The 115,343-nt window shown below is 44.3% G+C and carries 106 protein-coding genes and 3 tRNA genes (1 of these 109 only partly in view); 69 read left to right on the plus strand and 40 right to left on the minus strand.

What is annotated here, in order from left to right; translation table 11 throughout:
- The 17 genes from fcl to A8C56_RS06270 all read left to right on the plus strand — a co-directional run.
- Window positions 1–870: the 3' portion of a GDP-L-fucose synthase gene (fcl, locus tag A8C56_RS06190; protein WP_067753421.1), read on the plus strand. The gene continues 69 nt to the left of window position 1, outside the view; the window shows 870 of its 939 coding nt (coding positions 70–939); its start codon lies off the left edge, out of view; the stop codon is at window positions 868–870.
- A gap of 51 nt (window positions 871–921) precedes the next feature.
- The gene (gene gmd, locus A8C56_RS06195) at window positions 922–2,019 is read left to right on the plus strand and encodes a GDP-mannose 4,6-dehydratase (protein WP_067753423.1); all 1,098 of its coding nucleotides are present in this window, start codon (window positions 922–924) and stop codon (window positions 2,017–2,019) included.
- A gap of 202 nt (window positions 2,020–2,221) precedes the next feature.
- A complete protein-coding gene (locus tag A8C56_RS06200) occupies window positions 2,222–3,622 on the plus strand; it encodes a nucleotide sugar dehydrogenase (protein ID WP_067753426.1) in 1,401 nt (466 codons plus the stop codon).
- 78 nt (window positions 3,623–3,700) lie between these two features.
- Complete coding sequence (locus tag A8C56_RS06205) at window positions 3,701–5,245, plus strand: oligosaccharide flippase family protein (RefSeq protein WP_067753429.1); 1,545 nt, start codon at window positions 3,701–3,703, stop codon at window positions 5,243–5,245.
- Window positions 5,245–6,231: a GT-D fold domain-containing protein gene (locus A8C56_RS06210; protein WP_067753432.1), complete on the plus strand. Its 987-nt coding sequence runs from the start codon at window positions 5,245–5,247 to the stop codon at window positions 6,229–6,231. Before A8C56_RS06205 ends, A8C56_RS06210 begins: the two co-directional genes overlap by 1 nt.
- A gap of 21 nt (window positions 6,232–6,252) precedes the next feature.
- Window positions 6,253–7,284: a polysaccharide pyruvyl transferase family protein gene (locus A8C56_RS06215; RefSeq protein WP_067753435.1), complete on the plus strand. Its 1,032-nt coding sequence runs from the start codon at window positions 6,253–6,255 to the stop codon at window positions 7,282–7,284.
- Window positions 7,285–7,297: 13 nt separating this feature from the next.
- The gene (locus A8C56_RS06220; protein ID WP_067753438.1) at window positions 7,298–8,560 is read left to right on the plus strand and encodes a hypothetical protein; all 1,263 of its coding nucleotides are present in this window, start codon (window positions 7,298–7,300) and stop codon (window positions 8,558–8,560) included.
- Window positions 8,557–9,783, plus strand: a complete 1,227-nt coding sequence (locus A8C56_RS06225) for a glycosyltransferase family 4 protein (RefSeq protein ID WP_067753441.1) — start codon at window positions 8,557–8,559, stop codon at window positions 9,781–9,783. The genes A8C56_RS06220 and A8C56_RS06225 overlap by 4 nt, the downstream gene beginning before the upstream one ends.
- Window positions 9,784–9,911: 128 nt before the next feature.
- Window positions 9,912–10,388 (plus strand): acyltransferase, encoded by a 477-nt coding sequence (locus tag A8C56_RS06230; protein WP_218917258.1) that lies wholly within the window; start codon window positions 9,912–9,914, stop codon window positions 10,386–10,388.
- Complete coding sequence (locus A8C56_RS06235) at window positions 10,389–11,210, plus strand: glycosyltransferase family 2 protein (protein ID WP_067753446.1); 822 nt, start codon at window positions 10,389–10,391, stop codon at window positions 11,208–11,210.
- Window positions 11,207–12,121 carry a glycosyltransferase family protein gene (locus tag A8C56_RS06240; RefSeq protein WP_084490052.1) on the plus strand — a complete coding sequence of 305 codons (915 nt, stop codon included), beginning with the start codon at window positions 11,207–11,209 and terminating at the stop codon, window positions 12,119–12,121. The genes A8C56_RS06235 and A8C56_RS06240 overlap by 4 nt, the downstream gene beginning before the upstream one ends.
- Entirely contained in the window at window positions 12,121–12,612 is a 492-nt protein-coding gene (locus A8C56_RS06245; RefSeq protein WP_157097888.1) for a serine acetyltransferase, read from the plus strand. The genes A8C56_RS06240 and A8C56_RS06245 overlap by 1 nt, the downstream gene beginning before the upstream one ends.
- Before the next feature lie 11 nt (window positions 12,613–12,623).
- Window positions 12,624–13,730, plus strand: coding sequence for a glycosyltransferase family 4 protein (locus A8C56_RS06250; RefSeq protein ID WP_218917259.1), 1,107 nt, complete (start codon window positions 12,624–12,626; stop codon window positions 13,728–13,730).
- Window positions 13,731–13,944: 214 nt separating this feature from the next.
- Window positions 13,945–14,181, plus strand: coding sequence for a hypothetical protein (locus A8C56_RS06255; RefSeq protein ID WP_157097889.1), 237 nt, complete (start codon window positions 13,945–13,947; stop codon window positions 14,179–14,181).
- A gap of 151 nt (window positions 14,182–14,332) precedes the next feature.
- A complete protein-coding gene (locus A8C56_RS06260) occupies window positions 14,333–16,396 on the plus strand; it encodes a right-handed parallel beta-helix repeat-containing protein (protein ID WP_067753458.1) in 2,064 nt (687 codons plus the stop codon).
- A gap of 92 nt (window positions 16,397–16,488) precedes the next feature.
- The gene (locus tag A8C56_RS06265) at window positions 16,489–17,247 is read left to right on the plus strand and encodes a WecB/TagA/CpsF family glycosyltransferase (protein WP_157097890.1); all 759 of its coding nucleotides are present in this window, start codon (window positions 16,489–16,491) and stop codon (window positions 17,245–17,247) included.
- Window positions 17,248–17,447: 200 nt separating this feature from the next.
- Window positions 17,448–18,941: a capsule assembly Wzi family protein gene (locus A8C56_RS06270; RefSeq protein WP_067753464.1), complete on the plus strand. Its 1,494-nt coding sequence runs from the start codon at window positions 17,448–17,450 to the stop codon at window positions 18,939–18,941.
- A 138-nt stretch (window positions 18,942–19,079) separates the two neighbouring features.
- Here A8C56_RS06270 and A8C56_RS06275 read toward each other — a convergent pair.
- The 5 genes from A8C56_RS06275 to A8C56_RS06295 form a co-directional block, all read right to left on the minus strand.
- Window positions 19,080–19,153 (minus strand) — tRNA-Met (locus A8C56_RS06275).
- Window positions 19,154–19,187: 34 nt separating this feature from the next.
- Window positions 19,188–19,261, minus strand: a tRNA-Met gene (locus A8C56_RS06280).
- 172 nt (window positions 19,262–19,433) lie between these two features.
- Window positions 19,434–19,766 carry a bacillithiol system redox-active protein YtxJ gene (ytxJ, locus tag A8C56_RS06285; protein WP_067753467.1) on the minus strand — a complete coding sequence of 111 codons (333 nt, stop codon included), beginning with the start codon at window positions 19,764–19,766 and terminating at the stop codon, window positions 19,434–19,436.
- Between the two features lie 12 nt (window positions 19,767–19,778).
- Window positions 19,779–20,501: a YebC/PmpR family DNA-binding transcriptional regulator gene (locus tag A8C56_RS06290; RefSeq protein WP_067753470.1), complete on the minus strand. Its 723-nt coding sequence runs from the start codon at window positions 20,499–20,501 to the stop codon at window positions 19,779–19,781.
- 112 nt (window positions 20,502–20,613) lie between these two features.
- Complete coding sequence (locus A8C56_RS06295) at window positions 20,614–22,302, minus strand: amino acid permease (RefSeq protein WP_067761669.1); 1,689 nt, start codon at window positions 22,300–22,302, stop codon at window positions 20,614–20,616.
- Between the two features lie 171 nt (window positions 22,303–22,473).
- On the opposite strand from A8C56_RS06295, the gene A8C56_RS06300 reads away from it, so the two are divergent.
- From A8C56_RS06300 to A8C56_RS06315, 3 genes are all read left to right on the plus strand, one after another.
- Window positions 22,474–23,943: a dicarboxylate/amino acid:cation symporter gene (locus tag A8C56_RS06300; RefSeq protein WP_067753473.1), complete on the plus strand. Its 1,470-nt coding sequence runs from the start codon at window positions 22,474–22,476 to the stop codon at window positions 23,941–23,943.
- A 13-nt stretch (window positions 23,944–23,956) separates the two neighbouring features.
- Complete coding sequence (locus A8C56_RS06305) at window positions 23,957–24,739, plus strand: DedA family protein (protein WP_067753476.1); 783 nt, start codon at window positions 23,957–23,959, stop codon at window positions 24,737–24,739.
- Between the two features lie 1,188 nt (window positions 24,740–25,927).
- Complete coding sequence (locus A8C56_RS06315) at window positions 25,928–28,324, plus strand: glycoside hydrolase family 3 N-terminal domain-containing protein (protein WP_067761671.1); 2,397 nt, start codon at window positions 25,928–25,930, stop codon at window positions 28,322–28,324.
- A 408-nt stretch (window positions 28,325–28,732) separates the two neighbouring features.
- Here the strand turns inward: A8C56_RS06315 and A8C56_RS06320 are convergent, their stop codons facing one another.
- On the minus strand, window positions 28,733–29,788 hold the full coding sequence (locus A8C56_RS06320) for an RluA family pseudouridine synthase (protein WP_067753482.1): 1,056 nt from the start codon (window positions 29,786–29,788) through the stop codon (window positions 28,733–28,735).
- Between the two features lie 343 nt (window positions 29,789–30,131).
- Between A8C56_RS06320 and lipB the strand changes: the two genes are divergently transcribed.
- The gene (gene lipB / locus A8C56_RS06330) at window positions 30,132–30,869 is read left to right on the plus strand and encodes a lipoyl(octanoyl) transferase LipB (RefSeq protein ID WP_067753488.1); all 738 of its coding nucleotides are present in this window, start codon (window positions 30,132–30,134) and stop codon (window positions 30,867–30,869) included.
- A 65-nt stretch (window positions 30,870–30,934) separates the two neighbouring features.
- Here the strand turns inward: lipB and A8C56_RS06335 are convergent, their stop codons facing one another.
- Window positions 30,935–31,636, minus strand: a complete 702-nt coding sequence (locus tag A8C56_RS06335; RefSeq protein ID WP_067761673.1) for a porin family protein — start codon at window positions 31,634–31,636, stop codon at window positions 30,935–30,937.
- 540 nt (window positions 31,637–32,176) lie between these two features.
- Between A8C56_RS06335 and A8C56_RS06340 the strand changes: the two genes are divergently transcribed.
- From A8C56_RS06340 to A8C56_RS24360, 10 genes are all read left to right on the plus strand, one after another.
- A complete protein-coding gene (locus A8C56_RS06340) occupies window positions 32,177–33,103 on the plus strand; it encodes a prephenate dehydratase (protein ID WP_071609320.1) in 927 nt (308 codons plus the stop codon).
- Complete coding sequence (locus A8C56_RS06345; protein WP_067753491.1) at window positions 33,094–34,254, plus strand: pyridoxal phosphate-dependent aminotransferase; 1,161 nt, start codon at window positions 33,094–33,096, stop codon at window positions 34,252–34,254. The genes A8C56_RS06340 and A8C56_RS06345 overlap by 10 nt, the downstream gene beginning before the upstream one ends.
- Window positions 34,251–35,108, plus strand: a complete 858-nt coding sequence (locus A8C56_RS06350; protein ID WP_067753494.1) for a prephenate dehydrogenase — start codon at window positions 34,251–34,253, stop codon at window positions 35,106–35,108. The genes A8C56_RS06345 and A8C56_RS06350 overlap by 4 nt, the downstream gene beginning before the upstream one ends.
- Window positions 35,109–35,139: 31 nt before the next feature.
- A complete protein-coding gene (locus A8C56_RS06355; RefSeq protein ID WP_084490057.1) occupies window positions 35,140–36,228 on the plus strand; it encodes a chorismate mutase in 1,089 nt (362 codons plus the stop codon).
- A gap of 96 nt (window positions 36,229–36,324) precedes the next feature.
- Window positions 36,325–37,341, plus strand: a complete 1,017-nt coding sequence (aroB, locus tag A8C56_RS06360; RefSeq protein WP_067753500.1) for a 3-dehydroquinate synthase — start codon at window positions 36,325–36,327, stop codon at window positions 37,339–37,341.
- Between the two features lie 208 nt (window positions 37,342–37,549).
- The gene (gene aroA / locus A8C56_RS06365; RefSeq protein WP_067753503.1) at window positions 37,550–38,935 is read left to right on the plus strand and encodes a 3-phosphoshikimate 1-carboxyvinyltransferase; all 1,386 of its coding nucleotides are present in this window, start codon (window positions 37,550–37,552) and stop codon (window positions 38,933–38,935) included.
- Window positions 38,936–38,941: 6 nt separating this feature from the next.
- Complete coding sequence (locus A8C56_RS24065; protein WP_084490059.1) at window positions 38,942–39,856, plus strand: chorismate synthase; 915 nt, start codon at window positions 38,942–38,944, stop codon at window positions 39,854–39,856.
- A complete protein-coding gene (locus A8C56_RS06375; protein ID WP_245645778.1) occupies window positions 39,795–40,427 on the plus strand; it encodes a chorismate synthase in 633 nt (210 codons plus the stop codon). Before A8C56_RS24065 ends, A8C56_RS06375 begins: the two co-directional genes overlap by 62 nt.
- 115 nt (window positions 40,428–40,542) lie before the next feature.
- Complete coding sequence (locus tag A8C56_RS06380) at window positions 40,543–40,803, plus strand: GlsB/YeaQ/YmgE family stress response membrane protein (RefSeq protein WP_067753506.1); 261 nt, start codon at window positions 40,543–40,545, stop codon at window positions 40,801–40,803.
- Between the two features lie 642 nt (window positions 40,804–41,445).
- Window positions 41,446–41,619 (plus strand): hypothetical protein, encoded by a 174-nt coding sequence (locus A8C56_RS24360; protein ID WP_157097891.1) that lies wholly within the window; start codon window positions 41,446–41,448, stop codon window positions 41,617–41,619.
- A 114-nt stretch (window positions 41,620–41,733) separates the two neighbouring features.
- Here A8C56_RS24360 and A8C56_RS06390 read toward each other — a convergent pair whose 3' ends face one another.
- On the minus strand, window positions 41,734–41,943 hold the full coding sequence (locus tag A8C56_RS06390; RefSeq protein ID WP_067753512.1) for a hypothetical protein: 210 nt from the start codon (window positions 41,941–41,943) through the stop codon (window positions 41,734–41,736).
- On the minus strand, window positions 41,933–42,187 hold the full coding sequence (locus tag A8C56_RS06395) for a SymE family type I addiction module toxin (protein ID WP_067753515.1): 255 nt from the start codon (window positions 42,185–42,187) through the stop codon (window positions 41,933–41,935). Before A8C56_RS06395 ends, A8C56_RS06390 begins: the two co-directional genes overlap by 11 nt.
- 155 nt (window positions 42,188–42,342) lie before the next feature.
- Here A8C56_RS06395 and A8C56_RS06400 point away from each other — a divergent pair, with 155 nt between their 5' ends.
- The 3 genes from A8C56_RS06400 (at window position 42,343) to A8C56_RS06410 (ending at window position 44,011) form a co-directional block, all read left to right on the plus strand.
- Entirely contained in the window at window positions 42,343–42,780 is a 438-nt protein-coding gene (locus tag A8C56_RS06400) for a helix-turn-helix transcriptional regulator (protein ID WP_084490061.1), read from the plus strand.
- Between the two features lie 171 nt (window positions 42,781–42,951).
- A complete protein-coding gene (locus A8C56_RS06405) occupies window positions 42,952–43,398 on the plus strand; it encodes a helix-turn-helix transcriptional regulator (protein WP_218917260.1) in 447 nt (148 codons plus the stop codon).
- Window positions 43,399–43,570: 172 nt separating this feature from the next.
- Complete coding sequence (locus A8C56_RS06410; protein ID WP_245645780.1) at window positions 43,571–44,011, plus strand: helix-turn-helix transcriptional regulator; 441 nt, start codon at window positions 43,571–43,573, stop codon at window positions 44,009–44,011.
- 294 nt (window positions 44,012–44,305) lie between these two features.
- On the opposite strand, the gene purU is transcribed toward A8C56_RS06410, so the two are convergent.
- A complete protein-coding gene (gene purU, locus A8C56_RS06415; RefSeq protein WP_067753518.1) occupies window positions 44,306–45,139 on the minus strand; it encodes a formyltetrahydrofolate deformylase in 834 nt (277 codons plus the stop codon).
- Window positions 45,140–45,211: 72 nt separating this feature from the next.
- Between purU and bshC the strand changes: the two genes are divergently transcribed.
- Window positions 45,212–46,813, plus strand: a complete 1,602-nt coding sequence (gene bshC / locus A8C56_RS06420) for a bacillithiol biosynthesis cysteine-adding enzyme BshC (RefSeq protein ID WP_067753521.1) — start codon at window positions 45,212–45,214, stop codon at window positions 46,811–46,813.
- A 986-nt stretch (window positions 46,814–47,799) separates the two neighbouring features.
- The gene (gene tnpA, locus A8C56_RS06430) at window positions 47,800–48,276 is read left to right on the plus strand and encodes an IS200/IS605 family transposase (protein WP_067753525.1); all 477 of its coding nucleotides are present in this window, start codon (window positions 47,800–47,802) and stop codon (window positions 48,274–48,276) included.
- 131 nt (window positions 48,277–48,407) lie between these two features.
- Here the strand turns inward: tnpA and purE are convergent, their stop codons facing one another.
- Window positions 48,408–48,923, minus strand: a complete 516-nt coding sequence (gene purE / locus A8C56_RS06435; RefSeq protein WP_067753527.1) for a 5-(carboxyamino)imidazole ribonucleotide mutase — start codon at window positions 48,921–48,923, stop codon at window positions 48,408–48,410.
- Between the two features lie 398 nt (window positions 48,924–49,321).
- On the opposite strand from purE, the gene pncB reads away from it, so the two are divergent.
- The 4 genes from pncB (at window position 49,322) to A8C56_RS06455 (ending at window position 54,688) form a co-directional block, all read left to right on the plus strand.
- Window positions 49,322–50,509, plus strand: a complete 1,188-nt coding sequence (gene pncB, locus A8C56_RS06440) for a nicotinate phosphoribosyltransferase (RefSeq protein WP_067761683.1) — start codon at window positions 49,322–49,324, stop codon at window positions 50,507–50,509.
- Between the two features lie 203 nt (window positions 50,510–50,712).
- On the plus strand, window positions 50,713–51,459 hold the full coding sequence (locus A8C56_RS06445; RefSeq protein WP_067753529.1) for a murein L,D-transpeptidase catalytic domain family protein: 747 nt from the start codon (window positions 50,713–50,715) through the stop codon (window positions 51,457–51,459).
- Between the two features lie 426 nt (window positions 51,460–51,885).
- Complete coding sequence (locus A8C56_RS06450) at window positions 51,886–53,883, plus strand: sialate O-acetylesterase (RefSeq protein ID WP_245645782.1); 1,998 nt, start codon at window positions 51,886–51,888, stop codon at window positions 53,881–53,883.
- Window positions 53,884–53,956: 73 nt separating this feature from the next.
- Window positions 53,957–54,688 carry an esterase family protein gene (locus A8C56_RS06455; RefSeq protein WP_067753531.1) on the plus strand — a complete coding sequence of 244 codons (732 nt, stop codon included), beginning with the start codon at window positions 53,957–53,959 and terminating at the stop codon, window positions 54,686–54,688.
- 193 nt (window positions 54,689–54,881) lie between these two features.
- Here the strand turns inward: A8C56_RS06455 and aat are convergent, their stop codons facing one another.
- A complete protein-coding gene (gene aat / locus A8C56_RS06465) occupies window positions 54,882–55,526 on the minus strand; it encodes a leucyl/phenylalanyl-tRNA--protein transferase (RefSeq protein ID WP_067753537.1) in 645 nt (214 codons plus the stop codon).
- A 17-nt stretch (window positions 55,527–55,543) separates the two neighbouring features.
- Window positions 55,544–55,846 carry an ATP-dependent Clp protease adaptor ClpS gene (locus A8C56_RS06470; protein WP_067753540.1) on the minus strand — a complete coding sequence of 101 codons (303 nt, stop codon included), beginning with the start codon at window positions 55,844–55,846 and terminating at the stop codon, window positions 55,544–55,546.
- Between the two features lie 223 nt (window positions 55,847–56,069).
- Between A8C56_RS06470 and A8C56_RS06475 the strand changes: the two genes are divergently transcribed.
- From A8C56_RS06475 to A8C56_RS06490, 4 genes are all read left to right on the plus strand, one after another.
- Entirely contained in the window at window positions 56,070–57,749 is a 1,680-nt protein-coding gene (locus A8C56_RS06475; RefSeq protein ID WP_067753543.1) for a GMC oxidoreductase, read from the plus strand.
- Window positions 57,750–57,809: 60 nt separating this feature from the next.
- Complete coding sequence (locus tag A8C56_RS06480; RefSeq protein ID WP_067753546.1) at window positions 57,810–58,469, plus strand: gluconate 2-dehydrogenase subunit 3 family protein; 660 nt, start codon at window positions 57,810–57,812, stop codon at window positions 58,467–58,469.
- A gap of 217 nt (window positions 58,470–58,686) precedes the next feature.
- Entirely contained in the window at window positions 58,687–59,604 is a 918-nt protein-coding gene (locus A8C56_RS06485) for a sugar phosphate isomerase/epimerase family protein (protein ID WP_067753549.1), read from the plus strand.
- A 338-nt stretch (window positions 59,605–59,942) separates the two neighbouring features.
- Window positions 59,943–60,134 (plus strand): hypothetical protein, encoded by a 192-nt coding sequence (locus tag A8C56_RS06490; RefSeq protein ID WP_067753552.1) that lies wholly within the window; start codon window positions 59,943–59,945, stop codon window positions 60,132–60,134.
- A gap of 60 nt (window positions 60,135–60,194) precedes the next feature.
- Here A8C56_RS06490 and abc-f read toward each other — a convergent pair whose 3' ends face one another.
- From abc-f to A8C56_RS06510, 4 genes are all read right to left on the minus strand, one after another.
- A complete protein-coding gene (gene abc-f, locus A8C56_RS06495; protein ID WP_067753555.1) occupies window positions 60,195–62,078 on the minus strand; it encodes a ribosomal protection-like ABC-F family protein in 1,884 nt (627 codons plus the stop codon).
- 225 nt (window positions 62,079–62,303) lie between these two features.
- Window positions 62,304–63,551, minus strand: coding sequence for an erythromycin esterase family protein (locus A8C56_RS06500; RefSeq protein WP_067753558.1), 1,248 nt, complete (start codon window positions 63,549–63,551; stop codon window positions 62,304–62,306).
- 165 nt (window positions 63,552–63,716) lie between these two features.
- Window positions 63,717–64,502 (minus strand): SDR family oxidoreductase, encoded by a 786-nt coding sequence (locus tag A8C56_RS06505; RefSeq protein ID WP_067753561.1) that lies wholly within the window; start codon window positions 64,500–64,502, stop codon window positions 63,717–63,719.
- Between the two features lie 3 nt (window positions 64,503–64,505).
- Window positions 64,506–66,080 carry a M1 family metallopeptidase gene (locus A8C56_RS06510; protein ID WP_067753564.1) on the minus strand — a complete coding sequence of 525 codons (1,575 nt, stop codon included), beginning with the start codon at window positions 66,078–66,080 and terminating at the stop codon, window positions 64,506–64,508.
- Window positions 66,081–66,393: 313 nt separating this feature from the next.
- Here A8C56_RS06510 and A8C56_RS06515 point away from each other — a divergent pair, with 313 nt between their 5' ends.
- Genes A8C56_RS06515 through A8C56_RS06535 form a run of 5 tightly spaced genes read left to right on the plus strand, consistent with a single transcriptional unit; the run spans window position 66,394 to window position 70,712 of the window.
- A complete protein-coding gene (locus A8C56_RS06515; protein ID WP_067753566.1) occupies window positions 66,394–67,008 on the plus strand; it encodes an SRPBCC family protein in 615 nt (204 codons plus the stop codon).
- Window positions 67,009–67,016: 8 nt separating this feature from the next.
- Entirely contained in the window at window positions 67,017–67,808 is a 792-nt protein-coding gene (locus A8C56_RS06520; protein ID WP_067753569.1) for an SDR family NAD(P)-dependent oxidoreductase, read from the plus strand.
- Between the two features lie 6 nt (window positions 67,809–67,814).
- Window positions 67,815–68,801 carry an NAD-dependent epimerase/dehydratase family protein gene (locus A8C56_RS06525; protein WP_067753572.1) on the plus strand — a complete coding sequence of 329 codons (987 nt, stop codon included), beginning with the start codon at window positions 67,815–67,817 and terminating at the stop codon, window positions 68,799–68,801.
- Between the two features lie 35 nt (window positions 68,802–68,836).
- Window positions 68,837–69,928: a sensor histidine kinase gene (locus A8C56_RS06530; protein WP_245645784.1), complete on the plus strand. Its 1,092-nt coding sequence runs from the start codon at window positions 68,837–68,839 to the stop codon at window positions 69,926–69,928.
- A gap of 10 nt (window positions 69,929–69,938) precedes the next feature.
- Complete coding sequence (locus A8C56_RS06535) at window positions 69,939–70,712, plus strand: LytR/AlgR family response regulator transcription factor (RefSeq protein ID WP_067753578.1); 774 nt, start codon at window positions 69,939–69,941, stop codon at window positions 70,710–70,712.
- On the opposite strand, the gene A8C56_RS06540 is transcribed toward A8C56_RS06535, so the two are convergent.
- Both A8C56_RS06540 and A8C56_RS06545 read right to left on the minus strand, forming a co-directional pair.
- Window positions 70,709–71,404 carry a rhomboid family intramembrane serine protease gene (locus A8C56_RS06540; protein WP_067753581.1) on the minus strand — a complete coding sequence of 232 codons (696 nt, stop codon included), beginning with the start codon at window positions 71,402–71,404 and terminating at the stop codon, window positions 70,709–70,711. The genes A8C56_RS06535 and A8C56_RS06540 overlap by 4 nt on opposite strands.
- Before the next feature lie 40 nt (window positions 71,405–71,444).
- Window positions 71,445–72,083 (minus strand): J domain-containing protein, encoded by a 639-nt coding sequence (locus A8C56_RS06545; RefSeq protein WP_067753584.1) that lies wholly within the window; start codon window positions 72,081–72,083, stop codon window positions 71,445–71,447.
- 218 nt (window positions 72,084–72,301) lie between these two features.
- Between A8C56_RS06545 and A8C56_RS06550 the strand changes: the two genes are divergently transcribed.
- Window positions 72,302–73,633, plus strand: a complete 1,332-nt coding sequence (locus A8C56_RS06550; protein ID WP_157097893.1) for a DUF6600 domain-containing protein — start codon at window positions 72,302–72,304, stop codon at window positions 73,631–73,633.
- Between the two features lie 456 nt (window positions 73,634–74,089).
- Here the strand turns inward: A8C56_RS06550 and tyrS are convergent, their stop codons facing one another.
- Window positions 74,090–75,367 carry a tyrosine--tRNA ligase gene (gene tyrS, locus A8C56_RS06560; protein ID WP_067753593.1) on the minus strand — a complete coding sequence of 426 codons (1,278 nt, stop codon included), beginning with the start codon at window positions 75,365–75,367 and terminating at the stop codon, window positions 74,090–74,092.
- Between the two features lie 196 nt (window positions 75,368–75,563).
- On the opposite strand from tyrS, the gene A8C56_RS06565 reads away from it, so the two are divergent.
- From A8C56_RS06565 to A8C56_RS06575, 3 genes are read left to right on the plus strand one after another with little or no spacing between them, the layout of a single operon-like run.
- A complete protein-coding gene (locus tag A8C56_RS06565) occupies window positions 75,564–76,673 on the plus strand; it encodes a putative type IX sorting system protein PorV2 (RefSeq protein WP_067753596.1) in 1,110 nt (369 codons plus the stop codon).
- Window positions 76,674–76,677: 4 nt separating this feature from the next.
- Window positions 76,678–81,771: a putative type IX secretion system sortase PorU2 gene (gene porU2, locus A8C56_RS06570; protein ID WP_067753599.1), complete on the plus strand. Its 5,094-nt coding sequence runs from the start codon at window positions 76,678–76,680 to the stop codon at window positions 81,769–81,771.
- A gap of 42 nt (window positions 81,772–81,813) precedes the next feature.
- On the plus strand, window positions 81,814–82,812 hold the full coding sequence (locus A8C56_RS06575) for an acyltransferase family protein (protein ID WP_067753602.1): 999 nt from the start codon (window positions 81,814–81,816) through the stop codon (window positions 82,810–82,812).
- Here A8C56_RS06575 and A8C56_RS06580 read toward each other — a convergent pair.
- Window positions 82,805–83,398, minus strand: a complete 594-nt coding sequence (locus tag A8C56_RS06580; RefSeq protein ID WP_067753606.1) for a riboflavin synthase — start codon at window positions 83,396–83,398, stop codon at window positions 82,805–82,807. The genes A8C56_RS06575 and A8C56_RS06580 overlap by 8 nt on opposite strands.
- 77 nt (window positions 83,399–83,475) lie before the next feature.
- Between A8C56_RS06580 and rpsU the strand changes: the two genes are divergently transcribed.
- The 5 genes from rpsU (at window position 83,476) to A8C56_RS06605 (ending at window position 86,710) form a co-directional block, all read left to right on the plus strand.
- Window positions 83,476–83,835 carry a 30S ribosomal protein S21 gene (gene rpsU / locus A8C56_RS25460; RefSeq protein WP_245645786.1) on the plus strand — a complete coding sequence of 120 codons (360 nt, stop codon included), beginning with the start codon at window positions 83,476–83,478 and terminating at the stop codon, window positions 83,833–83,835.
- 53 nt (window positions 83,836–83,888) lie between these two features.
- Entirely contained in the window at window positions 83,889–84,791 is a 903-nt protein-coding gene (locus A8C56_RS06590; RefSeq protein ID WP_067753609.1) for a tyrosine-type recombinase/integrase, read from the plus strand.
- A 136-nt stretch (window positions 84,792–84,927) separates the two neighbouring features.
- Entirely contained in the window at window positions 84,928–85,227 is a 300-nt protein-coding gene (locus tag A8C56_RS06595) for an HPF/RaiA family ribosome-associated protein (protein ID WP_067753612.1), read from the plus strand.
- Window positions 85,228–85,468: 241 nt separating this feature from the next.
- On the plus strand, window positions 85,469–86,005 hold the full coding sequence (locus tag A8C56_RS06600; RefSeq protein ID WP_084490411.1) for a YMGG-like glycine zipper-containing protein: 537 nt from the start codon (window positions 85,469–85,471) through the stop codon (window positions 86,003–86,005).
- 120 nt (window positions 86,006–86,125) lie between these two features.
- Window positions 86,126–86,710 carry a DUF6799 domain-containing protein gene (locus A8C56_RS06605; protein ID WP_084490063.1) on the plus strand — a complete coding sequence of 195 codons (585 nt, stop codon included), beginning with the start codon at window positions 86,126–86,128 and terminating at the stop codon, window positions 86,708–86,710.
- Between the two features lie 83 nt (window positions 86,711–86,793).
- On the opposite strand, the gene A8C56_RS06610 is transcribed toward A8C56_RS06605, so the two are convergent.
- From A8C56_RS06610 to A8C56_RS06620, 4 genes are all read right to left on the minus strand, one after another.
- Window positions 86,794–87,777 (minus strand): WD40/YVTN/BNR-like repeat-containing protein, encoded by a 984-nt coding sequence (locus A8C56_RS06610; RefSeq protein WP_067761691.1) that lies wholly within the window; start codon window positions 87,775–87,777, stop codon window positions 86,794–86,796.
- A gap of 39 nt (window positions 87,778–87,816) precedes the next feature.
- Window positions 87,817–88,170 (minus strand): putative toxin-antitoxin system toxin component, PIN family, encoded by a 354-nt coding sequence (locus tag A8C56_RS06615; protein ID WP_067753616.1) that lies wholly within the window; start codon window positions 88,168–88,170, stop codon window positions 87,817–87,819.
- A gap of 47 nt (window positions 88,171–88,217) precedes the next feature.
- Complete coding sequence (locus tag A8C56_RS23830; protein WP_071609321.1) at window positions 88,218–88,439, minus strand: hypothetical protein; 222 nt, start codon at window positions 88,437–88,439, stop codon at window positions 88,218–88,220.
- Between the two features lie 78 nt (window positions 88,440–88,517).
- The gene (locus A8C56_RS06620; protein ID WP_067761693.1) at window positions 88,518–89,210 is read right to left on the minus strand and encodes an outer membrane beta-barrel protein; all 693 of its coding nucleotides are present in this window, start codon (window positions 89,208–89,210) and stop codon (window positions 88,518–88,520) included.
- 245 nt (window positions 89,211–89,455) lie between these two features.
- On the opposite strand from A8C56_RS06620, the gene thrS reads away from it, so the two are divergent.
- The 3 genes from thrS (at window position 89,456) to A8C56_RS06635 (ending at window position 93,289) form a co-directional block, all read left to right on the plus strand.
- On the plus strand, window positions 89,456–91,396 hold the full coding sequence (gene thrS, locus A8C56_RS06625; protein WP_067761695.1) for a threonine--tRNA ligase: 1,941 nt from the start codon (window positions 89,456–89,458) through the stop codon (window positions 91,394–91,396).
- Window positions 91,397–91,517: 121 nt separating this feature from the next.
- Window positions 91,518–92,831, plus strand: a complete 1,314-nt coding sequence (gene der / locus A8C56_RS06630; protein WP_067753619.1) for a ribosome biogenesis GTPase Der — start codon at window positions 91,518–91,520, stop codon at window positions 92,829–92,831.
- Between the two features lie 68 nt (window positions 92,832–92,899).
- On the plus strand, window positions 92,900–93,289 hold the full coding sequence (locus tag A8C56_RS06635; protein ID WP_067753622.1) for a hypothetical protein: 390 nt from the start codon (window positions 92,900–92,902) through the stop codon (window positions 93,287–93,289).
- Between the two features lie 97 nt (window positions 93,290–93,386).
- Here A8C56_RS06635 and A8C56_RS06640 read toward each other — a convergent pair whose 3' ends face one another.
- The 3 genes from A8C56_RS06640 to mgtE all read right to left on the minus strand — a co-directional run bounded on the left by A8C56_RS06640 (window position 93,387) and on the right by mgtE (window position 98,923).
- A complete protein-coding gene (locus A8C56_RS06640; protein ID WP_067753625.1) occupies window positions 93,387–95,591 on the minus strand; it encodes a DUF4954 family protein in 2,205 nt (734 codons plus the stop codon).
- A gap of 12 nt (window positions 95,592–95,603) precedes the next feature.
- Window positions 95,604–97,442, minus strand: coding sequence for a glutamine--fructose-6-phosphate transaminase (isomerizing) (gene glmS, locus A8C56_RS06645; RefSeq protein ID WP_067753628.1), 1,839 nt, complete (start codon window positions 97,440–97,442; stop codon window positions 95,604–95,606).
- Window positions 97,443–97,525: 83 nt separating this feature from the next.
- On the minus strand, window positions 97,526–98,923 hold the full coding sequence (gene mgtE, locus A8C56_RS06650) for a magnesium transporter (RefSeq protein WP_179946960.1): 1,398 nt from the start codon (window positions 98,921–98,923) through the stop codon (window positions 97,526–97,528).
- A gap of 142 nt (window positions 98,924–99,065) precedes the next feature.
- Here mgtE and A8C56_RS06655 point away from each other — a divergent pair, with 142 nt between their 5' ends.
- On the plus strand, window positions 99,066–99,410 hold the full coding sequence (locus A8C56_RS06655) for an SET domain-containing protein-lysine N-methyltransferase (protein ID WP_245645788.1): 345 nt from the start codon (window positions 99,066–99,068) through the stop codon (window positions 99,408–99,410).
- Between the two features lie 466 nt (window positions 99,411–99,876).
- Here the strand turns inward: A8C56_RS06655 and A8C56_RS06660 are convergent, their stop codons facing one another.
- The 9 genes from A8C56_RS06660 to A8C56_RS06705 all read right to left on the minus strand — a co-directional run bounded on the left by A8C56_RS06660 (window position 99,877) and on the right by A8C56_RS06705 (window position 107,883).
- Window positions 99,877–100,119, minus strand: coding sequence for a hypothetical protein (locus A8C56_RS06660; RefSeq protein ID WP_067753634.1), 243 nt, complete (start codon window positions 100,117–100,119; stop codon window positions 99,877–99,879).
- 35 nt (window positions 100,120–100,154) lie between these two features.
- Entirely contained in the window at window positions 100,155–100,997 is an 843-nt protein-coding gene (locus A8C56_RS06665; protein WP_067753637.1) for a hypothetical protein, read from the minus strand.
- Between the two features lie 389 nt (window positions 100,998–101,386).
- Entirely contained in the window at window positions 101,387–101,812 is a 426-nt protein-coding gene (gene secG / locus A8C56_RS06675; protein ID WP_067753643.1) for a preprotein translocase subunit SecG, read from the minus strand.
- Window positions 101,813–101,816: 4 nt separating this feature from the next.
- Complete coding sequence (locus A8C56_RS06680) at window positions 101,817–102,617, minus strand: hypothetical protein (protein WP_067753646.1); 801 nt, start codon at window positions 102,615–102,617, stop codon at window positions 101,817–101,819.
- 6 nt (window positions 102,618–102,623) lie between these two features.
- Entirely contained in the window at window positions 102,624–103,151 is a 528-nt protein-coding gene (gene lptE, locus A8C56_RS06685) for an LPS assembly lipoprotein LptE (protein ID WP_067753649.1), read from the minus strand.
- Entirely contained in the window at window positions 103,132–104,391 is a 1,260-nt protein-coding gene (locus tag A8C56_RS06690; RefSeq protein WP_067753651.1) for a sigma-54 interaction domain-containing protein, read from the minus strand. Before A8C56_RS06690 ends, lptE begins: the two co-directional genes overlap by 20 nt.
- Before the next feature lie 45 nt (window positions 104,392–104,436).
- Window positions 104,437–105,858, minus strand: a complete 1,422-nt coding sequence (gene miaB / locus A8C56_RS06695; RefSeq protein WP_067761699.1) for a tRNA (N6-isopentenyl adenosine(37)-C2)-methylthiotransferase MiaB — start codon at window positions 105,856–105,858, stop codon at window positions 104,437–104,439.
- A gap of 407 nt (window positions 105,859–106,265) precedes the next feature.
- Window positions 106,266–106,940 (minus strand): hypothetical protein, encoded by a 675-nt coding sequence (locus A8C56_RS06700; RefSeq protein ID WP_067753654.1) that lies wholly within the window; start codon window positions 106,938–106,940, stop codon window positions 106,266–106,268.
- A gap of 67 nt (window positions 106,941–107,007) precedes the next feature.
- On the minus strand, window positions 107,008–107,883 hold the full coding sequence (locus A8C56_RS06705) for a 1-aminocyclopropane-1-carboxylate deaminase/D-cysteine desulfhydrase (protein WP_067753657.1): 876 nt from the start codon (window positions 107,881–107,883) through the stop codon (window positions 107,008–107,010).
- An 80-nt stretch (window positions 107,884–107,963) separates the two neighbouring features.
- Between A8C56_RS06705 and A8C56_RS06710 the strand changes: the two genes are divergently transcribed.
- From A8C56_RS06710 to coaD, 4 genes are all read left to right on the plus strand, one after another.
- A complete protein-coding gene (locus A8C56_RS06710) occupies window positions 107,964–108,863 on the plus strand; it encodes a nucleotidyltransferase family protein (protein WP_067753660.1) in 900 nt (299 codons plus the stop codon).
- 222 nt (window positions 108,864–109,085) lie between these two features.
- A tRNA-Gly gene (locus A8C56_RS06715) sits at window positions 109,086–109,158 on the plus strand.
- A 133-nt stretch (window positions 109,159–109,291) separates the two neighbouring features.
- Window positions 109,292–110,218: an aspartate carbamoyltransferase catalytic subunit gene (locus tag A8C56_RS06720; RefSeq protein ID WP_067753663.1), complete on the plus strand. Its 927-nt coding sequence runs from the start codon at window positions 109,292–109,294 to the stop codon at window positions 110,216–110,218.
- Between the two features lie 17 nt (window positions 110,219–110,235).
- Complete coding sequence (gene coaD, locus A8C56_RS06725) at window positions 110,236–110,706, plus strand: pantetheine-phosphate adenylyltransferase (RefSeq protein ID WP_067753666.1); 471 nt, start codon at window positions 110,236–110,238, stop codon at window positions 110,704–110,706.
- Window positions 110,707–111,015: 309 nt separating this feature from the next.
- On the opposite strand, the gene A8C56_RS24365 is transcribed toward coaD, so the two are convergent.
- Complete coding sequence (locus A8C56_RS24365; RefSeq protein ID WP_157097895.1) at window positions 111,016–111,192, minus strand: hypothetical protein; 177 nt, start codon at window positions 111,190–111,192, stop codon at window positions 111,016–111,018.
- On the opposite strand from A8C56_RS24365, the gene A8C56_RS06730 reads away from it, so the two are divergent.
- The 3 genes from A8C56_RS06730 to A8C56_RS06740 are packed head-to-tail and all read left to right on the plus strand — an operon-like array spanning window position 111,187 to window position 112,874.
- The gene (locus tag A8C56_RS06730; protein ID WP_067753669.1) at window positions 111,187–112,191 is read left to right on the plus strand and encodes an NAD(P)/FAD-dependent oxidoreductase; all 1,005 of its coding nucleotides are present in this window, start codon (window positions 111,187–111,189) and stop codon (window positions 112,189–112,191) included. The genes A8C56_RS24365 and A8C56_RS06730 overlap by 6 nt on opposite strands.
- Window positions 112,192–112,211: 20 nt before the next feature.
- Entirely contained in the window at window positions 112,212–112,535 is a 324-nt protein-coding gene (locus A8C56_RS06735; protein ID WP_218917261.1) for a 2Fe-2S iron-sulfur cluster-binding protein, read from the plus strand.
- Between the two features lie 21 nt (window positions 112,536–112,556).
- A complete protein-coding gene (locus A8C56_RS06740) occupies window positions 112,557–112,874 on the plus strand; it encodes a DUF6686 family protein (RefSeq protein ID WP_157097896.1) in 318 nt (105 codons plus the stop codon).
- Window positions 112,875–113,007: 133 nt separating this feature from the next.
- On the opposite strand, the gene A8C56_RS06745 is transcribed toward A8C56_RS06740, so the two are convergent.
- Window positions 113,008–114,045, minus strand: coding sequence for a LacI family DNA-binding transcriptional regulator (locus A8C56_RS06745; protein ID WP_067753674.1), 1,038 nt, complete (start codon window positions 114,043–114,045; stop codon window positions 113,008–113,010).
- Between the two features lie 930 nt (window positions 114,046–114,975).
- Entirely contained in the window at window positions 114,976–115,236 is a 261-nt protein-coding gene (locus A8C56_RS06760; RefSeq protein ID WP_157097897.1) for a hypothetical protein, read from the minus strand.
- Between the last annotated feature and the right edge of the window lie 107 nt (window positions 115,237–115,343).

The raw sequence follows: 115,343 nt of genomic DNA on the forward strand, positions 1-115,343 counted from the left end.
CTGGAACTAAAGGGGTATAAAAACCTGGTGTACAGAAGCAGTGGCGAACTGGATTTGAGAAACCAGCAGGCCGTTCATAATTTTTTTGCTGAGGAACAGCCGGAATATGTTTTTCTGGCCGCTGCCAAAGTAGGAGGCATTGTAGCCAATAATACCTACCGGGCGGAGTTCCTCTATGATAACCTGGTAATGGAAGCCAATATGATCCATGCTGCTCATAAGACCGGGGTAAAAAAACTAATGTTCCTGGGCAGCAGTTGTATTTATCCCAGGCTGGCACCACAGCCACTTAAGGAGGAATACCTGCTTACAGGGCTGCTGGAGCCTACCAATGAGCCTTATGCCATTGCCAAAATAGCGGGCATTAAGCTTTGTGAGGCGTACAGGGATCAGTATGGCGACAATTTTATCAGCGTAATGCCCACCAACCTGTATGGCATAGGCGATAATTACCACCCGCAAAATAGTCATGTGCTGCCCGCTCTGATCCGTCGCTTTCACGAGGCAAAAGAAAATAACAGCCCGGTGGTGGTGATCTGGGGCAGCGGCACCCCGTTGCGGGAGTTTTTGTATGCGGATGACCTGGCTGATGCCTGCCTGTTTTTGATGGAGCATTACAATGAAAGAGAACTGGTAAACATAGGTACCGGTACCGACCTGAGTATCCTGGAACTGGCAAAGCTGGTAAAAGAGGTTACCGGTTTTGAAGGTCGCATTGAGCTGGATAGCAGCAAGCCGGATGGCACCCCCCGCAAGCTGATGGATGTGAACAGGCTTCATAGCCTGGGCTGGAAGCACAAAACGGATCTGAAAGAAGGCATTCAACTCGCTTACCACGATTTTTTAAGGCAGGAGTTTGCAGAAAGATAGAACACTATTGATTATGACAGAAAATTGACTCAATCCACTAAAAATAAAAAAATGAAAACAGCACTGATCACAGGCGTAAACGGACAGGACGGCGCTTACCTGTCGGAACTTTTACTGGAAAAAGGATATATGGTACACGGTATCAAAAGGCGCTCTTCGCTCATCAACACCGACCGGATTGACCACCTGTACCAGGATCCGCACAACCCGAATGTGCGCTTCCGGTTGCATTATGGCGATATGACCGACAGTACCAACCTCATCCGTATCATACAGGAAACACAGCCTGATGAGATCTACAACCTGGCGGCGATGAGCCATGTAAAAGTGAGTTTCGATACGCCCGAATATACGGCCAATGCCGATGGCATCGGTACCCTGCGCATCCTGGAAGCGCTCCGCATCCTTGGGCTGGAAAAAAAGACCCGTGTTTACCAGGCTTCCACTTCCGAACTATATGGCCTCGTACAGGAAGTGCCACAAAAGGAAACCACGCCTTTTTACCCGCGCAGCCCTTATGCAGTAGCCAAGTTATACGCTTACTGGATCACCGTTAACTACAGGGAGGCCTATGGTATGTATGCCTGCAATGGCATCTTGTTTAATCATGAAAGCCCTTTACGCGGGGAAACCTTTGTAACCCGTAAAATAACAAGAGCAGTTGCCGCTATTGCATTGGGGCTGCAGGATAAACTATATCTCGGAAACCTTGATGCAAGAAGAGACTGGGGCCATGCCAAAGACTATGTACGCGCCATGTGGCTGATATTGCAGCAGGATGTGCCGGAAGATTATGTAATTGCTACCGGAGTGACCACCCCCGTACGCGATTTTGTAAAAATGGCTTTTGCCGAACTGGGTATTGATGTAGCTTTTAAAGGTAAGGGCGTGCAGGAAAAAGGTTATGTGGTTGCCTGCTCTAAGCCCGAATTTCAATTGGAAGCCGGTAAGGAAATAGTGTGTGTAGATGCAGCCTATTTCCGCCCTACTGAAGTAGAACTGCTGATAGGAGATCCCACTAAATCCAAAACAAGGCTTAGCTGGCAGCCGGAGTACGACCTGGCAGCGCTGTGTAAAGAAATGGTAGCGGCTGATGTGGAAGTGTTTAAAAAAGACAATAAGACCCAGTGGGAGCACCTGGCGGGGTAGAATATGGGCAAAAACACGCCGCTCAAACCTTGTTGCGCTTCACTGGTGGATTTGTTCAGGGGGGACGTGTAAAAAATGCTGGCTTATGCAATCCTTTGCCGGCCCGAAAGGTTCATTCTGACAGGGGATGGTAAAAAAAGAAAAATGAGGCGGATTAAAATGAGGAATTTATTTTAACACAATTCCGAATGCATTTTTTAGAATGAGTATAACTAAAATCTGTTGTATCGGTGCCGGCTATGTGGGCGGCCCTACAATGTCCGTAATTGCACAAAAATGCCCGCATATACAGGTAACAGTAGTGGATCTGAATGAAGCGCGGATAGCAGCCTGGAATAACCCGGATGTGAATAAAATCCCTGTTTATGAGCCCGGCCTGGCGGATGTGGTAGCCGAAGCCCGTGGCCGTAACCTGTTTTTTTCTATGGACGCAGACAAAGCCATAGATGCCGCAGAGATGATTTTCATTTCAGTAAATACACCCACAAAAACGTATGGTGCCGGGAAGGGGCAGGCTGCAGATTTAAGATATATTGAATTATGCGCCCGCCAGATCGCAAGAGTGGCAAAGCAGGATAAAATAGTGATTGAAAAGTCCACATTGCCGGTGCGCACCGCCTCATCTATAAAAAGTATCCTGGACCATGTGGGCAATGGAGTACAGTTCCAGATATTGAGCAACCCCGAATTCCTGGCCGAAGGAACCGCAGTAGCCGATTTGCACCAGCCGGATCGCATTTTAATAGGGGGAGACAACACTACTACCGAAGGCAGGGCTGCTTTGGAAGCCCTGGTAGAAATATATGCCCACTGGGTGCCGCGTGAGCGCATCCTTACCACGAATGTATGGTCTTCTGAACTTTCAAAACTTACGGCGAATGCCTTCTTGGCTCAAAGGGTTAGTTCTATTAATGCTCTTTCGGAATTGTGTGAACAAACCGGAGCCAACATCAATGAAATATCCCGTGCAATAGGCACTGACAGCCGCATCGGCCCCAAATTTCTGAAGGCCTCTGTTGGCTTTGGGGGCTCCTGTTTTCAGAAAGATATCCTGAACCTGGTATACATAGCCCGCAGCTACGGCTTGCACGAAGTGGCCCACTATTGGGAGCAGGTAATTATTATGAACGACCACCAGAAAAGCCGCTTTGCTAAAAAAATTGTAAGAACCCTGTACAACACGGTTTCAGGTAAAAAAATAGCCTTTTTGGGATGGGCATTTAAAAAAGATACCAACGATACACGCGAAAGCGCCGCCATTTATGTGGCCGATGAATTGCTGGCAGAACAGGCGGTTATTACCGTGTATGACCCACGTGTACCTGCAGGGCAGGTATATGCGGACCTGGACTATTTAAAAAGCCGGGCAGCTGATGAAAACAGGGACCTGGTAAAAGTAGCGGCAGACCCGTATGAAGCCATGAAGGAGGCGCATGCCGTAGCCATACTTACGGAATGGGACGAGTTTAGAACCTATAACTGGCAGCATGTGTACGATGTCATGTTAAAGCCCGCCTTTGTATTTGACGGCAGGGGCATTGTGAACAGGGAAGCATTGGAGCAGATTGGTTTTCATCTGTATCGGATTGGTAGCGGAGAATGATACGGGCGGAAAGCAACAGCTTATTGGATTTCATCTCAAGGTAATGAGCAGGCTGAATAACACCGTTTAAAAAAAGATATGAGCACAGCCAGGCGGGTGATAAAAAATACAGGCTTTTTATATGCAAAAATGGGTATAACGATCTTTATATCGTTATACACCACGCGCCTTATACTAAATGCCCTCGGCGCATCCGATTTTGGTATTTTTAATATCGTGGGTGGGGCCATTGCCATGCTGGGCTTTTTAAACGCGGCAATGGCGGGCGCCACTCAGCGCTTTATGTCTTACAGCGAGGGCGAAGGAGACCGGGAAAAACAAAGAAAGATTTTTAACATTAGTGTATTGCTGCATTTTCTTATTTCTCTGATAGTAGGCATCGCATTATTGATTGCAGGATGGTTCTTTTTTAATGGTTTGCTGAATATTGCGCCGGACAGGAAATATGCCGCCAAAATTGTATATGGCAGCCTTATCATCAGCACTATGTTTACAGTAATGACCGTGCCTTATGATGCGGTATTAAACGCCCGCGAAAACATGCGGTATTATGCTATGGTGGGCATTATTGAATCTGTATTAAAGCTGCTGGCGGCTGTTGCGGTAGTGTACCTGATAGGTGACAAGCTTGTTCTGTATGGTATTTTTATGGCCTGCGTACCGCTTATTACTATGATGATTATGCGGGTATATTGCCACAGGAAATATGAAGAATGTGTGATAGCCCCTAAAAGGTATTGGAACAAAAAGCTGATGAAGCAGATGACGGGTTTTGCGGGATGGAGTTTTTTATCAAGCGCGTCCAGCATTATAAGCCAATATGGGATGGGAATTGTGCTGAACCATTTTTTTGGAACGATTTTAAATGCAGCACAGGGAATTGCCAACCAGATATCAGGACAATTAATGACTTTTTCTCAGACAGCTCTGAAAGCATTGAACCCCGTAATTGCCAAAAGCGAGGGAAACGGGCATCGGGAAATGGTTATTAGGGCATCATTTGCAGGGTCTAAATTTTCGTTTATTTTATTTTCGCTTTTTTCCGTTCCTTTTATTGTTGAAGCAGATTATATCCTTAAGGTCTGGCTGGCGCACGTACCCGCCTGGGCCGTTTTGTTTTGCCGTTTACAGTTGTTGCGTATTTTGTCTGAGCAGCTTACTATATCCATAAACAGCGGGATTTATGCCCAGGGGGATATTAAAATATTTTCCCAGCTAAAAGGCATTCTCAATATATTGCCTGTTATACTTACTGCACTGTTTTTTTACCTGCGCTTTCCGCCTTACATGTTGTATATAGTATGGATCTTTTGCTGGAGTATACTGGGCGGTATGGTTGCACTTTTCTTTGCGCATAAAAACCTGGGCATGTCATATGAACGCTATATGCGCGCAGTATTTATTCCGTGTGTTTTACTAAATGTTGTGGCGTTTGCGTGCACGCTCTTTCTTATATCTTTTCTGGCGGAAGGATTGTTTCGGTTAAGTTTGGTTGTAGCGATTTCTGTAGTGCTGCATGGAGTGTTGGGATGGTTCGTTGGAGCCGATAGAAGCGAGAAGCAAATAGCAATACAATTATATAAAACATTATTTGGTAAACTTAAATTGAAACCGGCAAGATAATGAGCAAACTATTTATAGTAAGCCTTAAAGCCCTTCGTAAAATTTATGCGAAGGTATTTCGTGTGCCAACACAGCAAAAGCCTGTTTGCGAGCAGAATGCAGAGGTGGCTTCCGGGATGATTTATGATAAGCTGATGAGTGATGAACCGTGCATGATAGCCCGTTTTGGAAGTACTGAATTATCCGCTATGGTAAATTACCTCGGTGTAAAGAATAGTAATTCAGATGTTTGGAGGTATATACAGGGAAGGGCGCTGCCCTGGTGGTGGAATGAAAATATTATGAATCAGATGCAGCAGTGGAGCGGCTTCTTTCCTCCAACTCGGGAAAAAATAGAACGGTTTTGCGAGCTCATGATGGAAGATATGAAACAAGTGGATGTGTTGGGAAGCTGGCTGGCCGATGAACGTTTTTTTGAACCTGCACTAAAGGATGCTGTTAAAATAAGATTATTGCTGCTTGAACCTTTCTGGACAGCATATAGCTGGATGAAAGCACTGGAGAACAAAAAGGTGTTAGTAATACATCCCTTTGCCGAAACTATAATAACGCAGTACGAAAGGCGTGAAAAGCTTTTTAAAAATCAAACCATTCTGCCGGAATTTCTTTCTTTGCGCACCATAAAAGCTGTACAAAGTCTGGGTGGGCAATCCAATCAGTTTGAGGATTGGTTTGAAGCACTTTCTTATATGAAAAGAAAAACAGATGAAGCTGAATTCGACATAGCCTTAATAGGTTGTGGGGCTTACGGGTTCCCTTTGGCTGCCCATATTAAAAGAGCCGGTAAGAAAGCAATACATATAGGAGGCGCCTTGCAGCTTATGTTTGGCATAAAAGGAAAAAGATGGGAGGATGAAAATTTTGGGGAAAAAACTTTTGGCAAAAAAGGTGTTTATAGATTATTAATGAATGAACATTGGGTGTATCCTCAAAAGAGTGAAACACCTAAAACTGCCGGTAGCGTGGAAAATGCATGTTATTGGTGATTAACAAATGAAAATCAGAAAATGGAATATAAGTTATTAGGAGTCAGTACTGAAAAAGAGTTAAACATCGGAGATTACGTTCAGGCGCTTGCATCTTATCAGTTTTTGCCGTCGTTAGACGGGTTTATTCAGCGGGAAGCGCTAAGGCAATACAATGGCAAAACCGCAAAAATGATTATGAACGGCTGGTATATGCACCATCCGGAAAACTGGCCGCCTTCAGAAAGGATACTTCCGTTATTTGTAGCCTTTCATTTAAATTCCCTCGCAAAAGCCAGGCTGTTAGAAAACGACAGCATTAACTATTTAAAGAAGCACCAGCCAATAGGGTGCCGTGATCATACCACCGCTGCATTGCTAAAAGAGAAAGGTGTGGATGCCTATTTCTCCGGCTGTATGACACTCACTTTGGGCCTGAAATATAAAGATGAGAACAAGGATGAAAAAGTTTTTTTTGTAGACCCCTACTTCAAAACGAACTGGAATTTTACAAATCTTATTAAAAACGGCATTTACTTATTAAAAAACCGGAAAGCTATAAAGATCATCTCGGATAAATACCCTGAAACAAAAAAAGGATGGAGGAAGAAGATGATACTTACTGCTTTTTACAGGGAGTATCAGAAATTTTTTACAAAAGAAACATTGCTGAATGCGGAGTATATTAACCAGCAAAGTGTTTCGTGGAAGCAGCATCACAAAACCGAGACGGACTACCTTAAAGAAGCTGAATTGCTTGTAAAAAAATATGCAAAAGCAAAACTGGTAGTTACCTCCCGCATTCATTGCGCTTTGCCCTGCTTAGGCCTCGAAACACCTGTTGTATATACTGAAGACAGCCACCAGTCGGAAGCCAGCCGGTGCCGGCTGGACGGGCTCAGGCAACTGTTCAATATCCTATCCTGGCGGAACGGTAAATTATACCCGGAATTTGAGATGAACGGGAAACTATCCATTAACAGTACCCCGGCTAATAAGCAAAACTGGAAAGAGATCGCATTGGATTTAACAGAAAGGTGCAGGGCCTTTATTACAGGCAATAGCGCTTTGTGAGTACGAAAAATAAATGCGCTTCTATAAAAAAATATACTATTTACCGGTATTAATTGTTTTATTAACAATTATATCGGGGCTTTACTGGATCAGCTCCGGCCAGCGTAATACTTTTATTACCTGGCTTATCTGTTTTGCCGTAATTGCCAGTATTATTTTTAATAAAAGGAAATATTTCCACCCGGTTAATAAAAGAGACTACAGTATTGTAAACGTCTATTTATTATGGATGGTAGCCGGCGTTATAAGGGGCGCATTTGTTGCCGAAAACTATTGGGAATGGAAACAGCTGGCAGAAGGCAGCTTAACCCTTTCTTTACCGGTTTTAGTTTATGCTTTCAGCATCCCGGCCATATTGGGCAGCACGTTAAAAGCCTGGCTGAAGTACGCATTACCGCTGTTCCTTGTTTTCCTGTTGTTTGCCGGCCGCGGTTCGTATCATTTTTATTTAGGCCCTGCGCTTTTTTTAGCCTGCTTTATGCCCCTGCTGCCTAAAAAGTGGAAAATAATTTTTACTATGCTTTTGCTGCTGCTGCTTTTTGCAGATTGGACCGCCAGGAGCCAGGTTATTAAAGCATTACTGGCTTTTTCAATGTCCGGCGGGCTTTTGTTATTGAGGCGTATTCATAAAAAAAGCAGACCGGCATGGATAAAATCGGCTTACTGGTTTTTATGTGCATTACCGGTTGTTTTATTGATATTGGGTATTACCGGAACGTTTAACTTATTTGAGGATATGGCCTCAAATAAAGGGAAATATGTAGAGAAAAAAGTAGTGGGAGGCGAAGTTGTGGAGGATGATATATCATCTGATACCCGCACTTTTATTTATACAGAGGTAATACAATCGGCAGTTAAGCACAGGTACATTGTATGGGGGCGCACACCTGCGCGCGGTAATGATTCCGAGTCCTTTGGTTATCTCATGGCAGAAGGATTAAAAACCGGTAAATATGAACGATTCCGAAATGAAGTGTGCTTTCCTAATGTGTTTACCTGGCTGGGGTTGGTAGGCTTGCTGCTGTACATGTTTATTTATCTGAAAAGCGCCTACCTGGCCATATACAGGTCTAATAACTTATTTATAAAAATAGTAGGTGTTTTTATTGCTTTTCATTTTATGTACGGGTGGGTTGAAGATATTAATGTGTTTGATATTATGAATGCATCTATTTGGATGGCGATAAGTATGGGTTTTTCAGCACAATTCAGGGGCATGAATAACCGGCAGTTTGGATTATGGTTACGATATGTTTTTAATAGCAATAAAAGATGAATGTTCTGTGGCTATCAAATGTACTTTTCCCGGAGGCATGTAAAGAAATAAATGTATCTGTTCCGGTAGTTGGGGGCTGGATGGAATCGGGGGCAAAAGCGCTTTTGGATGCGGATAATAAAATAAGGCTGGCTGTAGCCGCTTTGTATGCAGGCAATTCGCTAAAGTGTATTGAGGGGCAGCATATAAGATATTATCTCATTCCCTCCGGAAAAGGAAGGCCGGAGCCTTATTTTCAACAAATAAAAAATGCATTCAAACCTGATTTAGTGCATATTCATGGCACTGAATATCGTCATTCGCTGGCATATATTAATGCCTGCGGTACAGAAAATGTTGTTGTTTCCATTCAGGGAATGGTTAGCGTGTATGCCGGTTATTATTCTGGAGGATTGTCCGGAAAAAACAGGATACTGAGTTTGCGCGATATTGTACGACGTGATTCATTAAAGAGTCAGCAAAAGAATATGGCGCTTCGCGGGAAATCTGAAATCGAAATCATCCAAAGGGTTGCACATGTTATTGGCCGTACCTTGTGGGATCGGGCTCATGTATGGGCTATTAACCCCCATGCGCTTTACCATTGCTGCAATGAAACCTTGCGCGCCTCGTTTTATGAAAAAGAATGGTCGTACGCTGCCTGCGAGCCGTATTCAGTTTTCCTGAGTCAGGCCCATTATCCCATAAAAGGCATACATCAATTAATAAAAGCTGTTCCGTTAATAAAACGCCATTTCCCGGAAATGAAAGTGTATGTTGCCGGCAATAATTTTATTCATGTCCCTTTCATTCGTAAAAATGGATTTGCACTTTATATTGAGAAACTGATGCGTACATACGGCGTAACCGGGAATATAGTTTTTCTTGGCACTTTGTCTGAAGAGCAAATGGCTGAACAGTTTCTGAAAGCAAATGTTTTTGTTTGCCCTTCAGCAATTGAAAACAGTCCTAACTCGGTTGGTGAAGCACAGCTGACAGGCGTTCCCTGTGTGGCGTCTTATGTTGGCGGAAGTATGGATATGGTTACAAACGGCGAAACCGGTTTTTTGTACCGGTTTGAGGAGACCGCTTTATTGGCCTGGCACGTCTGCAATCTTTTTAACAGCCCTGAACTCTGTGAAAGTATCTCAAAAAAGGAGCGGGCAATTGCCCGGCAGCGCCATCACCCTGATGAAAATGCAAGAACTTTATTAAGCATATATAACGCTATACTTTCTGAATGATTCTTTTTTATGTATACAAAATAACCCGAAGAATAGTTTCTTACTTCATTGCTCTTTTTGATAATTGCAGAACTCATTGGGTGCTCAGGGGCAATCGTGTAAGTATCACTTCATTCAAATCTACCGGCGTGCCATATGTTATGGTTGCCAGTGGCGGGCAATTTATTATCGGAAAAAATTTTTCCATGCACAATGGTATTAAGGGTAACCCCATTGGCAGCTATAATAAATGTACTTTTTTTGTAGATAAAGGAGCCAGGCTGACCATTGGAGATCATGTAGGTATATCACAGGCTGCTTTAATTTGCCACCATAGCATTACCATCGGCAACGATGTTAAAATAGGTGGCGGGGTCAGGATTTATGATACAGATTTTCATTCCCTGGATGCTGCCATCAGGGCCGGTAAAGACGATATACTGCATAAGGCCAAAGCCCCGGTGGTAATAGGGAACAATGCTTTTATCGGTGCATTCTCCATTATATTGAAAGGCGTAACCATTGGGCAAAATTCAATAATAGGAGCGGGTTCGGTAGTAACCAGATCAGTGCCTGATAATCAGATATGGGCGGGCAATCCCGCAAAATTTATAAAAGAGGCGTAGATGAAATCGATAGCAGTCCTCCTCACTGTGCACAACCGCAAAACCCAAACCCTGCAATGCCTGCGGCATTTATTTGCCCAACAGGATGTAGAGGATTACCAACGGGAGGTATATCTTACTGATGATGGGTGCACCGATGGTACTGCGCAGGCCGTAGCCGGATTATATCCGGCAGTGCATATTGTAAAGGGCAATGGCGCCCTGTTTTGGAACGGGGGCATGTACAAAGCCTGGCAGGCAGCCGCCAAAGCAAAGCACCACGATTTTTACTTGTGGCTGAATGATGATACCACGTTGCATACCGATGCCTTATCCGTATTGTTGCATACAGCGGCACAATTGCAGCACCGGTGTATAATAGTCGGCACTACTGCAGCAGGTAATAACAATGCCATTACTTATGGCGGCCGCAACCGTAAAAATGGATTAATAATACCTGCGGACACGTGGCAGCCATGCGATTTTTTCAATGGTAATATTGTGCTGATACCTGACTATGTATTTGCCAAGGTTGGCATGAACGATCCTGTGTTCCGCCATGCCCTGGGCGATTTTGATTACGGGTTGCGGGCCGCGGGCATGGGCATGAAATCTTATGTGGCCCCGGGTATTTTAGGCGTTTGTGACTCGCATGAAAAGCGGCCGGTCTGGTGCGACCCGGAAAAGCCGCTTGCCAAAAGGTGGAAAGCTTTCCGTACGCCGTTAGGGCTTAACCCTGAAGAGTACTTTATTTTTGAGAGAAGGCATAACGGTCTTTTTAAAGCAATGTTCCATTATTGCACAAACCATTTAAGGGTGTTTTTACCAGAACTTTGGAAATGACTTTAGCCATGTTAGCTCCTATTTGCTTATTTGTATATAACCGTTTAGCAAAAACCAAACAAACTGTTGAAGCGCTTCAAAAGAATTTTCTTGCTAATAAAAGCGACTTATTTGTTTTTTCAGACGGGCCTAAAAACGAGGCGGCCAAAAGTAACGTAAATGAAGTGCGCAGTTACCTGGGAACGATTACCGGGTTTAAATCAATTGTTATTTATGAATCGGAAAATAATAAAGGATTGGCAAATTCAATAATTGACGGGGTAACGCTGATTGTCAGTAAATACGATAAGGTTATTGTACTGGAAGATGATTTAATAACAGTTCCCGGCTTTCTTGATTTTATGAATGCTGGATTGGATTTTTATACTGATGATCCAAATGTATTTTCAATTTCAGGATTTGTGTTTGACATTAAGAAAAGGAAAGACTATGAGTATGATGTCTTTTTTACAAAGAGGCATTGCTCCTGGGGATGGGCAATATGGAAAGACCGGTGGAGCGAAATTGATTGGAGTGTTAGTGACTATTGGGAATTTAAGAAGAACAGAGCGTTGCAACACCAGTTTAAAGATATTGGAGCTGATTTAGTAAAAGCATTAAATAAGCAACAGAGGGGTGAAACGAACTCATGGGCTATTCGTTGCAATTATCATCAATCAAAAAAACAAACTTATACAGTATATCCTATAAAAAGTAAAGTGATTAATATAGGTTTTGGAGACGATGCTACGCATACCCGTCAAAGGTTTAATAAATATAAAGCAACCCCGGACCTGTCTGAAAAAGTAGTATTTAATTTTCCATATCCTGTTTTTGTTGATCCGGATTATTTGCGCCGTTTTAAGAGGAAGTATTCATTTTGGGTAAGTGTATACTATTATATACTAAATAAAATTTGTGGAATATTTTGATGGATATTTTTTGTGACTGGAGCTCTAACAGGTCAAATAGTAAAGGAAGGCTCATTTTGCTGCTTTTCAGAATTGCTCATATTGCAACGATCTCAAAACTGTTTTTCGTTTTGTGGGTGCCCTACCTTGCCTTATACAGGATATTTGTGGAATGGATTTTATGCTGCGAACTGCCTTATAAAACAAAAATTGGTAGGGGATTATCGCTCTATCATGGACAAGCGCTGGTTATTAATGATGGTACCGTTATTGGCGATAACTGCATTCTAAGGCACTCTACGACTATCGGAAATAAACAATTATCCAGCGGCACTTTTTCAAAATGTCCTGTTATTGGAAATAATGTTGATGTAGGGAGCAATGTGTGCATTTTTGGCGCAATCATCATTGGAAATAATGTTAAAATAGGAGCCGGATCAGTAGTTGTAAAAGACGTTCCTTCTAATTGTATTGTAGCCGGTAATCCTGCCAGAGTGATAAAGTTTATTTAAAATTAGATAGTTTGCTTAAGAAAAAAATACTCTTTCTCCTTCATTTGCCCCCGCCTGTTCACGGGTCTTCCATGGTAGGTAAATGGATAAAAGAAAGTGCTGTGATTAATGCTACGTTCGATTGCAGATACATTAATCTGCTGGCCTCCAAAACCGTAGAAGAAAGTGGCAGGTTGTCTATTGGTAAAGTACTGGGTTTTGTTGATACCTGGTGCCGGTTATTAAAGGCGTTATTATTTAGCAGACCAGATATTTGCTATTTCGCTTTAACCACTACCGGCGCTGCATTTTATAAGGATGTGGCACTGGTAGTAGTATTAAAGTTATTCGGAGTAAAAACGGTATATCACTTGCACAACAAAGGCGTGCAAAAAGCTTCGGGAAACTGGTTAAACCGTGCATTGTACCAGTATGCATTTAAAAACGGCTTGGTTGTATTGCTTTCGGAACATTTATACGGTGATGTGGCAGCATATGTGCCGCAAAAAAGTGTTCGGATCTGTGCCAATGGTGTTCCCGGTGTAAAAATTCTGCCAGGATTGGAGAGGGAGCATAACGAACCAGTTCAGATTCTTTTTCTGTCAAATTTAATTGAGAGTAAAGGCGTTTTTGTTCTATTGGAAGCCATGGCCTTATTGAAAAAACGTGGGTTGGTATTTAAGGGAGTATTTGCAGGAGGAGAAGCTGATATTGATGCCACGCGTTTTAAGAAGGAAGCAATACGCCAAGGTTTATATGACAGGGTCGTTTATTTGGGCAGAAAATATGGAACAGAGAAGGAAGAACTGTTTCAGCAGGCTGATATTTTTGTTTTTCCAACCTACTATGAAAATGAGTGCTTTCCTTTAGTGCTCTTAGAAGCGATGCAACATGCGCTCCCTGTAGTATCAACATTTGAGGGAGGCATCCCGGATATTGTGGAAGATGGTACTACCGGTTATTTGGTTGCTCAGAAAAATGTATCCGCACTGGCCTGCCGGATACAGGAACTGATTGAAACTCCCCGGTTATGCAGGCAAATGGGAATGGCAGGAAGAAAAAAATATGAAACGCATTTTACATTAAACTTGTTTGAAAAACGTATTGTTGATATACTTACTGAGACTGGTCTGAGTTAAAAAAAGAGCTGAACCAGATTGAACCTCTAAAAAAGTGTATAAAAAACCGTTGCGGAAAACAGTATGCATGCTTAAGCATAACGCATGAAAATAGTAGTACTATTCATATTGCTCTTATGCTGCCTGCCGGTTCATAGCCAACAGGCAGGCGTTGCCGCAATGCTTGCAGACAGTTCGGCCAGCCTGTTTTTCAGCTCTTTCAGTTTCAATACCTTTGGGGCAGCAGCAACATACATTTTTCTCCTGGTATTTCCGGTTCTGTCAGCGATTGCCTGCAGAACGGTTTATTGGCATCAAACTGCGCACCAATGGTATAGCCGGTTATTCGCTGAACTGGATGGGGATGATCTATAAATTGAACCCCTGCCTGTTATTAGGGCTGCACCTGAAAATTGCGGCTAAACGGAAGAAGACTACCGCCATCGCCGGAACAAGCAGCAGTAAAAACTAATTATTGTGAATAAAAAGCAGCTTTAACCAATATAAGAAATCATCATAGAGCCATGCCCGTGGTGCATTTTAGCGTTCATTGCATGGCAGAGATAAGCAGGTAAATCCGGAAGGTGTTTGTTTTTTGCCACAACGTTATAAAAAGAGCAGTTATGAACTGTTTTGTACAGACTGTTATTTCCCTGTTTCTGGGAGTATTCTGTACGTCCTGTGCAGTGCTTAGCCAAAACACTTTGGAATTGTACCTTTCTCCTGGCGGGGCGGATAATAATCCCGGAACAATCACGCAGCCCCTGCTTACTTTTGGCGCTGCCTTAGATAAGGCAGCCCGGTCAAAACAGCAGGATATAACCATTTATCTCAGGGGTGGGGCTTACAAATTCGATGCGCCGGTTCGTATCAATGATCCGAATTGGGGCTCTGGTAAATCACTTACTATTTCGGGCTTTGGGAATGAAGCCGCTCAGTTGAGCGGAACGGAATTTATTAATGCAGCTGCCATTACAGCAACTGGAAAAAATAGTGCGGGAACGCTGGATGTTTATTCCATCCCTCCTGATCGTTATCCCGGATTGTTTCACCCTTTAACTGAACGCGGTTTTGGATGGCCGTTAAAAAAACAGAGCACTCAGTTATATATTGATGATAAACCATTGACGCTGACCCAATGGCCGGCAACAGGCAAAATGAATGTAGACAGCGTAATCAGTGCAGGAGACAGGCATGACAAGAGCAGCGCATTGCCGGAATTTATTTACACCGGCGGCGATCATTTCCGGCTTTTCGGTAGCGAGGCAGGCAACCTGTGGGTGGAAGGGATTTTAAATTACGGATGGGCTAAAGAATTTTTGCCCGTCCGGCAACTGAATACCGGCAACAGAATCATTGTGCTTGATACAACTGCCGTATATGGCGTATCCTCTTCATACAAAAACGGGAAGGGCACCCGTTCAGGTTTTGATCAGGAAAAGATCAGGGGCTTTAAAATATGTAATGTACCGGACTTTTCAGGTATTCCGTTTACCTGGTATTTTGATAAGAAAAGCAACCGGATTTATTTTTCTGTTCCGGCAAATTATAACATAAAAAAAATAGCCTATACAAAGTTTTCTGATCCCTTTTTCCTGCTGGAAAACGCGGGTAATATAACTATTAAAAACCTGGCTGTTTCCAACACGCTTGGTAATGGTATTGAAGTAAAAAAGTGCCATCATATTCAGTTGTCTAAATTGAATATAAGTCAAACAGGCCTTAGAGGAGTCGATGTTCAGTCTTCTGATGGAGTAAAAATTGATCATACTATTATCGCAAACACCGGGGCTGACGGAATTTATTTATCCGGCGGGGATCTTAGAACCTTAAGCTCCTGTAATTATATCGTTTCCGGTTGTGATATTTCAGGTTTTTCCCGGCTTTATTATTGTAATACTCCGGGCATAAGCCTGAACACCGTAGGGGCAGTTGTTGAAAATTGTTTTATACATGATGCTCCTGATCAGGCCATATTAATTTCGGGTAATAACAATGCGATACAAAAGACGCATATCAGAAGTGTTTGTTATGATTTTAGTGATATAGGGGCAATCTATTCCGGAAGAAATCCTTCTAACCTCGGAAATACTGTAAAAGAAAATTTATTTGAAGATATTACCGGCAAGAACAGCAGCCAGTTCGTTGCTGCGGTTTATATAGATGACGGCTCCTGCGGCTTTTTAATAGGCAATAATGTTTTTGTTGCCTGCGGTACCCCGGTAAAAGATAAAGAGAATGGGTTTGGCGCCATACATATAAACGGCGGGTTTAATAATAAAATAGAAGCAAACACATTTATTAACTGTGACCGGTTGTTATCAGGCGGTGTATGGGATATTAAAAAATGGAACAGTTTTTTGGCTTCCGGTGATATTAAACAAAAACTGTTTATGAAAACGGATCAGAATAGTAGGCAGTTGTATAAAACACAGTATGGTGCTCTGTTGGATAGTTCTATATCTGATAATAGCAGTATGCCAAGGAATAATTTTGTAAGCAATAATAGTTTTATAAACGCCAGGCAAATAGATTTTAACAGTTCGTATCGGTTTTCGGGAAACGCTAAAAACTCTTTGCTATCCATTAGCGGAAATAAAAAGCTGACAGCGGAAAAAATAAAAATGGTAAAGCCCCTATTGAGCCGGAATGCAATGAATATACTAAAGTCAGCATATCCATTTTAAATATCTCCAGGAAATGGAAAGCCCTGTCAATCTGCCTTAATGTGAAAAGGGCTGATCAATATATGTTGCCAGTAAACCACACAGCAAAAATTATGAAGAAAAAACTGATCAGTATTGATGTGAGCATCGGTACTTACAGGGAACAATTGTTGCAGCTGACCCGGTTGGGTGAAAATCATAGGTCGTCCTTTGTATGTGTAGCCAACGTGCATATGCTGGTAGAAGCTCATAAAGATGCTTCTTTTGCAGCTGTTGTAAATAGTGCCGATATGGTTACACCGGATGGGATGCCGCTGGCCAAAGGAATTAAATTATTGCATGGCATTAGCCAGGAACGGGTTGCCGGCATGGATCTGTTGCCTGATCTGTTAAGCACCGCTGGTAGCAGTGGTATCAGCGTATTTTTTTATGGAGGTACCCGGGCGATGCTGAATAAAACAAAGGAATACTGCGCAAATCATTTTCCACTATTACGGGTTGCCGGACTGATCAGCCCGCCATTCCGGCCCTTATCGGAGCAGGAGAAACAGGAAGATATTGCGGAAATCAATGCCAGTGGCGCAGGCTTTGTATTTGTAGCGCTGGGCTGCCCCAAGCAGGAAAAATGGATGGCCGCCATGCATGGCAGGGTACATGCCTGCATGATAGGTATTGGCGGGGCGTTGCCCGTAATGATCGGCCTGCAGAAACGGGCCCCTGTATGGATGCAGAAAATGAGCCTGGAGTGGTTGTATCGCCTGCTGCAGGAGCCCAAAAGGTTATTTAAGCGCTATGCAATAACCAACACTGTATTTATTTATTTATTTTTCAAACAATGGTCCCGCCAGGGATTCAGACCTGTTGCAAAATGAGCTACCGGTAAAACGTCCAGCTAAAGATCCATTTCATAAAACTTGTTTCGCCAAGGCCTGTTGTATGGACAGCAATATACCGGCGGATAACCTGCTTCGCCGGAAGGAGCGGGTGGATATTAAGACGTTCCCCTGAATGATCGATAGGGGTGTCCATTAAAAATCATCCGCATTACGCGGGATAAATAAAAAATATACGAATGAAACCTAAGCTTATTATTCTTTTGCTGCTTACCCTTTCTATTGCGGACAACCTGGAAGCGCAGCAGGGTGGAAAGATCATCAAAGGAAATCTTGAGCTTGATGCGATAGGCACTTCCAATCACCAGGTACCCTTCTGGATGCGTACCAATCAGTATGGGAGCATTCCATCAGAGGGCGCTTCCATAAGTGCGGTTGGCAGCATTTATAAAGCATACAGGACAGACTCTTCCGAAAAAAAATTTGACTGGTCCGCAGGCGTTCAGGCAAGATTGAATGCAGGCAGGCTGGTAAATGCAACTATAATAGAGGCCTTTGCCACGGCAAAATACGGGGCCTTTCAATTGCAGGCGGGCAGAACCAAAAACCAGACCGGCCTTGTAGATCCTGACCTGAGCTCCGGTGCCTATTCTATTTCCGGTAATGCATTGGGCATTCCTCAGATAGAATTAAGTATCCCGCAATTTACAGATGTGCCCTTTACTAAAAAGCTGCTGGCTGTAAAAGGAGGGTTTAGCATGGGCGATATGGGCAAATTAAGGCTTCGTATACGTGGCGATAGTGTAAGAAACCTGCAAACCTGGTACCACCAGAAATCCCTGTACCTGCGTATAGGAAAACCCCGGTGGAGGCTGAAATTATATGGAGGCATCAATCACCAGGTGCAGTTTGGTAGTGAGAGGGAATTCAGTGGACCTGAATTTGACCTGCACGGCACAGAATATCTTTGGTATGTGGTTAGCGGCAAGTCTTACGGCGGGGAAAACGGAATACCGCGTTCCAAAGTAGGCAACCACGGCGGTTCGGTTGACCAGGGGCTTTCTTATGATTTCAAAGCGGTGTACCTGTATGCTTACCACCAGTTTTTTTATGAAGTAGGAGGACTCTATTATTTGAATAATGTGGCTGATGGATTATGGGGGCTTAGCCTTCAGAATAAAAAAGAGCCCGGCCGCGGCCAGCAATTCCGCTGGAATAAAATGATGCTGGAATTTCTGGGATCAAAAAACCAGGGAGGAGGATTGCATGCCAAAATAACCCCCTCCGGCGATGAAGATTATTATAATAATTATTTGTATACTGACGGGTGGACCTATAAAGAGCAAAACCTGGGCAATAACTTATTTACCAATAAAAAATATGCGAGGAGCAACCTGCCGGCGCGCAATTGGCAGGGAATCGTAAACAACCGGTTATATGCGTTTTATGCAGCAGCCAATATACAATGGCAGCGCTGGGATCTGCTTGCCCGTATCAGCTATTCAAAAAACTTTGGCACTTATGCCACCAGCCCGGAAGGGATTTCAACCGGCTCCAGCCGGGCCATTTACTCACCGCCCTATTTCCCGGAAGTAGGTCAGTTCTCAGCGTATCTCGGCGCTTCCCGTCCGTTAAAAAACAACATAGCTATTGGGTTTGCAGTAGCTGTTGACAACGGCGATCTGTTATATAATAGTGTGGGAGGAATGCTGCGACTTATTAAAACATGGTAACGGGGCAAAGGACACTGCTCTTGGGCAACTGCAAAAATATCAGCTATATAATTGAATCGCTGCTGAGATAACCTCTCTTTATAAAAGTTGCAGCAATGTTAGTCATAAGGATAAATAAGCTTCATAAAAGAGCCTTTGTAGCGAGGATGGGAATTGAACCCATCACCTCAGGGTTATGAATCCTGCGCTCTAACCAACTGAGCTACCTCGCCATTATAAAACATTTGTATTTAAGAGCTTTTTTCGTAGCGAGGATGGGAATTGAACCCATCACCTCAGGGTTATGAATCCTGCGCTCTAACCAACTGAGCTACCTCGCCATTATAAAACCATTTGTATTTAAAGAACTTTTTTCGTAGCGAGGATGGGAATTGAACCCATCACTTCAGGGGTATGCACCCAACGCTCTTTCCAATAGCTATCGGGAACCGGGCCGCAAAAATAGCCATTCTTATTTTAATACGAAAATCATTTTTCAGAATTTTCCGAAAATTACTTTTGCGCCTCATCAATGATATCTTCCATAAAAATGGCATTATGGCTTTCGGTAAAAATACATTTACCGTTCTTTATTAAAAGTATTTGTGGCGATTCATGCCTTATACCATAACGTTCTGCTATCTGGTTGGAGATGGCACGATGTGCGATCAGATCCAGGAAATAAAAATCGATATCCGGCGGCAGCTCTTTTTTATTTAAACGGCTCTTGATAACCGTGCTGATCGAACAACGGGTGCTGTGCTTAAAGATCAGCTGGGGTTTATGGGCAGATGCTGTATCGATCTGCTCTAATTGTTCCTCGCGCTCCAGAATGTTCCAGTTCATTGCCTGAAAAGTTTATTGCATATTATGAAAAACTTTCTGCACATCGTCGTCCTGTTCCAGGCGCTCAATGAGCTTGCTCACATCCTCAGCCTGTTCATCTGTTACGGGAACGGTTGTAGTGGGAATCCATTCCACTTCGGCGCTGATAGGGGTAATGTTTTTTTCCTCCAGGGCTTTTTGCATATTCCCGAAATCATTAAAAGCCACCCGTGCTACCAGGATGTCCTTACCATTTTCGTCAGTGCTTTCTCCCAGTTCTTCCAACCCGGCATCGATCAGCTCCAGTTCCAGTTCCTCGGCGTTCAATCCTTCCGGGTTGAGCTTAAAAACTCCCATTTTGTTAAACTGGAAAGCCACGCTTCCGCTATTGCCCAGTGTGCCGCCCCCTTTATTAAAATGGGATTTTACATTCGCTACAGTGCGTACGTGATTGTCGGTAGCTGTTTCCACCAGCAGGGCTACGCCATGTGGCCCGTATCCCTCGTAAAGAATCTCATCATAGTTTTCCATTTCCTTGCCCTGGGCGCGCTTAATGGCCGCTTCTACACGGTCCTTGGGCATGTTCACGCTTTTGGCGTTCTGCATGCAGCGGCGCAAAGCGGCATTGGTATGCGGATCGGGCCCGCCGGCTTTCACGGCAATGGCTATTTCCTTACCAATACGTGTAAACTGTTTGGCCATGCGGTCGTAACGGGCAAACATGGTCGCTTTACGAACTTCAAATATCCTTCCCATATTCTAAAAACTCTGTCAGATTAATAAATTAGGGTGCAAATTTACGGCTTCTTCAACGAAGTATAAAACCGCCGGCAGTAAAAGCCGGCGGTCATAAAAGAAAAAATGCATTTTATGGTTGTGGACCATCCAGACTGCCCGGGCGGGCGGTTACTTTAAAAGCAAAAATGATCAGGTGCAAAACGGCGAATCCAAGGGAAAAATAAAAAAGCCCGGTGTCCTGTACATCGGCTGTTGCATGATGAGCGAATGCCACAATAGCCAGTATTACAGACATTACAATTCCTGTAGCAGAAACAACCCTATAGCTTTTACGGTCAAGCTTTCCCTGGTTTAAAATGCTGTTTTTTAAACCAAAGAACAGGTAAACGTCCATCCCGATGAGCATCCATACAATCAGGCGGATCCAGGTATCAAAAGGCAGAAAGGCCATCATGCCAAAACAAACAATAATTCCCAGTACCGGTATCAGAGGAACCAACGGCGTCTTGAACGCCCGGGGGGCATTGGGGTTTGATTTTCTTAGAACCATTACGCCGATACAAACCAGTATAAAGGCAAATAAAGTACCTATACTGGTCATTTCTCCTACAACCCTGCCGGGGATAAATGCTGCAAATAAGCTAACAAATACCATGAAAAATAAATTGGACCTTGCCGGAGTTCTGAATTTGGTATGGACCTTAGAGAAGAATCCGGGTAGCAGCCCATCTGTGCTCATAGAATAAAAAACACGGCTTTGCCCAAGCAACATCACCAGTATCACAGAAGCGTATCCCAGTAAAATGGCTACAATGATCGTGGTATTTAGCCAGGGGTAAGCAGGAATAATATGCCCGCTGCTGTCAGGAACGCCCATATGTTCTACAGCGATTGCTACCGGGGCCAGGTGGTCACTGGAATCGCCCTTTCCAAATTCAGTGTAATGAGCCACTCCTACCATCACATAAGCAAAAATGATATACAATATAGTACAAACCAGCAAAGAGCCCATAATGCCTATAGGCATGGCCCGTTTGGGATTTTTGGTCTCCTGTGCCGCCGTGGAAACTGCGTCAAAGCCTATATAGGCAAAAAAGACGACAGCTGCCGCACGGATAACACCCGTCCAGCCGAATTTTCCAAATGCTCCCTGGTTTTCAGGGACCAATGGATGCAAATTCTCCGGTTTTACATATTTGAAGCCTACAATAATAAAGGCCAGTACAATAGATACTTTTAGAATTACGATAATGGAATTTACCAGGGCAGACTCACTGGTGCCTTTAATTAAAATGAGCGACATTAAGACCACTATAAATACCGCCGGCAGGTTCAACAGGCCATGGGAGCCATCTGTAGTAGTGTCAAAAGGCGTCATAATCAGGCTTTCCGGAAGGGCGACATTAAAGGAGGACAAAAGTTTATTAAGATACCCTGACCAGCTGGAAGCAACTGTAGCAGCGCCTACGGCATATTCCAGCACCAGGTCCCAGCCAATGACCCAGGCAATAAACTCGCCCATTGTAGCATAGCTATAAGTATAGGCGCTTCCGGCAACCGGTATCATACTTGCAAACTCTGCATAGCATAAACCAGCAAAAGCACAACCAACAGCTGCTATTATAAAAGATACCATAATGCCCGGACCGGCATAATTTGCAGCTGCAACCCCCGTTATAGAAAACAGGCCGGCTCCTATAATAGCGCCAATACCGAGTGCTATCAATGACCAGGAAGTCAGGGTCTTTTTTAATCCTTTTTCAGATTCCTCGGCTTCAGCTAGTAAGGCATGTAATGGCTTTTTAACAAATAATCCCATGAGATTAATTTCTTTAATGAATGATTTCTTTAAAAAAATGATATTTCGCTGAAAAGTAAGCAATAATGTGTTTCACAAAACAAACTTGTTAGATTTTTTTGAAAAATTATTGAAAGGGAAGACATCGTTTTTCCGGTCAAACCTTTAGTTTTGGAAAATATGTACTCGACTATGAACAAAAGAAAAGCCGGGGCTATAGCCATTATACTTTTTACAATTACTGCTGCTTTACATGTAATACACGAAGAAATTCATCCCATACCTGGTGCAGTCTTATTTGCATCAAGATGGGTTTTTCTGGCAGGCCTGGCACTTTTTGCCTGTTATAAAAGATCATTGACCACCTGGATATTTACTGCTATGGCAGTGGGCATTGAAATAGGAGTGGATTTTCCGGTATTTTCTCAAAACCTTAAATTCTTAAGCGCCATATTCCTCCGGCTTATAAAAACAATTGTGGCGCCGCTGCTGTTTTCCACCCTGGTGGTAGGCATTGCCAGCCACAGCAACCTGAAACAGGTGGGGCGTATGGGCTGGAAGGCCATTCTTTATTTTGAGATCATTACCACCTTTGCACTCATCATTGGCCTGGTGTTCATTAATCTGACCCATGCAGGTAAGGGCATTCATATACCGCCCTCTTTATTGCATGAGCTGCCGCATTCCCAGGAAAAAATAATGCAGGAAAAGGTCATTGCCATAATGGACAGTGCCGGTGTAAATATACCGCCAAAGCTCCTGGACCGCCTCCCGGATCCCAGCGCAAAAACCTGGCAGGATCATATTGTGGATATTTTCCCGGAAAATATCATTAAATCGATCTATGAAGGAAATGTTTTACCTATAGTTTTATTTAGTGTGATCTTTGGTATCTCGGTGGCTATGTTGTCTGAGCAGCGTAAGAAACCATTGATCAGTTTTACGGAAAGCCTTTCGGAAACTATGTTCAGGTTTACCCACATCATCATGTATTTTGCGCCCTTTGGGGTGGGTGCTGCCATAGCGGTTACCGTTGGCCACTTGGGCATCGATATCCTCAAAAACCTGGGCATGCTGCTGATAACGTTGTACCTGGCTTTGTTTTGCTTTATCCTTTTTGTGCTCCTGCCCATTGCCTTATTTATAGCCAAAATACCTGTAAAACGTTTTATACAGGCCGTGCGGGAGCCGGTTTCCATTGCTTTTGCCACAACCAGCTCTGATTCTGCTTTACCTAAAGCACTGGAAAACATGGAGAAATTCGGGGTACCTCAAAAAATTGTTTCATTTGTGATCCCCACCGGTTATACTTTTAACCTGGATGGTACCACGCTGTATCTTTCGCTGGCAGCTGTTTTTGTGGCGCAGGCAGCGGGCATGCATCTGTCATTCGGGGAGCAACTGCTGATCGGTTTATCCCTTATGCTAAGCAGCAAAGGCGTGGCAGCTGTGCCAAGAGCATCGCTGGTGATATTGGTGGCAACAGCACATACCTTTAAGTTGCCCCTGTGGCCCATTATGGCCATTTATGGCATTGATGAGCTGATGGACATGGCGCGCACATCTGTTAATGTTTTGGGAAATATGCTGGCAAGTTGCGTTATTGCCCGCTGGGAAGGTGAATTTGATGAACAAAAAGCGCTGAATTTTGTAGAGGAATAATTAAAACCAAAAAATGATCGAACTTTTAAGCAGCTTTAGCTGGACGCAGTTGTTACAACCGCAGTGGTATATTGAAAATGGAGGGCTTTGGCTGTTGCTTTTCGTGGTGTTTGCCGAAACCGGTTTGTTTGCCGGGTTTTTTCTTCCGGGGGATACGCTGCTTTTTATAGCGGGTATTTATGCACATAACATAGGGGAAGGGCCCAATGCAGAGCCCGGTCTTGCTTATCAGTTTCTCAAACATTTTAACCTGGGCCATATTCAGAATGAATGGGTAGACCTGATCATACTCTGGATACTCATTTCACTTTGTGGGGTTTTAGGCAATATGATAGGATACTGGACCGGCAGAAAAGTAGGACCCGCCATGTATAACTGGAAGGAGAACTTCTTTTTTAAACGCCGTTACCTGGAACAGGCACATGACTTTTATGAAAAACATGGTGGGGGCGCTATTATCGTTGCCCGTTTTCTCCCTTTTATCAGAACCTTTGCGCCCATTGTTGCAGGTATTGTAGGCATGAACAAAGCCAAATTTACCTTCTATAATATCATCGGGTGCGTAGCCTGGGTTTTTTCCATGTTATTTGCGGGGCACTTCCTTCAGAAATGGTTGATGGCCTCGTTTGGTTTTGATCTGAAACAGCACCTGGAGTACATTGTACTGGGTATTGTAATTATAACAACAGCGCCCGTAATTATAAAGCTGGTCGGCGGTAAAAAGAAGGCGGCAGCAACAGCAGCCGGTTCCAACGCTACTGCTGAAAATGCGGATTCCTCTTTTTCCGGAAAATAGACGGATGGCCTGTTACCAGGAGGTAGATTGCTTTTGCTGGTGATATCTTTTATTGTTATTGACTCGACTGTAGTACTATCGCTCTTCGGAACTTGCAGTTCCGAAGCAATATTCTATCGCTTAAAGCGGTAGAATAGAGGGGCTGACCAAAAAGTCCCTTTTGTCATACTGTCCTGATAGATTCCTATCGTGTGGACCTAAATAAGGTGAAGTCAAGGTCATCCGACAGCTGTGGACCAGCCGTGCACATGGGCATTCATTACAAAAAGTTATAGCAGGTTTTATTGTCAGGGGAGGTTGCAGCCTCCTATGTTTGTCTGTGCAATCTTTACTGCCCGGCCCCGGAACTTGGGGCTTTATGGGAACGATTGATTAAAAGACAGACTTTTTTTGTGTAAAGAACGGGCGCTTTGTCGTTCTTTGATTATCGGGTTAAAATAACGTATAGCTTAAAGTAAATCCCCCGATGTGAAAAATTATATTCAGATAGATCAAAGCTGCATAGAAGGTGTCCGCAAAGCAGCGAAAAGAAAAATCAAGCGGAATGGCGTTCCGCCTGCAGCGGAATAGGGCCTGAAGCGCAGGTTTTTCTGGTTCCGCCGGCGGCACGGAGGCAGAATTTGCCTTTTTGCGGACAAGTCCCGAACGTTCGGGATTGCTCCACTTTTTCATCGACTGGAAAAAGTGGAAGAAGAGAAAAACAATAGAATAATCGTATACTTAGACGATTGCCAGGAAGTTGATCCGCCAACCGGTTATTGCCGTCAACTTATGGTTCGAGCCGACAACTCTCCGCTTTTATTACAATCGTCTTAACAACGAACTGAAGTTCGTCGTTAGCACATTTGGCCGGGGCACGCCTCTGTACGCATCCTCATAGCAATTCCTGAACAATGAGCTGCCGCTCTTTGCAGGCCCAAGGGCCAGCTGCCTGGTTCATGGAACAACTCTGGAATTAATTCCGCTTTCCGTATAAGTTCTTATGGTTCCCTTTTATTGACCCGGCTGTAGTACAGGTGGCAGCTTTGTTGCGTCGCTCCATTCACCGCCCGGTAATTCTTATCAACTTTGTCTATATTGCAGGCTCGTTAAAAATACTTAAACAGAACGGGCATGATCACTCTTCTTACGGGCGCTTTGCAGCCAGCCTCCGGGCGTGTACAGATTTTCTGCGTAAAAAAAAGGTTATTGAAACAGGCGTTTGCGGTGTTACTATTAATTGTAGCTGCGCTGCCGGCAGGTGCCCAGAAAAACATTTACCACCAGGGATGGATCGATTTTAATAAAAACGGAAAAAAAGATATCTATGAAGACCCCACGATGCCTGTTGACCTGCGCGTAAAAGATCTGCTTGCTCAAATGACGGTGGATGAAAAGACCTGCCAGACAGCAACGCTGTATGGTTATGGCCGCGTATTAAAAGATGAGCTGCCAACAGCACAATGGAAAACGAAGATCTGGAAGGACGGCATTGCCAATATTGATGAAGAGCTGAACGGGCTGGCTCATAATAAGAAGGCGCAGACAAAATACTCCTATCCCTTTAGCGCTCATGCGGAGGCCATTAACAAAGTGCAAAGATGGTTTGTAGAAGAAACCCGGCTCGGTATACCGGTCGATTTTACGAACGAAGGCATCCACGGACTGAACCACGACCATGCTACTGCGTTTCCGGCGCCCATTGGCATTGGCGCTACATGGGATAAAGAGCTGGTGCATAAAATGGGAAAGATCGTAGGGCAGGAGGCCAAAGCCCTGGGATACACCAATGTGTATGCACCTATCCTGGATGTGGCGCGCGACCAGCGCTGGGGCCGCGTAGTGGAAACTTATGGAGAGGATCCGTTCCTGGTGGCAAGCCTTGGAACCGCTATGGCGGGTGGTATACAGGAAAACGGGGTGGCATCCACATTAAAGCATTTTGCAGTGTACAGTGTGCCTAAAGGGGGCCGTGATGGCAATGCAAGAACCGACCCGCATGTGGCGCCCAGGGAAATGCAGCAGCTTTTCCTGTATCCTTTCAGAAAGGTCATACAAAACGTGCATCCCATGGGCGTTATGAGCAGCTATAATGATTGGGACGGGATGCCGGTAACCGGAAGCAATTATTTTTTAACAAAACTGCTAAGGCAACAATTCGGGTTTGATGGCTATGTAGTATCTGACAGCCGCGCTGTTGAATTTATATCGGAAAAGCATCATGTAGCAAAAGATTATAAGGAAGCGGTGAAAATGGCCATAGAAGCGGGGCTGAATGTAAGAACGGATTTTACGCTTCCGGATACCTTTATACTGCCCCTGCGGCAGCTGATAAAAGAAGGTGGCGTTTCTATGGAAACCCTGGACCAGCGGGTGGGAGAAGTGCTGAAAGTAAAATTTAAGCTGGGGCTTTTTGACCAGCCTTATGTAAAAGATCCTAAAGCGGCTGATCAAATCGTTGCCACTGAGGCGTCTGAAGCAACAGCGCTTGAAATGAACCGGGAGTCGCTGGTCTTATTAAAGAATGAGAACAAGCTGCTGCCGCTTTCGCTGGACCGGTATAAGAACATATTGGTTACCGGTCCGCTGGCCGATGAAAAAGGGCATGCCATCAGCCGGTATGGCCCTTCCAATAAAAAAGTGATCTCGGTATTGGAAGGCATTCAGCAATTTGCAGGCAATAAAGCAAAGGTGCAGTATGTAAAAGGGTGTGAGGTAGTAGATGCTACCTGGCCGGAAAGTGAAATTATTGATACGCCGTTAACGCAGCAGGAAACAGATGACATCAATAAAGCAGTGGAAGCCGCAAAACAAAGTGATGTGGTGCTGGCAGTGGTAGGCGAAGATGATAAGCGCGTAGGAGAGAGCCTGTCGCGTACCGGATTGAATCTGCCGGGGCGTCAATTGAAATTGCTGGAGGCGTTGAAGAAAACAGGAAAGCCTGTTGTGATGATCCTTATTAACGGGCAACCCTTAACCATCAATTGGGAGAACCGCTACATGGATGCGATCCTGGAAACCTGGTTCCCCGGGCCTCAGGGCGGTACCGCCATTGCGGAAGCTGTTTTCGGAGCCTATAATCCCGGTGGAAAATTAACCACAACGTTTCCTAAAACAACCGGGCAGATCGAAATGAATTTTCCCTTCAAACCTGCATCACATGCCGGCCAGCCGGGCGATGGGCCAAACGGTTATGGTAAAACAGCAGTTGTGGGTCCGCTGTATCCGTTTGGCTATGGGCTCAGCTATACCAGTTTTGAATATTCCAATCTTCAGGTAGCTCCGGAAAAAGGAAGAACGCAATCGGACATTACGGTTTCGGTTGATATCAAAAACACAGGTGCCGTAAAGGGAGATGAAGTAGTGCAGTTGTATGTGCAGCAGTTGGTAAGCAGTGTTACCACCTATGAATCCATTCTCAGGGGATTTGAACGCGTACCGCTGAACCCGGGGGAAACCCGGACGGTGCATTTCAGGCTCACACCGGACGATCTGTCCATTCTGGATAAGAACAATAATTTTGTAGTGGAGCCGGGCGCCTTTAATATCATGATCGGCAGCTCATCAGAAGACATCCGTCTGAAAAAACAGATCGAGCTGGAATAGCGGTGAATAAATGGTACAAAAGAAAAAATTAATATAGACCTGTAATAAAGCATTGCGTTTTCGTTCTTTTGTATATCAAACGCCTTCGAAACTTTTTGGTCTGATTAATACTGATTAAATCTTAAAATAACATTGTACTAAAGATTGTCAGGCTGAGCCTGCCCTGCCGGTCGGACGGGCTTGCCGAAGCCTGATGTCCTTCGGCGAGCTGCTAATGACAGATTACATTATACGTTGAAAACCAATCCTACCTTAGTCATGCTGAATTTATTTCAGCATCTGTGTAAATTATCACTCAACAGACCCTGAAATAAATTCAGGGTGACCATAAGCGGGTTTGTCATCTCCTCATTAATTAGGCCACCTATAAAAAACTCAGGGCGACAGCCATTCGTGGCCGCGGTCTGCTCATCCGCGCTGCGTATATTTCCTCCATTTTTCAATCACCTGTTCCATATCTGCCGGCAAGGGGCTGTCAAATAACAGCTTCTCATTGGTTTCCGGGTGCACAAAGCCCAGTGTTTTTGCATGTAGCGCCTGCCGCGGACAAAGTGCAAAACAGTTTTCTACAAACTGTTTGTACCGGGTATACACGGTGCCTTTTACAATTTTATCACCACCGTAAAAGTCATCATTAAATAACGGGTGCCCAATGTATTTCATATGTACACGGATCTGGTGCGTACGGCCGGTTTCCAGCACACATTGTACCAGGGTTACATACCCGAATCGCTCCAGTACTTTATAATGGGTAATGGCATCCTTGCCATGATCTCCTTCAGGATACGCTTCAAATAATTTTCGGAAACGCTGGTGCCGCCCTACATGGGCCACAATGGTACCTTCATCAGCCTCCATGTCTCCCCAAACCAGTGCAATGTATTTCCTGCTTACCGTGTGGTCAAAGAACTGTTTGGCCAGGGAGCGCATCGCTTTTTCTGTTTTGGCCAGCACCAGCAGCCCGCTGGTATTTTTATCAATCCGGTGCACCATGCCAAACCTCGGAAGGGTTTCTTCGGTAATGGCAGCGTTTTCCTGTTGCAGATGATAGGCTGCTGCATTGATCAGTGTGCCGTTGGGATTGCCGGAGCCCGGGTGCACAACCATTCCCGGCTCTTTATTAACGATCAGCACCGACGCATCTTCATAGGCAATGTTTAACGGAATGTTTTCAGGAACGATGGCATTTTCTTCCGGCGCCATGTCCGTAAAAACAACAATTTCCTGCACCCCCTTTAATTTATAATTCGGTTTTACTTCTTTACCGTCTACCAATACCATCTTATTATGAATAGCCTGCTGTATCTTATTGCGGGTGGCGCCTTCAATGCGGTTCATCAGGTATTTATCAATGCGGTAAGGCTCCTGTCCTTTATCGGTGGTATATACAAATTTCTGATACAGGACATCATTGCCTTCCGTTTCCTCTATAAAATTGTCCTGTTCTGTTTCATTTACTGTCATTGGTAAATCGTTTTTTCCTGTGTTGTTGATCCATGTTTGCCACGGGTACTGCTAAAGGTCAAATTTATATTCTTCGCAACCTCATTCGGAAGTGTAGCATTTTTTTCATTTAGAACGGATTCAATGCTAAATGAAATTGGAATATTCCTCTTTCCCAAACTTGTTTCAAGAGGATGATCGCCTGCCTCGCCGGCAGGGCAGGCCGGGGGTGGATTCTCCACCCTTCCGCCAGTCGGCGGGTACTCCCGCCAGCGGGAGATATTCAGTCTCCAAAATGTTATGCACCACCCCATTCCTGCAAATGTACTACATCCGTTTTTCTTAATACCTTTGTACACCAGTTATGAACAGGCAGCAAGTAATATTTAAGGATATAGGTACCATGCAGTATAAAGACGCATGGGATTACCAGGAGCAGCTATTGCAGGAAAATGTGGCTATAAAAACGGCACTGCGTGCTGCTGAAGAGCGCACCGGGGCGGCGCCAGCCTCAGGTCTCAAACTGCAAACGATCAACCATTTATTGTTTGTAGAGCACCCGCATGTTTATACCCTTGGAAAAAGCGGGCATATTGAAAATGTTTTGCTGAGCGAAGAAAACCTGGCAAAACGCGGCATTGATTTTTTCAGGATCAACAGGGGAGGAGATATCACTTACCACGGTCCCGGCCAGGTAGTGGGATATCCTATACTGGATCTTGAGCAATTCTATACAGATATTGGCAGGTATCTGCGGAATATAGAAGAAGTGGTTATAAAGACCCTTGCTGTTTACGGATTGAAAGGAGAGCGCTCCCCCGGTGAAACCGGTGTATGGCTGGATCCTTTTATAAAAGGAAGGGAACGCAAGATCTGTGCGATAGGGGTGCGCACCAGCCGCTGGATCACCATGCATGGCTTTGCGCTGAATGTGAATACCAACCTCGATTATTTTAATTTTATCATCCCCTGCGGTATCCGGAACAAGCAGGTTACGTCCCTGCAAAAAGAACTGCAAAAGGAGGTGGATATAGAAGAGGTTAAAGCAAAGCTCCGCAGCAATTTTGAAGAAGTTTTTGATATAGCCCTTGAATACCGTTAAGCCCCTAAAATAGAAGGGCTGCCGGTAATTTTCCGCAGCCCTTTGTGCCAACACAGGTCAGCTCACTAAAACCTATATCCTATTGAAATGCCAAAGCCAATGGTGTTTTGTTTTGCATCATTTTTTTCTCCGCCGGAGTTCACCTGCTGAAGGTTCCGCAGGCCAAACTGTCCGTTGATCTGTGCAGATAATTTTTCTGTAAACTCATACCCGGCCAGCAGGTTAAGACCAATGTCCAGCCGCTTCCCAAAATTTTCGTAATCCTCATTTTGTGGCATATCATCATAATTTTTGTAGAATTTAAGCTTGCCTGTGTATACCTGCCCCTCTACCACATCCTTCCATTTACCTCCGATGGCGTATGCGGCATAAGGGCCTGCACCGCCGATCAGTTTACCATTACCTAACGGGTATTTATAAACAGCGGTCAAGGGCAGCTCAATATAGGAGGGCATAAGCTTTGTATAAGTGCCTGTATTATCACCCCAAAACCAATAATAGGCATCATTGGTCAGTTTTGCACCTTTGGTGGAAAATAAAAGCCCCGGTTGAAAATAAATACCATTCCACACGGGTATTTCAGCAGTGATGCCGGCATTAAAGCCAGGTATTATTTTTGAGCCGCTGGCTTTCTCCCCATCAGAAAATTTAAGGTTCAGGCTTGAGAAGTTAGCGCCCGCGTGCACACCAAAGCTTACCTGGGCCTGTGCTTTTTGAATTGTTAATACTAAAATACCCAACGCTAAAAATAAAGTTTGCTTTTTCATAAATGTTGTTTTTAAGAGTGCTTTGTCCATTAGCCTGTTTTTAAATAATTGATGCTGTAAAATTGCCGCCTGTTTCAGCAAAAGTCAATCGGCAGATACCCTGATTTTTAGGCTACGGGTTTTTACTGACTGCTTCTAATGGTTTTCCATGAGCAAAAAGCAGCAGCTGTTGAAAGCAATTGTTGATCTATTGGGGTAAGAGTAAAATCAAAACGGATCTATTTTTACTATATGCCTGGCGCATAATTTTACCAGGCAGGCAAAGCCGGAACAACCGTTAGTTATGATGATTTTTTAAAATATTTTTTTGTGTTTTGGATTTTCAGTTTATCTTTGAGCCTCGATTATGAAAGCAACAAAGTTTTTTACCTGGTCTTATTTTAGCTTTTTCTTTTTTGGAACAAGGCCGGGCACGCTTTTGTTGAAGTAGTTTTGTAAAAAATAATTCAGAAATAAAAGAGGATCCCGGCAAAAAGGCCGGGATTTTTTTTAACCCTTTTTGAGATCCTTAACCGGAGAATAAAGAAAAAAGTTTTAAATATGACGCAACGAGAAACGGGCAGCGAAACCATCCATCCGGATCAGGCAGATCCGGTACCACTTAATAACTCCTTCCCGGAGAAGCTGGAGGCAGTAGCCAACGGGCCCGTTGCGATACAGGGATATGAAGGAAGTTTTCATCAGATGGCCGCGCGGCTCTTTTATGGAAAAAATGTGGAAGTGCTTTGTTGTAGTACTTTCAGGGAAGTGATCGCCGCGGCAAAGGATAAAAAACAAACGGATGGGTGCCTCATGGCCATTGAGAATTCCATAGCCGGCAGCATTTTGCCTAATTACAACCTGCTGCAGAAAAGTAACCTGAAGATCGTTGGGGAAATATACCTCCAGATCAACCAGAATTTGCTGGTGAATCATAATGTAGACCTGGAGGATATACGGGAAGTGCACTCACACACAATGGCACTGCAGCAATGTTATGACTTTTTAGATCAGTATAAATGGAAGCTGGTGGAATCGGAAGATACGGCTTTAAGCGCCCGGCATATTGCACAATATAAATCCAAACATACAGCCGCAATTGCCAGCAGCCTGGCAGCAGAGCTGTTTGACCTGAAAATTATTGCTCCAAAGATCCAGACACAAAAAAAGAATTATACCCGCTTCCTTGTTTTGAAACGGCCCGAAGATATAGCAGGCAGCCAGGCGGGTAATAAAGCATCCGTCAATTTTCAGACGGTGCATAAGGAAGGCAGCCTGGCCCGGGTACTGGGCGTAATAGCAATACATAAGGTCAACCTCACCAAACTGCAAAGCTTTCCCATTCCCGGTTCGGAGTTCAAGTACCAGTTTCATGCGGATATGGAGTTTGACAGTATGAAGACCTTTGAGCGGGTCATTGAAAAAATAAAACCACTGACAGAACAGGTAAAGATTTACGGAGTCTATAATAAAGGAATATGGAAATAGCAAAAAGATTACAGGGCGTGGGCGAATACTATTTCTCAAAAAAGCTGCGGGAAATAGATGAGCTGAATAAGCAGGGAAAGAAAGTGATCAACCTGGGTATCGGCAGTCCTGACCTTCCGCCGCATCCGGAAGTGATCAAAACCCTGCAGGAAGAAGCAGCGAAGCCAAATGTGCACGGCTACCAGAATTATAAGGGAAGCCCGGTGCTGCGTAAGGCGTATGCAGACTGGTACCGGAACTGGTATGGCGTAACGCTGGACCCGGAAACAGAGATCCTTCCGCTTATAGGAAGTAAGGAGGGGATTATGCACATTTGCATGACTTACCTGAATGAAGGAGATGCTGCTTTAGTGCCCAATCCGGGATATCCCACCTATGGGAGCAATGTAAAAATTGCCGGGGGTATTACAATAAATTATGAATTAACCGCCGCCAATCATTACCAGCCGGATCTGGAAAAGCTGGAATTGCTGGATCTGAGTAAGGTAAAGCTCCTGTTTGTAAACTACCCGCAGATGCCCACTGGTCAGCTGCCGGATATGGGTGTGTTCGAACGGCTGGTGGCTTTTGCAAAAAAACATCACATTTTAATTGTACATGATAATCCTTACAGCTTTATATTAAATGATCATCCCGTTAGCTTGTTGAGCATTGATGGCGCAAAAGATGTGGTAATTGAGCTCAATTCCCTGAGCAAATCGCATAATATGGCGGGCTGGCGTCTGGGAATGCTGGCAGGCGTTGCCGACCGCATTAATGAAGTATTACGGTTCAAAAGCAATATGGATAGTGGCATGTTCCTGCCCATGCAGCTGGCTGCTGCAAAAGCGCTCATGTTGGGTAAAGAATGGTATGACGAGGTCAATGCGGTTTACCGTGCGCGCAGGGAAAAAGTGCATGAATTGCTAAACCTGCTGGGATGCGCTTATTCCAGAGAACAGGCAGGTATGTTTCTATGGGCTTCAGTTCCGGAAGCCTATAAGGACGGGTATGAACTGGCTGATGCAATACTGTATAAGGCAAATGTATTTATAACACCCGGAGGTATCTTTGGCACCGCAGGAGACCGTTACATCCGCATTAGTTTATGCGGATCAGTAGAGCGGTTTGATGAAGCCATACAACGGGTAAAAGAAGCGCTGAAAAAATGAAAATAGGCAACCGGAAAAAAATAGCAATTATTGGCGTGGGCCTCATCGGTGGCTCCATGGCCTTGCAGTTGCATGAAAAAAAGCTGTCATCAAGGCTCATCGGCGTTGAAGCCAGTAAAGAGCATGCAGAGCAGGCACTGGAATACGAGCTGGTAGATGAGTTTTTACCGCTGGATGAGGCAATAGCAACAGCCGAAATAATTATACTGGCCATACCCGTTAATAAAATGGTGACGCTGCTGCCACAGGTGCTGGATAAGGTGACGGATCAGGTTGTTTTTGACCTGGGCTCTACCAAAACCGCGGTAATTGAAGCGGTAAAGCACCATCCCAAACGCGGGCGGTACGTGGCTACGCACCCGATGTGGGGTACGGAGTACAGCGGACCAAAAGCCGCAGTGCGCGGGGCCTTTGAAGGAAAAGCGGTGATCATCTGTAATCCAAAGGAGTCGGACCCCGATGCGTTGGAATGGGTAGAAAAGATGTATACAAAAATAGGGATGCGGCTGGTGCAGATGGAAGCAAAGGCGCATGATCTGCACGTGGCCTACGTAAGCCATATATCGCACATCACTTCTTTTGCACTGGCCAATACGGTGCTGGAAAAAGAGAAAGTGGAAAGTGCCATTTTTGAAATTGCTTCTGCCGGTTTTGAAAGTACGGTTCGCCTGGCAAAAAGCAACCCCGAAATGTGGGTGCCCATTTTCCTTCAGAACAGGGAGAACATCATTGACGTGCTGACCGAACATATTGACCAGCTGACCCGGTTTAAAGAATCCATACAAACCAATGATAATGCGGGTTTACAGGCGCTGATCAATGATGCCAATAAAATAAAGCGGATCATTAAATAATTCTATAATTTTAAAAACTCTTTAGTAAAAAATGAAAACTCTTGAAATGACGGATAAAGAAAAAACCCAACAGGTATGGAAAAAGCGCCCGATCGTGATCAGCGGTCCCTGCAGCGCTGAAACGGAAGAACAGGTAATAGCTACGGCGCAGCGCCTGGCTGCTACGGGAGTAGTAGATGCATTGCGTGCCGGCATCTGGAAGCCAAGAACCAAGCCCGGCATGTTTGAAGGCATTGGTGCAAAAGGCTTACCCTGGTTACAGGCGGCAAAAAAAGCCACAGGTCTGCCCACTGCGGTGGAAGTAGCTACAGCAAAACAGGTAGAGGACGCGCTGACCTTTGATGTGGATATACTTTGGATTGGCGCACGTACTACTGTAAACCCGTTCAGTGTACAGGAAGTGGCGGATGCCCTGCGGGGAGTAGATGTACCGGTGTTGGTAAAGAACCCGATCAATCCTGATCTTGAATTATGGAGCGGCGGAGTGGAGCGTATTGCACGTGCCGGTGTAAAAGAGATCGGGCTGATTCACCGCGGATTTTCTTCCTATGGAAATACCCAGTTCCGCAATGCGCCCATGTGGCACCTGGCCATTGATATGAAGCTGCGTTTCCCGGAATTGCCGATCATTAACGATCCCTCGCATATTTGTGGCAACAGGGATGGCTTGTTTGATGTAGCGCAGAAAGCCATCGATCTGGATTATGATGGTGTAATGATCGAGTCGCATATTGATCCGGATAATGCCTGGAGCGATGCCAAGCAACAGGTAACACCGGAGCGCCTGAAAGAAATGCTGGAAGCGATCGTATGGAGAAAAGAGAATAAAGATAACTCACAGTTGCAGGGCGGACTGGAAAAGCTGCGTCAGCAGATCAATCACCTGGATGATGAAATGCTGCAGATCCTTTCCCAGCGCATGAAGATTGCAGATCAGATCGGCCAGTATAAAAAAGAAAACAACCTCACCATTCTTCAAACCAACCGATGGCAGGAGATCCTGGATAAAATGATGGCCAGGGGCGAAAAGCTGGGCCTGAGCAGGGATTTTATTATGAAATACCTGGATGCCGTGCACCTGGAAAGCATCAATCATCAGAAGAACATAATGGATGCATAATAGTTAATAGCTCATGGTTTATGGTTCATGGCTTCTGATGAATAATTTGATGCCGTGCGCCATGAACTATGATCGATGATCCATGAACCAACAAGAATGGAAAAAATAATAAAATTTTCAAACGCAGCTACCCATTTTTATTTTGACAGCTCCATAAAACAACTGTCGAAGATCGCTGATAAAAAATCGCTGGTCATCATCACCGACGAAAATATTTTTAAAGCGCATACGGCAAAATTCAAAGGCTGCAATGTTATTGCGCTGAAGCCGGGGGAAGCCTATAAAGTGCAGGCCACCGTTGATGAAGTGATTGACACATTAATAAAGATGGAAGCCGACCGTAAAACAGTATTGGTAGGTGTTGGCGGCGGTGTGATTACGGACCTGACGGGGTATATTGCCTCTGTATATATGCGGGGGCTTCGTTTTGGATTTGTTCCCACTTCTATACTGGCGCTGGTAGATGCTTCCATTGGCGGGAAAAATGGTATTGATGTAGACCGGTATAAGAACCTGGTGGGTGTTATCCGGCAGCCTTCTTTTATCCTGCATGATATTTCCCTGTTACAATCATTGCCCCAAAGCGAATGGGAGAATGGCTTTGCAGAGATCATTAAACATGCCTGTATAAAGGATGCTGCTATGTTCCGGCAGTTACAGAAAGAATCTATTACTTCTTACCAGGAAGACAGTCGTAAGCTAAGCGATCTTATCCGGAGGAATGCTTTAATTAAGACCCGGGTAGTACAAAAGGATGAGTTTGAAAAAGGCGAGCGCCGTTTGTTAAACCTGGGCCATACATTGGGCCATGCGCTGGAAAAGGAATATGAGCTGATGCATGGACAGGCGGTAGCAATTGGCACCACTTATGCCTGCCATATTTCAGAAAAGATCACCGGCTTTGCCCAGACTGAAGACGTAGTAGCGCTTTTGGAACAGTATCATTTGCCTACTTATGCCAGCTTTAATAAGCAGAAAGTGTTTAACAGCCTGAAAATGGACAAAAAGCGCGAACAGAAAGAAATGAACTTTGTATTGCTGGACAAAATAGGAAAAGGAGTGGTAAAAGCCATTCCTATGAAGCAGCTGGAAAAGATAATAAGCAGATTATGAGAATTGAGGATTAAGAATTAGGGGTGGTCAAAAAGTCTGTTTATAGTGAATTGTCTTTCTGAACTTGTTTCAGAATCTATTGACAATCAGACGCCATTTTAGATGCTGAAATAAATTCAGCATGGCAAAAGGGACTTTTTGGTCACTCCTGGGATTAGTCTTCAGTGTCATGTCTGATATCTATTGTCTAACATCTAACATCTAAAAAATGAACAGAACCATATATCCATCCACATTAGCGGGCAATATTTATGCACCGGCATCCAAAAGCTCTATGCAGCGTGCCTGTGCGGCAGCTTTGCTGTCAACAAAAAAAGCGATCATTACCAACCCCGGGCATAGTAATGATGATAAAGCGGCGCAGGGCATTATAAAAGCACTGGGCGCTGTAATTACTCTGGTTAATGATGAGACCATTGAAATAAACAGCTCCTTCCTGGATGATCCCGGTAACATCCGGTCAAAAGAAAACAGTGTCAATTGCGGGGAAAGTGGCTTAAGCATCCGCATGTTTACCCCGGTAGTTGCCTTATGCAATAATGAAGTCACCATTAACGGGGAAGGCAGCCTGGTAACACGCCCTATGGATTTCTTTGACCAGGTATTGCCGCAGCTGGGAGTGACCATCAGTTCCAACAGCGGTAAGCTGCCATTAAAAGTAAATGGTCCCTTACAGCCAAAAGATATTACTATTGACGGGTCTTTAAGCTCCCAGTTCTTAACCGGCCTGTTAATGGCTTTTTCTGTAGCGCCCATCGATCATCCGGTAACCATTCAGGTAAAGGATCTGAAAAGCAAACCTTATATTGACCTTACCCTGGATGTAATGCAGCAATTCGGGATGAATGTTCCTGAAAATAAAAACTACGAAGCGTTTATATTTAAACCTGCGTCTCATCCCGATAGCCATCAGAACTCAGATCTCAAGTCTCAGGTCTCGAATCTGAAATCTCAAATCAGTTATACCGTTGAAGGCGACTGGAGCGGGGGAGCGTTTTTATTGGTGGCGGGTGCTATAGCAGGCGATATCCGTGTAAGCGGCCTGCAGCAATCAAGCACACAGGCAGATAAAAAGATCCTGGAAGCATTGATGGCGGCCAATGCGGGCATTGCCATGGAGGCAAAGGGTATTAAGCTGCATGCGGCACCGTTAACGGCTTTTGAGTTTGACGCTACGGACTGTCCGGATCTGTTTCCACCCCTGGTAGCCTTAGCCGCCAATTGTAAAGGGGTTACCACTATAAAAGGGGTAAGCCGGTTAGCGCATAAGGAAAGCGACCGGGGGCTGACCTTGCAGCAGGAATTTGGAAAAATGGGCATACAGGTGGAACTGGATGGCGATTGGATGCACGTTCATGGCGGTCCGGTCAAAGGGGCATTGGTACATTCCCGTCACGATCATCGTATTGCTATGGCCTGCGCAACAGCCGCCTTAAAGGCAAACGGGCCAACAACCATAGAAGAAGCCCAGGCAGTTAATAAATCATATCCCGATTTTTATGAGCATTTAAAACAACTGGGCGCAAAAGTTACGGGAGATCTGGAATATGGAGCTGCTTTAAAAGAAATCTATTCTGATAAAGAAAATAAATAAGCGATTATGAATGCATTTGGTCAGCTGTTCCGGGTACAGATCTTTGGGGAGTCACATGGAGAATGTGTAGGCGTTGTGCTGGATGGCCTGCCTGCCGGACTGGAAGTGCCGGTGGCAGATTTCCTGCCGGATATGGAGCGCCGGAAAGGCGGTACTCAAAAGGGGGCTACCCCAAGAAAGGAAGACGATATTCCCATTTTTAAAAGCGGTGTTTTTAACGGCAGAACAACCGGTTTCCCGGTAGTGATCTATTTTGAAAATAAGAACACCCGCAGCGGCGATTATGAAAAACTGCGCGATTTCCCGCGCCCCGGTCATGCAGATTTTGTGGCGCATAAGAAATTTGGCGGATATGAAGACTACAGGGGAGGAGGACATTTCAGTGCCCGCCTGACAACAGGGCTGGTAGCAGCAGGGGTGATTGCGAAGAAGCTGCTGAATTTGGCTGATAAGACCTCACCCCTTCCCGAACCATCGGGACCTCTCCCCGGGAGAGGGGAAGAGTCCACTCCTGGTTATATGACCAGTACAGTAAATGAGTGGCGGATTTTATCTGATTTTGCTAAACAAAACAGAAAGAACGCAACAGAAGCAGAGGCGTTGCTATGGGAGGAGTTGCGGAACCGGAAAATAGAAAACTGTAAGTTCAGAAGACAGCATCCTGTTTCGGGGTATATTCCGGATTTTGTTTGTATTGAGAGAAAGTTAGTGATAGAAATCGATGGAGGATATCATAATAATGCAGAGCAACAGCAATATGACAATGTACGGACTGAATGGTTAGCGGAGTATGGTTACGGGTTAATAAGATTTACAAACAATGAAGTATTACAGGAAAAAGAGCGCGTAGTAAGCCGCATTGCAGAAGCGCTTAAAAAAAGAGCACATCTGCAAAAAGCAGAATCTGCCCCCCCTCCTTAGGAGGGGGTCGGGGGAGGTCTCCATTGAAGCAAAGATCATTGAAATAGGCGGCGATCCTGATCCTGAACAGGGATTGCAGAAAGCCATTGATGCCAAAGATTCCGTAGGCGGGCTGATCGAATGCAGGGTAAACGGGCTGCCTGTTGGCCTGGGAGAACCCTATTTTGATTCGGTGGAGTCTGTGCTGGCGCACCTGTTGTTTACCATTCCAGCTGTAAAAGGGGTGGAGTTTGGTGCCGGCTTTGCAGCGGCAAAGATGTTTGGCTCACAGCATAATGATGCTATAGAAAATACAGCCGGAAAGACGGTTACCAATAATGCCGGCGGAATTGTGGGGGGGATTACCAATGGCAACGAGCTGGTTTTTCGCATTGCCATTAAGCCCACCGCTTCTACGCCCAAACAGCAGCACAGCCTGAACTGGCAGACTGGTACCATGGAAGATTTTTCTGTAAAGGGCCGTCATGACCTTTGTGTAGCCTTGCGCGCACCGGTGATCGTTGAAGCGGTAACCGCCATTGCATTGGCCGATTTTATGATGCTTGCCGGGAAAATACCCCGCATTGTATAGATCCAAATTGTTGATAACTACCTGTTTAATGTGCCTTAAAACCGGTTTTTGGCATGTTTTTTTATAGTAACTTTAAGTGTTGAGCTATTATTCACCTTATAAAAACTAAAAAACTATGGGTATTTTATCTTGGATCATTTTTGGGCTCATTGCCGGCGCCATTGCCAAAGCGTTACACCCGGGTAAGGATCCCGGTGGATGGATCATTACCATCATTATCGGTATTGCCGGCGCTTTTGTAGGCGGCTGGATCGGTAATATGATTGGCTGGGGCGAACCCAATAATTTTAGCATCAGAAGCTTTTTTCTTGCCGTTATAGGAGCTGTTATTCTGTTATGGCTCTATAGTATGGCCACCAGGAACAAGGGCTCATAACCCCTGAATCAAAGAAAAGAACGGAATCATCCCATAGCGGGGTGATTTTTTTATGCATATTAAATGCCACCGGGGCTGAATCTAAAAAGGTACCTGGTTGTCATATTGATACAATGAGGCAATGACAGGTATGCTTATTGTTCCTCAACCAGCTAAAGGTTTGTTCCTCCCCGGAGGGGAATATGGCAGAGATTCTTAATTCAGGCAGTATGGCCTTCGGAATAAATGTAGGTTCATTATCCCCCGCTGGCGGGGGCGGAACTTCGATTTTAAGGATAACACGAATGGGGGTGGGCTGGAGGGGATAAGGCTGTGATCCTTAATTCAGGAGAAATGGAAAACCGGATAAACGCAATTGGTTTCCAGATTTTAGGAAAGCAATAAAAGAGTGGAGACAGAGTGGAAAGGATACTTTCTATTGGAAGGGGATAACAAAAAGATTATCCCCCTTTTTACCTGCTGGTTTGTTGTACACTCCTTCTATTCCCCCGCCAGCGGGGGAGATTGTATTGTCATTTTACAGATCCGGAACGGCTGTTTTGCCCTCCTGAACCGCTTTACAGTGGTTGGTAAACCCTTTAAAATGGGTGTGGCACCCCATCGTATACGTTATTCACTGCTCCGTACCATTAAAATAATGATATGAAGCATTCCGGAACAGGAAAAAACCGGTTGGCTAACCACAACAACAGGGTTGGTAACCGCAATTTTGCCCTTCTGAACCGCTTTACAGCGGTTGGTAAACCCTTTAAACTGGATGTGGCAACCCATCCTATACGTTATGTACTGCTCCGTACCATTAAAATAATGATATGAAGCATTCCGGAACCGGAAAGAACCGGTTGGCTAACCGTAATAATGAGGTTGGCAACCGCTGTTTTGCCCTTCCAAACCGCCTTTTTCACCAGCAAACTAAACTAATGCTATTTATTATTTCAATGGAATTGCTGTATGATCTATAACATCCAGCAATTCCATTAGGGCGGTAATGTCCAGTACCAGTTCGCCCAAATTATCAATGCGATTATCCGGGTGGCTGCCTATATAATGCGCCAGTAAGGTGCGTAGGTGGCGGTTCATACAATCAGCTGGGTATTTTTTCAGCCAGTGCTTTAATTTTAGCGGTTTTTTATTTTTCATGTCCGGTTGTTTTAAGGGCAGCTTCCTTATTAAAGGAATTGTTAAGTGTTATGGTTAATTTATTGGGTTCAATAGCTACATCCACATACCGGCCGGCCTCAAACCCACCCGTAGTTAACCACTTACCCATCAGCCTTATTTCAGGGTAGTGGGCAGTAGCACTATTATTATAGCCTGTCAGATAATAAATGATGGCTTTTTCATACACTTTTAAAGTGCGTATTTTGCGTTGGTTATTTTTCATAGTTATAATTTATTATAACCACAAAGCACACATAAATAGCTTTTGTGCGCAACATTTTAAGCCTGTAAAATACAAGGCCCTTTTTGTTTTTTACCGTGGTATTTTACGTATTTTTATAAATGAAATACAATTATATTAATGCTTAAATTTGACCTATGACAAATACAGATGCCATGCAAAAAAAGATACACCAGGGCCATAATATAAAACGTTTCCGCGAAATGATGGGTATAAAACAGGATGCGCTGGCTGCTGACCTGGGTGATGACTGGAACCAGCAAAAAATTTCACTGCTGGAGCAAAAAGAAACCATTGATGCGCCCCTGCTGCAACAGGTAGCAGAAGCCTTAAAACTGCCCGTTGAAGCCATAAAAAATTTTGATGAAGAACAGGCTATCGTTAATATCCAAACGAATTATGGCGGAACCAACACCAGTGCTAATCAAATCACTTATGAAAGTTGTACAATTAACCCTGTGGAAAAATGGCTGGAGGCTTTAGAGGAAAATAAAAAGCTGTATGAGCGTATGATCAAGGAAAAGGACGACATGATATATACCTTGCAAGCCATGCTTGAAAATATGAAGAAATAAGGATGTGGGAATGCAGCGGCCGGAAATGGGCCTGTACTTGTGGCAGATCTGCCCGGCCGGTAAATTTTTTTGATGATTTTTTCTTTTCTTTCCTCCGTGGATATTGCATTGGATAACACCTGACAGCGGTAAAAAAGAAAAATACAATTTATTAATACTTAAATTTGACCTATGACAAATACAGATGCCATGCAAAAAAAGATACACCAGGGCCATAACATAAAACGCTTCCGCGAAATGCTGGGCATAAAGCAGGATGCGCTGGCTGCTGACCTGGGCGATGACTGGAACCAGCAAAAAATTTCACTGCTGGAGCAAAAGGAAACTATTGATGCGCCCCTGCTGCAACAGGTAGCAGAAGCCTTAAAATTGCCCGTTGAAGCCATAAAAAATTTTGATGAAGAGCAGGCAATTCAATTTATTTCTAATACAATCAACAATAATGATAATGCGGTAATGCACGGCCCGTCATTATATAGCTATTGTCCTACGTTTAATCCTATTGAAAAATGGCTGGAAGCTTTAGAGGAAAATAAAAAGCTGTATGAGCGTATGATCAAGGAAAAGGACGACATGATATATACCTTGCAAGCCATGCTTGAAAATATGAAGAAATAAGGATGTGGGAATGCAGCGGCCGGAGATGGGCCTGTACGTGCGGCAGATCTGCCCGGCCGGTAAATTTTTTTGATGATTTTTTTCTTTTCTTTCCTCAGTGGATATTGCATTGGATAACACCTGACAGCGGCAAAAAAGAAAAATACAATTTATTAATGCTTAAATTTGACCTATGACAAATACAGATGCCATGCAAAAAAAGATACACCAGGGCCATAACATAAAACGTTTCCGCGAAATGCTGGGCATAAAGCAGGATGCGCTGGCTGCTGACCTGGGCGATGACTGGAACCAGCAAAAAATTTCACTGCTGGAGCAAAAAGAAACTATTGATGCGCCCCTGCTGCAACAGGTAGCAGAAGCCTTAAAATTGCCCGTTGAAGCCATAAAAAATTTTGATGAAGATCAGGCAATTAACATAATCTCGAATACAGTTAACAATAATGATAATGCCAACGGGAATACTTTATTTAGCTACTATCCAACCATTAATCCCATTGAAAAATGGCTGGAAGCTTTAGAGGAAAATAAAAAGCTGTATGAGCGTATGATCAAGGAGAAGGATGATATGATATACACCCTGCAAGCTATGCTTGAGAATATGAAAAAATAAGAATGGATTGATGGCAGCGGCTGCATCCATTGGTCTTTACCTATAATTTTTATCTTTTACGTCCTCCGCATATGTTGCGTTCTGAAGCTTCAGAATAGTGGTATGTTTGCATTTTTCAATAGGCCGCCCTTTACAGGGCTCCATTCCGGATAAGGCATTTATTTTACCAACGGGTTGCCCTTACAGGGCTGTCTCATAAGGGGAATATGTCGGTAAATAGAGGCTATCAGGTGCTCCTTGAGTCTGCCTCAGCGAAGTGCCCCGCTGTAATATGGAAAGGTTAAACAACTGCTGTCAGTTCTCAAATACCACGGTCTTATTATTGTCAACAATTACACGGTCCTGCAGCACTAATTGCAGGGCTTTGGCAAGCACGGCTTCTTCCACTTCCTTCCCTAAAACAACCATATCCTTAACGGAATGCGCATGATTAACAGGAATGATCTGCTGTGCAATGATCGGCCCTTCATCCAGTGTGTCCGTTACAAAATGGGCAGTGGCGCCAATCAGCTTTACACCCCGCTCGTGCGCCTGCCGGTATGGATTGGCCCCAATAAATGCCGGCAGGAAAGAATGGTGAATATTAATGATCTGCCGGGGATAAGCGGCCACAAACTGGGGCGACAGGATCCTCATAAACTTAGCCAGTACAATATAGTCAAACGTGTGCTTATTAAGTACGTTCAGTAATTCCTTTTCAAAAGCTTCCCTGCTTTTGTTAGTGTGATCCACCTGGTGAAAGGGAATATCAAACTTTTCGGTCAGCGGTCTTAAAGTGTCATGGTTACCGATCACGCATTCAACAGAAGCGCCCAGGGTGTTAAAATAATTACGCAGCAATATATCTCCCAGGCAATGATATTCTTTAGTAACCAGCACGGCTATTTTTTTTTGCTGCGCATTGTTCATAAGGATACTGCTGTTTTGCGGAAGCACTGCTCTTAAGCGTTGTTCCAGTCCGGTTGTCTGGGAAGGCGCGCCGGCTATTTCCAGCCTCAGGTAAAACCGGTTCTCATCAACAGTCACATATTCGCGCATTGAAATGATATTAAGCCCGGCATCTGCCATTACCTTTGAAACGGATGCCACAAGCCCTACCTGGTCTGCGCACTGTATTAAAATAATCATTTGCTAAAAATAAAACTATTTCATTTTAAAAATGTTATTGTATTTTTCAATCTGGATCGTAATTGGTTTTGTATGGATTGTAGGAGCACTACTATTTCTTATGCGGAAACCGGTTTCTTTAGTAAGCTGGTGGTCGATTATTTAAATGAGAACGGACTGTTAAAGCCGTTCTGCAATGAATTTCCGTCTGAGGCTGCTCTTAAAAACGCCATTGAAAGAAGAAAAGCAGTTACCGTAAACCGGGCTTTGCTGGTGCAGGCATTGACGGAGCAATATGCAGCAACTGCAACCAGTGAAAAAGTACAGGAGCAGATCCGCTTATTGCAAAAGGAAACAACCTTTACCATTGTAACGGCGCATCAGCCAAATATTTTTACAGGGCCGCTCTATTTTATTTACAAGATCCTGCATGCCATTAAACTGGCTGCATATTGCAAGCAGTTGTTTCCTCAATATGATTTTGTTCCTGTTTATTACATGGGAAGCGAAGATGCCGACCTGGCAGAACTGGGAGAGGTTGTTGTTAACGGCGAAAAACTGATATGGAGCACGGGGCAGACCGGTGCTGTGGGAAGAATGAAGGTAGACCACCTGCTGCTGGAGCTGCTTGGCCGGATTGAAGCACAGGTGGGCGTATTGCCTTACGGGCCGGACATTGTTGCACAGCTGAAAGCATTTTATAAAGAAGGCGCATCCATACAGGAGGCGACCCTGCAATTGGTAAATGAATTGTTTGCAGATTATGGCCTGGTAGTGGTGATTCCTGATAGTCCGCTTTTAAAATCGGTAGCAAAAGACCTTTTCAAAGATGAATTGCTGAACGGAAGGTCATCCGGCCTGGTGGCAGAAACCGCGCAGCAGTTAGTGGATGCAGGGTATAAAGTACAGGCGCACAGCCGGGAGATCAATTTATTTTATCTTACGGATGAAGGCCGGTATCGGATTGAGCGAGAGGGCGACCACTGGAAAGCAATGGACAGCCGTTATTTATTTACCAGAGAGACGCTGTTAAGAGAGGTGGATGAGCATCCGGAACGGTTTAGCCCCAATGTGATCTTACGGCCCCTGTTCCAGGAAATGATCCTCCCAAATGTACTTTTCATTGGCGGCGGGGGAGAGCTGGCCTACTGGCTGCAGCTAAAAAAGATATTTGATCATTACACGGTGCCTTACCCGTTATTGGTACTGCGTAATTCGTTTCTCTTTATCAATAAAAAGCAGAAGGAGCTTGTTGAAAAATTAGGTTTTCCCGTTCCGCAGTTGTTTCATACTTCCTTTGATCTTAAGAAACAATGGATCGAAGTCCATACAACCAACAACCTTGATGTGGACAAAACTTCTGATGCGCTGGCAAAGAATTATGACAGCCTTAAAAAGCAGGCAGCGCTCATTGATAGTACCCTGGTACAGCATATTAGCGCGCTGGAAACCGTGGCGCAGAAAAAAATCACTGAATTAGGAAAGAAAATGCTGCGCGCTGAAAAACGCAATCACCAGGATGCCATGAACCAGGTAGAAAAGTTGAAGAACCAGCTATTCCCCGGGGGTAGTCTTCAGGAGCGGGTGGAAAATTTTATCCCGTTGTATGCCCGGTATGGAAAACCGCTGATGGATGCGCTTTATAAACATTCTTTAGGACTGGAACAGCAATTTGTGATCCTGGAAGAAGGATAGAGAATATTGCGGTGCGCTGCACCTTTGTTGGAATATGGAATCCTGTTCTATAGAGATGACGCCGCTCTGCGGCAACATTGTCATGCAGTTCCGGTGCAGCGCACCGGGAAATTATTAGGTTCCGGAGTATAGTAATTATAGAGCCGCGGCGCTGCGAAACAGGATGATGCGGAATGTTTGAATATTTTCTGAGTTTTTACAAATCCGGCCCCTTTATTGAAAATGGAATATCGTTCCGCGAAGATAGTACCGCTCTGCGGTAATATCGTTATGAAGGTACCGGTGCAGCGCACCGGAAGATCATTAGCTGCTGAAGCAGAATAGTTATAGAGCCGCAGCGCGGCGAAACAGGATAATGTGGGATGTTTGAATATTTTCTTGATATTTATCAATCCGGCATCTTTGTTGAAAATGGAATATCGTACCGAAAGATCGTGTTGCCCTGTGGTAATATCGTTATGAAGGTACCGGTGCAGCGCACCGGGAAATTATTAGGTTCCGGAGTATAGCAAATTATAGAGCCGCGGCTGCGAAACAGGATGATGTGGAATGTCTGAATATTTCCTGAGTTTTTACAAATCCGGCATCTTTGTTGAAAATGGAATATCGTACCGAAAGATCGTGTTGCCCTGTGGTAATATCGTTATGAAGGTACCGGTGCAGCGCACCGGGAAATTATTAGGTTCCGGAGTATAGCAAATTATAGAGCCGCAACGCGGCGAAACAGGATAATGAGGGATGTTTGAATATTTTTCCTGAGTTTTTGTAAATCCGGCCCCTTTATTGAAAATGGAATATCGTTCCGCGAAGATAGTACCGCTCTGCGGTAATATCGTTATGAAGGTACCGGTGCAGCGCACCGGAAGATCATTAGCTGCTGAAGCAGAATAGTTATAGAGCCGCAGCGCGGCGAAACAGGATAATGCGGAATATTTGAATATGTTCCTGAGTTTTTGTAAATTTAACGGTAACCTAAATATATTGCTATGGCAAACACCTATACACAATGTTATCTGCATTTGGTTTTCTCTCCTAAAAACCGGGAAGCTTTAATTGCAAAAGAATGGAAAACGAATCTGGAAAAATACATTACCGGTATTGTTCAGAACCATAAGCACAAACTCCTGGCAATTGGAGCAATGCCGGACCACATCCACATTTTTATCGGGTATAATGTAAACCAGTTGATCCCTGACCTGGTAGAAGCCATTAAAACATCTTCCAACGCCTGGGTCAAACAAAACAGATTTACAAGGTACAAATTTGAATGGCAACGCGGATACGGGGCCTTTACCCATTCCCATTCCCAGGTAGCTACACTGGTAAAATATGTTCTCTCACAGGAAGAACATCATAAAAGGAAAAACTTTCGGGAAGAGTACCTGGGTCTTTTACATGAATATCAGATAGCTTATAAGAACGAATATCTTTTTGACTTTTTTGAGGACACGGGCAGTTTCTAAGTGTATTAGAAGCAGGACGGGTCATCTATAAAAGGTGTATATACTGGTATATTCAATTGCGCGTAAATCTCTCAGTCTTTCGGCGTAACGGGCCTCTCAAAAATGGAAGTCCGGGAACCGGAATGCCCGCTTCAGTCATCAAACTCATTGGGTTGACCTGCATCCTTTAACCGGCCAACTTTTAGCAGCACTTCGTCTTCCAATGCTTTCTTGTAATTGGCGATCTTTTTATGGGTGGCTTCATCTGATGCCCCGATGATCTGCGCAGCCAGGATGCCCGCATTCTTTGCGGCATTCAGCGCCACGGTGGCCACAGGTACGCCATTGGGCATTTGTAGAATGCTCAGTACAGAATCCCATCCGTCAATGGAGTTGCTTGATTTTACGGGTACACCGATTACAGGCAGCGTAGTAACGGAGGCAATCATTCCCGGCAAATGCGCAGCACCTCCGGCACCTGCTATGATCACTTTTAATCCACGTTCCTTTGCTTTTTCAGCATAATGAATCATCCTGAGAGGAGTGCGATGCGCAGATACAACGGTTATTTCGTATTCGATACCCAGCTCTTTTAAAACTGCAGCAGCCGGTTCCATTACCGGAAGATCACTGTCGCTGCCCATAATGATGCCTACCTGTATTGCCATGCTGCAAAGAACGGTAAAAAGTAGCTACCTTAAAATATATTTTTGAAACAGAGCGCTGAAGGAATCCTGCTGCCACCTGCACCGCAGCTGAAGTGAGTGACACAACGATGCCGAGGTGGTGCACTGCAGCTGACAAAAAATAAGGCCCGGCACTTAAAGATAGGAATAGTCATATGCCTCTGGCTGGGCACAGGGGTGAACGAATAGCTCTGCCACTCATACACCAATCAGTATGCACATTATTGGCGTTGTTTTGATCGAAGACTTCGTTTTTATTCTTATTCGTGCATTAGTGGCAGATTTTATATTTTTATATATCCGCCCTCACAGGAAGTACCTTGAATGCCGTTTTTCATTTCGCTTTCTGTACATTTGAAAAAATTAATGCCGGTCTGAAGATGAAGCAAGCTGAATTCCCGTTCCCGTCCGTATCGATACTTGATAATGATTTTTATAAGTTTACCATGCAATGCGCGGTCATGCAACTGTTCCCTGATGTACGGGCCCGGTATACCTTTATTAACCGGGGCAACCATGAATTTCCTGAAGGGTTCGGGGATGCTTTACAAAAACAGATTGCCCGTATGGCTGAGTTAAGGCTGACAAAAGAGGAACAAAAATACCTTGCAAAAAATTGTCCGTATCTGAACGCGGCTTACCTGGATCTGCTGGCCGGCTATCAGTATGATCCCGGCGAGGTGCATATTGAGCAGCATGGTAAGGATCTTACGGTAACAGTGGAAGGGCATTGGTTCCGGACCATCCTGTGGGAAGTACCGATCTTATTTCTGATAAGCGAATTATACTACCGCATTACCCACCAGGACCGGGCAGGTGATAATGCGGTCATTAAAAATACGATTGAAAAAACCGGGATCTACAAAGATCTGGGTGTTCCTGTTGCAGAATTCGGAACCCGCCGGAGGCATTCTTACAGGGTACAGCAACTGGTAGTGAATAGTCTGGCAAAACATGGTGGCAGCAGCTTTGTGGGAACAAGCAATGTGCACCTGGCTATGGCTTCTAAAACAAGGCCCATCGGCACGCATGCCCATGAATGGTTCATGTTCCATGGTGCTAAATTTGGGTTTACCATGGCCAATGCGCTGAGCCTGGAACACTGGACGGATGTATACCGGGGGGATCTTGGGGTGGCACTTTCCGATACTTATACCAATGATGTTTTTTTTGAGCAGTTTGATAAAAAATTTGCAAAGCTTTTTGATGGGGTAAGGCATGATAGCGGCGATCCTATTGCATATGCAGAAAAAGTGATTGCCCATTACAAAAAACTGGGCATTAACCCTGCCTATAAATTCATTATTTTTTCTGACGGGCTCAATACCGAAAAAGTGGCTGAAATTACGCATGCCACAAAAGATAAGATCGGTATTTCATTTGGTATTGGTACCAATCTTACCAATGATGTGGGGTTGCATCCTATGAATATTGTAATGAAGCTAACAGGCGTTCAGTTTGACGGAAAGCGATGGGTGCCTACGGTAAAACTTTCTGATGAAAAAGGTAAACATACCGGTGAGCCCAAAATGATTCAACTGGCAAAGGAAGTTTTAGGAATTGAGTAACAGATATATATAAATTTATTTATATTAAATATTTTATTTAGGTTTTTGGTAACAGAAAACAGGGATGCATGTCCTAACTTTGCGCTGGTTTTTAGGAATTTTACAAATTGTTAATTTCCGGCCATTACAGAAGATCTTATAAGATCAGTTTAAACCTTACAATTATTGTTAGTATCTAATTAAAAAAAGTAATTTTTTTAACTATGAGGTTTTTTGTTGTCAAAAAGATAATGCCCTTTATACTGTTCCTTACTGCGGTTGTTAATCTTTCGTGGCGTTCAGATGTTCCGTTGCCCGTGAAAAGCGACCTGGGGATCATGAACCAGTACCGGCTGTTTTACAATTTAGGTGTAAAATTTACTTATTATAATATTGCCTATGATAGTCTTCATCTGAACCTGCAGGGATTATCGGAAAAAGCATTTATTTATGCGCTGAACGGTTTTGAGGAGCTGCAGCAGGAGGGGATTGCTAAAAATGATTCTATCATAACAATCATTGATTTTGATCAGCCAAGCACCAGCAAAAGGATGTATATAGTGGACCTTAAAAATTACAAAGTACTGTTCAATACATGGGTGGCACATGGCAAAAATACCGGAACGCTGATGGCTTCTTCTTTTGGCAACACGATGTCTTCTAATAAAAGCAGTCTTGGTTTTTACCTGACGGATCAGCCTTATTATGGCGACAACGGGTATTCGCTGAAACTGATCGGATTGGAAAAGGGGATTAATGATATGGCGTTGCAGCGGGCAATTGTGCTGCATGGAGCGGCTTACGTAAGCCAGTCGAGCATTAATCAACTGGGCTACCTGGGCAGGAGCTTTGGATGCCCGGCCGTTCCGCGTGAATTATCCAGGCCCATTATTGAAACCATTAAAGAAGGATCTGTTCTGTTTATTTATAACAGTTCCTATGCGCCTACCATACGGTATGTATACAGCTAATTGATGATGCAATATAAAACTAACAGGGAGCCGGGCAAAAACCCGGCTCCCTACGTTTGCAGAGAACAGATGCTTTTATATAAATAATACCTTTTACATTAAACCCCGTTCAATAAGTAATGTCATGGAGCTTGTCGAACCATGATTCATTTGACAAACTTCCTTCGTCAGGAAAACAATACTCTTTTAAAAGTATACTACTGGTATAAGCTCTGTATCGTTTTGCTGCTGTAATATGGCATTACAACGATGCACAGGCCGGCCCGGCATGCGGCTGCGTTAAGATCTTTACAAGAAAGGGAAACTCAATACTGATTGTTAGCTAAAACTTTTTCTGTGCAGTTCTGTGTAATCCGTGAGGGTGTTCTTTATAGAGTTTCATGTTTTTTGAGATAAAAGGGATGCAAAAAAATATCCGTATTTTTAATGGGTATAAACGAAATTTTTATGCCCTACCGGAAATTATTTTATCTGCTGCTCAGTGCTGTAATCCCTGTTCTTTCCTTAAACGCTGCTGTAAAGCTGCCTTCCGTCTTCAGCAACAATATGGTGCTGCAGCAAAGAACGGATGCTGCGGTCTGGGGCACTGCCGCAGCAGGAAAAACGGTTACCGTTCAAACCTCGTGGGATAAAAGAACTTATCAGGCAAAAGCGGATGTTGACGGTAACTGGAAAATAAAGGTACATACCCCTTCCTTTGGCGGACCCTATACGGTACTTATTTCAGAAGAGAATATCATCACGTTGAACAATGTTTTAATTGGGGATGTATGGCTTTGTTCCGGTCAGTCAAATATGGAAATGCCCCTGGCAGGCTGGGGTAAGATTATGAATTATCAGCAGGAGATTGCAAATGCCAATTATCCTGATATAAGACTGCTGCAGGCTATACATGTAACAAGTAACATACCTAAAACGGATCTTGAAGTACGTAACAACGGGTGGGATGTCTGCACTCCGAAAACAGTTGCTGAATTTTCAGCAGTAGCATATTTCTTTGCAAGAGCAGTCTATGAAAAAACAAAGATCCCTATCGGTTTGATCCACAGCTCTTGGGGAGGAACGATTGCCGAAGCGTGGACCAGCTATGAAACCCTGCAAACGCTGCCGGATTTTGCGGCAGCGGCCCAAAAAATAAAAACAGCCCCCGAAACAGATAAGGCTGGTTATGAGGCGCAGATGAAAAAATGGGAGCAGGAAAAATACAAAGCCGACAAAGGATTTGAAAATGGTGCAGCGGTATGGGCGAAGCCGGGTTTGGATATCTCCGGTTGGAAGACAATGCGGGTACCGGGACTTTGGGAAGGAAAAGGCTACCCGGATCTGGATGGAGTGGCCTGGTTCCGGAAGAAAATAACAGTACCGGATAGCTGGGCCGGTAAAGATCTTACATTAAGTTTAAGTACGATTGACGATGATGATATTGCCTTCTTTAACGGGGTACAGGTAGGTGCAACTGTTGGTTATAATCAGGACAGAAGATATACTGTTCCCGCTAAACTGGTAAATAAAGGCGATAATTATATTGCTGTAAGGGTTGCTGATAACGGCGGCGGTGGCGGTATGTATGGTAATGTCAAAGAAATGTTTCTGCGAACGGCAGATGGGCAGCAGATCGACCTTTCAGGAGACTGGCTGTTCAAAATAGCATTCTCATTTAAAGACATTCCTCCCGCGCCGCAGAATCCTCAAAATCCCAACCGGCCTACGGTTTTATACAATGCTATGATCCATCCGGTCATCTCCTTTGCCATTAAAGGAGCCATCTGGTACCAGGGGGAATCGAATGCCGGCAGGGCGTACCAGTATAGAGAGCTTTTCCCGGCAATGATCAAAGACTGGCGCTCCAGATTTCAGTCGGGCGATTTCTCGTTTTACTTTGTGCAACTGGCCAATTATATGAAACGGGCAGATGAACCATCGGAATCTTCCTGGGCGGAACTAAGAGAGGCCCAGCTCATGACCACAAAGCTTCCCAATACCGGAATGGCAACCATCATTGATATAGGGAATGCAACGGATATCCATCCGAAAAACAAACAGGAAGTAGGCAGGCGCCTGGCACTGATTGCGCTGAATAAAATATACGGCCGGAAAAACGAGTATTCCGGCCCGCTTTACCGGTCACAAAAAATCAGCAGGGATAAGATCATTCTGATTTTTGATCATGCGCAGGGAATGACGGCTTCCGGTGGCAGCCTGAAGGGCTTTAGCATTGCAGGAAGCGATAAAAAATTTTACCGGGCGGATGCGGAGATAAAAGGAAATACCGTTATTGTTTCATCAAAAAATGTAAAAAGCCCGGTGGCTGTTCGCTATGCCTGGGCAGATAACCCCGAAGCCAGTCTTATAAACAGCGCGGGATTGCCCGCTTCACCGTTCAGAACAGATAGCTGGGAGGGCATTACAAAGGGCGTAAAGTAGTTTTTGGTGATTAATTTTAAATGATTACTTTGTAGTCATCATAAAAGAGTCAGCAACAACCAAAAACAGATGCATGGATAAAAATGTTACCTCCTGGTTCAGCCCTTCGCTGCAAAAGGAAATGCCGATTGTTTCTTATGGCAGCTTCGGAACCGTATTATTGCTGGTGCCTACCGCAGGCGCAGATTTCCTGGAATATGAACGATTCCTTTTAATTGACAGCCTGGTGCCGTTGATGGATGCCGGTAAGTTAAAGGTATACTCTGTTGACAGTGTGAATAATGAAAGCTGGCTGAATAAGAACATGAACAACTGGGATAAAGCACAGCGGCACGAACAATGGAATACCTATATTTATAATGAAGTGCTGCCTTATATAAAAAGCCAATCCGGGACGGATACTCCTGTTTTTATCAGCGGGGCCTCTTTTGGCGCCCTGCACAGCATGAACCTGTTTTTAAAACGCCCTGATCTGTTAAGCGGGGTTATTGCAATGAGCGGGGTATATGACCTGACCTATTATACTGACGGGTTTATGAATGATACTGTTTATTTTAACAGTCCCTGGCATTATATGCCTAACCTGACGGACCATGGTATCCTGGAGCAGATCCGTAAGAGCCCGCATATTCATATTTTAACAGGAGCAGGTGCGTATGAAGACCCTAAGGCCGGAGGTGAGTTTGCAAAAATTTTATACGATAAGGGCATTTACTATGAGTTTGATAACTGGGGCCCGGATTACAGGCACGACTGGCCTACCTGGCGCGCTATGCTGCCGCATTATATAGGAACAAGATTTTAGGTAATGCCTCCTGTTCTGAAGCCCCGGAACCCGGATCGTTTTTTCTGCGGGGATCCGCAGTGTCTGCAGGATCATTTATATGGATTGCGGCAACAATCATTTTTTTGTCTTCCGCTGTTCCGAAGGTTCGGAACGCGGATTGGCGCAGATCGTTTTTTTGCATTTCAGCGGCATCTGCGGGATCATTTCCTGGTTACAATGATTGGGGCAGATACTGCAGAAACGCTTTTCTGTCAATCATTCGTGCGCCCATGCTTTCCAGGTATTCTGAATAGACCTGGCAGTCGATCAGTTGCACCTTTTCCTTTTTTAACTGGTCCATGTATCTGGCAAATGCGTAGCGTGATGCGTTGCTGACAAGGCTGAACATGCTTTCGCCGCAAAACAGGGTTCCCAGGCGGATGCCATACAATCCCCCCACTAATTCATTGTTTTGCCACACTTCAGCACTATGGGCATATCCCATTTGATGCAATTCAGTATAAGATCTTACGATCTCATCAGTGATCCATGTGCCTTCCTGGCCGGCGCGTTTTACCTGCTGACAACAGCGGATCACTTTTTCAAATGCCTGGTTAATGGTAAAATGAAAGGCACTCTTATTCAGCAGGGATCTGACCGTTTTGCTGATCCTGAATTCATCCGGGAACAATACAAAACGGGGATCAGGGCTCCACCAGAGAACGGGAGGAGTTTCATACCAGGGAAAAATGCCCTTGGAATAAGCATGTAAAATCCGTTGCGGTGTCAGATCTCCGCCTATAGCCAGCAGTCCGTCCGGTTCTGCAAGATGCACCGGAGGAAAATAAGGAGCATCAGATAGCGCGAAAATGGGCATCCGGCGTTACTTTGTAATCAGGCAACCAGTTCTTCAATGGTTGCAGAAATGCCTCTGTCAAGAATAGCAGTGCACATGGGCTCAAGATCCTCGTACATTCCTTCTTTTACAGCGTACTTGCCCTTGAAGTGGATGAACAGGGAACATTGCTCTGCCTGTTCATAGGTATGACCGCATACTTCCATTAATGTTTCAATAACCCAGTCAAATGTGTTTACATCATCATTCCATACAACCAGCTGCCAGGATGGAGCCTCAGCTGTAAGCACATCGGTTTCCGCTTCTGTTTTTGTATATGGATTTGTTCCGGATTGATTCATTTTGCAAAGATAAATTATTCCTTATTAACAGGAGTTGGTGCCTTATTTGTTAGAAAAAATTAAAAAAATGTCAAAAATAAATGCTATGTATCCAATACACAATACCATTCATGGAATTGTAAAAAAAATAAGTTTTAAATTCAATTTAAAACAATACTTTTATAGCTATATAAATGATTGTATTTACGACTAACGATTTTGTGAAATCTTTAAAAACAGTTTAATGGCAGAAAATACGTACGACGCGATTGTCATCGGCAGCGGTATTTCCGGAGGGTGGGCTGCAAAAGAGCTCACTGAAAAAGGATTAAAAGTGATCATGCTTGAACGGGGCAAGAATATTGAGCATGTCAAAGATTATGTTAACGCCGGCAAAGCCCCCTGGGAGTTCGCGCACCGGGGCAGTAAAACGCAGCAGATGATCAAGGATCATCCCGTTTTAAACCGCGATTACCCTTTGAACGAAACCAACCTTGACTGGTGGGTTGATGAAAAAGAATCGCCTTATACAGAAATAAAACGTTTCGACTGGTTCCGGGGGTACCATGTTGGCGGACGCTCTTTATTATGGGGCCGTCAGAGTTACCGGTGGTCCGACCTGGATTTTGAAGCCAATGCGAAAGATGGGATAGCTATAGACTGGCCGGTACGTTATAAAGAAATTGCGCCCTGGTATGACTATGTAGAAAAGTTTGCAGGTATCAGCGGCAACCGTGACGGTATTGCACATTTACCGGACGGGCAATTTATGCCAGGAATGGAAATGACCGTAGTGGAAAAAGATTTTGCAGCTAAAATAAAAGGCCTGTACCAGGGGCAGCGTCATGTGATTATCGGCCGTACAGCCAATATTACCCAGCCCTTACCGGGGCGTACCAATTGTCAGTACCGGAACAAATGCTGGCTGGGCTGTCCGTTTGGTGCCTACTTCAGCACCCAGTCATCCACCTTGCCGGCAGCAATGAAAACCGGCAATCTTACGTTGCGCCCGATGAGCATTGTTACAAAAATCTTGTACGACAAGGATAAAAAACGTGCTACCGGTGTGGAAGTGCTGGATGCTACTGATAACAAAACGTACACTTATAATGCAAAGATCATCTTCCTGAATGCTTCTACGCTAAACAGTACCTGGATCTTATTGAATTCAGCTACTGATGTTTGGCCGGGAGGTTTGGGAAGTTCCAGCGGTGAACTGGGACATAACCTGATGGACCACCATCTGGGGGTAGGCGCATCCGGTCGTGTGGAAGGGTATGAAGATAAATACACTTACGGGCGTCGTGCCAATGGTATTTATATTCCGCGTTTCCGGAATATAAATGGTGAAAAACGCGACTATATCCGGGGTTTTGGGTATCAGGGCGGTGGCAGCAGAGGCCGCGGTAACGCTTCCGCTGAAGAGCTTTCTATTGGTGTGGGCTTAAAAGAGGCCTTAACAGAACCAGGCAGCTGGAGCATTGGTATCGGAGGTTTTGGCGAAATATTACCTTATCATGAAAATAAGGTGACACTGGATAAGGATAAAAAAGATAAATGGGGATTGAATGTATTGGCCATTGATTCGGAATGGAAAGAGAATGAGCGGAAAATGCGGGTGGATATGAAAAATGACGCTATTGAAATGCTGGAAAAATTTGGCGCTAAAGATGTTCAGGGAAGAGAAGGCGATGGTACTATTGGCCGGGGTATCCATGAAATGGGTACTGCGCGTATGGGAGCAGATCCCAAAACGTCTGTACTGAATAAATGGAACCAGATCTGGGATGCTCCGAATGTATTTGTAACCGATGGGTCTTTTATGGTTTCAGCCAACTGCGTAAACCCATCGTTAACCTACATGGCCTTTACTGCCCGTGCCGTGGATCATGCGGTAGAAGAGTTGAAAAAACAAAACCTTTAAAAATCAGATCAGCCCTGTAAGGGCTTTAAGAACCTTACAGGGCTCTTAAAATACGAAACTATGAACAGGAGAGATGCTTTAACACGCGTAGGCCTTTTATTAGGCGGCAGCATTATTGGGGCCGAAGCCTTTTTGTCAGGATGTAAAGCCAGCAGTTCCAAGGCTGCGGGCTTTTCTGCTGAGAATATCGCATTGCTGGATGAAGTAGGCGAAACGATCATACCGACAACTCCCGATTCTCCGGGCGCCAAGGCGGCACAGATAGGTGAGTTTATGAAAACGATCGTAAATGATTGTTACACTGAAAACCAGCAAAAAACATTTACAGAAGGGATCGATCAGCTAAAAAAAGCCTGCAAGGACAAATATAAAAAAGACTTTGTCAGCTTATCACCGGCCGAAAAAACAGAGTTCCTTACTGCCCTGGATAAAGAGGCTAAAGACTATGTAAATACAGAAGATTATAAAAAGAAAAAGGCGGCTTTTGACCAGCAGCAGGATGACTGGGTAAAAGCAGAAGAGGCTAAAAAGAATTTTGGAGCTTCCCATTTAAAGGAAAGCTTTCCGCCTCATTATTTTTCAATGATAAAACAACTGACCCTTTGGGGGTACTTTACTTCCAAACCGGGCGCTACGCAGGCTTTGCGGTATATGGAGACCCCGGGGAAATTTGATGGGGCTTATCCGTATAAGAAAGGAGATAAAGCCTGGGCGCTGTAACAGGCGGTACGGGCGCATTCAGATCCTGGCCTGGTAACCGGTTGCGGTAGCTGACAGGCCTGGATCTGATTTTTTTTATAGATATTTAAGGCTTATGGGCTGTTATTAATACTGGCTGTTTTATCCCGTCCGGAATATTGAGATTGCTGTATCTTTAGGCCATTATTAGTATAACCAGGTATTCACCGGGTGCTGTATGAACCTTTAAAACCATGCTATGTCAATAAAACGAAAAGAATTTCTTCAGCAGGCAGCTGTATTGTCTGCAGGACTATTGGGAGCCCGTTCTGTATTTGCAGCGGTAAAGCCCTCCCGTTATGAAATATCATTAGCAGAGTGGTCCCTGCACAGAGCCTTGTTTAATAAAGAGATCACTAACCTGGATTTTCCGCGCATTGCAAAAAAAGATTTTGGGATATCTATTGTAGAGTATGTAAATGTTTTTTTTAAGGACAAAGCAGAAGATACGGCTTATTTGAACCAGTTGCTGGCTGTATGCAAAGATAATGGTGTCAGCAATCACCTGATTATGTGCGATGGGGAAGGAGAACTGGGCAATATCAATGACGCCGAGAGAAAAAAGGCGGTAGAAAATCATTATAAATGGGTGCATGCAGCAAAATATCTTGGCTGCAGGACCATACGGGTGAATGCTGCAGGTAAGGGTACGCCGGAAGAAGTGGCAAAAGCGGCAGTGGATGGATTAAGCAGCCTTGCAGATTATGCCGCTAAAGAAAACATCAATGTGATCGTGGAAAACCATGGGGGCAACTCCTCCAATGGAAAATGGATGGCGGGTGTTATGAAAACGATCAACAAAAAAAATATGGGTACCCTGCCCGATCTTGGCAATTTCTGCCTGAAATATGGAGAGAACTGGAAGTGTGTGGAGGAGTATGACCGCTACCAGGGGGTAAAAGAGCTGATCCCTTTTGCCAAGGGCGTAAGTGCCAAAACACACGACTTTGATGCAGCCGGCAATTGCATAGAAACAGATTATAAGAAGATGTTTGATATCATCGATCAGTCAGGTTTTCGTGGGATTGTTGGCATTGAATATGAAGGTGAACAGTTGGGAGAGCATGAAGGAATCAAAAAAACACGGGAGCTGTTAAAAAAAGTGATCGGAGTATAGCGCTGCGTTATTAATAAATGCTGTAAACGGGGGGCCGAAGGGAGATTTCCGTTTTTAATTTATCACTTTTAAAACTAGTGTCATGTCAGCTATAAAGTGTTGGGCAATATTTCCCTCAGATGTTGCACCTGTCTGCCGGCGAGGCCGGGAAAAGCGCAGAATGATTTAATTACCTTCGTAATTCAGCGCATTCTGCGGGAGGTTCCAAATGAAAATTCAGGCTGGACGGGCTTATAGCCCGGGTTTTTATTCCGGTCATTTTAACAATGAGCTGAAGCTGCCTGTTCACACATTAAACAGGGCTACACTTCTACACTATTATAGCAATTCCCCAGGTAATGCTCTGGTACGCTTTCAATCATGGAAGGCCGTCGGCTGATTTCATAAAACAAATCCGGAATTTATTCCGGGAGGTAAAGCCGCTTTGTGAAGCATTAGGTGCCATAGGCACTATTTCTTTAGCTATAGGAAATGCTTCTGGTAGCGCACACAATGGTGCTTCCGCTATTGAGTTGACGGCTATGGTGTAGATCCCCAACTATGGCGCAGGAATATTTTTATCAGGCCGGGAAATTGTCCTACACGCTTTTTTAGCCTTCAATTAACTCACTTAATTCCAGCCAGCGCAGCTCTTTTTCATCCAGCAAAGTGGCGACTTCGCCGATGCGGCGGGATAATTGTTCCAGTTCCTCAAATCCAAGATCGCTGTTCGCTAACTGTGCGGCAATGGCTTCCTTTTCGCTGGTCAGTTCCGCGATCTCTTTTCCCAGGAGCTCATATTCCCTTTTTTCTTTAAAAGAGATCTTTTTGCCGCCAGGTTTTGAAACTGCAGGCTCTGGTTTTTCTGGCGCATTTTGTTTGGAGGCAGGCGTTCCGGCAGGTGCTGCTTTCTCCTGCAAACGGTATTGGGTATAATTACCGGGGAAGTCTTTAATGACTCCGTTCCCTTCAAAGACCAGTAAGTGGTCTACCAGCCGGTCCATGAAATACCGGTCGTGAGATACGATCAGCAAGCACCCGGGATAATCGCTTAAAAAGTTTTCCAGCACAGAAAGAGTAGGGAGGTCCAGGTCGTTGGTAGGCTCATCCAGTATCAGGAAATTGGGATTACGGAACAAAATGGAAAGCAGGTGCAGCCGTCTTTTTTCACCACCGCTCAGCTTACTGATATAGGTATATTGCTTATCTGGATCAAACAAAAATAATTGCAGGAACTGTGCGGCGCTTAAAGTGCCGCCATTGGCAAGCGGGAAATTTTCCGCTATGTTTTTTACAAATTCAATCACCCGCAGATCTTCTTTTATGACCAGTCCCTGCTGGGAATAATTGCCGAATACCACCGTATCCCCGATGTTGATCTTACCGCTGTCCGGAGCATCAATGCCCTGAAGTATATTAATGAAGGTCGACTTCCCTGCCCCGTTCCTGCCAATGATACCGACCCGTTCGCCCTTTTTAAAGGTATAATCAAAACCGTCCAGTATTTTTTTGGTACCAAAGGCCTTGTAAACCTTTTTCATTTCTGCAATCTTGCCGCCCAGGCGGTTCATTTTCATTTGCAGCTGTACCTGATCGTCAGTTACCTGTTGTTTGGCAGTTTTTTCGATAGCATAGAAATTTTGTTCCCTGCTCCTGGACTTGGTAGTGCGTGCCTTGGGCTGTTTGCGCATCCATTCCAGTTCCCTGCGGTAAAGGTTTTTGGCCTTGTCAATGGTTGCGTTCAGGTTTTCAATGCGCTGTGCTTTTTTTTCAAGGTAATATTCATAATCTCCTTTATGCTCATAGAGCGTACTGCCTTCTATTTCCCATATTTCATTGCAAACGGCATCCAGAAAATACCGGTCGTGCGTTACCAATACCAATGTTACGTGCTCTTTTCCCAGGAAATGTTCCAGCCATTCTACCATGCTCACATCCAAATGGTTGGTAGGTTCATCCATGATCAGCAATACATGCCTGTGCTCAAAGCCAATATCGATCAGGGTCCGGGCGAGGGCTACCCGCTTTTTCTGGCCGCCGCTCAGTATGCTTACCTTTTGATCCAGTTGGTGTATATTTAATCTGCCAAAGATCTGTTTTACCCTGGCATCAAAATCCCAGGCGTTCAGCTCGTCCAGCTTTGCCAATGCAGCACCTATACGTTCTGCATCGTTGCTTTCAGTGGCCAGTTCGTATTCCCTGATCGCCTGCACAATGGGATTGTCATGAAAAAAAATATTTTCTGATACAGAGAGCGTTTCATCCAGGGTAGGCTCCTGTTCAAAAAGGATTGCTTCAACATCTTTATGAATCCAGAGTTTCCCCTTATCAGGAGTTTCGCGGCCGGCCAGTATTTTTAATAAAGTGGATTTCCCTGTTCCGTTACGGGCAACAATGGCTATTTTATCTCCTTCCTCAATATGGAATGAGATGTCTGAAAATAAGGGCTGGATACCATAACTTTTTTCTAATCCTTCTGCTGAAACGTAATGCATTGAATGAATATGCTATATGCTGATGCGCTAATTTGATAATGTGCAAATGTAGGCAGAATGCGATAAAGAAATGATGGGAATGCTATAATACCCAAATATGTGCCTTAGCCGCATTATTGACCGGAAACTTTGTTCTTATTTTTATTTGAGCCTGTCCGCCCGGAGCTCATGGCCGTTCAGGCGGGCGTTGGTGTTGAATTTTACTGGTTTATGCGCTTGCTTTGGCTATTGTATTGGCTGGCAGGGATACATGGTGCGTATAAAAAATAGCCCATCATAGACCTTGTTCCAGGGTATCAGAACAGGCAAATAAAAATGAGACGGGCTTTTCAGCCAGAATTTCTCGTTGTTGTCAGCAACATTTTGATTGTATTTTTTAAAGTCAACAAAGCCGTACTGAATAGCAGAGGGTATATATGCTTCTACACTGTTCGTTTTTGATTTTTCCACCTCATATACATTGCCAAAAATCCGTTGCCCGGTACCCTTATCTGCATCAAACCCTATTACATAGGTTCTGTCGGCCCAATGATTCATCTGTACAAACCGGGTACCCATATTGTACCAAACCACTCTGTCAAAGTATTTTTTATTCGATTTTATGCGATCAGTATATTTCATAATATGGCCATTGGCTGCCCAAACGATAATTTTTTTGTCAGGATATTTATTCTTTATGACCCAGTCAAGATTCATTGCCATAGCGGCGTCCCTCGTCTTGTTTCCGTTGTTTGCAAAAGCCTTTAAATTCTTTATGATCAGCAGCCAGTAATCGTTTTTTTGTTGTTGCAGCAATTCAGCTTCTATTTTGTCTAAACAGGTATTCAGTTCGGATCTGGCAGGGCCATCGATATTGCCCGCTTTTAAAATCAGTGAATCAACAACCGTAACAAAATTTTTGTAACTGGATTCTCCGATTACTGATGGGATATTCCTGTTCTTTAATGCAGTGTCCAGACTAAAACCAAGATGGGCCTTACTGTATTGTAAGGCCATTTGAGAGTCAAATCCTGTTATTTGTAATGGAGCTTTCCCCGTATGGGTTTCAGCAATATAATTATAAAACAAATAGGAGCAGGCACTGCATCGCGTCCACAAATAATAGATATTGTTTTTCAGAAATGGATTGATGGCGGCTTTTTCTTTGGAGACCTGGTCCCATCCTTCGGTTAAAGCGAAGAGATCAGATTCAAATGCCAATACATCGAACCCTTTTTGCTCATGTAGGTATTTTATGATGCGGGTCTTGGCTGCAAAGGCAGCAGCGTCACCATGATCCTGTTCCCCAAGCATGACCACCTGTGCATTGCCGATGGCATTTCCTAGAGGTTGCAGGTCGCTGTATTCCGTGGATGCCGGATCAATTGTTCTGATCTCAATAGTGTGGTCGGCCACATATTTTTTAATGGCACCCTGGCCATAGATCTTAATTATAAGAAGGTAACTGAAAAGGTAAAGAATGCAGTGCCTCATTATAATGTTTTTAATAAGTTCGCTTTTACATGTTGAAATGTTACAAATGTGCAGGTGATTTTTTGAATTTATTATCAATGAGGTGCAATAAAAAGTATTCCCAGCTGATTTCTGAAGACTAATAACTGGCAACTGATCCCGATAGCTGTGGGCACCACTGATGGCTCATACACTTTTGATCAATCCTCCATCAATGGCTATGCTGGTGCCGGTTATATAAGCTGCCTGCTGAGAGGCAAGGAACGTAACCAGATACCCCATCTCTTCCGGCTGGCCCAGGCGCTTCATGGGAATGGTATTCAGCGCTTCCTTTTTGTATGCTTCCAGTGACAGGTGCCGGGCGGCGGCTTCACGTTCATATAGCTCAATGATGCGATCGGTTTCAAAGTTGCCGGTAAGGATATTATTGACCGTAATATTATATGGGGCAACCTGTGTTGATAAGGTTTTACCCCAGGTGACTACTGCTGAGCGGATGGTATTGGATAAGGCTAAGGCCTCAATAGGCTCTTTCACTGACCGAGAAGTAAGGTTGATGATGCGTCCGAAGTTGTTGGCGATCATATTCGGCAATGCCTTTTCAGTGGTATACTGAACGGTTCTGAACAGGAGGTTAAAGGCCGCTACATAATCTTCGTCCTTTTTATCCAGGGCTGTTCCGGGAGCCGGTCCGCTGGTATTGTTAACCAGGATATCTGCCTGGTTGGAAGAAAAATAATCGTCGATCTTCTTTTTAAAAGAATCGATGTCCGAAAAATCAGTAACCAGGTACTGGTGCTGCTGGTCATCCGGTACCGGCAGCTGGGCGAGTACCTGCTTTAATGCAGCTTCGTTACGGGCCAGTAACGTTACGGTAGCACCGCTTGCGGCTAACTGAAGGGCAATTGCTTTACCAAGACCATTGCTGCTGGCGCCAACAAGCGCCTTTTTATTGTGTAAGCTTAGGAGCATAATTTACTGGAGCAGGCTTCCCTGCTTGTTTAAAAGGTTAAAGAACTGATCAAGATTAGTACCCAGGCTTTTTTCAAAAGAGGCTTTCATGTCTTCCGGCTGGGGGTGCTTGTTTTTCCAGTCATTGAAATACTGCTGGAAGGCTTTGTCTACCTTGTCCTGCCCAAACTGGTGTTCCAGCAGGTAGATCCATAATGCCGGTTTAATATAAGAGCTTAATGCATAGTCTTCGGATGTTTTAAAATCAGCCGACGGCGTTTCCATAGGCGTATTCATGGGTATCTGCGTCATAGCGCCATACACCCTGTCCTGGAACTGGTTTTGCGGTAATTTCCGCACCTCATCAGGTATTTCTCCCATCATGGAATTGGAACGGTATTTCTCGGCTTCATAGCGGAACTGGTAATAGGAGTTCATACCCTCATCCTGCCAGGTATGCATCCGTTCATTGCTCCCCAGCATGCTCATAAACCAGTTGTGCCCTACTTCATGCGCAATGACACCATCCAGGCTTTCTTTTTTTGCATCCGGACTTGTAATAAGAGTGATCATAGGATATTCCATTCCGCCGCTGGCATTGTTCTTGGGCCCTTCAAAGGCCTGCACGGCAGGATATTCATAGGCTCCGATCCAGTTACTGTAATGGTGAACGGCATCCTTTACATAATCAATACTGTTATTCCAAAGGGTGTTCGGATTGTTATGATAATAGGTAAAGGCATCTACCGTTTTATCCTTTAGCTGTATGGTATCATATTCAATGATCAGCCCCTTCTCTGCAAACCAGGCGAAATCCGGAACATCCTGAGCAATATAATGCAATGTTTTGGAGCCTGTTTTCAGGGGTTTATATGTTATCTGGTTAGTACGGTTCTCTGTGTTTTTTTTGCCTATGGATTTATAATACTCCAGCTCCTCCTTATTCTGCATTACGCCTGTAGCGCCTACCACGTAATCGGCAGGAACAGTCAGCTTTACATTATAATCCGCATACTCGCTATAGAACTCGCCCATGTCCAGGTAAGGAAATTCATGCCATCCCTTCTTATCAAATACCGCGGGTTTGGGGTACCACTGGCAGATCATGTATTCCCCGTCTGCAAACCCCGATCTTGAAAAATAAGAAGGAAGCTTTACTTTGAAGCCGGTAGCGATGGTTGCTGTAGCGCCTGGTTTTAATGGCTCGGGCAATACCACTTTTATGATATCAATATACTCAGGGTTTGGGTGCGGTTGTGTTTTTGCCGTTTTCCCGTTTACTTTAAAATCAAGCCCCTCAATGAATCCGTAAATGATCTTTCCCAGCTTCTCTTTACGGGAAAGATCATTCCTTATTTGTTTAAAAAGCGCTGTGGAGTCATTTTTATAACCATTGGGCCAGAGATGGAACCAGATAAAGGGTAATGTTTCCGGAGAATTGTTTTTATAGGTGATGGTTTCTTTTGCGGTAATGCTGTTGTCTTTGTCGTTAAGCGTTGCTTCCATGTCATATTTCAGGTATTGCTGCCAATAACTGCTGTCCTGTGCAAATCCGATGTTTACAATAGTTAGGAAAAAGATCGTAAAAATTTTCTTCATCAATCTGTTTTTTATGGGTCCGCCTTAGCGGAATTGGTTAAAAAAGCCTGGCAGTACCTGTCACAATACACATCTGGTGCCAGCCAGGTGAAGCCTGCCATGGTTCTGTCTGTTTTTTAAAGATAGATAAAAAAAAGATTGTCAACAGGGTTTGTTAAGGTATTTCTAATAAAACCTTAAGAAGAATTTAAGGGCTTTCCTAACGCTACAGCTTAAGGGCATTACAGGCATTTCAGTGGTAAAAAAATACGGTTCATGTAGTATTTTTTTTAAGGGGGCGCACTTGTATCTATGTTTGTAAAAAACAATAAACATGAAAAGATACATCAACGTAGCCATTGCGTTAACGGCGCTGCTGTTTATATGCAAAGCTGCAGTTGCAAATGATTTCAGACTGGTAAAGACAGCGAACGGGGTATCGTTGTATGAGCGGTGGGTACCACATAACGGGCATACGGTGCGGGAACTGAAAGCTGCTTTTGAAGCGCCCGGGGTAGGACTGCCGGATATAATAAGGCTGCTGAAAGATGCTGATAAAGGAAGCGTATGGAATACCAGGGCTAGTCAATATAAAATAACCAGGACGAAGAACAATAATATTTGGCTGAATTATATCCGTTATAAACTTCCCTGGCCTATGGACGACCAAGATTGCAGTTTGAAATTTGAGGCATACCCTGGTTCCAATAGTATATCTTTTGAAAGTGTCCTGCACCCGGTGTATCCCCGGTTAAAAAATGTTTCAAGACTGGAAGGTACCAGTGGAAGCTGGATGATTGAGAACAGCGCCAATAACAAAGTAAGAATAACCTACCAGATTCTAACCAATAAAAGCACTGACGTGCCCAGATGGATTTCCGACCTTATTGTATATGATCAGATAATAACAATGTTGTCGAAATTTAAAATATTGTTGTCTAACCAATAATTTATTGTATGAATAAAAGGTATACTTTAATAACAGGAGCTGGCAGCGGGCTGGGTAGCGCTTTGGCGTTTAGCTGCGCCCAACGTGGGATGAACCTGATCTTAATAACGCTTCCCGGTACTTCTATAGGAAAAATGGCAGCTGCGCTGGAGCGGGTTTTTGATATAACGGTTCACTACCTGGAGTTTGATCTGACAAATACAGCCTCGTTTGATGAATCTGTTGAAAAAATAAGATCAATGGAAGTTGATTTTCTGATCAACAATGCCGGAATGGGTGGCACGGCTTCCATTTTAAATTGTTCTTCAGAGCATATTGATAAAATTATCCAGTTAAATATCCGTTGTACGGCATTACTGACCCAAAAGCTATTGCCACAGCTTTTAAGGCATAAAAAAAGTTATTTGCTGAATATTGCCAGTATGGCAGCTTTTTCGCCTATTGCGTACAAAACCGTATATCCGGCCTCCAAAGCATTCATCTCTTCGTTTTCATTAGGGCTGCGTGAAGAGCTGCAGGAGCAGGGATTGTCTGTCAGCGTAGCCTATCCGGGGCCCATTATGACCAATTCCAATACCTCCCAGCGGATCTTGCTTCATGGTTTTAAAGGAAGAATGGGGCTTTTCTCCACACAGGATCTTGCTGAGAAACTGATCAGGCAAACACTTGAAGGAAAAGCCATCATCATCCCGGGCGTATGGAACAGGGTAAATCAACGGTTAATGGGATTGATTCCACCGACACTAAAAGTCCGGTTGATTTCAGGTGCCGTAAAACAGGAACTAAAAATAGCCCGGTAATCGTATATGGCAAAGGTGTTAATTACAGGGGCGACGGGTTTATTAGGCTATAATACCGCACTGGAGTTTTGCCGGCAGGGATCCGATGTGCGCGTGCTGGTGAGGAGCAATACAGAGTTAGCGGTACTTAAGAGCCTGTTTTGTGAAATCTATTATGGCAGTATTGAAAACGGTGATGATGTGAGCACTGCTGTTACAGGTTGCGATTATGTGATACATGCAGCATCCCTTACCGCACAATGGGGCATAGATAAAGAACAATATGAAACAGTAAATATTAAAGGAACCGAGAATGTGATTCGGGCTTGTTTGAACAACAATATAAAAAAGCTGGTTTATATCAGCACGGCAAATACAATAGCACCCGGTTCTATACAAAATCCGGGAACAGAGCTGAATAGTTTTACGCTTTTTAAGGTAAACTCTCCCTATATCAACACCAAATATATAGCCCAGCAAAAAGTACTGGAAGCCGTGGTTGAAAAACAACTGCCGGCAGTAGTCCTGAATCCCACATTTATGATTGGTCCGTTTGATTTTAAACCGAGTTCAGGGCGCATCTTTAAATTTGCATCAGGAGCCGTGGTGTTTTATCCCCCGGGTGGTAAGAATTTTGTTTATGTTAAGGATGTCAGTAAAGCAATAATGGCCGCCTGCACTGCTCCGGTATCAGGCGAATGCCTGCTGGTGGCAGGAGAAAATATGAGTTACCGTCATTTTTTTAAAATGACGAATATGATCCGGAAACAAAAATCATTAATGATCAGAATACCCGCTTTTTTATTAAAGGCGGCTGGTTTTATGGGAACTGTTTTAGGCTGGATGCTTAATAAAAGACTAAAGCTGAATTATTCTTCAGCCAAATTATTATGTATGGATAATTATTATTCAGGAACAAAAGCGAAGGATCAACTGGGCATAGCATATACGCCGGTTGCTAAGGCAGTTACTGATGCACTGGCATGGTTTGAAACAGAAAATAAAATTGATTAATGTTATTAACAACCATAATTCTGATTTTAAAGCGGATGAACAGACGACAACTGGAAGGCTTTCTACAACATCCGCTGCTAAGATATGTGGCGCGGATCATTATTCTCTATGGCTTCAGTGTGGTATTCCGTTCTTTTGATATGTCGTTCAAAAACACCGCGGATTCCTCCTTTTTCAGAGAACAGTCATTTAGTCTGATGTTTGTTGTACTGGGTTTACTCATATGGGGAGGAGGCTCCCGCCTGGCTGTTTTTTTACAGAAAAAGACTGCAGGTAAGAAAAGGTCTTATGCGGTTATAGTACTTTGCGCAGGGTTGGTAGTGTTTGGCCTGTTTGCGGCATTTCTTTTCGGACTGTCCTATTCCTTTTTTGATATCTGTTTATTTAACCGGTATGAAGCCTGGGAAAGCTTTAGCCATCTGAGTTATGATCTTATTTTCGGGGCTTTTATTTTTTACCTGCTAATATTAGGTTTTAGTGGCATCCTGTTTTATTATAAAAACTGGCAGGAAGCCCGTTTGAATGCAGAACGTTTGCGGCGCGAAAATATGCAGGCGCGTTATGATGTGCTGAAAAGCCAGATCGATCCTCATTTTTTCTTTAATTCCCTGAGTGTTTTAACCAGCCTTGTTTATAAAAGCGCTGATTTGTCGGCTGAATATATAACCCGGTTGTCCAAATGTTACCGTTATATCCTGGATCAGAAGGCTGAAAATCTGGTTGCCCTGCGGACAGAGCTTTCATTTCTGGAATCTTACCTGTTTCTGATCAGGATCAGGCATCAGAACAGTATTTTTTTTCATATTGATCAGCCAACCGAAAAGCAGGAGGCTTCCTTATTGCCACCTGCGGCATTACAAATGCTTGTAGAAAATGCTGTTAAGCATAACCGGTTTGCCGTAAATGATCCGTTGCATGTTACGATCCGGTTTACTGATCAGCATATTATTATATCCAATGATTTACGCAAGCGGGCAGAGAATCCGTTTTCAACGGGAGTCGGATTGCCGAATATTAAAAAGAGGTATGAACTGATTACAGACAGTAAAGTAGAGATTACCGAAACAGACGGGCTATTTACCGTAAAACTTCCTTTTCTGTCTGAAGATCTAAAAGAGCAATTTTAAGCAATTAATTATGAAGGTCGCCATTTTTGAAGACGAAAAATTAAACGCTGACCGGCTGGTACAGTTACTGCAAACGGCTGCTCCGGACATAGAGGTACTGACCGTTATTGAATCAATTGAAGAGGGCGCTAAGTGGCTGTCACAATATGGCAATAAGGCGGATATTGTTTTTATGGACATCCAGCTTTCTGACGGAAATTGTTTTGAAATGCTGCAGCAGGTAACGTTTAAGATCCCTGTCATATTTACCACGGCGTATGATAAATTTGCCTTACAGGCATTCCAGGTGCACAGTATTGATTATCTTTTAAAGCCTATTGATAAGACAGAGCTGGAAAGAGCGCTGGCCAAATTTCACTATTTTAAAAATCAGGCAAATACTTTTATTGATGTTTCCAGGATAGCGGAGGCATTTTACCGGCAGGAAAATACAAGATTTATCGGCAGGGCAAATAATCAGATCGTTTATGTAAAAGCAAAAGACATCGCCTGTATTGCATATGCAGACGGGATAACAAAGGTGATGACCCATGCAGGAAAAAAGATCCCGTTGGATTATTCTTTAGACCAGATGGAAAAAATGCTGAACAGAACCTTGTTTTTTCGTATTAACCGGAAAATGATCATAAGTATTGACGCCATAACCCGGATCAATAGCTATTACAATAACAGGCTCATTTTACAATTAAACCCGGATATTGGCACTACCGATACGATTGTAAGCAGAGAACGGGTAGCCTCTTTTAAAAGCTGGCTGGAAGGACGGGAGCCGGATTTTTCTTAACCCTGGAAAACTGCCGATCGTTTTGCAAACGACCGCACTAAAAAAATACCTGCAAAGAAACCTCCTATATGAGCAGCATACGCAACACCTGTATCTTCCTGCCCGTGAATAGAATTCCACTGACTGACGATCTGCGTAAGGATCCAGAGGCCAAGTGTAATGACGGCTGGCACCCTGAAAATAAAGGGAAGCGCAAATATCCGCACCCTGTTTTTAGGAAATAATATAAGATAGCCACCCAGCACACCGGATATTGCACCGGATGCCCCGAGGCTTGGCACAAACAGGCCGTTATCCAGCAGCGCTGCAACGAACACATGACTAAGAGAAGCAAGAACGCCGCAGATAAGGTAAAATAAAAGATACCTGAAATGCCCCATCACATTCTCCAGGTTATCTCCGAAGATCCACAGGTAAAGCATGTTCCCCGCTATATGCGCAATGCTGCCGTGCATGAACATGGAAGTGATAATGGTGGCATAAACAGGAACAGGAGTAGGACCAAGCCCGTTTCCAACTATATCCTGCCCGCTGATGATCTCCGCAGGAACTGTAGAAAAACCGGCAATGATGTACGGATTCGTTCCCAGAGCCTGTACAAAAATGAATACAAAGATGTTCAGTGCAATCAGCAGGTAGTTGATATAAGGCGTTATAGTGCGACTTGAATTATCATCTCCTATAGGAAACATGTTGGTATGGTTTTAAATTGGAGGTTATGCGCCTGCGTTTTTATAAAGAACGGGCAATTATTATGCAAAGTAGGATAATTATCAGAAGGAGCAAAACCGGCTGAGCACGCGCCCATAAAATGGCCTGTCGGATCTCCTTTTGTTTTTGACAGATGAGGAGCTGTGCACTGCTGCCTGCCTGTATTTTTTTTAATTGATCCAGAACAATTAGCTGATCCCGGTACCGGATCAGGAAAATACTTTCCGTCATCCATTTTATTATTTCATTATTGATCGCTTCCTCGTCAAACCGGTTAAGGAGCTCGATCTTTTCCTCATTGATCAGACCGGCCAGTTCCCGGAAAATTCCTTTTTTATCTACACGGTATGCATCCATTTTCAAAAAGGCCCGGTGCGCTGCTAACACTTTATTGAGGAGCTGCGGAGGAGTAACTGCCGGCGCTTCCATGCCTCTTCCCATCGTTTTATGCAGCCATCGTTCCTGCAGGTAAGCCTCTTTTAATTCGGGAGTGATAAGAGTGGTATAGGCTTCTTTTATCAGTTGAAACTGGGCTTCGGCATAACTATTGGAAGGATTTTTGTCTGGGTGATACTGATGTGCAAGTTTGCGGTAAGCGTTTTTTATATCCTGTAAATTGGCAGAAGGGGTGAGGCCTAATATTTTATAATAATCTTTCAAAATAATTATCTAAAAGTCTGTGATTCAGAAAATAAAAATAGTGATAATAAAAATGTTAACAATTTTTACATAAAGTTTTCTTAACTATTGTTAGTTTGCGGGGTGTATCCGCAACCCGTAAAACGAATATCCGTCTATTAATCAGAAAATGCAAGCAACAGATATCTTGTCTTTTCAAAAGAAACAATTTTAGCTCAAATAAAATAAAAGTATTTAAAATGAAACGTCTAATTACCACAATCAGCTTCAGCTTGTTTCTGGCACTGGCCATGGCTGTTTCCCAAAGGGCAACAGCTCAGGTGAGCGTTGGGGCAAGCATTAATTTCCAAACGTTCTATGATGAGCTGAGCCCTTATGGTGAGTGGGTAGATTACCCGGATTATGGCTATGCATGGCGTCCCCGTGTGGATGCAGGGTTCCGGCCGTATGCTACAGGCGGGCACTGGGTTTATTCAGATGAGTATGACTGGATGTGGGCCTCTGATTATGATTGGGGCTGGGCACCGTTCCACTACGGCAGATGGTTTTATGATTCCTTTTACGGATGGATGTGGGTACCTGGCTATGAATGGTCTCCGGCATGGGTAGCCTGGCGCGGTGGCGGCGATTATTATGGATGGGCACCGTTGCGTCCGGGTATCAGTATCAGCATCGGTATCGGAAGCTATAACCCTCCGTATGATTACTGGACATTTGCTCCGGGGCGTTATATGAATTCGCCTTATATCAGCCGGTATTACTACCCCTACAGAAACAATACCACCATCATTAACAGAACCACTATCATTAACAACTATTATGGCGGCAACCGGGGTGGCGGAAGAAGAGGTTACTATGTCAATGGCCCCCGCCGTACAGATGTAGAAAGATATACAGGCCGTATTCAAAGTGTACGTGTAAGAGATGCCAACAGGCCGGGCCGTACTTCAGTGGGCAGGGGAGCTGTTTCCGTTTACCGTCCTGCCGTGCAAAGAACAACGACCAATACAAGGTATGCTCCAAGAACAGTACAGCAGTACAACCGTTCCGATGCAAGAGCAAACAGCAATGCGGGTAGAAGTGCTGTGAATAACAGCGCCAGAAACCAGCGCCAGCAGCAGGTGAATAATACACGCCAACAGCAGTCTGTAAATCGTCAGCAACAGGCGAATGCACGGAATCAGCAGGTACAGGCGCAACGCCAGCAGCAGACAAATGCCCGGCAGCAAGAGGACCGTCAACGACAAATGAGCATGCGTAACGACCAGGCACGCCAGCAGCAAATGCAGCAACGGAACCAGCAGGCACAGATACAGCGTCAGCAGGCTCAGCAACGCAATCAACAAATGCAGCGCCAGCAGCAGATGCAGACACAACGGAATAATGAATTACGCCAGCAGCGTCAGCAACAAATGCAGCAGCGTCAGCAGCAGGTACAGGCGCAACGCCAGCAGCAAATACAACAGCGCCAGCAGGTACAGAGAAGCGCTCCGGCAAGGTCTGATGCATCAAGAGGCGGGGGAGGACGCAGTGAAGGAAGCAGAGGCAGCCGCGGTGATGGAAGAAGATAAAGAGTTGGGTAGTCTATAGTTTTTCATAATTTAAAGTGTAGAGCCCGGCCCCGGTTTTTCCGGGGCCGGTTCTATATGGTAAGCCTGCAAGCGCCGGCATGGGATACTGGTGTAATATGAAACAGGTTTTTATACCATTTAGGTTAAATTGCATCAAGGGAAAGGGAGCTCTGTATTATCAGAGAGATTCCCCCGCTCATTCCGGTCGGACGGGTATTTCAGTATCTATATATAGTATCGCTCAACAAACGCTGAAACAAAAACAGACCCCGGAACAAGCCGGGATGACATCTTCAGGGCAACCCTTAAGAAGGGTGTCATCGCTTCATTGATTTGGGCCACCAATAGTTTACTTTGGATGACAGCGTTCTTTTAATGTAAATGGTATTAGTTTGATTCTCAGGCGCGCGCCTCTGCCGGGGAGCGATGGTGCAGGACCCTCCATTTAATAAAACTTTATTGAACTGTAATCAGGTAATAGTTCTTTTTACCTTTTTGCAAAAGGATGTATTTATTATGCAGCAGTTGCGCAGCAGTAACCTGCTGTTGCACATCAGTAACTTTTTCCCGGTTTATGCTGATGCCCCCACCCAGTATTAATTTACGGGCCTCGCCCTTACTGGGCGCTACTTTGACGGTTGCCAGCAGCGAGACGATATCAATGCCTTTATCAAGACCGGCTTTTGAAACGGCTATGGTAATCACACCTTCCAATCCCTCCAGGTCTTCAATGCTCATTTCATGGACCGGACCGGATTGGTTGGCAAACAATTTTTCTGTTGTGGCAACGGCCTTCTTATATTCATCGGTGCCGTGCACAAAGCTTGTGATCTCTCTGGCCAGGGTCTTTTGTAATAAACGTTCTGCCGGGTTTTGAAGGTGCTCGCTGATCAGCGCTTCTATGACCGGCTGATCAAGAAAGGTAAAGATCCGGATCCAGGATGCAGCATCCTCATCGCTGGTGTTCAGCCAGAACTGGTAGAACTGGTAAGGCGATGTTTTTTCAGGATCCAGCCATACATTGCCTTTTTCTGTTTTGCCAAATTTGGTACCGTCCGCTTTCCGGATAAGCGGGCAGGTAAAGGCAAAGGCTTCCATTCCCGCTTTTCGGCGGATGAATTCAGTGCCTGTGGTAATATTTCCCCACTGATCACTGCCGCCCATTTGCAGCTTGATGTTCTGTGTTGTATACAGATGGTAAAAGTCGTAGCCCTGCATCAGCTGGTAGGCAAATTCCGTATAGCTGATGCCTGCTTCGCCCTCCAGACGTTTTTTTACGCTGTCTTTAGCCATCATATAGTTTACAGTAATATGCTTTCCTGCATCCCTCAAAAAATCCAGGAAGCGAATGTCTTTAAACCAATCATAGTTATTGACCATTACTGCCGCATTGGGGTTTGATGACGTAAAATCGAGGTATTTCTCCAACTGGCTTTTAATGCCGGCTACATTTGCCGCCAGTGCTTCTTCGGTTAACAGGTTACGTTCTTCGCTTTTGCCACTGGGATCACCGATCATTCCGGTTGCACCGCCGATAAGCACAACGGGCCTGTGCCCGGCTTTTTGCAGGTGCACCAGTAGCAAAATAGGAACCAGGCTGCCAATATGCAGACTGGTTGCAGTAGGATCAAAACCAATATACCCGCTGGTCATTTCCCTGTTTAATTGTTCCACGGTTCCGGGTATTATATCCTGGATCATACCCCGCCATTTCAGTTCTGCTATAAGATTCATTGCTATGCCCGTTTATAAAAGCCGCAAAGTTAAGCCATTCCGCTTAAGAAACCTCCTTTTTACCGGTCCGCTGTTGATCCGGGAAAACGGCTGTCTCGTCGAAAAAGTCCCCGTTGTTAATATTTTCTTGCTAATTTAGCACCTGGAAATTGTACTTATAAGAAAATTTAACGACCCTAAACTGTTTACTTTATCCATGAAGGCATTGAAAGTGGGCTTTTTGCTGCTGTTTTTTTTGATTGCTGCTTATGCTGAAGCCCAGTTCCGCAAATATTCCAATGAGTTCCTGAACATAGGTGCCGGTGCGCGGGGCCTGGGTATGGGAAGCGCGCAGGTAGCTTCGGTACAGGATGGAACGGCCGGCTACTGGAACCCTGCAGGCCTGGTAAATGTTCAGGATGATATACAGGTAAACCTGATGCACTCTGAATATTTTGATGGCATTGGAAAATATGATTACCTGAATGTAACCCTTCCAACCACCAGCTCCAAAAGAACCCTGGGCGTTACAGCCCTGCGTTTTGCAGTAGATGATATCATGAATACATTGTTCCTGGTACAGCCGGATGGTTCTCTGAATTATAACAATATCAAATCTTTTTCATCGGCAGACTATGGCTTCCTGTTGTCGTATTCGCAAAACCTGAAAAAAACGGAAAACCAGCGCATCAATTTCGGCGTAAATGCAAAAATCATTCACCGGAGTGTGGGCAGTTTTGCAAAAGCCTGGGGGTTCGGACTGGATGCGGGTTTGCAGATCGTTAAAGACCAATGGATGTTTGGCATTGTTGGCAGGGACATTACCACCACTTTCAACAGCTGGTCATTCAATTTTACAGATGAAGAAAAAGAGGTGTTGTATCTTACTAAAAATGATATCCCGGTAAAGTCTACTGAACTGACTTCACCGAGGCTGATTCTTGGCGCTGCACGTAATTTCCCGATCGGCAAGAAATCCAATTTACTTGCGGAGACCAATTTTGATATGACCTTTGACGGCAGAAGAAATACGCTGATCAGCGGGAACCCTATAAGTATCGATCCCAAACTGGGAGTAGAGTACAGCTATAAAAATATACTTTTTGTAAGAGGGGGAGTGAACAATTTTCAGCAAGGGCTTGCCGATGGAGATACCCTGAATCAAAAAAAGGTATGGATCTTCCAGCCAAGTGTAGGCGTTGGGTTCAAAATAAAAATGATAATGGTTGATTATGCTTTTACCAACCTGGCAAATCAGTCTAACCCGCTGTTCACGCACGTATTTTCGCTGAAGATGGATTTCAGAAGAAACCGGAAAAATAATTAGTGGCATGTCAAGCGTATTTGTAATGAAAAGATTTTTTTTAATCATATACCTGTTCCTGTCGCTTGCGGGTGCTGCCCAGCAATACAATAATGAATGGATCGATTACAGCAAAACCTATTACAAGTTCAATATAGCCAGCAACGGGCTATACCGTATTTATGGAGCCACACTTGCAGCAGCAAACCTGGGAAGCACAGATGCCTCCCGGTTTCAGTTATGGCGCAATGGTACAGAAGTTCCGATCTATGTCAGCAAGGAAACAGGTACGCTGGGTGCAGATGATTATATTGAGTTCTGGGGCCAGATGAATGATGGAAAGGCAGACAATGCACTGTACCGGACGCCGGATCAACAACTATCAGACAGCAAAAGCCTGTTTTCTGATTCGGCTGCTTATTTTCTTACCGTTAATCCTTCAGGAGTAAATAAGCGTTTGGTGTCAACCGCCAATAATATCCCGGCGGGAGTAGCGCCGGAGCCTTATTTTATGTACACATCCGTTGTGGATTTTAATGAGCAGTTGCATTACGGGCCCTCTCAGGGCACAGGCACAGGTACATTGTATACTTCATCATTTGAAGGAGGAAAAGGATGGGCATCAACTGAAATCAGTAGTGGTGCTGGCCGGTCTGTGGCTTTAACCCTGTACCCTTATTCCGGCGCTGGCGCTCCTGATATGAATATCCAGATGAATGTTGTAGGCAGTAATGCCGCTACAAGACGGGCACAGCTTTCTGTAAATAACAGTATTGTATTCGACAGTGTTCTTTCCGGGTTCAATTACCTGAAGCTCAGTAAGGCCTTGCCCGCTTCCATGCTCAATGGCGCCACCGAAAATTTCCGGGTTATAAACCAGCCCCAAGGCACTGATCCCAGCCGTATGCGTGTGGCTGTAATCAGAACCAGGTATGCGCGAAAATTTAACTTTGGCGGAGCAGGTAGTTTTCAATTTACCTTGCCGGCAAGGTCTACCGGGTATTACCTGGAAATCACCAATTTTTCTTACTCTGGCGGAGCTCCTGTGCTTTATGACCTGAATAATGGCAGGCGATACCTGGCAGATATAAGCACTCCTTCTGTAGTAAAGCTTTTTTTGCCCGCCACAGGAAACGAACAGCAACTGGTGCTGTCCGGCCAGGCTACCGGTAACATAAAGCAGGTGACCTCTCTGATACCAAGAAATTTTGTTAATTACGCAGCGGCCAACAACCAGGGAAATTATCTTATAATAACGGATCGTTCCCTGTTGAACGGCAGCAACGGCACAACACCTGTACAGGATTACCAGAATTACCGTTCTTCTCCGGAAGGAGGAAGTTATAATGCCAGAACTTACCTGATGGATCAACTGACCGATCAGTTTGCCTATGGTACCCGATACAGCATTCTAAGCGTGCGGAATTTTTTGCGGTTTGCAAGGGCAAAGTTTACTGTACCGCCCAAAGCGGCCTTTCTTATTGGAAAAGGAGTAAACTATATAGCTTCCTGGGCATCGCCAGCCGGCTTGCAGACAGGGCTGGCACAATTGAACCTGGTGCCTACTTTTGGCTACCCGGGCTCAGATGTGCTGTTAAGCGCAGAAGGCAGCAGTTCACAGCCGCTTACACCTATTGGCCGGCTATCGGTCATCAGCGGCGATGAACTGACAGATTACCTGCAAAAAATAAAAGAATATGAACAGGCCTTAAAGAATACGCCGCCCGGAATTGAGGAAAGTGAATGGAAGAAATCAGTTATCCATGTTGTGGGTGCAAGCGATGATGCAACGATTGGCCTGCTGGCCGGATTGCTGCAACAACACCGTGCCATTATAGAAGATACTTTATATGGCGCGCAGGTGGAAAGCTTTGTTAAGAATGACAATACTTCGAACCAGGCAACTCTGGCAGACTTACTGGCTAACAGGATCAATTCAGGTGCTGCGCTCTTAACCTACTTTGGGCACTCTTCTTCATCAACGCTTTCCTTTAACCTGGAAAACCCCTCCAATTATTCCAACCAGGGCAAATACCCGGTCTTTAATATGATGGGCTGCTCAGCAGGAGATATTTTTGGATATGAAACATCAAGGGTTTCAGCAATTACAACAATATCGGAGAAATATGTTCTCGCAAAAAACAGGGGAAGCATCGGGCTGCTGGCCGGTACAAGTATCGGTTACGTCTCAACGCTGGATTTTTACAATACAAAATTTTACACGCTGCTCTCTGGAAATGATTATGGAAAACCGGTTGGCGATTTAATGCTGAACACTATTAAAGAAGTTTACAGAATTAAAGGAGAGAATGATTTCCTGCAGCGGGCACAGTGCGAAGAGTATCTCATAAACGGAGACCCCGCTATCCGGTTATACCAGTTTGCACGACCCGATTACGCTATTGAAGACGCTTCTGTAAATGTAAACCCGGCTTTTATTTCCATTGCCGAATCCAAGTTTACGATTGCTATAAAAATCAACAATTTAGGCAAAGCAGTCAATCAAAAAGTGATTATTGAATTAAAGCGGACCTATCCGGATCAGTCTGTTGCCGTTTTTAAAAGAGATACCCTGAGCCCGATACGGTTTGCAGATTCGCTGGTATATACCGTTCCCATAGATCCCGTTAAGGATAAGGGGCAAAATAAAATCAGCATCTCAATAGATCCGGAGAATTTAATATCAGAGCTGAATGAGACCAATAACAAGCTGGTAAAGGATATTTATATTTATGAAGACGAGATACGCCCTGTCTATCCTTATGATTATGCCATTGTAAACCAGACCGGTTTAAAGCTGGAGGCGTCAACTGCCAACCCACTGGCCACATCCCGCACCTATCTTATGGAAATGGACACAACTGCACTGTTTAATTCCCCTTTAAAAACAGCGCAAACGCAAACCAGTACCGGTGGTGTGCTGGAGTTTGTGCCCGGAGGCGGTTTAAGAAACAATACGGTTTATTACTGGAGGGTAGCCAGCAAACCCGAAAATAATGAGCAACCCCGCTGGAACAGCTCTTCGTTTATTTATCTGCCAGGAGGCCAAACAGGCTTCAACCAATCGCACTATTACCAGCAATTAAAGTGGAATCTTTCCCAACTGGAATTTAAAGAAAGCGACCGGTTATTGCACTTTGATTCAACAATTACCGGTATAACAGTGACCCATGGTTTCTTTCCAAATGTAAGTGCAGCCTCTGATATGCAGTTGCGTATTAATGATATTCCTGCACAGGGATGGATGCTGAGCCCGTTTAGCGGCAGCAATAATGTGAATACGTATACCCTGCGCTTTTATGTTATTGATAACAGGCGGATGCGTACATGGGATAATGCTGACCTGGGTACTTCGGGCAGGTTTGGAAGCGTAAGGCCGGTGCCAGCTCAAAGCAATACCATCCCCACATTTTTTCAGTTTAAGGTGCAAACGCCACAACAGAGAAAAAATGTAATGGATTTTATGGATTCCATTCCTAAAGGGTTCTATGTAATTGTTGCAAACAGCGCCATGCTGCCCAATGTGGCGCCTTCAGAATGGTTGGCTGACGAGGCGGTTTACGGAGCCGGCAACACCCTGTATCATAAGTTGCTTAAAGAAGGAGTTAGTGTGCTGAATGAAATAAAGACGAATCTGCCGTTCATTCTTTTCTTACAGAAAGGATCGGGCAAACCGCTTAAAGAACTGGTGGGCAGCACGCAAAATGATAAACTGAATGAAACGATCGATGTAAAGGCGCCCCTCCGTACGGGCAGCTTTGAAACACCTGTATTGGGGCCTGCCAGATCCTGGAATAAGTTCATCTGGGAAGGACAGGCTTTGGAAGCAAACTCCAATGACCAGCTGTCTTTTGATGTGTATGGCATTGGTAATTCAGGCGCAGCTACCTTATTAAAAACGGTGAAGGGCCTTGTTGCAAATAAAGAAGCAGATCTGTCAGACATCAATGCAGCACAATATCCCCAGCTAAAGATCAGGGCCTCTGTTGCCGATACGGTTAATCTGACGCCTTACCAGCTCAGCTACCTGCGCTTATATTACACGCCGGTTCCCGAAGGCGCAATAGCCCCCAACCTGAACCTGTCTGCCAAGGATACATTGGAGATAGGAGAGCCGCTGAATTTCAGCGTTGCCTTTAAGAACGTCAGCAATTACAATTTTGATAGCATAAAGGTGAGCCTGAGCGTCCGCGACAGGAATAACGTGGAAACGGTGATACCGGTGCCCAGCCAGAAAGCACTGGTTGCCGGAGATACCATAAAGCTGTCCGTACCATTAGCTACCCGGAAATATGCCGGCAATAATACGCTGCTGGTAAATTTTAACCCAGATAATGCACAGCCGGAGCAGTACCTTTTCAATAATTTTCTTTATAAGAGCTTTTATGTAAAAGGAGATACTACCAACCCTTATATGGACGTGACCTTTGACGGCATCCACATTCTGAATAGCGATATTGTATCCAGTAAGCCGGATGTGCTTATAAAATTATCGGATAATGCAAGATACCTGTTATTGAATGACCCGGACCTGATCAGGGTGCAGTTACGGTTTCCTGATGGCAGCATTAAAACGTATGCAGCCGGCACAGATACCCTGGTGTTTACGCCTGCGGGGCAGAATGGCAGCAACACAGCTACCATGAATTTTAAACCGCAGCTGAGCGATGGCAATTATGAATTGATGGTTGCCGCCAAAGATGAAAGCGGCAATACCGCCGGTAATATCCAGTATAAGATAGCGTTCCAGGTCATCAGCAAACCAATGATCTCCAATATGCTGAATTATCCGAACCCTTTTACTACCTCAACCGCGTTTGTATTTACCTTAACCGGATCTGAAGTTCCGCAAAACATCCGGATACAGATCCTTACCATAACAGGGAAGATCGTCAGGGAGATCACCAAAGCAGAGTTAGGTCCACTGCACATCGGCAGGAATATTACGGAGTTTAAATGGGATGGCACAGATCAGTACGGGCAAAAGCTGGCAAACGGCGTTTACCTGTACCGCGTTATTACAAACCTGAACGGCAAAAGCCTGGATAAGTACAAAGCGGCAGAAGATAATACCGACAAATATTTTAATAAAGGTTACGGAAAAATGTACCTGATGCGGTAGGAGTGCTGTTGCTGCCTGCTGTCTTTATAAACGTTTACTGAAATGCAAGTGTCTGATAGCAGGTATACGAACTCGTTTGATTTTTTAAGGATACTGGGCGCTGTTGGGATCGCTTATCTGCATTCCTATGACCTCCTGCAACGGGAAAAAATAAATCTGTCAGTGATCATACTGGGCATGTTTTTTACAGTAAGCGGCTACCTTATTGCAAAAAGCGCTGACAGGTCTACTTCAATAGCAAATTACTTATGGAAACGGGTGCTGCGGATCCAGCCTTTGCTGGTTGTTGTTTGCCTGATGACGGTTTTTATTTTAGGCCCGGTATTTACCAAGCTCAGCATCAGTGATTATTTTAGAAGCAGCGCTACCTGGCAGTATTTCAGAACCGTTTTTCCTGTATTCGGTATTCAATATAGTTTGCCCGGTGTATTTAAAAGCAATATTGCAGAAAGCGGTGTTAACGGGTCTTTATGGACGCTTGTTTTGGAAGAGAGGGCCTATTTGATTATGGTTCCTTTTCTTTTCTTGAAAAAGGCGCGGAAAAATCTTTTTGCTGCATTTGTAGTCCTGTTAAATATTATTTATCTGTTGTATTATTATCATATTGGCGGGCTGGGTTCACACTTTTTTGATGCCTACAGAATGCAGTATTATGTTCTGTTTTTTAACAGCGCTTTGTTTTATTTTTTTAAGTTCCCCTTTTCCAAAATCAATTCTTTTGCAACTATTGTAATTGTTGCTGTGGTGTATTTTTTTGTGCAGAAGTCCATTTTTGCAACTTTATATCTTTTACCGTTCCTTACCTTGTTAATAGGGAATAAAAAAACGCTCTTTTCACAAGTGGCCAAAAAGGGCGATATTACTTACGGGCTGTATGTGCTGGCTTTTCCCGTGCAGCAGTCATTAATTGCCCTATTTAATAATGACCTTCAGCCGCAGGTGCTGCTTTTCCTTACCCTGCTTATCTGCACTCCGCTGGCGTATTTATCCTGGCATTTTATAGAGCAGCCTTTTTTAAGCCTTCGCAACAAGGTCAGCTGATGCCTGTGCCCAGGTGCCTTAATACATATTTCCCGATCACATCAAATTCCAGGTTTACTTTATCACCTGTTTGTAGCTGCTGCATATTGGTGTGCGCCATTGTATAAGGGATAATGGCAACGGTAAAGCTGTTTTCAGTAACATTAAAAACAGTAAGGCTGATGCCGTTTACTGCTACGGAGCCTTTTTCAATAACTAACTGAGCAAATTTTGCGTCAAATGCAATCGTAAATTCCGTGCTCCCGTTCTTTTCAACAACTGAGGTGCATATTCCGGTGCTGTCTACATGCCCCTGCACAATATGACCATCCAGGCGCCCGCTCAGGGTCATACAGCGCTCAAGGTTTACAATAGTGCCCGACTGCCAGTTGCTGAGATTGCTGACATCCAGGGTCTCCGCTATGGCCGTTACCTGGTGCCGGTTGCCATCCACCTTTTCTACAGTAAGGCAAACCCCGTTATGGCTCACGCTCTGATCTGCTTTTAATTCATTTGAAATAGTGCTTTCAATAGTAAAAGTGAGATTGGTGCCATTTTTATCGGAGGACACTACAGTTCCTGTTGCTTCTATAATACCTGTAAACATAAGATCAAACGTACATGAAATTTTTCATTCATAAATACATGAAATAGCATAGCCCTTCTTGGAAATTTCAGGCAGGTATGCAGGCAGGTGCGTTTATAAAGAAGTTTCCTATTAAAAACGGGCAGTTGCCGGAACCTGATTTCCCGGGAATTAAAAAAAATAAGCGGGATTTGAGTTTTTATGAGAAAAATACTATCTTTGCACCTCAAAAAAACTACCAAAGGAGGTATAAAATATTTATGTTAATTATTGATTCTAAGGACTGCGAGAACATTGACAAAGCTTTAAAGAAGTACAAGAAGAAATTTGAGAAATCAAAAACTCTACTTCAACTGCGTGAACGTCAGCATTTTACAAAGCCATCTGTCAAGAGTCGTATGCAGCGTTTAAAGGCAATCTATAAGCAACAGATCGCCAGTGGAAAAATAGAATTATAACTATTTTATATTTTTGTATAATATTGTAACCTCGGGTTTCCCGGGGTTTTTTTATGCAAAAAACATTTTCAGACCATATAGCCGCATTTATCAGTTATCTTCAGTTTGAAAAAAGATATTCCAAACATACAGTCATTGCCTATACCTCTGACCTCAATGAATTTTTAAGCTTTGTAACAAAGGTATGGGGAACGCTCCCTGTTAAGGAAATTTCCTACTCCATTGTCCGGAGCTGGCTGGCCAGCCTGATGGAAGCGGAAATTACTCCAAGAAGCATAAACCGGAAAATATCTGCTTTAAAATCATTTTTTAAATACCATATAAAAACAGGAACTATCGGGGAAAACCCGATGTTCAAAGTAGTGGCCCCAAAGGTCAGCAAACGCCTGCCGTCATTTATAAACGAAAACGATCTGCTATTGCTGAATGAAACAGTATCCGGAGCTACTGAAGACTGGAAAACGCTGAATGCAAAATTATTGATCGCCCTGTTCTACGGTACCGGTATGCGTTTAAGTGAACTGATCCAGTTAAAAGAAACCCAACTGGATTTTTACAGAAAACAGGTAAAGATACTGGGCAAGGGCAATAAGGAGCGTATTGTACCGTTAAACAAGGTTTTACTGGATGCCATTAATGAATATATGGGGTTAAAAAGGAAACAGTTTGCCCAATTGCCTGTGGAATTGCTGGTTACGGAAAAAGGGAAAAAATTGTATCCGAAGTATGCCTATTTACTGGTAAAAAAATACCTTTCTGTTATTCCAACGCTTGACAAAAAAAGCCCACATGTGTTACGTCATAGTTTTGCAACGCATTTAATGAATAACGGGGCAGAAATAAAAGCTGTAAAAGATCTGCTGGGCCATGCAAGCCTTGCTGCCACACAGGTTTATACTCATAATACTATAGAAAAATTGAAGGATGTGTATAAAAATGCACATCCGAAAGCGTAACCACTGCAAAAAAATCAACTAAAAATTAGCAATTATTTTTTGGGAACCGTTTGCTTTTTTGATTAACTTTAAGCAAGAGTATTTCAGGTCTTTGAAATAAGGAAATCAAGATTATTCACTTTTAAATTCAACTATCATGAATGTGAACATTCAAACAGTTAATTTTAACGCTGACAGGAAATTGCTGGATGCAATCAGCCGTAAAATGGAAAAACTCACTACGTTTCACGACCGCATTATTGACTCGGTGGTTTATCTGAAGTTAGACAACGTAGTACACAATATAAAGGATAAGATCGTAGAGATCAGAGTGCAGGTACCCCGGCACAGCTTCTTTGTGAAAACGACCAGTAAATCTTTTGAAGAATCTTTTGAGAACGCATTTGATTCTTTAGTGAACCAGGTAAAAAGGCGTAAAGAAAAAATGATAGCTTAATAATAAATCCAAATTAAGATCTTAATGCCCCGTCCGGCTATGCAGAGCGGGGCTTTTTTATGGCCCGTTTAACAATTGTTTAACAGGTTTTTAAGCCGCTGACCATAAAGTGAAACTGTCTTATCTGAAACGGTGGGCGCAGGCTCCTGTTTTAAAAGCAGACCTCCACGAAACAGAATTTGGCACAATTTTATCTGTTACTCAGGTTGGATTTTTGATTCAAAGTTTAAAACGTATAATTATGAAAAGGATAGTACCATTTATTGCGATAGTGGTTTTGTTAGTAGCTGTTTCATGCCGCAATACAAAAAAAGAAGATAATGCAGGAGCTATTCCAGCCCAGGACACATTGGGCCTGGCGGAATATCAAAAATGGAAAATGGAGAATGAGGTTCGGAATCGTCTGGAGCAGGAACAGGCTCAGAACCAGGCTGCCGCAGCCCCGGCACCACGCCCGTCATCTTCCAGTTCAAGAAGTACCACCGGCGGTACTTACCACAGTAGTGCTGCCAGTGTAAGCAATGACAACAATAGCTATTCCTCTGATAATTCCGGTGGTTCTGTAGCCCAGGCCCCGGCTCCGGCCCCTAAAAAGAAGGGCATGAGCCACACTGCCAAAGGAGCTATAGTAGGTGCTGCTTCAGGTGCTGTTATAGGTGCTGTGGCTAACAAGCATAACCGTTTAGGAGGCGGTGTTGTAGGAGGGGTGATTGGCGCGGCTACCGGTGCAGGTGTAGGTGCAATAGTAGATAAAAAAGAACGCCAGCGCGGTGACTAAATGGGAAATTAAAAAATGTTAAAAGCGGCATTATTTGCCGCTTTTTTGCTTTGTATACAAATAGTTGGCAGTATATTTGATTTACAGATTGATTATTAAATCATTAAAGGAACTTAAATTATGAAAAAGATTTTGGGTATAGCTGCAGCCGCAGTAGTTTTTATGGCCTGCAACAGTTCTGAAACAAAGACCACAGAAGCAACAACAGACTCCACTGCTGCACCACAGGTTGTGGTAGATAGCAATGCCGTAACTCCCCCGCCTGTTGAATATGCAGAAGGCGACATTATAAAAAAAGATGATGGTAAGATTTATGTTTTTACAAATGGTAACTGGGTTGTTGCCGATAAGGAAATTAAACTGGATAACGGTACGGTGATCAAGCCGAACGGTGAAGTTAAAAATAAAGAAGGTAAGACAATCACCCTGGATACCGGTGAATATGTAAACCGATCCGGAAATTTCTTTGATAAAACAGGCGGGGCAATAAGTAATGCATGGGATAAAACCAAGGAAGGGGTGTCCAACGCGGCAGATGCTACAAAGAAAGGCTTAGAGAAAGCCGCAGACGCAACAAAAACCGGTGTTGAAAAAGGAGTGGAAGCTACAAAAGAAGCTGCTCATAAAACCGGTGATGCTATTAAGAAAGGGGCGCATAAAGTTGGCGATAAGGTAAAAGATGTAACCAACGATATTAAGAACTAAACTGAAGAATTTTCCGATTATGTTTTGATAATGGGGCCCGATCAAACGGGTCCCGTTCTTTTTAGCTGATCTTTGCCGGAGTATCAGAAAACGACTTTAGCAATTCTGCCTCCGGAACCGGCCAGAAAGGCGGTTCTTGCTGCTTTATTAATACTTATTGCATTAAAGCTTTCAACGGAAAGCTGTTGCCAGGTGAGGCCTCCGTCTTTAGATACTTCCACACCCGTGAGGCCGCAGGTGATCCAGGTATTTTGATCAACTGCCGCCACGGCGCTCCTGTAGCCCCCGGGGGGTAGGGCTGGATGCTGCCAGGTTTTTCCGCCATCGTTGCTAAAGATCAGCACACTGTCATTCCTGCGGGGATTGGAAAAGTCGCCGCCGGCAACCATTATCTTATTGTTGAAAATGCCTATACTATTGGCACCTGTGCTTTCAGTGCCCTGCATAATGGGCAGTCGTAAAGCCTGACCCTTAGTCATCAATCTTGATTGTGCTCCACCACTGACCAGGAATAGCTGATGCGTGTCAACGGCAATGTTGGTACCACTGGCTGCAAAAAATGCTTCTCCTTTTAATAAGGGGGGAAATGAATTAGTAACAGGCCCCCAGGTATTGCCGCCATCCTTTGTTGCCGCCATAAATAAGTGGCTGCCGAGCGGGTCTCCGATAACATATCCTTGCTGAGCATCTGCAAAAGCCATTGCATCCAGGAACATGGATGTGTCTTTATTCTCATACACTTTTTTCCAGGTACTTCCTGCATCTGCCGTTTTTAAAATATACGCCGGGCTTTCAATAGCCATCAATAATGCAGTATGGCTATCCAGTACCTGTATGTCTCTGAAATCTTTGTTTTCATAGCCGGCTACCTGCTGCCAGGCCCATGTATGGCCATTGTCATCAGAACGGCCAACATACCCGTTGCTTCCGCTTGCCCATACGGTTTTTTTGTAAATGCCTATGCCCCGGAGGTTGGAAGGCTTGCCTTGTTCCAGTATCTCTAAGACTTGTGCGCAGGCCAGGGAGGGGATACCTAAAAGAAAAATTAGCAGGAAGCGAACGGACATTTTTTTGTAAAGATAAATAAGTGATGCCGCGCTATACATCTATTCAGGTTTATAACGTTCCCAATAATTTTTTGGTGTTACAATTTTAGTGCTCTTGTATTGAGCAATTGTAAAATCATTTGTGTTCCCAGGGATCATAAAGTCAGCACCACTTTCTTCGGCAAGTTCGAGAATCATATTATCGTCTTTATCAGAAATAATGTTTAATTTAATACGGGGCTTATATAAGCCGGCTCTTATTCCGATTTCAATCAGAATACTCTTTGCCTTTCTTGTAAGGTCCGGAAAACGAGCAAATTTGAGTCTTAACAGAACTTCGAAATATTCCTGAATCAACTGTTCTGAAATGCGGATCTGGATTTTACTTTCAAGAAAAAGTGCATCAATAATCAAAAAACGGGTAACTCTTTTGAATTAAAGCAGAAACAACAACATTAGTATCAATTACGATTTTTTGCATTTGTTCTTACCGCCTTAACTTCATCAGATATTTCCTCCATTGAGATTTTGGAGAAATTGTATCTTTCTGCCAGCCCGACTGATCTTCTTAAATTTAGTTTCAATAATTCACCAAAACTTAATTTATCTTTTTTAAGTCCGAACTGATTATATTCAGTATCTGAGATAGATATATTCAAAGTTCTATTTGCCTGACGATTCACTATTTCAAATTTACAAAATATTTCATTTTAGAACGTTAAAGATTCTAAATCGTATATACCATTTTGAATTTCCACTTTTTAATCCCTGTTTTTATGTTTCATCATCTTCTGTTTCCATTGCTTCATTGCCTGGCCGTTTATTTGCATGCCCATGCTCAGGTATAACCCCCTGTTTGTATAAGAGGGGCTTTCAGACGCGTTATTGGGTTTCTGTTCAACAAACCCGTGATAATAATTAATGTCGTTATTGATATAAAATCCATCGCATACGCGGATGTTAAGGCCCAGGGATGCATTGGCGCCGGCGTCAATTTTTGTATTCATCGCCTTTGTTGTATAAACTCCTGCAAATGCATCATCATCATTTTTTGCAAAGGTCTTGCCACCTACGAGGAACTGAACGGAGGGGCCAACCGTTAACCTGGGGCGAACCCTGTTTTCAACAGCGCCAAAAACAAAACTGGCAAATACCGGAATTTTAATATAGTTGGCCCTTGCAATAACTTTGGAATTGTTCTGTAACTCATAGCTACCTCCCTGGCTGCTGAAATAAGTGCCAAATCCAACACCCACATTATCACTGAAATTATAGGTGGCTACGCGCCCCAGCTCAAAGGAGATATGAAATTTGCGCTTACTGTCGTCCGGCCGGTTACCTACCATCCACGAATGGCCGATAGCTGCACGGTCGCCGATATTCCATCCGGTTTGTGCGTTTACCAGTTGCATGCCTGCAAGCAGGGCCAATGCAGAAAAGATTAAATGTTTCATGTGCTTATTTTTTAGATTCCCGGTGCCCGTATGCTCACCAGGGATTACTGCGTTAAAGATCTGTAACTGTTTGTCTGCCGCCCGCCTGTTAAAATCCGGCAAAACCATGCCAGAGCTTTCATTTATAACCCCGAATTGCCAAAATTGTTAACAATACCCCCCGGAAGCAGCTCTTTTTTTGTGTTTTTGCGTACTGGTGATAGTTTGCTAATTTTGCAAACTTATTTTATTGAATTTTAATGAATATGATTACAATAACATTTCCGGACGGAGCTAAGCGCGCGTATGAAAGTGGTGTAACTGCCCTTGATGTAGCAAAGTCGATTTCTGAGGGGTTGGCAAGGAAGGTAATTGCCGCCGCTATTGATGGTGAGATCTGGGATGCAACGCGGCCAATTCATAAAGACAGTAATGTGGTGTTGCTTACCTGGAACGATGCTGGTGGTAAAAAAGCATTCTGGCATTCTACCGCGCACCTGATGGCCGAAGCGGTTGAGGCTGTTTTTCCGGGGGTAAAATTCTGGGTAGGACCGCCACTGGAAACAGGCGGTTTTTACTACGATATGGATCTGGGCGACCGGAAACTTTCTGAAGAGGATTTAAGTGTTCTGGAAAAAAAGATGAATGAGCTGGCAAAGCAAAATAACCCTTATATACGTAAGGAGATCTCAAAAGCAGACGCTGTAAATTATTTTACTGAAAAGGGCGATGAATACAAGCTGGATCTGCTTCAGAACCTGGAAGACGGCAATATTACCTTTTACACACAGGGAAACTTTACGGACCTGTGCCGGGGGCCGCATATTCCGGGCACCGGCATCATTAAAGCTATTAAATTAACCAATGTTGCCGGCGCCTACTGGAAAGGAGATGAAAAAAATAAAATGCTTACCCGCGTATATGGCATCAGCTTTCCGAACCAGAAGGAGCTGGATGAATACCTGCATATGCTGGAAGAAGCAAAGAAGCGTGATCACCGGAAACTGGGGAAAGAATTGGGCATTTATACCACCAATGATGATGTGGGCGCAGGGCTGATCATGTGGATGCCTAACGGCGCAGTAGTGATAGAGGAACTGGAACGGCTGGCAAAGGAAACTGAAGAAGATGCCGGCTATAAGCGGGTGGTAACACCGCATATTGCTAAAGAAAACCTGTACCTGACCAGTGGCCACCTGCCTTATTATGCAGACAGCATGTACCCTGCAATGGATGTAGACGGGGAAAAGTATTACCTGAAAGCGATGAACTGCCCGCATCACCATAAGATATTTGATGCGGAGCCCAAAAGCTACCGCGATATGCCTTATCGCCTGGCGGAGTATGGCACCTGCTACCGCTATGAACAAAGCGGGGAGCTGTTTGGGTTGATGCGCGTACGGTGCCTGCATATGAATGATGCGCATATCTATTGCAGCAAGGAGCAGTTTGCTGAAGAGTTTAAGGCCGTGAACGATATGTATTTAAAATACTTTAAAATATTTGGTATTGAAAAATACGTCATGCGTTTATCGCTGCATGACCCCGAAAAACTGGGGCAGAAATATGTAAATGAACCCGAATTATGGCAGGAAACCGAAGACCTGGTAAGGAATGTGCTGAAAGAATCCAACATTCCCTATGTGGAAGTAAAAGGAGAGGGAGCTTTTTATGGCCCGAAGATCGATGTGCAGATCTGGAGCGCTATCGGGCGCGAATTTACACTGGCCACCAACCAGGTAGATTTTGCGCAGCCGCGCCGGTTTCATTTAAGCTTTACCAACCAGCATAATGAACCGGAAATACCCCTCATCATTCACCGTGCACCATTAGGCACACACGAACGCTTTATAGGATTTTTGCTGGAACATTATGCCGGTAAATTTCCTGTATGGCTGGCACCGGTGCAGGTAAAGTTATTACCGATCAGCGAGAAGTTCTTCGATTATGCCAAAACAGTGCATAAGGCATTGCGCAAGGCCGGCATCCGTGCTGAAATTGATGAGCGGAATGAAAAAATAGGTAAAAAGATCCGTGATACCGAACTGATGAAAATACCCTATATGCTGGTTATTGGTGAAAAAGAGGTGAATGATAACAAAGTGGCTGTTCGCCGCCAGGGTAAGGGAGATGCCGGAACAAAAACGGTTGAGGAATTTATTGCTGGTGTTCAGCAGGAAATTGCAGACCGGGCCGATGAAGTGTAGATGCGAAAAAATCCTTCGCCCCCGGGTTCCCGAAGCAAAAAGCCGCATCATGCACCGGTGCACAAGCGAGCGTGGCAAGAAAGATGAGCGAAGCACAACAGCCGACTAAAAAATAAAAAAAATGAATTTTACTGTAGCCATTGTAGGGAGGCCCAATGTAGGAAAGAGCACACTCTTTAACCGTTTGCTGGAACAGAAGAAAGCAATTGTGGATGATGTAAGCGGTGTTACGCGCGATCGCCAGTATGGCATCAGCGAGTGGAACGGGAAAACGTTTAATGTTATTGATACCGGAGGGTTTGTGCATGGCAGCGATGATGTTTTTGAAAGAGAGATTGCCAAGCAGGTGCTGGTAGCTGTTGAGGAGGCCAGCGTCATTGTGTTTATGGTGGATGCTGCTACCGGCATTACAGACCTGGATGATTCAATGGCGAGGGTGCTGAGGAAAAGTACCCAACCGGTTTTCCTTGTGGTCAATAAGGTAGACAATAATGAGCGGATGCTGGAAGCCACCGAGTTTTATAGCATGGGTTTTGACAATGTATTCTTTATTGCAGCTGCAAGCGGAAGCGGAACGGGGGAACTGCTGGATGCCGTTACCGCGTTAATGACTGACGATGCTCATGTAGATGAACGCCTGGCACAGCTTCCGAAATTTGCTATCATTGGTCAACCCAATGTGGGCAAGTCTTCCCTGCTGAATGCATTGGTAGGTGAGGAGCGAACCATTGTAAGCGATATAGCAGGTACCACCCGCGATACCATCCATACCCATTATAATCTATTTCAGAAGGAATTTGTGCTGATTGATACTGCCGGTATCCGGAGGAAAGCCAAAGTGCATGAAGACCTGGAATTCTATTCCGTTATCCGCGCCATCAAGGCGATGGATGAGGCAGATGTTTGTTTATTGCTGCTGGATGCTGAAAAAGGGATGACAGCGCAGGATCTGAATATTTTCAGCCTGGCTGCAAAAAAAGGGAAGGGGATTGTGCTGCTGGTGAATAAGTGGGACCTGGTTAAGAACAAGCAAACCAATACTGCTAAAGAATATGAAGATACCCTGAAGAAACGGCTCGCTCCTTTTAATGACGTGCCGGTGCTGTTTGTATCTGCAACTGAAAAAACCAGGATCTTCAAAGCCATTGAAATTGCCCTGGAAGTATATGAGAACCGACAGCGCAGGATATCTACCAGCAAGCTTAATGAAGTAATGCTGAAAGCTGTTGAAGCGCATCATGCACCGGTTGTAAGAGGGCATGCTGTAAAGATCAAATTTGTAACCCAATTGCCTACGGCTGTTCCTTCCTTTGCTTTTTTCTGCAATTTCCCTGACGATATTAAAACACCGTACCGGAATTATCTTGAAAACCAGCTCCGGAAACATTTTAACTTTACCGGCGTTTCTGTACGGCTGTTTTTCAGGAAAAAATAAATCAACCGTTTAATAAATGGGTTACTAAATGCTGTTCCCTGGTATTAATCCAAAATGAATAAACAACTATGAAAAGGATATTGGGTATTTTAGCAATGGCGATTGCTTTTGGCATTGTCTCCTGTAACCTTTCATCAACTGCGGATGGAGAGGGGCGCAAGGACTCCCTGACCACCGATTCTATTAGCAAGATAACAGATAGCACCGCAAAAGCTGTTTCTGATAGCGTAACTGAAGCGGGTAAAGATGTTGATTCATCATTAAGAAGCCTTGGTGATTCCCTGAGATCGGATATCCGCGATGCCGCCGGTAAAGTAAAAGACCGCACCCTGGCGTTGGGCAGCAAGGCAAAGGATAAGGCCCAGCAGGGGATTGAAGCCGTAAAAGAAAGCGCCAAAAAAATAAGCAATGCTGCCCGGGCCGGTTATGAGGCCGGGAAGGAAGAGCTGAAAAAATAGGGCACCGGCTGACATTTTCCTTCCTGCCCTGAATTATAGTTACCCCGTATCGGAATGGAAAGCATACGGTATTTCCTGCACGGCGGTTAATGCCATATTAGGCTAATGAGTGGATCAGTTGCCCGACTTCTTTTTTAAAAGCTTCCGTTTCTGCCAGTTGTTCATTGATAAACTGATTGTCCTTTAATTTCCCGATGACCTGCTCCATTTCTTCCGTGGAACTGTATACCATTTTGCGAAACGGGTTTTCATAGTCCTTTATTTTGGAAGTGTAAACCGATTGCGCGATGGATTCTTTCATTTCAATGGCGTCGTGCATCAGTATTTTTAAAAGTTGTTTATTGACATCCGTTGGACGGAATTCCTTTATTTCCATAAGGGCGCTAAGGCCATGCAGCAGCTTTTGCAGCGGATATTTAGCTGCTTCCTGCCTGTAAAATTCATGCACAGTGTGCCAGCCGCCGGTAGCGTTGCCTGATGTGATAATATCGATGAGCTGCTCTACTGCTGCGTCCTGGATCAGCTGCCCCCCGACATTGCTCCATTTTTTTCTTTTACCGGCCTGCTCAAAAAGCTGTTGCACTGCAGCAATGTTGATATCGCCCGACTGCTGCAAATGATTTATTAAAAGACAGCTTCCATAATACGCCACCATTTTTTTATAAAGCTGGTACCCCTGCTGCACTTTTATAAGGAGCACCGGACGGTGCGCGTTTTCCATCCCTGCTGCAATGATCTCTAACTGGGATACCACCGGCGCCTGTTTATCAAGTAGTTCTTTTCCTTTTTGTTCAAAATCTTTATCGCTGCCTATCATTTTACTGGCCTGATAAAATGCCTTCCCGGTATAGAGACAAAGCAGGCGTAACGCTGTAAAGATTTCATTGACTGTATCGGGCGCAAGAAAGTCATATTCCAGCAGTTGTTCTTTCTCTTTCCGCCGGTCCCTGTCTGCAAATTTTCGCTCATTGCGCAGGATGGCATACATGTTATACATGAACCAGTACCCCGGCATGATCAGCAACTGGTCATTATGAACATCATTGCTGATCAGACAAAAGGGCATTGGTATATTCAGCTCTGCCGGGTAATCGCCTTTAGCGATCATGGTAAAAGAAGCGAATTTTGAATTGTGCTTCAGGCTTACGCAAAGTCCCGGCCAGAAGCCGCGCCCTGCCTGCAGTTCACCATCCGCAGCGCGTGAATTGTGGTTAGAGCCAATGGTGGCCCCGGCGGCAATATTGCTTTGCCCCATTACCAGGGATGCGCAAAGGAAAGAGTTGTTATGATGCTGCTCATGCGCCGGAAACAGCAAAGTGTTCAATACTTCGCAGCAGGAAATAGTTGCGTTTTCTCCCAGGTAGGAATTGATCAGCCGGGCTCCGTATTTCAGCTGTGAAAAGGGCGCCAGTATAAAACGGACAGCTTTTACGCCATAAAAGGCCCTGCTGCCTGCGCCCATGATCCCGTTTACCAGCTCACATCCTTCACCGATCTGCGATTTGGCGTTTTCGTTGGAGTTAATGGTAAGATTCTTTAATTTATTGGCACCTTTTATATAGGCATCGCTGCCGATTTTTACATCTTTGATGATGTGCGTGTTTTTTATGACGCTTCTTTTGCCAACGGTGCCATAAGTGCCGCGGTAGGTGCCAAATTTCTGATCAGTAAAAGCTTTAAAAGCTTCCTGCAGTTTTTTATTTGCCCGGTTCTTTGACCAGAGCCAGGCATCGCCCGGCAGCATGCCGTCAAAAGGAATTACTTTTCTTCCCCCGTTCTCATTGCAGAGCTCTAACCAGATGCGTACTTCTTCCGGCTCGCCGTCTTTTACGATCCCGTTTCCAAACTTGCTGTGGGAAGTACAGGACATTTCGTTTACATTAATGAGGATAGCTTCATCTTCAATAATATAATGGCTCAGCATACGCACATTATTGATGGAAACATTATCGCCGATATCGCAGCTGACAATCAGGCTGCGGTACAGCCCAACGGGAGTTCTCAGCTGGCTGAACTCCAGAAAATACGGCTCCAGCTTTCCGATACGAACCAATCCGAAAAAAGTGCATTCTTCGATCAATAAGATGTCAATGCCTTCTCTTACCAGCACCTGCGCCCAGTTGTCTGAGCGATTACCGTTTGATTTTAAAATAGCGATCTCCTGACGGGTGAGGGAGCGATAGTCTGTTGCGGAATTCTGCTGAAAACGGATATAATATTCATCTTTTCCTTCGGGTAAGTATTCATCGGGTATAAAATTATACCCAAGATTTTGGACAGGGTACTTTTTGATTTTGTTCATGATTTAAAAGGCTTATTCTACAGTAACGCTTTTTGCGAGATTCCTTGGCTGATCTACATTGCATTCCTTTGCAATGCCAATAAAGTAGGAGAGTAACTGCAGCGGAATAACCGACAACATCGGTGCTACAATCTCATCTGCCTCCGGAACGCTGATATAATCGTCGCATAAAGCTGCGCTTGTTTCGTCGCCTTCGGTAATAATACCGATCACTTTTCCTTTGCGTGCTCTGATCTCCTGCATATTGCTTATGATCTTATCGTGGTAAGCATCCTTTGTAGCAACGAATACTACCGGCAATTGCTCGTCTACAAGCGCAATAGGGCCGTGTTTCATTTCCGCTGCAGGGTATCCTTCCGCGTGAATATAGGAGATCTCTTTCAGCTTTAAAGCGCCTTCCAGGGCAACCGGGAAGTTATACCCGCGCCCCAGATAGAGAAAATCACTGGCATCTTTATATTTTTCAGCTACCGATCTGATCTGTTCGTGATGATTAAGGATCCATGCCACCTTCTCCGGGATAAGGTCTAGTTCTGTCAGTAATTTTCTGTACCGGGCATCATCTACGGAGCCCTTCAGATATGCGATCTTTAAAGCGATCATGGTTAATACTACCAGTTGCGCAGTGAATGCTTTGGTAGATGCTACTCCTATTTCCGGGCCGGCATGCGTATAAGCGCCACCATGACTGCTCCTAGCTATGGAAGACCCTACCACGTTTACCACGCCAAGGATCAGTGCTCCTTTTTCTTTTGCTTTTTCAATGGCTACCAGTGTATCTGCTGTTTCTCCGCTTTGGCTTACCGCCAGTATCACATCTCCCTGGTTGATGACGGGGTTCCTGTAGCGGAACTCCGATGCATATTCTACTTCTACATTGATCCGGCACAGCTCTTCAAAAATGTATTCTGCTACCAAACCTGCATGCCAGCTTGTTCCGCAGGCAATGATCACAATACGGTTGGCATTAATGATCTGGTCTGCATGTTGCTGGATGCCCGACATGGTAATGCTTCCGGTCGCTGCATTCAGTCGCCCCCGCATACAATCAAAAATGGTCTGTGGCTGCTCAAAGATCTCCTTCAGCATAAAATGGTCAAACCCGCCTTTTTCAATGGCGGCCAGTTCCAGATCCAGTTTCTGAACATAGGGCGTTATAAGTTCGTTGCCAAGATTTTTAAGTATCAGCTGATCCGGCTTTACAATTGCCAGCTCGTAGTCATTGATATAAACCACCTCTTTTGTATATTCCAGCATAGGGGAGGCATCCGAGCCCAGGAAATGCTCATTTTTACCAACGCCGATCACCAGCGGGCTGCCCTTGCGGGCCGCAATGATGGTATCCGGGTTGTCGGTTTCTATTAAAAGGATAACATAGGCGCCTGTTACGCGTTTTAATGCAACCCTTACTGCTTCCTCCAGTGAGCACTCATTCTGCAACCGGATCTCATCAATAAAATTCAACAGCACTTCGGTATCCGTATCACTGGAAAATTCGTATCCTTTTTTTGCCAATTCGTTTTTTAACTGCGTATAATTTTCAATAATGCCATTATGGATCATGGCGATCTTACCGCTTTTAGAAATATGCGGATGCGCATTTTTATCGCTCGGCTCGCCATGAGTTGCCCAGCGGGTATGGCCAATACCGGTAGTGCCCTGAACATTTTTGGTGCCGATGGCGTCTTCCAGGTCGGAAACTTTTCCTTTCTTTTTATAGATCTTTAGCTGATCTTTATCCATTATAGCCACTCCGGCACTGTCATAGCCCCGGTATTCCAGCCGTTTTAAGCCTTTTATAATAATAGGGTAGGCCTGTTTGTTTCCAGTATAACCAACGATTCCGCACATAATTAACCTGTTTTATTAAAGGCAGCAAAGTAAATAAAAAAAATGTGCAAACGATTGCACATTTCTATTAAAAATTCGTTAGTTTATAATAAAGTGCCCCTCAATACGGTATAGGCCACAGAAAAATAGATAATAATACCGGTTACATCCACCAGGGTAGCTACAAATGGCGCAGAGGAGGTGGCCGGGTCCAGCTTCAGCCGTTTTAAAATAATAGGCAGCATGGAGCCTATCAGGCTGCCCCACAGCACAATACCCAGCAGGGTAAAAAATATGGTAAGGCCTACCAGCATCCAGTGCTGGCCGTAATCATACAGGTGCAGGTGCTGCCATATGGTGATCCGTATAAAGCCTATAGCGCCCAGTGTAACCCCCAGCAGCAGGCCGGAAAATATTTCTCTTCTCATGATGTGCCACCAGTCTTTTATGGAAACCTCACCCAGTGTCATTGCCTGTATGATCAGTGTAGAGGCCTGAGAACCGCTGTTGCCCCCGCTGCTCATGATCAGCGGAATGAATATTGCCAGGAGTGCTGCTTTTTCTATTTCTACTTCAAAATGCTGCATGGCGGTGGCCGTAAGCATTTCGCTGAGAAAGAGGATGATGAGCCAGCCCACCCGTTTTTTATAGAGCTTAAACAGGTTTATATCCAGGTAAGGCTCTTCAAATGCCTGGGTACCCCCCATTTTCTGCATGTCCTCACTGAATTCTTCGGTAGTTACCCACAGGATATCATCAATTGTTACAATGCCCAGCAGCTTGTTCTCTTCCGTGACCACCGGCAAGGCAATGCGGTTGTTCATTTTAAAGATCTCAGCGGCTGTTTCCTGGTCGTCGTAAGCATTCAGGGAAACCACCTTCCGTTCATCCATCAGGTCCGAAACTTTGGTGTCCGGCGCGCTTAAAATAAACTCCCCGATACGGATATCATCCAGCAATTCTCCCTTACGGTTAATAACGTAGATCACGTTGATGGCCTCGCTGTTCTTGCCATATTTTCTGATAATATCAAAAACCTCGGCCACTGTATTGTAGGCATATACATAAACATAATCGGGGTTCATCAAACGCCCGATGCTGTTTTCCGGGTAGCCCAAAAGAGACAGTGTTATTTTCCGTTCTTCCGGGTCCAGCAGCTTGATCAGTTCCCTTACTGCGTTGGCAGGCAGTTCTTCCAGGAAATCAGTACGGTCATCCGCCGGCAGGTCGTTTAATAATTCGGCTGCCTTATTGGGGGGAAGCTCCTGTATAATGTTCTTTTGATTACTGGTTTCCAGAAGTTTGAAGACACTGGTAGCCCTATGCACAGACATATTGGCAATGATCTGGCTTTCGTATTCCGGGAGCTCATAGATCAGCTCTACCACATCCGTGATATTCTGGGCATCTAAAAATTTTTTGATTTCCAGTTTATCCTTTGTGGCAATGACCTCCTGAAATGAGTCTACTAATGCTTTATCTTCTTCCTGCTCAAAAGACATGCGTCAAAAGTACGAAGTTCATTTACTTTGTAAACAAAGAATTGAAAATTTAATACATGAAGCAATACCGGACGGACTGTTATTTTTGCAGAAATGATTCGGGATGATCGCTCCTTGTTTATATATAGCTGAAACCGGAAAAATGGGAAAAGGAGTCTTTACGAGCGCTCCTATAACTGCGGGGTCGGTAATTGAAATAGCCCCGGTGATCGTGATGCCTCCTAAAGACCGGGTACTGCTGGACCAGACGCTGTTGCACGATTATATTTTTGAATGGGGAGAGGAGGGGACGCAATGCGCTATGGCCCTGGGCTGGATACCGATTTATAACCATGCATACCGCAGCAATTGTGAATACGAAATGGATTACGCAACCACATCGATACAGATCCGAACGGTAAGGGCAATTGAAGCGGGAGAGGAGCTCTTTATTAATTATGGCGGTTCCTGGGATTCGGATCGGCCGGTTTGGTTTGAAGTGTTATAGCGAAAAGAAGTTGTAAACCTGCAAATGCTCTTTATGAACTTATCACAGCCTGTTGCCTTTCCGGCAAGTGAAAGCGCGGGCTGCGGCGCTAAAGCAATGTACCGGATTAAAGCCGAGAGCGAATTTTTTATAGTGTAGAATAATGATATATAACTTTATAGTCTTTTTTAGTTTGCTTACCTGTAATGCCAACCTGGTCTCTAAACGGATGCGGGCAGCAGCTACAGAAAAGCAACGATTAAAGTCTGTCGCTTAATAGAGCCCTGAACCCTAAAAAAAACCGCCTCAAAGGAACCCTATGCCCTGCTGACAATAAAATAGCCTGTAATCTCAAAAATATCGAGAAAAGATCAGCTTAATGATAACAAATAACGGGAATGACTCCCGATATATGAAAACATATTTAATAAATTATTAATATATGAAAACCAAATCACATTTTCAGGTAGACCCTACACAATTTATTTTACACTCTCTGTATGTTTTCAAAAACAATGGTGTCTTTTTCTTTTACAATATAGCTTTTCCCTGCAAATTCAGTATTGTTTGTTTTATTCCAGGTTTCGTAAATACTTCCTTCCGGAGTTTTGTTTTCCCAGGTTCTGATAAGCCATTTGGCTTTTTTAATGCCATCTATTTGGTTTGTTATCCAAGCACAAAAGACAATGAAACCGGCAATTGCGATAATAATTTTTGTTCCTGTTTTCATAGTTTTAGCTGATTGGATGAACTACCATTTTGCTTTTACTTGTTTCGTTTTTCCTGGTCTTTCTTTATTTTGTCAATTGTACTCATCGGAATAACCGTTAGTTGGTCTGTCAAACAGTTCCAAATGTTCAGATATTTTCGGGAAACAACATTATGCTGTTTCCATTTTGCAAATTTTTCATACAGCATTAGTGTACAAATATCTGTTGCGGTAATAAAATCTCCTGTCCCTGGCAAATGTGAATGAATTGTTCCTTCAATTTCTTTTCCTTCTTCTTCCTTGCCTCCGTAATTGATCGGAATAATGTTTCTATGTAGTCGCTTTTTGCTTATTAGATTATTGTTTTTGTCAAACGTAAGCAGATAATCATTGCCAAAAATAACGACTCCGTTTTGTTTAGGTCCTGTCAATATATAAACCTTCTTTTCGTTGTTATTGATAAGCGGAATTAAATTTAGATTCGTGTTTTTGTAAGTCTTGAATAAAGCATCTGAATTAATAGTAGCTAACGCAATCTTTCTTATTGCATAAAGGTTGTTTTCGTTTGAAGTAAAATCTCGTTCATTCAAGTCGGTTGTTGCTGTTTTTGTATTGTAGGTGCTGTCAAACGAAATTGTTCCGATTACTTTTGGTTTGTCTGCCTTTGAAAAGAAAACACACTTTGTAATATCGTTTTCCGGATAAGAAAAATAACCACCAACATTTGTTCTGTCTTTATAATTTTCTAAAAAAAGGTCAGTACCATGCCATGAAGCCATTTCGGATTTATAAAGTCGTTTACCCTCAGCAACAATAGGCTGCGCTTGTTCAGTCGGATTGTCTTGTCCGAATACGTTTAAGCTTAAAAAGGTCAGTAAGATTGTAATTGGTCGTGTCATTGTAAAGCGTTGTTTTGAAACAGAAATAATGTCAAAAATATATTGCACCCGATTTCCTTCACATTGCCCGTCATGGCGAAAATGTACAAAGCACCTTTTATGATTTGATTTGAAAAGTCAATTTTGGGATTGTTTTTCACGATGAAATACGCTTCGCCTGTCCCACGTTTTAACGAGTTTAAAAATTGGCGTCTTATGTCTGTTGTGTCGGTCATTAAATGACAGGTAATTTTCAAATAAACGGATTCCGTGCCATATAAACAAAAATATCAATATAGGGTTAAGAGCTTCATTGTCAGCATTAAATTTTATAGTATGAGGTACACATTTTTTAAAAAAAAAGCCGGTTCTTTTAAAACCGGCTTTGCTGTCAATAAATTTATTGCATCCTATTTTTTCCCGGAATCAGGCTGAGCGGCTGAAGGAAGCGGGGCTGTTTGTACCGGTGCGGCCTGTGTTCCCGGCTGGGCTTGTGTGCCGCCGTTAAAAGGTACCGCAGGTGCGCCGCCCTGCTGTGGCTGCGGTTGTGCCTGCTGTACGGGTTGCGTGCTGATGTCCTGTAACCGTTGGGCGCCTCCGGCCTGTGAGCCACTAATGAAAAAAGTAGCAAACAGGCTTAAAAGACCTATTACGGTTGCAAAGATCCAGGTACCTTTTTCTAAAACGTCGTTGGTTTGTTTTACACCCATAAACTGGCTGCTCACGCCACCAAATGTTCCTGCCAGGCCACCGCCTTTGGGATTTTGTATTAAAACGAAAAAGCCCAGAACAATGGCTGCTATTATAATGAGGATAACGAAAAGCGTTGTTAACATGTTCCTATTTCTTTAAATGTTCAATTTTGGCTGCAAAATAAGCCCTTTTAGAGGGATTTTGCAAACTTAATTTTTGATAGATCTCAATTGCTTTGTCTTTGTTGCCCTGTTTGGCCCATACTTCTGCCATAGCTGCTGTTTCTTCATTTTTCCCGCTGAGCGATTGCTCGGCCATTTTTTCTATTTCAGCAGCCCCTTTGGAGCTTAATCTGATCCCGGTTGTGGCATCCGGCAGCCGCCGCATCTCTTTCAGCCATGAAGTAAAACTTTTCAACTGGGTGCCAAAACGGTCTGATGCATTGGCGTCGTCATTTAATTTGATGCCCTGTGCCGCAAAATAATCTACCGTGTAATAGGGCGTAAAAAGCAGGTCGGCTTTTGCAGCATCCAGCGGTTCTAATTTTATTCCGGGAATGTCAGTTGTTCCGGAAGCAGCCGGCAGGGGGGCCTGTTGCGGGGTTCCGGATGCTATAATGGCGGGCAAGGGTGTTGTTTCAATCTTATGATCAACAACCTCTGCCTCATGAGAATTATGCGCGGCCGGTTCTCCGGTTTTTCTTATTTCGTTGTTCTTTGCATAGAACTGGTATTGCAAAAACAACGGGTCTTTAAAATAAAGCAGTGTTTTTTGCCACTGTTTTTTTAAAGAGGGATCATTGGCTTCATGCAAACGGGCCGCCAGCAACAATTGCAATGCCGCCGAATAGGGATGTTCTTCTGCAAGCGTTTCCATTTCAAACACGGAAGACGCATGATATTTAGCAGGCAGCACTGCTTCGGTAATTGCGTTAATAAAATTATTCATAGCCTTTTACCAGTTTGAAAAGATCCTGTTGAAAATATCATCCGTTAAACTTTTAAGCATATCGCTTTCCAGGCTTTGCTCTGCCTGCTGCAAAGCCATTGACCCATCATAATCAAAGCTCCTGGATACATCATATTTATTCACCTTCTGGGCCCGCTTATCATTAATTTCTATATGAATTCCCACATTTAAACGGTTGGTATTCACCCGTTGATTAGAAATACCTGAAGTAGAAAAAGAGTATGTGGTTATTGTGCAGCTGATCTCCCAGTCTGCATCATCCCCGTTTGTTTGGGTCATTTTCGTCTGGCTTACGATCTTCTGCTTCAGCGCATCTGTAAGTTTGGGCGCGAGGTTGGGATTTACATAAGAGGCTTTATTCTGTATCATATTTACTTTTACCACCTTAATCGTATCAGGAATGCTTACGTCCTTAAAGCGATAAACTTTACATCCTGTTTGTACAAATGCAAGCACCAGCATTATCAGAATGGTTACTAAAAAGAAAAACCCTTTATAATTCTTCAATATCATATTCCTTTAATTTTCTGTACAGGGTACGTTCACTGATGCCCAGATCCATAGAGGCGTCTTTTCTTTTACCCCGATGTTTTTTCAGTGCCTTTATGATCAGTTCTTTTTCTTTTTCCATGATGTTCAGACTTTCATCCACCTCTTCATGCTCATCAATAGTGTTGTCCACAATCATTGGTGTGGCCGGTTGCGGAATGCCCAGCTGTACCGGCTGGTATGCAGCAGGTGCAGAAGGAAGATAACCTGAATCATGACTGCCGTTGCCCAGATCCTTCAATTCGTTAATGAGAGCAGGATTCTGTGCGGCAACAGCAGGGTTCTGCAACACCTCCAGGAACATGCGTTTGAGTTCGTTCACGTCCTTTTTCATATCGAAAAAAAGTTTGTATAAGATCTCCCGTTCATTCTGGAATTCGTTCTGCGGTGGCGCTGATGACAGGGCCGGCAGGCGGTTATTGGAATAAGGCTGCAGGTAGCGGCTAAGCTCTTTTGCGGAGATCTGTTTGTTCTCTGAAAGCACAGAGATCTGTTCTGCAATATTCTTCAGCTCCCGGATATTGCCCGGCCAGGGGTACTCCAGCAGCAGGTTTTTAGCATCTTCATCCAGTTGTACCGACTGTGTTTTGTATTTGTCAGCAAAATCTGCTGCAAATTTCCTGAACAGTAATACAATGTCTTCTTTCCTGGCGGAGAGGGAGGGCACCCGGATGGGCACGGTGCTCAGGCGGTAATAAAGGTCTTCCCTGAATTTATTTTGCTCTACCAGCTTTAGCAGGTCTTTATTAGTAGCGGCAATAACGCGCACATCGGTTTTCTGCACTTTACTGGACCCTACACGGATATATTCACCGGCTTCCAGAACCCGTAATAAGCGGGCCTGTGTGCCCAGGGGCATTTCCCCGATCTCGTCCAAAAAAATAGTACCGCCGTTCACCGTTTCAAAATAGCCTTTGCGGGCATCCACAGCGCCGGTAAAAGATCCTTTTTCATGACCGAACAATTCAGAGTCGATCGTACCTTCCGGAATGGCCCCGCAGTTCACGGCAATGAACGGGTTGTGCTTCCTGGAGGAGAGCGAATGAATGATGGAAGAAAAAGCTTCCTTGCCCACACCGCTGTCTCCGATGATCAGCACGGTAAGGTCAGTATTGGCCACCTGTACAGCTACCTGTAATGCATAGTTTAACTCCGGTGAATTACCAATGATGTTAAACCTGTTTTTTATTGATTGTAAATCCATTGTTTAATCTTACGTTCCCGCTAATACAATAAACGATCAACCGGGTTAAATAATTGTTCCGAACAAAGTTGCCTGCGTGCAATCATTGATCTGCACCATTACATAATCGCCTTTTTTATGTGCTCCATTCTTGGGAAACACTACTACCTTGTTTTGCGAATTCCTGCCCACCCAGTTTGCAGCGCTGCGCTTACTGTCGCCATCGATCAGCACTTTAAAAGTGCGGCCGATATCTTTTTTATAATTTTCCAGCGAGAGCTGATTTTGTTTTTCAATGATCTCCTGCAGGCGTTGTTTCTTCAGCTCCAAAGGCACATCATCCTTATAACGCCGCTGTGCCAGTGTGCCCGGGCGCTCGCTGTAAAAGAACATATAGCTGAGATCATACCGGCTGTAGTCCATAACGGATAAAGTATCCTGATGGTCCTGCTCTTCTTCTGTACAGAACCCGGCAATAATATCGGAGGTAATGCTGCAATCCGGCAGGATCTCCCGGATACGATCCACTTTCTTTATGTACCATTCGCGGGTGTAAGTGCGGTTCATCAGCTGTAATATGCGCGTAGAGCCGCTTTGAACAGGCAGGTGAATGCATTTGCAGATATTTTCGTAGGCGGCCATGGTATGCAGCACCTCATCAGTAATATCCTTGGGGTGCGAAGTGGAAAAACGCACCCTTAATTCAGGTGCGATCAGGGCCACTTTTTCCAGGAGCTTTGCAAAGCTGACGGCGTCGCTTTCGTTTCCGTCTTTTGGTATATAGTGGTAAGAATCCACGTTTTGCCCCAGCAGGGTTACTTCTTTATAACCGTTTTCAAAAAGATCCCTGCATTCCTGTACAATGCTTTCTGCGTCCCTGCTGCGCTCTCTTCCTCTTGTAAACGGCACCACGCAGAAGGAGCACATATTATTACAGCCGCGCATAATGCTTACAAAGGCGCTGATACCGTTGCTGTTGAGCCGGACGGGCGCAATATCAGCATAGGTTTCCTCACGGCTCAGTAATACATTTACGCTTTTCTGGCCTTCATTGGCTTCGTCTACCAGGCGGGGAAGGCTGCGGTAAGCATCCGGACCCACTACAATATCTACCAGCTTTTCTTCTTCCAGGAACTTTGATTTCAGCCGTTCGGCCATGCAGCCCAATACCCCAATCAGTGTTCCGGGCCGCGCTGTCTTTAACTTTTTAAAATCGGTCAGCCGCTTGCGAACGGTCTGTTCCGCCTTTTCGCGGATGGAGCAGGTATTGATGAAAATAAGATCGGCTTCCTCCACCTTCCGGGTGGCGCCAAATCCTTCTTTATTTAATATAGCTGCAACTACCTCACTATCAGCAAAGTTCATCTGGCAGCCATAGCTTTCAATATAAAAAAGCTTGTTATAGGCATTCGGGTCCTCCTTAAAAGGCGCAAAACTCTCTCCCTGGCGCTGCTCATCATGTACCTTTGTGGTAGCTAAGTCTAACATATCTTCTTTTAAATTAAATAAAGGGGCAAAGATAGGCAATTTGCTAGTTTGTATGACAGGATGACAGTAGGAAAATGTTAATTCTAATGGATACTGGATGCTGGTTTCTGGTCGCCCGATTCTGATAACTGAGCACTTATAGCCGGATGGTGGTTATAAGTCCATAGTCCTTGGCCGATAGTTCATAGTTTATATTAGTGCCTGATTCCGGATTCTGAAAGCCCGCCCTGATAGGGGTGGAGATTTTATACTATACAGGGATGTAGTCTTATCTCAAAGTGGAGGTATTGTTATGTTCCTGCAGAATACGCAGATCATCGCAGACAGCATTCTTATTCATCGAGAGTCAGCGTATTCTATTGGAACTGATAACTGATGGCCGAAAACGGTAATCTTAACGCTCTATCCTAAAAGTCCTTAGGCAGGTATAATTTGTATTTTTCCAGTACTTTCCCGTCTGCATACAGCTCAAAATTTATATACCCGGCTTTATAAAAATAAGAGCGGTCTAATTTGAACCGTTTTTCTTTTACATCTTTTAATTCAAGGATGGGCTGGTAGTTCTCATTAAAGAATTTGATATCATATTTTCGTTTGTCGCCCGGCAGCTCCACGCGCACATATTTATCAGGGGTGACGAAAATATATTTTGACTGTACAAACCCTGCCGGTAAAAAATCTGTTGTCTGGGCCGGTGCGTTGTTCACATTCACGTCTCCGTAATTTCCTACATAGCCGGAAGTATCTACCATTGGGCGTTTGGCTTTGGTCATTGCATATTTTCCACCATTCAGCAGCACATATACCCGGTAATACATGCTGTCGTTAGGCGGGTTGGGATCAGAAACCCCGTTATCTTTCAGGTTCGGATCCGGTGGGGAACCGATAGACTGGAACCCCCTGCTGCTGTCAAAGGAGCGCTGTACCGATATCATTTTTACTGACGGGAAATTGTGTGTCCAGGATACAATGACCCGTTTTCCTACTTTAAATACAGAGAAATCTTTGGGAAGATCTTCCTGGCCAAAAGAACCATTACTGAGTATAATGCCGGTCAATAGTAACAATAATATTTTTTTCATGTCCTGAGCGATGTATCTTCCTTATTGGATGAGTATTAAACAAAGATAGGGTGGCTGCACTTAAAAGTTAAAAAATTAACGTTCCTTTTGGCAGTGACCGGTTGCCCTGTAACCCGCCGCTATGAACGGTCAGGAGGTTGCGGCATTCCCCAAACCCCGTAGCCAGCAAGGCTTTAACACCGTAAAAAAGTTTGCCGGTATATACAAAATCAGTAGGAATGCCTGTTGCTGTATAAAGCTGATTCATAAAACGGATTAATTCCGCATTGTACCGGGCGTAGCCACCAAAGTGAAAGGAGTCATTTACTGAAAAGTTCTTTTGAACATTTTCAGGTAACAGTGCGGTTATTTCCTGCGTTAAGCTGTTATGATTTTTTAAAACGCTGAAGCCCGTTACTTTTGTCTTGTTACCGGATGCGCAGATCAGCCCTGCCATCATGGTTCCGGTGCCCGTAGCGCAGCAAACCGCATCAAAAAAACCGGCAGGAAAAGGAATGGTGGCAGCGCCCAGCATCCCCAGGTGCCCGTAGCCACCTTCAGGAATCACATAATACTGTTTGCCTGTTAAGGTTTCAGGCACCTGTTTGGCTGCGTAGGCTTCGCGGCTTATGAAATGCAGCTCCATGCCATGGGAGGCAGCATCAGTAAGGGTTTCGGAATAGCGGGCAGGCGCTTCCCCGCGAATGATGCCTGCGCATTCCAATCCGTATAATTTACATGCTGCAGCCGTTGCCAGTATATGATTGGAATAAGCTCCCCCAAAAGTGACCACCTTTTTGTGCTGCTCTTTGGCTTCCTTCAGGTAATAACGCAGTTTGTACCATTTGTTGCCGCTGATGAGCGGGTGAATATTATCCAGCCGGAGCACATACACATTGGTTCGCTGATTGCTTAACCAGGGTATATGACTTAAATGGGCTAAATCTTCCTGAATCTGCTGCATTACTTTTTTATGATCCGGTGTGTCGGATGGCTAATTTACCTATTTTTGGCATCCGAATTTTAAAATAATCAGTTGTAAATATGAAACCAACATTAGTGATCTTAGCTGCCGGCATGGCATCCCGTTACGGAAGTATGAAACAGGTAGAGGCCTTTGGCCCTTCCGGTGAAACCATTATGGATTATTCGATTGCGGATGCGATTAAGGCAGGGTTTGGTAAAATCGTTTTTTTAATAAGAAAACAGTTTGAATCCAATTTCAGAGAGCTGTTTGCTTCCAAACTGGATGGCAAAGTGAACTACGAATTTGCATTCCAAGAGCTGGATCTGTTCCTGGACGGGGCAGAGATTCCTGCGGAACGCACCAAACCCTGGGGCACCGGGCATGCTGTGCTGAGCACAAAATGGGTGGTAAATGAGCCTTTTGCAGTTATTAATGCGGATGATTTTTATGGCGCTGACTCTTTTAAAAAGGCGTATGAATTTTTAACCACGCAGGCTGATGAAAAAACATATGCGGTTGTTGGTTATAATCTGATGAATACCCTGTCTGATCATGGTACGGTAAACAGGGGAGTATGTGGTCTGGATGAAAAGGGGAATTTAAAAAGTGTTGTGGAGCGTTATAATATTGCAGAGAAAGGAGCTGTGGTGGTGGCAGAAGACGGCCTGGAACCAAAAGAACTGTCAAAAGATACGACCGTGTCCATGAACTTCTGGTGCTTTCATCCTTCCATCTATAAATTGTATGAAGAACAGTTTAAGGAGTTTATAAAAGAGAACCTTACGGTTCCCAAATCGGAATTCCTGATCCCGGCCGTGGTGGATCATTTTATTAAAGAGGGCGGAGTGGTAAAAGTGATCAAAACCTCTGCTCCCTGGTTTGGGGTTACCTATAAAGAAGATGCCCCGGCTGTGCAGCAGCAATTAAATGAGCTGATCGGGAAAGGGGAGTACAGCAGTAACCTGTGGGGGAGCTGAGGAGGATGGTTTATGTAAGTAGGGAATGGTAAGTGGCGAGTGGGGGGCATGGTCGATGGTTTTATCTGGATGCTGGTTAGTGATTCTGATAACTGAGCAGGGGATGGTCCATGGTTAATAGTTCATGGTTCTGAAGAGTGACCATTAATAACTGAAACCTCAAATCTCATTTATCATTTCTGTTTTTTCATAATATCAATTATATTTACGCGCTGATTAAAAGCGGAAGTAGCTCACCTGGTAGAGCGACAGCTTCCCAAGCTGTAGGTAGCGGGTTCGAGTCCCGTCTTCCGCTCAAAATCTTCCGGAGGGAAGACCGGTAATCATTAGTGCAGCAGATCGCTGAAAGCTGATCCCGATAGCTATCAGGACTGAAATCTCAAATCTCATTTCTCATTTTTCCGCCGGCCCCTTATCTTTGCTTTTTAATGAAGCTTTCCACCAAACATTTACTGGGTATTAAAGACCTTACAAAAGGCGACATTTCTCTTTTTTTAGACACAGCCGTTCAGTTTAAGGAAGTGCTGCAAAGACCTGTTAAGAAAGTGCCTTCTTTAAGGGATGTGACCATCGTGAACCTGTTTTATGAAAACTCCACCCGTACACGGATCTCTTTTGAGCTGGCAGAGAAGCGGCTTTCTGCAGATACCATTAATTTTACAGCCTCCGGTTCTTCTGTTTCCAAAGGTGAAACCCTGCTGGATACGGTAAATAATATCCTTTCCATGAAAGTGGATATGGTGGTAATGCGCCACAGCGCCACCGGTGCGCCGCATTTCCTGGCACAGCATATTCCGGCGGCCATTGTAAATGCGGGAGATGGCATTAATGAGCACCCTACCCAGGGCCTGCTGGACGCCTTTTCCATAAGGGAAAAGATGGGGAAGCTTGAAGGAACAAAAGTGGCCATCATCGGGGATATCCTGCACAGCCGCGTGGCAATGAGCAATATGTACCTCCTGACCAAAATGGGTGCAAAAGTTACGGTTTGCGGCCCGCCTACGCTCATACCCAGGCATATAGAAGCAGCATTTGGAGTAACCGTGAATTATAACCTGGAGGAAACACTGAACTGGTGCGATGTAGCCAATGTGCTGCGTATTCAGTTAGAGCGCCAGAACCAGGTATTGTTCTCCTCGCTGCGGGAATACAACCTTTCCTATGGCATCAGCCGTAAACTCCTGGAAGGGCTGAAAAAAGATATCGTAGTGATGCATCCCGGCCCTATTAACAGGGGCGTGGAGCTGGACAGCGATGTGGCAGACAGCGGCCAGTCGATTATTCTGCAGCAGGTAGAAAACGGGGTGGCCGTGCGGATGGCTGTATTATATTTGCTGTCGAACAGGAATCAATAAAATTTTAAAAAAGCCTTATGGCAAAAATCTGCTTATTTCCCGGAACCTTTGATCCGATCACATTGGGCCATGTAGACATTATTAACCGGGCCATGCCCTTGTTTGATAAGATCGTGGTGGGCATCGGGATCAACACGTCCAAGAGCCCTATGTTCAGCGCGGAAAAAAGGCTGAGCTGGATCAAAGCCATTTACCCGGACAGCAACCGCATTGAAGGCCGGATCTATGAAGGGCTTACCGTAAATTTTTGCAGGGAGATTGGCGCTAATTTTATTTTGCGGGGCATCCGCTATGTAAGCGATTTTGAATATGAGAAAACGATTGCAGACGCCAACCGGGCATTGGACCGGAGCATTGAAACGATCTTTCTGACAGGAGAGCCAAAATATACTTCTGTTGCTTCTACCATCGTAAGGGATATCATTAAGAATAATGGAGATGCCAGCCCCTTTCTCCCCGAAGCTGTGTATTCTACTTTAAAAGATTAGATCTTTCAGGGTACGGGACGCCTGCTCTTTTGAAGCCAAAATAAAACTGTTCTGATAAACTTTTAATTAGCTATAGCCTTTACCCGTTTCATCCGCTAAAATCGGGTGGGGAGTAGTGCAATAATCAGGAAATATTTCTGGCCGGATGACTGCCCACCGGTAAATAAATGAAAATCTGTTTTGTTAAAGGGCTGTCTCAAAATAAAGAAAGCAGTCATATTGTCCCGATAGATTCGGAAGAAGAAATCTCATAATCAATACAAAACATTTTATGAGATTTACCTTCGGTGAAAAAAGTTCTCGGCTACACTACGTTTTGCCCGAAATGACGACTTTTGATACACCCTCTTCTTTAATTAGCAGAAGTTCTTCCTTGCCGGAAGGAATGCCTTTTTTCCCGATCCCGACAATTATTTTTCTGATATCGTAAACAGCGATCGCCCCGTCTGCAGTTATTTTGCATCCGTTTAAAAGAACTATATGCATACAACAGATATATGTGTTATCGGAGCCGGGCCGGTTGGATTATTTTCCGTCTTTGAAGCTGGTTTACTGAAGATGCGCTGCCATCTTATGGATGCGCTGCCCCAGGTTGGCGGACAATTATCAGAAATTTATCCCCAGAAACCTATCTATGATATACCGGGCTACCCGGAAGTAAAAGCACAGCAGCTTGTTGACAACCTGATGCAGCAGATCGCACCCTTTCAGCCTTCCTTTACCCTGGGCGAGCGGGTAGCGCAGATACAGGGTAATGCCGCGGACGGTTTTACTGTAACCACTGGTGACGGAACAGCCGTTTCCTGCAAAGTGATCGTAATTGCAGGAGGGCTGGGTTGCTTTGAGCCCAGGAAACCGGTTATTGAACGATTAGAAGATTTTGAGGGGAAAGGCGTTTCCTATATTGTTAAAGATCCTGAATTATTCAGGGATAAAGAGATCATCCTTGCCGGCGGTGGCGATTCCGCGCTGGACTGGACGATCCTGCTTTCCGGTATTGCGGCAAAAGTAACCCTGGTGCACCGGGGAGATACGTTCCGGGGCGCACCCGATTCGGCTGAAAAGGTTTTCCGGCTTGCCAAAGACGGGAAGATCGGTCTTGTGCTGAAATCCAATATTTCAAGGATTGAAGGAAACGGTCATTTAAAGAATGTTCATATAACGGACGACAAAAATGGAGTGAGCATTCTGAATGCCGATCACCTGATCCCGTTATTCGGCCTGAGCCCAAAGCTGGGGCCTATTGCTGACTGGGGGCTTCAGATCGAAAAATCAGCTATAGCCGTGCAGACAACGGATTATGCCACGAATATACCGGGCATCTATGCTATCGGCGATATCAATACTTATCCCGGGAAGCTGAAACTGATCCTCTGCGGGTTTCATGAAGCTGCAATGATGGCCCAGAGCGCGTTCAGATATGTATACCCCGATCAGCGGCTGAGTTTTAAATACACAACCGTAAATGGTATCCATTCATTTTAGCAGCAGTAAAAGGATATACTATGATGGTTCCGATCACAATTGAAGACCGCAGCGGCCAAAGGCAGTTGATTGAAGTGCCGGATGACATGAGCCTGAGCCTTATGGAAGCACTGAAAGCCTATGAATATAATATACTGGCCACCTGCGGGGGAATGGCCTTATGCGCTACCTGCCATGTGCAGGTACTGGAAGGAATGGAGAAATTGCCGCCTCTGAATGATGTAGAGCTCGATATGCTGGATACCCTTCCCGACGTCACGGCCAACAGTCGCCTGGCCTGCCAGCTGCGCATTGACAAAGATCTTGAGAATGCTGTATTCCGTATCTGCGGGCAAGAAATATGAATGATCCTAAATGATAAATTTATGTGCAATTTCCAGGTACTGGCTCAGAACGCAGATGGTTATGTGGTCTTTTGCCATGATTGTAAATCGGTACAGCTTGCTTTTGGAACGACCCTGATCAAAATGCGGCCGGAATATTTCCGGGAGATCAGCCAGGCGGTGCGCCTGGAAGGTCTTTGCAAAAAGACCCGAGCTGCTGCTAATGTAAAAAATATTTTTATTCCTTTGGAAGAGGGCATTACGCTTTGCCTGACGTTTCAGGAACAGAAAAAACTCGAACAACTGCTCAGCGAAGCTACCGCCCTTTTTGAAACCTATGCAATACTGGAGCAGCTTTAATGAATACCTTGGCTGAGCCTGGGAGTGTTGGCCACTACCTGAATGTATAACGGGTTGCAAAGACCGTTGGGCACTGTACTATATTAAAAGCAGATTATGGATCATCAGCCGGTTGCTGTTAACGGAATGGGAACTAAGCGCCGGCAGAATCAATAGTAGTTGAATCCCTGACCACAAGGTTGGTTTTAATAACAATGGTTTCGGTTGCAATGGTATGATCCGGATCCTCTATCTGGCGGATGATTAATTTGCCAGCTGCCTGGCCCATTTCAAATGCCCGGTCGTCAATAGTGGTAAGGGTAGGATCCAGTATCTTTGAGATGGGATAATTACTGAAACCTACTACGGCTATATCATTGGGAATCTGATACCCTGCTTTTTTAAATACCTGAATGGCGTCAATGGCTGTATAGTCATTTGAGCAGAATATTCCATCCGGGATCATTCCTGAAGCGAGGATCTTCTTTGCACAGCCGGCCCCTTCCTCATAGCTGAGCTCAGCGGTATGGCGGATCATTTTGTGGTTGACCGCTATATTGTATTTGATTAAAGCGGCCTTATATCCTTCCTGTCGTGCTTTAAATATATCAGCAGACTGCGGTCCTGCAATATGAAAGATGTTCCTGCGTCCCAGCTGAATTAAATGTTTCGTTGCTTTAAATGCAGCTTCGAAATCGTCAATAACAACTTTGCTCACATCAAAGTGCTTGCTTACCCGGTCATAGAAAACCAGCGGTACATTCAGCTCGTCAAACTTGGCAAAATGAGAGCAGTCGGTTGTTTCAAGACCTATGCAGGCAATGACCCCGTCCACCATTTTCGACTGAAGGATCTGTGTGATCTTAATTTCGCGTTCCAGTGAGTCGTGCGATTGAAATATAGTTACATTATATCCCGTTTTATACGCCACTTCTTCAATGCCGCTGATCACATGTGAGTGGAAATAGATATCAATGCGCGGGGCAATTACGCCGATCGTTTGGGTTTTGTTACGTCTTAGATTGGACGCAATGGAATTGGGAAAATAGCCCAGTTTTTTAGCCAGTTTTTTTACCTCGTTCGTTGTCTTTTTTCCAATACTGGGATGGTCATGCAGCGCCCTGGAAATGGTGGAAATGGACAACTGCATTTTCTCTGCCAGTTCTTTGATCGTAATTTTTGAATGCGCCATTTTTTAATTTATTGCAATCGTTTGTTCAAAAATGCCTTGTATGCGGGCTTACCCCGTATTTTTATGCGGCTTGTTTTTAATTGGTATCGGTCTTGCCTTATTACAAACAGCGTCAAATCCGTATGTGACCATTCATCTTACTGCCATACCTGTACAAAATAGCCCTTTTGCAAAGAGTTGCCGGTATCGGTATCAACAATGTCCGGTTGCCCATAATAATAAAACAGGTTTCCGTGTAAGAACGGTTGCTGCCTGTTTGCTGATAATGATAAGCTGTTTTAGGAAGCGCATTAAAGTACCGGAGGATCGTTTTTGAGGTAAGTAACATGGGCTGATTGGATCTTAACAGCAATGGCATGCAGGATAAATTGAAACGGTATGCATCTGCAGGACTGGCTGCGGCTTTTTGCTGAAACGCACTGAACGCTGTGTCTGCCAGCCACACAACTCTCTCCTGAAGAGAAGAGCATCCGTTAAAACTGTTCGGGGAAAGGGCGGCTCTTACAGAAGGCTGCTGCCGGCCGTTCCGGTATGCGTGATGTCTCCATCGAGCATTAATGTAAAGTGTCCGCCTGCCGCCTTTTTCCAGATGCTGAAATAATAACCGGTTCCTGATGGTGCTCCGCCTCTAACCCCTGCTTAATGGATCTTTCTTTTGCCATATTGGCAAACGCATATTCCGTCTGCAGCAGGTCATCCGGGTTTTTTAACTCTTGGTCTGCGCCGTAGCAGCAAAGGACAAAAAGACAAGTAAGAAGTTTCCGGCAGAGCGCCGGTAATTTTTGAATACGTTCATGACTGTGAAAACAGGGCAGGGCCACTTAAAAAACAGCCGGGGCAAAATAGAGGGGAATGTGCAGGAAGCCCTCGGTTAGCCGCATAAGAACCGGCTACTACACAATCTTGTAAGAATAACTACTGTACAAGAGGTCAGGAAAGTGAGAATTTGTGAAAGGCCCTGAAAGCAACATTTTTAACTTCAGGGTTAAAGCCATAGACCTCTCCAATGTTCTTAAACCAGGATACATAGGTCGTAACATCGTTCTCTGTGCCTGAAATGATGGTAAGGTTGCCGTCTGGCCGGGTAATCAGGGCACCGGTTACATTCAGTTCACGGGCCTTTTGCTCCATCTGGTGCAGAACAAAAGAATGAACAGTGACTCCTTTAATGCTGATTTCTTTAGTGACCATAATTTTTGTTTATGCTATTTTCAAAATTGCTACCGCCGGCTGTGAGTGTTTGAATAAACGGTACATTGCTGATTATATAAGTAGCCTTGCAGGTGATAAAGCCGTTA

The organism is Niabella ginsenosidivorans (assembly GCF_001654455.1).
In the GTDB taxonomy this organism is placed as follows: Bacteria; Bacteroidota; Bacteroidia; order Chitinophagales; family Chitinophagaceae; genus Niabella; species Niabella ginsenosidivorans.

Coding starts and splice junctions, on each gene's coding strand:
- gmd (WP_067753423.1), top strand. CDS start 922: ATGAAAACAGCACTGATCACAGGCGTAAACGGACAGGACGGCGCTTAC.
- A8C56_RS06200 (WP_067753426.1), top strand. CDS start 2,222: ATGAGTATAACTAAAATCTGTTGTATCGGTGCCGGCTATGTGGGCGGC.
- A8C56_RS06205 (WP_067753429.1), top strand. CDS start 3,701: ATGAGCACAGCCAGGCGGGTGATAAAAAATACAGGCTTTTTATATGCA.
- A8C56_RS06210 (WP_067753432.1), top strand. CDS start 5,245: ATGAGCAAACTATTTATAGTAAGCCTTAAAGCCCTTCGTAAAATTTAT.
- A8C56_RS06215 (WP_067753435.1), top strand. CDS start 6,253: ATGGAATATAAGTTATTAGGAGTCAGTACTGAAAAAGAGTTAAACATC.
- A8C56_RS06220 (WP_067753438.1), top strand. CDS start 7,298: ATGCGCTTCTATAAAAAAATATACTATTTACCGGTATTAATTGTTTTA.
- A8C56_RS06225 (WP_067753441.1), top strand. CDS start 8,557: ATGAATGTTCTGTGGCTATCAAATGTACTTTTCCCGGAGGCATGTAAA.
- A8C56_RS06235 (WP_067753446.1), top strand. CDS start 10,389: ATGAAATCGATAGCAGTCCTCCTCACTGTGCACAACCGCAAAACCCAA.
- A8C56_RS06240 (WP_084490052.1), top strand. CDS start 11,207: ATGACTTTAGCCATGTTAGCTCCTATTTGCTTATTTGTATATAACCGT.
- A8C56_RS06245 (WP_157097888.1), top strand. CDS start 12,121: ATGGATATTTTTTGTGACTGGAGCTCTAACAGGTCAAATAGTAAAGGA.
- A8C56_RS06260 (WP_067753458.1), top strand. CDS start 14,333: ATGAACTGTTTTGTACAGACTGTTATTTCCCTGTTTCTGGGAGTATTC.
- A8C56_RS06265 (WP_157097890.1), top strand. CDS start 16,489: ATGAAGAAAAAACTGATCAGTATTGATGTGAGCATCGGTACTTACAGG.
- A8C56_RS06270 (WP_067753464.1), top strand. CDS start 17,448: ATGAAACCTAAGCTTATTATTCTTTTGCTGCTTACCCTTTCTATTGCG.
- ytxJ (WP_067753467.1), bottom strand. CDS start 19,766: ATGAACTGGAACATTCTGGAGCGCGAGGAACAATTAGAGCAGATCGAT.
- A8C56_RS06290 (WP_067753470.1), bottom strand. CDS start 20,501: ATGGGAAGGATATTTGAAGTTCGTAAAGCGACCATGTTTGCCCGTTAC.
- A8C56_RS06295 (WP_067761669.1), bottom strand. CDS start 22,302: ATGGGATTATTTGTTAAAAAGCCATTACATGCCTTACTAGCTGAAGCC.
- A8C56_RS06300 (WP_067753473.1), top strand. CDS start 22,474: ATGAACAAAAGAAAAGCCGGGGCTATAGCCATTATACTTTTTACAATT.
- A8C56_RS06305 (WP_067753476.1), top strand. CDS start 23,957: ATGATCGAACTTTTAAGCAGCTTTAGCTGGACGCAGTTGTTACAACCG.
- A8C56_RS06320 (WP_067753482.1), bottom strand. CDS start 29,788: ATGACAGTAAATGAAACAGAACAGGACAATTTTATAGAGGAAACGGAA.
- lipB (WP_067753488.1), top strand. CDS start 30,132: ATGAACAGGCAGCAAGTAATATTTAAGGATATAGGTACCATGCAGTAT.
- A8C56_RS06335 (WP_067761673.1), bottom strand. CDS start 31,636: ATGAAAAAGCAAACTTTATTTTTAGCGTTGGGTATTTTAGTATTAACA.
- A8C56_RS06340 (WP_071609320.1), top strand. CDS start 32,177: ATGACGCAACGAGAAACGGGCAGCGAAACCATCCATCCGGATCAGGCA.
- A8C56_RS06345 (WP_067753491.1), top strand. CDS start 33,094: ATGGAAATAGCAAAAAGATTACAGGGCGTGGGCGAATACTATTTCTCA.
- A8C56_RS06350 (WP_067753494.1), top strand. CDS start 34,251: ATGAAAATAGGCAACCGGAAAAAAATAGCAATTATTGGCGTGGGCCTC.
- A8C56_RS06355 (WP_084490057.1), top strand. CDS start 35,140: ATGAAAACTCTTGAAATGACGGATAAAGAAAAAACCCAACAGGTATGG.
- aroB (WP_067753500.1), top strand. CDS start 36,325: ATGGAAAAAATAATAAAATTTTCAAACGCAGCTACCCATTTTTATTTT.
- aroA (WP_067753503.1), top strand. CDS start 37,550: ATGAACAGAACCATATATCCATCCACATTAGCGGGCAATATTTATGCA.
- A8C56_RS24065 (WP_084490059.1), top strand. CDS start 38,942: ATGAATGCATTTGGTCAGCTGTTCCGGGTACAGATCTTTGGGGAGTCA.
- A8C56_RS06380 (WP_067753506.1), top strand. CDS start 40,543: ATGGGTATTTTATCTTGGATCATTTTTGGGCTCATTGCCGGCGCCATT.
- A8C56_RS24360 (WP_157097891.1), top strand. CDS start 41,446: ATGAAGCATTCCGGAACAGGAAAAAACCGGTTGGCTAACCACAACAAC.
- A8C56_RS06390 (WP_067753512.1), bottom strand. CDS start 41,943: ATGAAAAATAAAAAACCGCTAAAATTAAAGCACTGGCTGAAAAAATAC.
- A8C56_RS06395 (WP_067753515.1), bottom strand. CDS start 42,187: ATGAAAAATAACCAACGCAAAATACGCACTTTAAAAGTGTATGAAAAA.
- A8C56_RS06400 (WP_084490061.1), top strand. CDS start 42,343: ATGACAAATACAGATGCCATGCAAAAAAAGATACACCAGGGCCATAAT.
- A8C56_RS06405 (WP_218917260.1), top strand. CDS start 42,952: ATGACAAATACAGATGCCATGCAAAAAAAGATACACCAGGGCCATAAC.
- A8C56_RS06410 (WP_245645780.1), top strand. CDS start 43,571: ATGACAAATACAGATGCCATGCAAAAAAAGATACACCAGGGCCATAAC.
- purU (WP_067753518.1), bottom strand. CDS start 45,139: ATGATTATTTTAATACAGTGCGCAGACCAGGTAGGGCTTGTGGCATCC.
- bshC (WP_067753521.1), top strand. CDS start 45,212: ATGGATTGTAGGAGCACTACTATTTCTTATGCGGAAACCGGTTTCTTT.
- tnpA (WP_067753525.1), top strand. CDS start 47,800: ATGGCAAACACCTATACACAATGTTATCTGCATTTGGTTTTCTCTCCT.
- purE (WP_067753527.1), bottom strand. CDS start 48,923: ATGGCAATACAGGTAGGCATCATTATGGGCAGCGACAGTGATCTTCCG.
- pncB (WP_067761683.1), top strand. CDS start 49,322: ATGAAGCAAGCTGAATTCCCGTTCCCGTCCGTATCGATACTTGATAAT.
- A8C56_RS06445 (WP_067753529.1), top strand. CDS start 50,713: ATGAGGTTTTTTGTTGTCAAAAAGATAATGCCCTTTATACTGTTCCTT.
- A8C56_RS06450 (WP_245645782.1), top strand. CDS start 51,886: ATGGGTATAAACGAAATTTTTATGCCCTACCGGAAATTATTTTATCTG.
- A8C56_RS06455 (WP_067753531.1), top strand. CDS start 53,957: ATGGATAAAAATGTTACCTCCTGGTTCAGCCCTTCGCTGCAAAAGGAA.
- aat (WP_067753537.1), bottom strand. CDS start 55,526: ATGCCCATTTTCGCGCTATCTGATGCTCCTTATTTTCCTCCGGTGCAT.
- A8C56_RS06470 (WP_067753540.1), bottom strand. CDS start 55,846: ATGAATCAATCCGGAACAAATCCATATACAAAAACAGAAGCGGAAACC.
- A8C56_RS06475 (WP_067753543.1), top strand. CDS start 56,070: ATGGCAGAAAATACGTACGACGCGATTGTCATCGGCAGCGGTATTTCC.
- A8C56_RS06480 (WP_067753546.1), top strand. CDS start 57,810: ATGAACAGGAGAGATGCTTTAACACGCGTAGGCCTTTTATTAGGCGGC.
- A8C56_RS06485 (WP_067753549.1), top strand. CDS start 58,687: ATGTCAATAAAACGAAAAGAATTTCTTCAGCAGGCAGCTGTATTGTCT.
- A8C56_RS06490 (WP_067753552.1), top strand. CDS start 59,943: ATGCTCTGGTACGCTTTCAATCATGGAAGGCCGTCGGCTGATTTCATA.
- abc-f (WP_067753555.1), bottom strand. CDS start 62,078: ATGCATTACGTTTCAGCAGAAGGATTAGAAAAAAGTTATGGTATCCAG.
- A8C56_RS06500 (WP_067753558.1), bottom strand. CDS start 63,551: ATGAGGCACTGCATTCTTTACCTTTTCAGTTACCTTCTTATAATTAAG.
- A8C56_RS06505 (WP_067753561.1), bottom strand. CDS start 64,502: ATGCTCCTAAGCTTACACAATAAAAAGGCGCTTGTTGGCGCCAGCAGC.
- A8C56_RS06510 (WP_067753564.1), bottom strand. CDS start 66,080: ATGAAGAAAATTTTTACGATCTTTTTCCTAACTATTGTAAACATCGGA.
- A8C56_RS06515 (WP_067753566.1), top strand. CDS start 66,394: ATGAAAAGATACATCAACGTAGCCATTGCGTTAACGGCGCTGCTGTTT.
- A8C56_RS06520 (WP_067753569.1), top strand. CDS start 67,017: ATGAATAAAAGGTATACTTTAATAACAGGAGCTGGCAGCGGGCTGGGT.
- A8C56_RS06525 (WP_067753572.1), top strand. CDS start 67,815: ATGGCAAAGGTGTTAATTACAGGGGCGACGGGTTTATTAGGCTATAAT.
- A8C56_RS06530 (WP_245645784.1), top strand. CDS start 68,837: ATGAACAGACGACAACTGGAAGGCTTTCTACAACATCCGCTGCTAAGA.
- A8C56_RS06535 (WP_067753578.1), top strand. CDS start 69,939: ATGAAGGTCGCCATTTTTGAAGACGAAAAATTAAACGCTGACCGGCTG.
- A8C56_RS06540 (WP_067753581.1), bottom strand. CDS start 71,404: ATGTTTCCTATAGGAGATGATAATTCAAGTCGCACTATAACGCCTTAT.
- A8C56_RS06550 (WP_157097893.1), top strand. CDS start 72,302: ATGAAACGTCTAATTACCACAATCAGCTTCAGCTTGTTTCTGGCACTG.
- tyrS (WP_067753593.1), bottom strand. CDS start 75,367: ATGAATCTTATAGCAGAACTGAAATGGCGGGGTATGATCCAGGATATA.
- A8C56_RS06565 (WP_067753596.1), top strand. CDS start 75,564: ATGAAGGCATTGAAAGTGGGCTTTTTGCTGCTGTTTTTTTTGATTGCT.
- porU2 (WP_067753599.1), top strand. CDS start 76,678: ATGTCAAGCGTATTTGTAATGAAAAGATTTTTTTTAATCATATACCTG.
- A8C56_RS06575 (WP_067753602.1), top strand. CDS start 81,814: ATGCAAGTGTCTGATAGCAGGTATACGAACTCGTTTGATTTTTTAAGG.
- A8C56_RS06580 (WP_067753606.1), bottom strand. CDS start 83,398: ATGTTTACAGGTATTATAGAAGCAACAGGAACTGTAGTGTCCTCCGAT.
- rpsU (WP_245645786.1), top strand. CDS start 83,476: ATGCAGGCAGGTGCGTTTATAAAGAAGTTTCCTATTAAAAACGGGCAG.
- A8C56_RS06590 (WP_067753609.1), top strand. CDS start 83,889: ATGCAAAAAACATTTTCAGACCATATAGCCGCATTTATCAGTTATCTT.
- A8C56_RS06595 (WP_067753612.1), top strand. CDS start 84,928: ATGAATGTGAACATTCAAACAGTTAATTTTAACGCTGACAGGAAATTG.
- A8C56_RS06600 (WP_084490411.1), top strand. CDS start 85,469: ATGAAAAGGATAGTACCATTTATTGCGATAGTGGTTTTGTTAGTAGCT.
- A8C56_RS06605 (WP_084490063.1), top strand. CDS start 86,126: ATGAAAAAGATTTTGGGTATAGCTGCAGCCGCAGTAGTTTTTATGGCC.
- A8C56_RS06610 (WP_067761691.1), bottom strand. CDS start 87,777: ATGTCCGTTCGCTTCCTGCTAATTTTTCTTTTAGGTATCCCCTCCCTG.
- A8C56_RS06620 (WP_067761693.1), bottom strand. CDS start 89,210: ATGAAACATTTAATCTTTTCTGCATTGGCCCTGCTTGCAGGCATGCAA.
- thrS (WP_067761695.1), top strand. CDS start 89,456: ATGATTACAATAACATTTCCGGACGGAGCTAAGCGCGCGTATGAAAGT.
- der (WP_067753619.1), top strand. CDS start 91,518: ATGAATTTTACTGTAGCCATTGTAGGGAGGCCCAATGTAGGAAAGAGC.
- A8C56_RS06635 (WP_067753622.1), top strand. CDS start 92,900: ATGAAAAGGATATTGGGTATTTTAGCAATGGCGATTGCTTTTGGCATT.
- A8C56_RS06640 (WP_067753625.1), bottom strand. CDS start 95,591: ATGAACAAAATCAAAAAGTACCCTGTCCAAAATCTTGGGTATAATTTT.
- glmS (WP_067753628.1), bottom strand. CDS start 97,442: ATGTGCGGAATCGTTGGTTATACTGGAAACAAACAGGCCTACCCTATT.
- mgtE (WP_179946960.1), bottom strand. CDS start 98,923: ATGTCTTTTGAGCAGGAAGAAGATAAAGCATTAGTAGACTCATTTCAG.
- A8C56_RS06655 (WP_245645788.1), top strand. CDS start 99,066: ATGGGAAAAGGAGTCTTTACGAGCGCTCCTATAACTGCGGGGTCGGTA.
- A8C56_RS06660 (WP_067753634.1), bottom strand. CDS start 100,119: ATGAAAACAGGAACAAAAATTATTATCGCAATTGCCGGTTTCATTGTC.
- A8C56_RS06665 (WP_067753637.1), bottom strand. CDS start 100,997: ATGACACGACCAATTACAATCTTACTGACCTTTTTAAGCTTAAACGTA.
- secG (WP_067753643.1), bottom strand. CDS start 101,812: ATGTTAACAACGCTTTTCGTTATCCTCATTATAATAGCAGCCATTGTT.
- A8C56_RS06680 (WP_067753646.1), bottom strand. CDS start 102,617: ATGAATAATTTTATTAACGCAATTACCGAAGCAGTGCTGCCTGCTAAA.
- lptE (WP_067753649.1), bottom strand. CDS start 103,151: ATGATATTGAAGAATTATAAAGGGTTTTTCTTTTTAGTAACCATTCTG.
- A8C56_RS06690 (WP_067753651.1), bottom strand. CDS start 104,391: ATGGATTTACAATCAATAAAAAACAGGTTTAACATCATTGGTAATTCA.
- miaB (WP_067761699.1), bottom strand. CDS start 105,858: ATGTTAGACTTAGCTACCACAAAGGTACATGATGAGCAGCGCCAGGGA.
- A8C56_RS06700 (WP_067753654.1), bottom strand. CDS start 106,940: ATGAAAAAAATATTATTGTTACTATTGACCGGCATTATACTCAGTAAT.
- A8C56_RS06705 (WP_067753657.1), bottom strand. CDS start 107,883: ATGCAGCAGATTCAGGAAGATTTAGCCCATTTAAGTCATATACCCTGG.
- A8C56_RS06710 (WP_067753660.1), top strand. CDS start 107,964: ATGAAACCAACATTAGTGATCTTAGCTGCCGGCATGGCATCCCGTTAC.
- A8C56_RS06720 (WP_067753663.1), top strand. CDS start 109,292: ATGAAGCTTTCCACCAAACATTTACTGGGTATTAAAGACCTTACAAAA.
- coaD (WP_067753666.1), top strand. CDS start 110,236: ATGGCAAAAATCTGCTTATTTCCCGGAACCTTTGATCCGATCACATTG.
- A8C56_RS06730 (WP_067753669.1), top strand. CDS start 111,187: ATGCATACAACAGATATATGTGTTATCGGAGCCGGGCCGGTTGGATTA.
- A8C56_RS24365 (WP_157097895.1), bottom strand. CDS start 111,192: ATGCATATAGTTCTTTTAAACGGATGCAAAATAACTGCAGACGGGGCG.
- A8C56_RS06735 (WP_218917261.1), top strand. CDS start 112,212: ATGATGGTTCCGATCACAATTGAAGACCGCAGCGGCCAAAGGCAGTTG.
- A8C56_RS06740 (WP_157097896.1), top strand. CDS start 112,557: ATGTGCAATTTCCAGGTACTGGCTCAGAACGCAGATGGTTATGTGGTC.
- A8C56_RS06745 (WP_067753674.1), bottom strand. CDS start 114,045: ATGGCGCATTCAAAAATTACGATCAAAGAACTGGCAGAGAAAATGCAG.
- A8C56_RS06760 (WP_157097897.1), bottom strand. CDS start 115,236: ATGGTCACTAAAGAAATCAGCATTAAAGGAGTCACTGTTCATTCTTTT.